Below are 113,868 nucleotides of genomic sequence, written 5' to 3' on the forward strand. Positions count from 1 at the left end.
ACCATCCCGGGCGACTTCAACCGCGTCAGCGTGGCCGAGGTCGAGAAACTGGCCGGCGGCGACGCCTCCGGACGCGTCCAGCGCTAGGCCCCGGCACGAGACCATCATCGCGGGGGCGTCCGGCCAGACCGAGCGCCCCCTTCGCCTTCGGGAGGAGGTTTCGCATGTACGTCCGCTGCGCCCATTTCGTGGGGACCGTCGCCCCCGAGAACCGCGCCCGCTTCGATTCCTTCATCGATGCCGAGTGCGCACCGATCATCGCCACTTTCCCCAACCTGCGGTCGTTTCGCATCCTGCGCGGCCGCTGGTACGAGGAAGGCGCCCCCGACATCTACATGACCATCGAGCTGACCTTCGATGCCCCCGCCGACATCGATGCCATGCTGGCGTCCGGGGCGCGGGCGAATAATGTCGCGAAGATGAAGGAGATCATGCCGCTGTTCGAGGGCCGGGTCTTCCACATCAACCTCGAAGTCGGGCCCCGCGGCTGAACCAATTTCGGTGAATTTCGGTGACAGTGCACTTAATTCGCGGCAACGGCGGCGTCCACTTGGAATGGAAGACGTTGTCGAATTAAGTGCACTGTCACCGAAATTATTAGTCGTCGGCACCGTAAAGGGCGGTGCCGTCGACGCCGAGCCGGGGCGGCAGGCCGAAGTCCGGCTCCTCGTCGCGGGCGAATTCCGACCAGCGCTCGAAGACGTCCTCGGTCGAGCCCCGTAACGGCCCGCGGTTCTCGATGTTGAGGCTGGCGGCGACGGCGGCGAAATTGGCGCATTCGGCCAGGCGCTCGCCGCGCAGCCGGCGGCTCATGAAAGCCGCCAGATAGGTATCGCCGCAGCCGGTGGCGTCCAGCCGGCGGCGCGGCGGCACCGCCGGAATTTCCAGCATGCCCTCGGGGCCGAACACCAGGGAACCCCGGCTGGCCTTGGTGACGATGACGGTGCCGGCGCCATCGGTCCGCACCCGCTCCGCCGCCTCGGTCACCGAGGCGAGGCCGGTGAAGGTGACGATTTCCTCGTCGTCGGCCTGGAAGACGTCGACGTGGCGCAGGAAGGCGCCCAGCCCCGGGCTGTGGCTGGCCACCACCTCGCCGCCCGCGATGTCGCGGGTCAGCCCCTGGACGTCCAGCGCCACCGTCGCCCCCAGCTTGGCGTAGTGGCGGATGATGGTGGGGTCGACGTCCTCCTTGGTCAGCGGGCCGACATGGACGAGCCGGGCGCGCAAGGGCGGCAAATCCTCGAGGAAGATACCGCCGGCCCGGGCGTCGACGTGCTGCATGCGGATGTCGGAATTGTCCGCCGCGTAGTAGTTGCGAAAGACGGTGGTGCGCTCGGTGGCCATGTTGAAGACCTCGACGCCGGCCCGGCGCAGGGGGCCCAACAGCGCCCCCTCGTCCTGGCGCGCCACCTTGGTGACGACGGCGGTGCGAAGCCCCAGGCTGGCATAGACGATGGCCGAGTAATAGGCGGTGCCACCCGGCGAAGGCTCGTATTCGCTGCCGCCGATGGTGTTGACGTCGCGCACCACATGGCCGATCACACTGACGTCGAACATGAAACTCCATCCCCGTCGCAATGGATCTGTTGAATAGGAGCCGGACTTCGCCCTGTCAAGCGGCCGGCCACCCGCCGGTTTGACTGAAAATGTAATAAAATTAACATTTCCTCTGATTTCTGCTATGCTTTACAAAAAAAGAACACAGGGAAGCCGCATCAGGAGGCAACGGTGCGTGGGAATCAGGGGAGCAAAATAAGCGCCCGCCAGCAGGCCATCGTCCAGCTGGTGCGGCAGCGCGGATTCGCCACCATCGAAGCGATGGCCGAGGACTTCGGCGTATCGGCCCAGACCATCCGGCGCGACATCATCGAGTTGAGCCAGAGGAACCTGCTGGAGCGCTATCACGGTGGCGCCGGACTGCCCACCGGGCGCGACCGTCTGGCCTATTCCAGCCGGCGGGTCCGCAACGCCGCCGAAAAGAGCCGCATCGCCGCCATGGTGGCGGCCGAGATTCCCAACGGCGCCTCGCTGTTCCTCGACATCGGCACCACCACCGAGGCGGTGGCCGAGGCGCTGGTCGGCCACCGCGAGCTGCGCGTCATCACCAACCACATCGGCGTCGTCACGCTGTTCTGCGAACGCACGGATTTCGAGGTCATGCTGCCGGGCGGCATGGTGCGCAACCGCGATCGGGCCATCACGGGCGAGGCAACGTCGGAGTTCCTGCGCCGGTTCCGGGTCGAATTCGGCATTTTCGGCGTCGGCGCCATCGATCGCGACGGCCACCTGCTCGATTACGACTACCGCGACGTCCAGGTGTCGCGCACGGCCATGGAAGTGGCGCGCAAGCGGTTCGTCGTCATCGACAGCAGCAAGTTCTTCGGCGACGCCATGATGCACCTGGCGCACGTCGCCGAGATCGACGCCCTGTTCACCGACGCGCCGCCGCCCGAGGCGATCGCCGAGCAGTTGGCGCGGCACAACGTCAGCCTGTTCACCGCCCCGCCGGAACCGGCGAAGGCCGGCGAAAGCCCTTAAGCAATGTAAGGAATTTCACAAATCTGTAAATTTTCTTACACCGAAACGCCTTTTTGCCGTGACAGAACACGGCCTATAGCCTGAAGGAATGTAAACGCCCATGTCGGCGATCGAACTGCAACATGTAACCAAGTCCTGGGGGAACACCGTCGCGGTGCGCGACGTGTCCTTTCTTGTCGAGGAGGGGACCTTCGTGGTGCTGCTCGGCCCCTCGGGCTGCGGGAAGTCGACCTCGCTGCGCATGGTTGCCGGCCTCGAAGACACCGCGCAGGGTCGAATTCTCATCGGCGGCGAGGACATGACCCACGTGGCGCCCGCCCAGCGGCACGTCTCCATGGTTTTCCAGTCCTACGCGCTGTTTCCGCACCTCGACGTCCGCCAGAACATCCTGTTCGGCCTCAACGTGCGCAAGGTGGCGACGGCCGAGAAGGAGGCGCGTCTGAAGCGCGTCGCCGAACTGGTTGGGCTTTCCACCCTGCTCGATCGCAAGCCGGCGCAGCTTTCCGGCGGCCAGCGCCAGCGGGTCGCCCTGGCCCGCGCCATCGTCGCCGAGAACCCCATCTGCCTGATGGACGAGCCGCTGTCCAACCTCGACGCCAAGCTGCGCCACGAGATGCGGGTCGAGATCCGGGCCCTGCAGCAGCGCTTAGGGATGACCGTCGTCTACGTCACGCACGACCAGGCCGAGGCCATGAGCATGGCCGACCGCATCGTCCTCATGCGCGACGGCGAGATCGAGCAGGAGGGCACGCCCGACGATCTCTACAGCGCCCCGGCCACGCTGTTCGCGGCCGGCTTCATCGGCACGCCGCCGATGAACCTGCTGACGCTGGCCGACGGCCCCATCGGTGCCGTCATCGCCGGCGGCGACGGCCCGGCCGTGCTGGAGGGCGGCGGGGCCGGCCTTACGCTCGGCATCCGGCCCGAACATGTCGTCGTCGCCGCCGACGGCGGCGGCATTCCGGCCCGCCTGATCGCCTCGGACTACCTGGGCGCCGATACCGTGGTGACGGCCCGCGTCGGCGGCCAGACCATCAACGCCCGGGTTCCCGGGCACTATGCCGTCTCGCCCGACCAGGAGGTCCGCCTGCGCTGGGCGGCCGAGGCCCTGCACGTCTTCGACACCCAGACCGGCCGCCGCGTGGCCGGCCACCGGCCGCGGCAGAATGCAGACTGAAACGACGAGGAGCGAGGCACCGCAAGGGCGGTGCCGGTTAACCCGATGAGGAGGCAATCATCATGATGAAGAGAGCGAAGACATTGCTGGCCGGGGTCGGCCTCGCCGCCGCCCTCGGCGCCGGCGCCGCGACGCCGGCATCCGCCGTCGATCTGACCATGTACTATCCCATCGCCGTCGGTGGGCCGCTGACCGGCGTCGTCGACGGCATGGTCGCCGATTTTATGAAGGCGAACCCCGATGTCAAGGTGAAGGCCATCTACGCCGGCAACTACGACGACGCCCGCGTCAAGGCCCTGGCGGCGCTGAAAAGCGGCCAGCCGGCCCAGACGTCGGTGCTGTTCTCGATCGACATTTACGAACTGATCGAGCAGGACGCCATCGTCGCCTTCGACGACATCGTCTCGACGGCCGAGGAAAAGGCCTGGCTCAACAGCTTCTATCCGGGGCTGATGGAAAACGGCAAAACCAAGGGCAAGACCTGGGGCATTCCGTTCCAGCGTTCGACCATCGTCATGTACTACAACAAGGACGCCTTCAAGGAAGCCGGCCTCGATCCCGCCAAGCCGCCGGCAAACTGGGACGAGATGGCGGCAATGGGCAAGAAGCTGGTCAAGAAGAGCGGCGGCCAGGTTGAACGCTGGGGCGTCATGGTGCCCTCCACCGGCTATCCCTACTGGATGTTCCAGGCCTTCGCCATGCAGAACGGCGAAGTGCTGATGAACAGCGAGGGCAACCAGACGTACTTCGACAAGCCCGCCGTCGTCGAAGCCCTGACCTATTGGCAGAAGCTGGGCAAGGACGGCACCATGCCGGCCGGCGCCATCGAGTGGGGAACGCTGCGCCAGAACTTCGTCGAGGGCAAGACCGCCATGATGTGGCACACCACCGGCAACCTTTCGGCGGTCAAGAAGGAAGCCAAGTTCGACTTCGGGGTCGCCATGCTGCCGGCCAAGAAGCGCCTGGGCAGCCCGACCGGCGGCGGCAACTTCTACATCTTCAAGCAGACGACGCCCGAGGAACGCAAGGCGGCCATGCGCCTGATCAAGTTCATGACCGCCCCCGAAATGGCGGCCAAGTGGAGCATTGCGACGGGCTACATGGGCGTAAGCCCCGCCTCCTACGAAACCGACGTCTTGAAGAAGTATGCCGCCGACTTCCCGCCGGCCGCGGTGGCCCGCGACCAGCTGAAGTACGGCACGGCCGAGCTGTCGACCTATCAGACCGGCCGTGTGCGCAAGGCCCTGAATGACGCCATCCAGGCCGTGCTCACCGGCGCCAAGGAGCCGGCGGCGGCGCTGAAGGAGGCGCAAGGCCAGGCCGACCGCCTGCTCAAGCCCTACCGCTAAAGGAAAGGCGGTTGATGACGGAGTCACCCCCACCCCGGCCCTCCCCCATCCAGGGGGAGGGTGCCGGCCTGGAGACCTCTTCTTCCTTCCCTCCCCCCTCGCGGGGGAGGGGTAGGGAGGGGGGGACGGCGGCCGTCGGCGATTTCGCGGAGTAGACCACCCCATGCGACTGCCGCAATCGACCCTCAACACCATCCACGGCTGGCTGCTGCTGACGCCGGCCGCCGTCCTGCTCGTCGCCTTCACCCACTACCCGACCGTCGCCACCCTGATCCAGAGCGTCTTTTCCTCCGGCACGGCGCTGCGTCCATCGGTCTTCGTCGGGCTCGACAACTACCAGATGATGCTGGACGACCCGGTGTTCTGGAAGGTGGTCGGCAACAACCTGACCTACGCCTCCTTCACCATTCCGTTCAGCATCGCCATCGCGCTTTTGATGGCCCTGTGGGTCAACGGCAAGCTGCCGCTGCGCGGCGTCGTGCGCATGGCCTATTTCACGCCGACCATCCTGCCGATGATCGCGGTCGCCAATATCTGGCTGTTCTTCTATTCCCCCGACATCGGCCTCTTGGACCAGATCACCCGCACCTTCGGCTTCGCCTCCACCAACTGGCTGGGCGACGCCGACACCGTGCTCGGGTGCATCATCGTGCTGGCCATTTGGAAGGACGCCGGTTTCTTCATGATCTTCTACCTGGCCGCCCTGCAGGCGCTGCCGCCCGATCTCGAGGAGGCGGCCAAGCTGGAAGGCGCCGGGCGCTGGTACTTCTTCCGCAAGGTGACCTTCCCCCTGCTGATGCCGACCACCCTCTTCGTGATGATCAATGCCGTCATCAATTCCTTCAAGCTGATCGACCAGCTGTTCATCCTGACCAAGGGCGGGCCCGACAATGCCAGTTCGCTTCTGCTCTACTACATCTACGAGGTGGCCTTCAGCTTCTTCGACGAGGCCTACGCGGCGACCTTGACCGTGGTCCTGTTGGCGGTACTCGCCATCATCGCCATCGGCCAGTTCGTCATCCTCGACAAAAGGATCCACTACCGATGATCGCCGGAACCCGACATCGCCTGGGCGACCGCCTTGAAACCGGGGCAGCCTGGCTGCTGGCCTTCCTGTGGCTGCTGCCGCTCATCTATGCGTTCTGGAGCGCCTTCCACCCGTCCGAGTACGCCACCCGCTTCTCGCTGTTTGCCCCCGTGACGCTGGATAACTTCCGCATCGCCTGGTCGTACGCACCGTTCGCCCGCTATTTCTTCAACACCTTCGTGCTGGTCAGTTCCATCCTGGCCGCCCAGTTCTTCCTCTGCACGCTGGCCGCCTTTGCCTTCGCCCGCTTCGAGTTCAGGGGCCGCGACGTCGCCTTCGCGCTGGTCCTCGTGCAGTTGATGATCATGCCCGAGGTGCTGATCGTCGAGAACTACCGCACCATGAGCCACCTCGGCCTGGTCGACACCATCCTCGGCATCGGGCTGCCCTATATGGCCAGCGCCTTCGGCATCTTCCTGTTGCGCCAGACCTTCAAGACCATCCCCAAGGAACTGGAGGAGGCGGCCCGCGTCGAGGGCTGCTCGACGCTCCAGGTGCTGTGGAAGGTTTACGTGCCGCTGGCCAAGCCCACCTACGTCGCCTACGGCCTGGTCTCGGTCAGCTACCACTGGAACAACTTCCTGTGGCCGCTGGTCATCACCAACTCGGTCACCACCCGGCCGCTGACCGTCGGACTGGCTATTTTCGGAGCGCCCGAATCCGGGGTAAACTGGTCGATCATCACCGCCGGCACCTTGCTGGCGGTGGCGCCGTTGCTGGTCGCCTTCCTTCTCTTCCAGCGGCAGTTCGTCCAGTCCTTCATGCACGCGGGCATCAAATGACCCAGATCCTCACCTGGAACATTCAATGGGGCCTCGGCACGGACGGGCGCCTCGACCTGGGGCGCATCGCCGCGACGATCGCCGCCATGGGCGAACCCGACGTGCTGTGCCTGCAGGAGATCGGCCGCCACATGCCCGGCGCCGGCGGCGAGGCCATCGACCAGGCCCGCGAACTGGCCGCCCTCTTCCCCGACATGGAGTGGGTGTTCGGCGCCGCCGTGGAACGGTCCGGCGGCCGGGGACAGCCGCGCCAGCGCTTCGGCAACATGATTCTCACGCGCCTGCCGGTGCTCCAGGCCTTCCGCCATCCGTTGCCGCAGCCGCCCGACGCCGCCGTCAAGCACATGCCGCGCCAGGCCACCGAGGCCGTGCTGAAGGCGCCCTTCGGCCCGCTTCGCGTGGTCACCACCCACCTCGAATACCACTCGGAAACCCAACGTCTGGCCCAGGTGGAAAGGCTGCGCGCGCTGCATGCCGAGATCGCCGCCAACGTGCGCGCGCCCGGCGTCCAGCCCCCCGACGGCCCCTACGCGGCGCCGCCGCGCCCGGTGGCCTCGGTGGTGTGCGGCGACTTCAACATGGTGCCCGACGACGCCGTTTACGGGGCGACGAGCGCGCCCTTCGCCGACGGCACGCCGCCCCTGATCGACGCCTGGCGCCACGCCCATGGTGACCGCCCGCACGCCGCCACCTGCGGCATCTTCGACAAGGAGCAATGGCCGCAGGGCCCGCATTGCCGCGACTTCCTGTTCGTCACCCCCGGCATCGCGGCGCGCATCACGGCCATCGACGTCGACCAGAAGACGAACGCCTCCGACCACCAGCCGGTGCTGTTGAGGCTGGCCGACTGAACGGGCCGACGGCGGCTCCAACCGCCGTCAAGAAAGCTTCCCCGCGACGACGCTTGATTGTCACGATTCCGGTCCAATGTCTCCGTTGTGTGCTTTGTCGCTCGAAGGGAGAAAAGCCATGGCCCGCGCCGGATTTATCGCCGTGCTGGTCCTTCTCGGTGCGTGGACGATCCAGGCCGCGCACGCCGATGTCGTGGAACTCGGCCCCCGGCCCTATTTCCTGATCGACCAGATGAAGGACGGCCCGCTCAAGTCCAAGCTGCTTGCCTGCGCCGACAATTCCTTCGAACGGAAGCAATTCTCGATCGGCCATCGCGGCGCCGCGTTGATGTTCCCCGAGCATACGGCCGAATCCTATCGGGCGGCGGCGCGCATGGGGGCCGGCATCATCGAATGCGACGTCACCTTCACCAAGGACAAGGAACTGGTGTGCCGGCACGCCCAGAACGACCTGCACACCACCACCAACATCCTGAAGACGCCGCTGGCCGCCAAATGCACCAGGCCCTTCTCGCCGGCCGGCGGCGCGCCGGCCTCGGCCGAGTGCCGGACCAGCGACGTCACCCTGGCCGAGTTCAGGACGCTTGCCGGCAAGATGGACGCCGAGAACAAGAAGGCCGGGAACGTGGACGAGTACATGGACGGCACGGCGGACTGGCGGACCGACCTCTATGCCGCCAGCGCCGGCACGCTGATGACCCATGCCGAGTCGATCAAGCTGTTGCGCTCGCTGGGCGCCAAGTTCACGCCCGAGCTGAAATCCCCCTCCGTTTCCATGCCTTACGACGGCCTTACCCAGGAAGCCTACGCCCAGAAGATGATCGACGAGTACAAGGCGGCGGGCGTGCCCCCCGAAGACGTGTGGCCGCAGTCCTTCAACCTGGCCGACGTCCTTTACTGGATCAGGAACGAACCCGCGTTCGGCAAGCAGGCCGTCTATCTCGACGAACGCGACAGCGAAGCCGGGTTGAATCCGATGAACCCCGCCACCTTCAAGCCGACCATGGCCGAACTCAAGGCCATGGGCGTGAACTACATCGGCCCCCCCTTGTGGATGCTGGTGACCGTGGAAGGGGGCCGCATCGTGCCGTCGGCCTATGCCAAGGAAGCGCGTGCGGCCGGCCTCAAGGTCATCGCCTGGAGCCTGGAGCGCTCCGGGCCGCTCAAGACCGGCGGCGGCTGGTATTACCAGTCGATCAAGGCGGCGACCAAATCGGACGGCGTCACGTACGAGCTGCTCGACGTGCTGGCGACGGAGGTCGGCATCGTCGGCATCTTCTCGGACTGGCCGGCCACCGTCACCTATTACGCCAACTGCATGGGCCTGGACTGATCCCGGCGGCGGCCGGATTCCGGTCCTCCTTGAACCCGCCGGCCGCGTTCCCACATTTCTTGTGCGGTTATCGTGAAGCCGCACCAACAGGAGAACTCGGCATGGGAAAGAACGTGGGAACGGTGGATCGCATCCTGCGCCTGGTTGTGGGGGCCGTCCTGATCGCGCTCGTCTTCGTCGGGCCGATGACGCCGTGGGGGTGGATCGGTATCGTTCCCATCCTGACCGCGCTGATCGGCTGGTGCCCGGCCTATACGCTGTTGGGCATCCGCACCTGCCCGATGGAAAAGAAAGTATAAGCGGGACGGCAGCGCCGCCTGCTTCTGTCGTCATGCCCGGACTCGTTCCGACGAGATGCACACATCTCGGACACCTTGCTTATCTCCCTCTCCGCCCCCAGGGGGTGGAGAGGGTCGGTCCAGCGGAGCCGGATCAAGGGAGGTGAGGTGGGGATTTCGGGCATTCCCCCCGCGAACACGACGGCGGCACCTCCACCTCACCCTCCCCATCGCTGGCGCGATGGGTCCCCTCCCTCTCCCCCGCCGTGCGGCGGAGAGGGCGAATTTATGCGGCTTTCGCTACCAGCCGAGATGTGTGAATCCGGTAGGACTCGTTCCGGGCATCCACGTCTGTTTTGAAGTCGTGGACCTGCCTTCGCCGAAGCGAAGCTGCTTCGGCTTCGCGCAGGCAGGTGGCCGTGACAAGCACGGCCATGACGACAAAGCGAAAAGGCTGTCGGGTTTCCGGCTACCGGGCGCGAAGGCCGGGGAATAAACCGGGCGGCCGGGTGTTGATGGGATAGGCGAAGGGGCTTGGGACCCTTCCGGGATATTCGGGGAACGGGCGGGCGTGGACAGGCGGCAGGCCATCGTCGAGCAGATTCCGCACTTGCGGCGCTATGCCCGCGCGCTGGGGCGCGACCCGGGGGCGGCCGACGACTTGGTGCAGGATTGCCTGGAGCGGGCGCTGTCGCGCTTCCACCTGTTTCGCGCCGGCACCAACCTGCGCGGCTGGCTGTTCACTATCCTGCACAACCTGCACGTCAACCAGGCGCGCCGGGCCGTCCGCCGGCCGGACGACGTGGCGCTCCCCGATGGCGGCGGCGAAATGGCGGGGCCGGCCAGCCACGGCCCCGACCGCGGCCTGCCGGTACGCGACCTTGGCCGCGCGCTCGACGGTTTGCCCGCCGACCAGAGGGAAGTGGTGCTGCTGATCGGACTGGAGGAAATGAGCTACAAGCAAGCGGCCGATGTCCTGGGGGTGCCGTTGGGCACCGTGATGTCGCGCCTGGCGCGCGGCCGCGAACGGTTGCGCCAGCTGATGGACAACGGCGACGCGCCCGTCCTGAGGAGGGTGAAATGACCGCGCCCCGCCCGATCGACGAGAACACGCTCAACGCCTATGTCGACGGGCAGATCGACGAGGCCGCCCGCCAGGAGGTCGAGGCGTGGCTGGCCACCCATCCCGACGAGGCGGCGCGTGTCCAGGCCTACCGGGCGCAGAACGCCGGCCTGCATGCTCTCTATGACGGCGTCCTGGGCGAGCCGCTGTCACCCGCTCTGGCCGCGCTTGCCGCCGGCACGCCCAAGGCGCGGCCGGCCCAAGGCTGGCGGCGCCTCGCCGCGGCGCTGCTGCTTTTCGCGCTGGGCGGCGGCGCCGGCTGGGGCCTGCACGGCCTGGGCGAGGGCGCCGGTCCGCTGGCCGAGCCGGGCTTCGTGCGCCGCGCCGTCGGCGCCCACATCGTCTACGCCTCCGAGGTCCGCCATCCGGTCGAGGTGGCGGCCGACCAGGAAGCGCATCTGGTCGGCTGGCTGTCGAAGCGGCTGGGCAGCCCGCTCAAGGCGCCCAAGTTGGCTTCCCTCGGTTTCTCGCTGGTCGGCGGCCGGCTGCTGCCCGACGAGGGAACGGCGGCCGCCCAGTTCATGTACGAGGACGCCTCGGGCCGGCGCCTGACGTGCTACGTGCGCGCCGCCAGCGAGCGAGAGGACACGGCTTTCCGCTTCGTCTCCGAGCGCGGGGTTTCTGCTTTCTACTGGGTGGAGGCGCCCCTGGCCTATGCGCTGATCGCCGAGATGCCGAAAGACGAGCTGCTGCCCATCGCCCACGCCGTCTACGCCGAGTGGGAGCGCTGACGGCGCTTGGCTGGAAGCCGTTTACTCAGCGCAGCGCCCGCCCCAGCGGCGCCATCATGGCCAGCAGCGCCACGCAGACGCCGGTCAACACCGCCAGCGGAATGGTGAAGCCGCCGGCGACATCGGCGATCAGGCCGACCGATACCGGCCCCAGCACGCCGCCCACCTCGGCCGCCGAGAAGAACAGGCCGCCGGCCATCCCGGCGCGGCGCGGCCCGACGTCCGGGATCTCGATCAGGATCAGCATGGCGACCGCCATCATGGCGCCACGGGCCACCCCCTGCAGGATGAGGCCGCCGGCCAGCATCATCCCCTCGGCCCCGTGCAGCAGCAGCGTGGCGCCGGCCGCCGCCAAGTACAGCGCGCCCAAGATGGGCAGGCGGCGGGACGGCGTCGCCAGCCGGGGCAGGATCAGCGCCGCGCTGACCCCGATGGCGGTGGGAACCGTCGACCAGAAACCCGCCCGCGCGGCATCCATGCCGCGGCTGACCAGGATCTCGGGCAGCCAATTGTCGAGCCCGTGGTTGAAGAAGAAGATGCCGATGCTCATCAGCAGCACCCAGCGCACCGCCGGCACCCTGAGCAGGCGGACGAACGCCTGGACCTGCGATTCGCCGGTGCCGCCGGCCGGCCTCGCCTCGACGGCGCGATAGACCGGATGGGCGGTGATCGCCAGCCACACCAGGCCGGTCGCCAGCACCAGGCCGCCATCCGCCCACAGGACGGCCCGCCAGTCGCCGCCCAGGGCCGGCATCAAAAGGCTGTTGGTCAGCGAAAAGGCCGCCATGTTGCCGAAAGCCAGCCCGGTGATGTAGACGCCCATGGCGAAGCCGCGCTCGCGGCCCTCGAACCACAGGCTGGTCAGCTTGGGGGCGCCGATCGACACCAGGGGGCCGCCCAGGCCGAACACGGCCACCGCCAGGAACAGGCTGAGGTGGCCGGTCGCGACGCCGCGCAAAAGGTTGGAGCCGGCAATCGCGACCAGCGCCATGAACAGGGCCCAGCGCGGCCCGGCGCGATCCAGCAGCATGCCGCACGGCAGCGCCGAGGCGATGTAGACCAACTGCCAGGCACCCAGCACGGTACCCATGCGGGCGTGGCCGAGCCCGAGGTCGGCGCCGACGACGCCGACCAGCGGCGCCAGGGTGACGGTGGTCAGGCCGAAGCTGAAATAGGCCAGCCAGACGCCGGCCAGCACGACCCAGCGGTAAGGATGGGAGGCGGCGGAAAAGCCCGCGCCGGAGGCAGCGTCGGGAGCGGAATCGGAAGCGGCGCTCATGGATGGGTCCGTGGGTTGTGGCGGGGCGAGACTAGCCCATCGGCCGGCCGGAGCAATACGGAATGTTATCGGCGCCGCCAGCCGTTGCCGTGCCGGGGCGCCCGCCCTACAATCGGCCCATGCGCATCCTGGTGATCGAGGACGACGAGGCGGCGGCGGGATACCTGGCCAAGGGGCTGGGCGAAAGCGGCTATGTGGTCGACCGCGCCGCCACCGGGCCGGACGGCCTGGCCATGGCCGTCACCGAAAGCTACGACCTGATCATCGCCGACCGCATGCTGCCCGGCATCGACGGCCTGCTGGTGGTCGAGGCCCTGCGCAAGAAGGGCGACGATACGCCGGTGCTTTTCCTGAGCGCGCTGGGCCAGGTCGACGAGCGGGTGCGCGGTCTCAAGGCCGGCGGTGACGATTATCTCGTCAAGCCTTACGCCTTCGCCGAACTGCTGGCCCGCGTCGAAGTGCTGATCCGCCGCAAGAGCGGCCGCGCCGAGGAAACCGTGCTCAAGGTGGCCGACCTCGAGATGGACCTGCTGGCCCGCCGGGTGACGCGGGCGGGCACCGAAATCCCGCTGCAGCCCCGCGAGTTTCGCCTGCTCGAATACCTGATGCGCCACGCCGGCCAGGTGGTGACCCGCACCATGCTGCTGGAGCACGTGTGGGATTACCACTTCGACCCGCAGACCAACGTCATCGACGTCCACGTCAGCCGGCTGCGCCAGAAGATCGACAAAACCTTCACCTCCCCGCTGCTGCATACCGTGCGTGGGGCCGGATACAGCCTCCGTGCGCCCGAATAGGCTGCTCGCCAGCTCGACCTTCCGCTACGCGCTGGTCTACGTGGCGATGTTCGGGGTGTCGGTGGTCGGCATTCTGGCCTTTGTCTATTGGGAGGCGGTGGGGGTGGTCAGCGGCCAGACCGACGAGACCATCCGCAACGAGATCGCCTCGCTGGCCGAGCACTACCAGGAGCGCGGGCTGGGCCAGCTCATCTCGGTGATCGCCGAGCGCAGCGGCAATCGTTTCGGCCAGCGCGGCATCTATCTGCTGGCCGACCCCGAGTACCGGCCGCTCGCCGGCAACATCGACGCCTGGCCGACGGTGGCCAGGGGCGAGCCCGGCTGGGTCGACTTCCTGATCGGCACCGAGGCCGGTCCCCGCCCGACCCGCCAGTTGGCCCGCGCCCATACCTTCGTGCTGCCCGGCGGCTTTCGCATGCTGGTCGGGCGCGACACCACCGAGCGCACGGAACTGCGCAGCCTGATCACCGAGGCGCTGCTGGGGGCGCTGGCGCTCACCACCTTCCTCGCCATCGCCGGCGGCGTGGTGATGAGCCGCAATCTGCTGCGCCGCATCGACACCATCAACCGCGGCAGCCAGGCTATCCTCGCCGGCGACTTCCGGCGGCGCATGCCGCTCAAGGGCAACGACGACGAATTCGATCAGCTGGCCGCCAACCTCAATCGCATGCTGGAGCGCATCGAGCAACTGATGGCCGGCATGCACAACGTCGCCAACGACATCGCCCACGACCTGCGCAGTCCGATCTCGCGGCTGCGCAGCCGGCTGGAGGTGACGCTGCTGTCGCCCCAGGATGCCGCGACCTATCGGACGGCCCTGGAAGAGACCATCCGCGAAACCGAGGACATTCTGGCCACCTTCAACGCCATCCTCGACATCGCGCTGGCCGAATCGGGGGCGCTGCGAAACGAGTTCGACGACTTCGACCTGGCGGCACTGATCGCCGACGTCGCCGAGTTCTACGCGCCGGTCGCCGAGGAGAAGGGCTCGACGGTGACGGTGGACGCGCCGACCCCGCTGGCCATCCGCGGCAACCGCCACCTGCTGTCGCAGGCGCTGGCCAACCTCATCGACAACGCCGTCAAGTACGGCGGCGGCCGGGGCCCCATCGAACTGACCCTGCGCCGCGAGGGAACCGCCGCCGTCGTCGCCGTCGGTGATCGCGGCCCGGGTATCCCCGAGGATCTGCGCGACAAGGCCTTGAGGCGCTTCGTCCGGCTGGAAGCCAGCCGCCACACCCCGGGCAGCGGCCTCGGTCTCGCCCTGGTGGCGGCGGTGGCGCAACTGCACGACGCCGAGCTTCGGCTGGAGGACAACGAACCGGGCCTCAGGGTGGTGCTGCGCCTGCCGGTGACCTCGGCCGCTCCCGTCCGCAAGACCAAGGTCGTCCGCCCCCCGGTCGTCAAGAAGACCGGCTGACCGGTCCCCCAGGCCCGAGTGCTGTCAGCCGGCGCGGACGCTGGCGAGGAACTTGTCGACCTCGGCGCGCAGCGTCTCCGCCTGGCGGGACAGATCGGCCGCCGTCGACTGGATCTGCGTGGCCGCGGCACCGGTTTCATTGGCCGCTTGGCTGACCCCTGCGATGTTCGAAGAGACCTCCTGGGTGCCGGCCGCCGCCTGCTCGACGTTGCGGGCGATCTCCTGGGTGGCGGCGCCCTGCTCCTCGACCGCCGAGGCGACCCCGGCGTTGACCTCGTTGATCCTGGAGATGGTGCGGGTGATCGATTCGATGGCCGAGACCGCCTCCTGGGTCGCCGACTGGATGCCGGCGATCTGGGCGCCGATTTCGTCGGTCGCCTTGGCCGTCTGGTTGGCCAGGTTCTTGACCTCGGAAGCGACCACGGCGAAGCCCTTGCCGGCGTCGCCCGCCCGCGCCGCCTCGATGGTGGCGTTGAGCGCCAGCAGGTTGGTCTGCTCGGCGATGTCGGTGATCAAAGCCACCACTTCCCCGATCTTGTTGGCGGCCTGGGCCAGGCCCTGGACCTTGACGTTGGTCTGCTCGGCCTCGCTCACCGCGGCCGAGGCGATTTGGGAGGCCTGCGTCACCTGGCGGCTGATCTCGGAAATCGAGGACGACAGCTCTTCGGCGGCGGAAGCCACCGTCTCGACGTTGGCCGAGGCCTGTTCCGAGGCCGCCGCCACGGCGGAGGCTTGTCTCGTCGCCTCTTCGGCCGTTGCGCTCATCGCCTCGGAAGAGGACTGCATCTCGGTCGCCGCCGAGGACACCCGCCCGACCACTTCGCCGACCGAGGTCTCGAACTGGTCGGCCATGCGCACCATCGCCGCGCGCTTTTCCGCCTCGGCCCGACGGTCCTTCTCTTTCTGCTCGGCCTCAAGCCTGGCCTTCTCGATGGCGTTGTCCTTGAACACCTGCACCGACGCCGCCATGCGACCGATCTCGTCGGCCCGCCCCAGGCCGGGAACCGCAATTCCGGTATCGCCCCTTTGCAGGCGGCCCATCGCCTCGGTCATCAAGCCGAGCGGCCTGAATTGCCGGCGAACGAAAACCAGCGCCAGCACGGCCACCACGCCGCCCAGCACGACCGCCGCCAGGAAAATACTGTTGCGGACCTCCGAGACGACATCGAGGAATTCGCTCTGCCGCAAGCCGACGTAAAGGATTCCGATCACGTCGCCGGTTGCCGATGTTATGGGGTCGTAGGCGGTGAAATACTTCTCGCCCAGGATGTCGGCTTCGCCGCGAAACGCCTTTTTCGCCTGAAACAGGGTGTCGTGGATGGGTCCCTGGGCCAGCTTGGTGCCGACCGCGCGCTTGCCGTCGGCCTGCACGACATTGGTGGAAACCCGGGTGTCGCCCATGAAAATGGTGGCGGTCCCGCCCACCAGGTCCTTCACCCGGTCGACCACCTCGAAGTTCCCGTTGATCTCATGGGAATCGGCATACAATTTGCCGTTCTCCACCCGGAAGGTCGATCCCTTGTGGCGCAACAGTTCCCACGCCACGCGCATGTTGGCGTCCTGGCGGAACTGCGCCTGCTGCCGCATTTGCGATTCGAGGATGTAGGTGGCGACCTGAACGACCGCCACGGTGACCAGGACAATGCCGGCCACCGTCAGAAGTGTCATCTTTTGCGCCAACGACAGGCGCCGCAGGACCTTGAACATGGCGATCTCCCAACGTTGATTTGTCGTCGGACACGCACAAGTTCAAGTTTACCAGCCTGCGTCACGCGGAGATGAACAAAAAGAACAAATTTGTTTCGATTTGTGAATGCATTGTTACAATTAAGGTTTTCTGCAATTGAAGGGCAGGCCGCGACACGAATCCCCGTCACAGACGGCTTGCCCCAGCTTACCGTCACCCGCTTCAGCGATGGGCACGGCTTCGCTATAAGATGTAGAGGCCGGTGGCGATGACGATGGCGACAGCCCCACAGCGCGAGGTCGAACTGCACCGCCCAGCCGATCTGGGTGTATTCGAAGGGGCTGACCACCGGGGCCCGGAGCCAGCTTCAGCGCATAGGTCATGGCGATCTGGGCCAGCCCGCCGACGACGCAGCCCCCCAGGGAGTAGATCGCACGGACTGGCGCAACCCGATTGCTGAGGCGCTGCTGGGCGCGTTGGCGCTCACCACCTTCCTCGCCATCGCCAGGGGCGTAGCGATAAGCCGCAACCACCCCGGGCCGCGGCCTTGGCCTCGCGCCTGCGTCAGGCGGCGCGCACGTTGGCCAGGAACTTGTCGACTTCGGCGCGAAGCGTCTCGGATTGTTGGGACAATCCGGCCGCCGCCGACTGAATCTGGGTGGCCGCCGCCCCGGTATCGTTCGCGGCCTGACTGACGCCGCCGATGTTGGAGGAGACCTCGTGGGTGCCCGCCGCCGCCTGCTCGACGTTCCTGGCGATCTCCTGCGTCGCGGCGCCCTGCTCCTCGACCGCCGAGGCGACGCCCGAGTTGACCTCGTTGATCTTGGAGATCGTCCTGGAGATCGATTCGATGGCCGCCACGGCGTCCTGGGTCGCCGATTGGATGCCCGATATCTGGGCCCCGATCTCGTCTGTCGCTTTGGCCGTCTGGTTGGCGAGATTCTTTACTTCCGAGGCGACCACCGCGAAGCCCTTGCCGGCATCCCCGGCCCTGGCCGCCTCGATGGTGGCGTTCAAGGCCAGCAGATTGGTCTGCTCGGCGATGTCGGTGATCAGCGCCACCACTTCCCCGATCTTGTTGGCGGCCTGGGCCAGCCCCTGGACCTTGACGTTGGTGGCTTCCGCCTCCTTGACCGCCGCCGAAGCGATTTCGGAAGCCTTGGAGACCTGCCGGCTGATTTCGGCGATCGAACTCGACAGTTCCTCGGCCGCCGAAGCGACGGTCTGCACGTTGGCCGAGGCCTGTTCGGAGGCCGCCGCCACGGCGGAGGCCTGACGGGTCGTTTCCTCGGCCGTCGCGCTCATCGCCTCGGAGGACGATTGCATCTGGGTCGCCGCCGCCGACACCTGATTGACCACCTGTCCGACCGAGGCCTCGAAGTCGGAGGCCAGCTTCAGCACGGCCTGGCGCTTTTCCTCCTCGGCCTTGCGTTCGGCTTCCACCTGCGCCTCGCGCATGCGGTCCATCTCGAGGGTCTTTTCCAGGAACACGTCCATGGTCCGCGACAAATCGCCGATCTCGTTCTTCTGGTCGGTGAACTTGACCTCGATCGACTTGTCGCCTTCGGCCAGGCGATGCATGTTGGTGGCGATGTAGGAAAGCGGCCGGGTGATGCCTCGGCTGATGACGATCGAAGCACCGGTCACGAGAATGAGGATGACCAGGGCGACGCCACCGACGACCATGAGCAGGTCCATGAAGATGGCTTCGACATCGTCGACATAGATGCCCGACGCCACGAACCAGTTCCAGTCGGCAAAGGGCTTGACGTAGGTGATCTTGGGCGACGCCTTCTGTTCGCCGGGCTTCGGATAGGAATACGCGACGAAGCCGCCGCCCCTCCTGGCGACGGAGATCATCTCGACATTGTACGCCTTGCCGTCGGCGTCGACATCGCCTCTCCCATCGTGGCCCACCAGCTTCGCATTGATCGGGTGCATCGCTATGGTGCCGTCGAAGGAGCTGATCCAGAAATACTCGTTGTCGCCATAGCGCATGGCGGCGATCACCTTCTTCGCCATCTCCTGGGCGTCGGCGCGGCCCATGCGGCCGGCCTTTTCTTCCCCGGCGTAATATTCAAGGGCGCCGAAGGCGGTTTCCACCACATGCGCGGTCTTGATCTGGCGATCCTCGAACAGGTTGGCGTGGATGGCGGAAAGGGAATACCCCCCGACGCCGGCGATGCCGGCGATCGCCCCGGCGACAATCAGCATCAATCGGGAATTGATTTTAAAACGATCAAGAAGCATCCACGTTTCCCTTTGAGATTTTCAGCGATTCGCGTGCCTATAGACTGATCAAATTTCGTCCGGCAATTTGAGGTGGTGACGATGCTTAAGTAAAATGAGAAATAGTTATTGGGGTTATTCCTAAACGGAATTGGCACTGGGGGGTGCAAACGTCGCGGTCATGGACGGGAGGGGGCTTCGCTATTTTGTCGAGGTGGTGCGTCAGGGCGGCTTCACGCGTGCCGCCAGGGTGCTGAACGTCACTCAGCCAACCATCAGCAAGATGATCCGACAACTGGAAGAGAACTTGGCCGCCTCCCTGCTGGTTCGCAGCCCCCGGGGCATCCAACTGACAGATGCCGGGCGGATCGTCTATGAACGGGCGACGCAGATTCTTCGGGACATGAACGAGATGAAAGCCGAAGTGGACGCCCTCAAGGGAATGGTCCGGGGCTCCTTGCGACTGGGATTGCCCCCGACAGCGGGAGCGTCCTTTTTTCCGGGCGTGCTGGCCGAGTTCCGGCGGCGCTTTCCCGACGTCCGCCTTAGCGTGTTTGAACACGGCTGCAAACAGGTCACGGAATTGATCCTTGCCGGCGATCTCGATGTCGGCATCACCTTGATGCCCTTCGACGACAGGCAATTCGACGGCCTGCCCTTCGCCGAGGACACGCTGGTTCTGGTCGCGCCACGCACCGGCAAATGGTCTCGGCACGACGCCGTGGGTCTCGCCGAATTGGCCACCGAGCCGTTCGTGATGCTGACGGAGGAGTTCCTGACGGCGGTCCTTGTCCGCGAGGCGTGCCGCGCCGCCGGCTTCACGCCGACGGAGGCCGCCCACAGCGGGCAGTGGGATTTCCTGGTCACCATGGTGGAGGCCGGCCTGGGCGTCACCCTGCTGCCGGCCTCCATGTGCCAGGCGCTCAAACCCCACGGGGTCGCGATGGTGCCGCTCAAACCCGAGATCCGCTATCAAGTCGCCCTGGTCTGGCCCCGCGCCGGCTACCCGTCGTTCGCCGCCCGCGCCTGGGTCCGGTTGACGCGCGACATCCTGGGCCCGCCGCAACCGCCCGTCGTCCCCTGAACACCCGTCAGCGGCGGGGCGCGGCTTCGCTATGGAAGATGTAGAGGCCGGTGGCGATGACGATGGCGGCGCCGATCAGCGTGGCCGTCGACGGCGACACCCCCCACAACGCGAGGTCGAACAGCACCGCCCAGCCGATCTGGGTGTATTCGAAGGGGCTGACCACCGAAGCCGGGGCCAGCTTCAGCGCATAGGTCATGGCGATCTGGGCCAAGCCGCCGACGAGGCCGGCCCCCAGGTAGTAAAGCAGCACCCGCGGCGTCGGCGTTACCCACACCCAGGGCATGACGGCCGCCGCGATCGCCGCCCCGGTCAGCATGTAATAAAAGACGATGGTGTAGGGCGTTTCCGTGCTGCTGAGCTTCTTGACGAACAGGATGGTCAGCGCCCAGGCCAGCGTGCCGGCCAGGGCGAACAGGCTGCCGGTCTGGATGCCGCCGCCCGGCTTGAGCGCGACCAGCACGCCGATGAAGCCGACCAGGATCGCCGCCCATCGCCGCCAGCCTACCTTTTCGCCCAGCAGCGGGATGGCCAGCAGGGTGGCGAAGATGGGCACCGCCATCGACACCACCATGCCGTCGGCCAGCGCGATGCGCTGATAGGCGGCGAAAAAGCAGACATTGCTGGTGATCCCGGCAAGCGCGCGCAGCAGGTGGCCGAACGGCCGCTTGGTCTTCAAGGTCCCGAGCCCGCCCGAGGCCAGCACGAAGGGAATCACCAGGAAGACGGCGACGACGTTGCGGAAGAACACCGCCTCGAACGGGTGGTATCCGGGGCCGATCAGCTTGACGAAGGTGTTCATCACGGTGAACAGGCCGACCGCCAGGATCATCAAGAGGATGCCGGCGGCGACGGCGCGGCCGCCCGCGGTGGCCGGGGCGGAATTGGCGAAGGGGCGAGGGCTAGGCATGCCCGAAGCCGGGAATGCGCAGGCGATCCTCCAACTTGCGCAAAAGGAAGGTGGCCACCGTCACGATGACCAGATAGTAGGCGCCGACGACCAGGAAGACCTCGGAGAAGCGGAAGGTCTGGGTGGCGATCATCTTGCCCTGCCCGGTCAATTCCATGCAGGTGACGATGTAGGCCAGCGAGGAATACTTGATGAGGTAGATGATCTCGTTGCCGCAGCCGGGCAGCGCCCGGCGCACAGCCTGCGGCACGATGATGGAGAGCATCGACTGCCAGGTCGAGAAGCCCAGGGCCTGCGCCGCCAGAAGCTGGCCGCGCCGCGTCGCCAGCAGGCCGCCGCGGATGTATTCGGAATGGTAGGCGGCGCTACACAGCGCGAAGCCGATGACGGCGGCGCCATAGGGTTCCAGATAGATGCCGACGTTGGGCAGGCCGTAGTAAAGGAACAGGAGCTGGCAGACCAGCGGCGTGCCGCGGAAGACGGCGGCATAGGCGTTGGCGGCGACGTCGAGCCCGTAGGTTCCGTAAACCCTGAGCGTGCCGATGACGACGCCGAAGACGATCCCGAGGGCAGCGGCCGGCACGATCAGCTGGATGCTGACCGCCACGCCCTCGTTCAGCGCCGGCACCACCCGCCCGAACAGGAAGTCGAAAATCTCCATGGTTCAGTCCCCGCCCATCTCGGCCAGGCGGCGGCAGAAGTCGGCGGTGCGGGTGGCGGCGCCGGGGGCCAGCAGTTCGGCCGGAGCACCCCGCTCGATGATCTCGCCGCCTTGCATGAACAGGATCTCGTCGGCCAGCGCGCGGGCGAATTCCATCTGGTGGGTGGCCATCGCCATGGTCATGCCCGAACGGGCCAGCGCACGGATCACGGAGACCACCTCGCCGGTCAGTTCGGGGTCGAGCGCCGAGGTCGGCTCGTCCAGCAGCATCACCTTGGGGTCCATGGCCAGCGCGCGGGCAATGGAGACCCGCTGCTTCTGGCCGCCCGACAGCTCGGCCGGATAGTGCTGCGCGCGGTCGGCCAGACCCACGCGCTCCAGTTCGGCCATCGCCCGGCCCTCGGCCTCCCGGCGCGACTGGCCCTTCACCTTGCGCAGCGCGATGGCGACGTTGTCCAGCGCCGTCAGGTGGTCGAACAGGTTGAACTCCTGGAAGATCATGCCGACCTGCTGGCGGAAGGCGTAGAGCTCCTTGCGCGACTTCGCGTTGACCTCGCGGCCGTCGAGTTCGATGCGCCCCGAATCGGGGGTCACCAGATAGTTCATGCAGTGCAGCAGCGTGCTCTTGCCGCCGCCCGAGGGGCCGATCAGCACCTTGTGCTGGCCGGCGTTGAGCTCGAGCGACACCGATTTCAGTACCGCCTTGCCGTTGTAGGCCTTCGACACGTTCTCGACGCGAAGGATCGGGGTGTTTTGCATGGTCGTCCCTAGGTCCTTCCGTAACCGCGGATGGCCACCCGGCGTTCGAAGGCGCGCAAGCTCCGCACCCCCGCCCAGGTGAGCAGGAAGTAGAGCAGCGCGGCGGTGATGTAGAGGGGCATGTGCTGGTATTCGCGCGAGGCGACGAAATGGGTGCGGGCCATGATCTCGGTGGCCCCCAGCACGAAGACCAGCGCCGAGTCCTTGAGCATGATCGAATATTCGTTGGACCAGCCGGGCAGCGACAGGCGCAGCGCCTGCGGCAGGATGATGGTGGCGATGGCCTGGGCGTTCGACATGCCGAGCGCGCTGGCGGCGCGGAACTGGCCCTGGGAAAGCGACAGGATGGCGCCGCGAAAGATCTGCGACTGATAGGCCGCGCTGGTCATGCCGAGCACCAGGATGGCCGCCGCCACGGCGCCGAGGTTGAGCCCGATCAGGTGAAAGAGGCCGTAGTAGAAGAGAAACAGCAGCACCAGGATGGGCACGCCGCGGAAGAACCACACATAAAGGCCGGCCGCCCGGCGCGCGATGGCGTTGCCGTAGACCTGGCCGACCGCCAGCGGCACGCCGAGGACGAGCCCCAGCAGCATGCCGCCGATGACGATGACGAGCGTCGTCCCCACCCCGCCCACCAGGAAGGGCACCGCCTCGATCAGGACATCCAGGGTGTGCTGCATAGCGGCTTCTTAACCCAGCGGCCGGCCAAAGGAAAGGCGCGGGAGGTAATCCCGCGCCTTTTCCGGGCCGCCCGGACGGAACCGGGACTTACGGCTTGTGCTTGGCGATCAGGTCTTTCCACTGCTTGTCGGCCATCAGGGCCTTGTAGCCGTCGTTCAGCTTTTTCAGGAGCGCGGTATCTTCCTTGCGCACGGCGCAGCCGAAGGTGTCGACCTCGCCGAAGATGCCGGCGACCTTGACCGGCTTCTTCGAGGTGGCGTCCTTGGCCGGGGCGTCGTTCATGCCGGCGGCGTCGATGCGGCCGTTCAGCACGTCCTCGACCGCCATCGGCGAGGAATCGTAATAGCGCAGCGTGAAGTTCCAGCCGTTCTTTTCCTTGTTGTCCTTCAGCCAGTCGCCCTCGGGCGTGCCTTGCTGGACGCCGATCTTCTTGTCGCCCTTGAGCAGTTGGTCGACGGTGACGGCGGAATCCTTCTTGGTGACGAAGACGTTCTTCACTTCCCAGTAGGGGTTGGTGAAGCTGACCTGCTTGGCCCGTTCCGGCGTGATCGACATGCCCGAGCAGATGAGGTCGATCTTCTTGGCCAGCAGGCTGGGGATGATGCCGTCCCAGTCGACCGGCTGGTGGCTGACTTCGAAGCCCATCTTCTTGGCGATCCAGTCGACCGAATCGACGTCGAAGCCGCCCGGCTTGCCCGACTTATCGACGTAGGCGAAAGGCGGGAAGTTGGCGTCGATGCCGTTGACCACTTTCTGGGCCGCCGCGGGGCCGGCCATCAGGCCGCACGCCGCAACGACGGCCGCCACGACAGAGATTTTTTTGAACACGGTGCCGTTCTCCTCTCGAATGGATGTTCTTGATTCACGCGGACGAGCGTTTTTTGATTACCCTGGATGCCGACCTTATGTCCGACGGGGCGCGAAATCAAACGTTCCCGACGCCGCCAGGAGTTCTTCGCATGCCCCTTTCCGTCTATCGCCGTCCGTTCCGCCTGCTGCCCAACCGGGTGTGGCGCACCTACCAGGGCGGCGCCTTCCTCGACCGTATCGAGGGCAAGCCCGAGCCCCGGGACGGCAACCAGCCGGAGGACTGGATCGGCTCGGCGGTGGCGGCCTTGAACCCGGCCCGTCCCGGCCCGGCAATCCCCGGCGAGGGCCTGTCGATCGCCGAAGCCTGCGATGGGTGCCGCCTGCCGATGACGGCGGTGCTGGCCGACGATCCCGAGGCGGCGCTGGGGGCGGCCCACGTGGCGGCCTTCGGGGTCAGGCCGCAACTGCTGGTCAAGTTCATCGATTCGGCGGTGCGCCTTTCCATCCAGGCCCATCCCAGCGTGGCCTGGGCCAAGGCCAACCTCGGCGCCGCCAGCGGCAAGACGGAAGCCTGGTGGATTCTGGAGACCCGCCGGCCCGACGCCTGGGTGCTGGCCGGCTTCCAGCGGCCGCCGGGACGCGACGCCTGGCGGCGCATGATCGCCGAGCAGGATTCGGACGCCATGATGGCCTGCTTCGATCCCGTCCGGGTGGCCCCCGGCAACATCCTTCTGATCGAGGGCGGGCTGCCGCACGCCATCGGCCCCGGCCTGACCCTCCTCGAGATCCAGGAGCCGACCGACTTCGTGGTGCAGTGCGAATACGCCGACAAGACGCTGAAGGTGTCCGAATCCGCCCGCACCCTGGGCCTGGGCGCCGAGAAGGTGGTCGACATGTTCGACTTCACCGCCTACACGCCCGCCGAAGTCAAAACCCGCTTCGGCGCCCACCCAGCCCCGATCGCCGAAACCGAGGGCGGCCGCGAGCAAGCCCTGCTGGCGGCGCCCCGCACCCGGCTGCTGGAGGTGCGCCGCCTTTCCGTCACCGGCGCCTTCGCGCCCGCTTTCGACGGCCGCTATTCGATCCTCGTCGTGCTCGACGGCGAAGGCACGATCACCGTCGAGGGCGAGGCCATACCTCTCAAGCCCTGGACCCGCCTGTTCCTGCCCGCCGCCATCGAGGAAGCCCTTCTTACCGGCCGCATGACCCTGGCCCGCTGCCTGCCGCCCAAGCCGCCCGGCGCCTGACGCAGGGAACGCCGTCATTGCCCAAAACCGCAATGGACGGTATATGCGGGCGTCTTCCGTCGGATGAGAGGGGTTTCCCCGGTCATGTCGCGCCTGTTCGCCCTTCCCGCCCTGGGCCTCGCCCTCGGCGTCAGCTTCGCGTTGTGGGGGTGGTTGGGCCGCCCGGTGACGGTGCCCGACGTGCCGGGCGGGCGGCTGCAATGCGTGTCCTACACGCCCTGGCAGGGCCGCGAGACGCCGCTCAAGCACGAGTACAAGGTGGACGAACGGATCCTTCGCGACTCGCTGGCCGCGCTGAAACCCTTCACCAACTGCATCCGCCTCTACTCGACCCTCGGCCCCTATCCCGAAGTGGTGCGGATCGCCGACGAGCTGGGCATCGAGGTCATGCTCGGCATGTGGATCAGCAAGAAGGAGGCGTTGAACCAGCGCGAGATCGCCTCCGCGCTCGAACTGGCGGCGGCTTATCCCAAGGCGGTGCGCCTGCTGATCGTCGGCAACGAGGTCCTGCTGCGCCGCGAAATGTCGGGCAACCGCCTGGCCGGCATCATCCGCTCGGTGAGGGAGCGCACGACCCTGCCCATCGCCTATGCCGACATCCCCCATTTCTGGCTGCGCAACCGGATGGTGGCCGACGCGGTCGACATCGTCGGCATCCACCTCCTGCCCTACTGGGACGATCCGACGCCGACCACCATCGACAAGGTGCAGGAGCACCTGCGCAACCTCACCGCCAAGGTGCGCGTCGAGTTCCCCGGCAAGCCCCTGCTGATGGCCGAGGTCGGCTGGCCGAGCGCCGGGCGCACGCGCGGCGGCGCCGTGCCCTCGGTGGTCAACGAAGCGCGCTTCATGCGCGAGTTCACCGTATGGGCGACGGAACAGAAGCTCGACTACAACCTGATCGAGGGCTGGGACCAGCCGTGGAAGAAGGGGCCCGAAGGCACCGTGGGCGGCTTCTGGGGCATTCTCGATCGCGACCTCGAGCCCAAGTTCCCGCTGACCGGGCCGGTTTCCGAATGGCCGGCCTGGCGGGGCGCCGCGCTGTTCGCCGCCGCCCTTTCCGGCCTTCTGCTGCTGGCCCCCCTGGCCGGCGGGCGCCGCCCGACGGCGGTGGGCTGGCTCGGCCTCGGCCTGCTCGGCCCGGCATTGGGCGCGACCCTGGTCGGCCTCGGCCGCATGATGGAAACGGTGCCCTACACCCCCTTCGGCACGGTGGGCGTCGCCGGCCTCATGGCGGTGACCGTGTTCGGGGCCGGCCTCATCGCCCTGCACCTGGTGAACGATCCGGCGGTGGCGGGACTTCGTCCCGCGCCTTTCGACGCCGTCGTCGGCTGGCTTAAGCGGCCGTGGCGGCGGCCCGACGGCGACCTCGTGCTCGGCACCTTCTGGTGGGCGACCATGGGCGGCGCCGCCCTGATGGCGCTGGCCATCGCCTTCGACGGCCGGCACCGCGACTTCCCGACCCTCGGGATGTGGATTCCCGGGCTGGCGCTGCTGTGGCACACCCTGCGCACGCGGCCCGTCATCCGGCCCGGCGAGCGCCGCGAGGAAGCCTGGACGACCGCCGCCGTGGGAATCGCCGGCCTGTTCGGCAACGATTGGTGGGGCAACGTCGAAGGCTGGATGTGGATCGCCGTCTGCCTGCTGCTGGCGGCGCCGGGGCTTGGCGCGAGCTGGGCCGAGGCCCTACGGCTGGGGCGGCGCCTTTTCCAGCCGGACCAGGCGCAGGCCGGCCACGCAAAAAGCGACCACGGCCGCGCCGGTGTTGTAGAAAATCAGGCCCATCCCGGCCAGGAATAGGATGGCAAAGCCGAAGTTGCGGGCCGCCGTTTCGTTCCGCACCAGCCACAGCAGGAAGGCCAGCCCGACGACGACGGCACGGCCGGGCAGCGATTGCGCCGAGACGACGAGCGCGGTGCGCGGCCCGCACCACAGCGGCGCCTTGGCCGATTCGTCGCACAGAATGCCGATGGCAACCGGTTCGATCCACTCGTAGCGCAGCACCAGACCGACGGCGAAGCCGATCGCGGCCAGCACCAGGGCGCCCAGGATCGGCGCCTCGACGAACAGAACCCGCATCACCCGAACCATCGATCGAACCTTTCCGCCCCGTCCCGCAAGCCGTCGAATGGGGGCGGCCGATCTTAGAGCATTATCCGTTCGCCGAATCAATTCCGATGGCGCTGCGGCGCTCGCCGCCGGCAGCGGGCAACCCGGCCAGCAGCGCGCGGACGTGGCGGATCTCGTCGTCGTTCACGGTGTGGCCCATGCCGGGGTAGATGCGCTCGGCGACCTCGGCCCCCAGGCCTTCGAGAACGCCGGTCGATTCCTGGACGCGCCAAAGGGGAATGTGGCCGTCGCGATCGCCGCAGCCGATGAAGAGGGGCGTGCCGGCCAACGAGCCGGCATAGTCGCGGGCCGTTCCCTTCGGCCCGATCAGGCCGCCGCTCAAGGCCGCCACGCCGCCATAGCGCCGGGCGTGGCGGGCGGCGTATTCGAGCGCCAGGCAGGCGCCCTGGGAAAAGCCGGCGAGGACGATGCGCTCGGGGGAAAAGCCGGCCCGCCCCAGGTCCGCCACCGTGGCGTCGACACGGGCCAGCGCCTGGGTCAGTGCCGGCTCGTTGTCGGCGAGCGGAGCCAGGAAGGAATAGGGATACCAGGTGCGCCCGGGCGCCTGGGGGGCCAGGAAGGCCAGATCCGGCCGCCCCAGGGCTTCCGCCAGCCCCAGCATGTCCTCAGGCCCGGCGCCGCGCCCATGCAGCAGGACGACGGCGCCGGCGGCGCTTGCCAGCGGCGAGCCGGCCGTGAGGACATCGGCCGTCATGCCGCGCCCTCCAGGGCCGGCAGCACCGCTTCGAGTTCCGCCCGGTGCGCCTCCAGGAACGGCGGCAGCTTGAGCGCGCCACCCAGCGAGGCCAGCGGCTCGTCAATGGCGAAGCCCGGCTGGTCGGTGGCGATTTCGAACAGCGCGCCGCCCGGCTCGCGGAAATAGACCGAGCGGAAATACTGCCGGTCCTTCTGCTCGGTCACCGCCAGGCGATGATTTTCCGACAGCTTCTTCGCCATCGCCGCCTGGGCGGCGTCGTCGACGGCGCGGAAGGCGACGTGATGGACCGAGCCCCGCCCCATGCCACCGCGAAGGAACCCCTTGGCCTCGCGGATATCGACGAGGCCGCCGGCCCCGGCGTCGGCCCGATAGCGGATCCGCGGACCGTCGCGCCCGCTTTCGGCGAAGCCCAGCACGTCGGTCAGGATGGCGCCGGTGGGCGCCGCTTCCTCCAGCATCAGGGTGACGCCGTGAAAGCCGCGGATGGCGTGCTCGGCGGGGATGCCGTTCGCGCTCCAGGCTGGCTCGGCCTCGGCGCCGGCAACGCCGACCAGGGCCAGGCGCAAACCGTCGGGATCGGCGAATTCGAGCACCGGCTCGCCGAAGCGCCGGACCGGCGCGTCAACCGCCACGCCCTTCTCGATCAGCCGTTGCGTCCAATAGCCGATGGCCGCCGCCGGCACCCGGAAGCCGGTTTCCTGCGTCAGCCCGACGCCGGCGCGCCCGGCGCCCGCATGCTCCCACGGAAAAAAGGTGAGGATGGTGCCGGGCGAGCCCGCCTCGTCGCCATAATAGAAATGATAGGTGCCGGGATCGTCGAAGTTGACCGTCTTCTTGACGAAGCGCAGGCCCAGGGTGCGGGTGTAGAAATCGAGGTTGCGCGCCGCATTGCCGGCGATCGCCGTCACATGATGGATGCCTGACATGATCTGATCCTTTCATCCCGTCCGGTGGCGGGATCCCGTTGTCGCAACCTTATATCGCGCTGCCGGAATCAGGAAACAATCGGCGCAAAAATCACAAGACTGTCGCCAAAATATGGACAATCTTCGGCCGGCGACGCTTAGGCCCCGGGCAGCGGGATGAACTCGCTTTCCCCCGGCACCGGCCGGAAGCGCCCGCTCTTCCAATCCTCCTTGGCCTCCTCGATGCGCTCGCGGCGCGAGGAGACGAAGTTCCACCAGATGTGGCGCGGACCTTCCAGCGCGGCGCCGCCCAGCAGCATCAGGCGGGCGGCGCGGGTGGCCCGCACGGCGATGCGGTCGCCCGGCCGGAAGACCAGCAATCGCGGCCCCTCGAAGCGATCGCCGGCCACCTCGACCTCGCCCTCCACCACATAGACGGCCCGTTCCTCGTGGTCGGCATCCAGGGGCACGCTGGCGCCGGCATCGAGCATCACCTCGACGTAGAACCACTCGGACAGCCGCCCCACCGGCGAAGTGACGCCGAAGGCCGACCCGGCGATCACGCGTGCCCACGCCCCGCCGTCTTCGACGACCGGCAGGACGGCGGCGTCGAAGTGCTGAAAGCCGGGATCCGTTTCCTCGTGCGCGGCGGGCAGCGCGATCCAGCTTTGGATGCCGAACATCCCCTCGCCCGTCTGGCGGGCGGCGCCGGGCGTGCGCTCGGAATGGGCGATGCCGCGCCCGGCCGTCATCAGGTTCATCTCGCCGGGACGGATCTCCAGCGCGTTGCCCTCGCTGTCCCTGTGCATGATGCGGCCGTCGAAAAGATAGGTGACCGTGGCCAGCCCGATGTGTGGATGCGGCCGGACGTCCATGCCCTGGCCGCCGAGGAACTGCACCGGCCCCATCTGGTCGAAGAAGATGAAGGGCCCGACCATCTGCTTCTGCCCATGCGGCAGGGCGCGGCGCACGGCAAAGCCGCCAATGTCGCGGGCGCGGGGCACGACGACGAGATCGAGCGCGTCGCACGAGCGCTTGTCGCCCAGCACGGGGTCCTGACCGGGCATCCAGCTCATGGCGATCCTCCCTGGAAGATGTGCTTTCCACATGTGCGCCCGAAAGGCGCCCGTTCAAGACCCCGCAAGGCCGCGACGGCGACGTTGGTTTTACGGCTGCGGCCGGCCGATGCGGGCGATGGCGGCCTTGACGCGGGCCAGGGCGGCGGGGGCGACGGAAAGAGAGCGCAGACCGAGGTCGAACAGGCGATCGAGGTAGCGGGGATCGCCGCCCATGTCGCCGCACAGGCCGACCTCGCACCCGGTCTTGAGGCCATGCGCGACGACCCGCTCGATCAGGCCCAACACGGCCGGGTGGTCGGGCCGGGCCAGCGCCTCGAGGTCGCGGGCGCCGCGCGAAACCGCCAGGGTGTACTGGATCAGGTCGTTGCTGCCGATGCTGTAGAAGTCGGCGTCGAAGTCCTCGATGGCGAGCGCCGCGGCCGGCACCTCCACCATGATGCCCAGCGCCACCTTGCCGAAGCCGATGCGATGGGTCTTGAGATCGCGGCGCACCTTGTCGAGAAGGTCGCGCACCGCCGCCACTTCGTCGGGAGACGTGACCATCGGCAGCATGACGCGTACCGGCCCGAGGGCGGCGGCGCGCAACAGCGCGCGCAACTGCACACGAAAGACGGCGGGATGGCGCAGCGACAGGCGCACGCCGCGCCAGCCCAGGAAGGGGTCGGGCTCGTTCTCGGGCGACAGGCCGGCGATCGGCTTGTCGCCCCCGCCGTCCAGCGTGCGGAAGGTGACCGGCCGGCCGGCCGCCCATTGGATGATGCGTTCGTAGGCCTCGAACTGCCGCCGCTCGTTGGGCGGACGGCCGGCACCCTGGAACAGAAACTCGGTGCGCACCAAGCCGACGCCGTCGCAGTGGGAAGGCTCCAGGCCGTCGAGATCGGTCGGCCCGGCCACGTTGATCCCGACCCACACCCGCTCGCCCTCCGCCGTCACCGCCGGCCCCGGCAAGTAGAGTGCGACCTGGCCGGTCCGCTCGGAGAAGGCGATGGCCCGCCGCTCGAAGGCGGCCCTCTCGGCGGCCGGGGCATCGAGCACCAATTCGCCCCGCTCGGCATCCAGCAGGGCAGGCGCCCCGTCGACGAGGCCGGCGCCGCCGGCGAGCCCGACCAGCATCGGCACACCCTTGGCGCGGGCCAGCATGGCGACATGGCTGGAGCGGCTGCCGCCAGTCAGCGCGAGACCGCCGCCGTGGCTCCAGTCGATTTCGAGAAAGCGGGTGGGGCCGATATCCTCGGCGACAAGGATGGCGCCCAGGGGAGGCACCGCCGGCCGCCGGCCCAGCAGCAGGCGCGCCACCCGGTCGCGGACATCCCGCGTATCCGAATCGCGGGCCGTCAGGTAGGGAGCGTCCGCCGGCGCATCCACGGCATCGTCGACGGCGACCGTCGCGTTCCAGGCCTGCGCCGCCGAAGCGCCGGCGGCGATGGCGGCGTGAACGGGACCGATGAGGGTCTTGTCCTCCAGGATGCGGAGCTGGATGTCGAGGATATGGGCCGATTCGGGTTCGGGAGTTTTCGCAATCAGCCGGGCGATGTCGCGGCGGGCCGCCTCCATCGCCCGTTTCAGGCGGCGGCGTTCCTTGTGCGGCGTGGTGGCGGCAACATCGGCCGTCCGCTCCTGGGGCGTCAGGAGAAAGACCGTTCCCGCCGCCAGGCCTTCCGAGGCGACCACTCCCCGCCAGTGGCGCTCCGCCGCCCTGGCCGCCCTGCCCCCGATCTTCGGCACCCCCAAGACTCCATCCGCACCTGGGCACGAACGCCCGTCTCGGGCCAAGGGTAGGGGGGAAACGAAGACAAGAAAAGGGATCTCGCGCCGGCACACGCCCCCGCAGGCCGTCACCGCCTGGCGATGATCCAGATGGCGTGCACGATGCCCGGGATATAGCCCAGCAGCGTCAACAGGATGTTCAGCCAGAAGTGCAGGCCCAGCCCGACCTGGAGGAAGACGCCGAGCGGCGGCAGCAGAATCGCGAAGATGACACGGATGATGTCCAAGGCAGGGGCCTCCCGAAGGTGACGGCCCGCCGGAACGGACCTGCCAATGGAAACCGTGGAACGGATGGGAAGGTTCCGCTGCGGTTTTCCCGCGTCGGCAACCCTTTTTTGCGGGAACAATATGCGGCTCGTGCGGTTCGCCTCGTGGAGAATGTGCGGTTCCGCCGCGACGCGAACCCTGCCGCCCCGCCAATCAACACCATCGCGCCCATTCGCAGACAGGAGGTGTAGGTTTGACGCAATCGGATGCGACGAAGCAGATCTTCAGACAAATCGTGCCCCCCCGATATCGCGGAGCCATCCGCAGCTATGCCGCCCGGGCGGCCCACTTCGGCACCCGGCGGTTCTGTCCGTGCTGCAACAGCCACGTCCGGCAGTTCGGCCCCTATGGCGAGCAGCCGCGCTCGGACGCCATGTGCCCGGTCTGCGGGGCGCTGGAGCGTCACCGGCTGTCCGCGATGTTTCTGAACCGGCGCCAAGAACTGCTGGCCGGCTTAAAGCGCGTCCTGCACGTCGCCCCGGAACCGCCGGTCGAGCGGGTGTTGCGTAGATGGACGCAGGAATCCTACATCTCCTTCGACCTGTCCGAAGACAACGTCCTGGTACAGGGCGACCTCACCGGCATGCCGTTTCGCTCGCAGTCCTTCGATGCGATCTATTGCAGCCACGTGCTGGAGCACGTGCCGGACGACCTGAAGGCGATGAACGAGCTGCGCCGGGTCTTGCGGCCGGGCGGCTGGGCGATCATTCAGGTGCCGATCACCCGCCAGGCCACCTTCGAGGATACGTCGATCACGGACCCCGAGCGCCGCCGGCAACTGTTCGGCCAGCGCGATCACGTGCGGGTCTACGGCTACGACTTTCCCGACCGTCTGGCGCGGGCCCGTTTTTCGGTCAGCATCGAACGGCCGCAAACGGGCCTCGGGCGCAAAACGATGACCCGCTGCGGGCTCAACACCAAGGAAAACATCTTTTTCTGCACGAAGGCGCACTGACGGCCGGGCCTCCCGGCCTGGCGAACCCGCAAAAAAAACCGGGCCAACAAGTTGGCCCGGCGAGTTTTACAGGGAGGCTTCACGTCTGGGAGACGCTGGACCCGGCGTCCTAGGACCCGGGCCCAAAATTCGGGCATCGCGCCCGAACAGGTGAAAAATTAGTCGCATCCCGGCGAAAGGTCCAATGCCCGCTCGGCAGGGCAGCCATGCGGTTTCGGAAGGGCCCACGGCGAGCAGGACGCGCCTTGCCCTTTCTCCTCAGGCCGAAGCGTTGCGGGCCTTGGCCGGTCTGCCCCGCCATGCCTGGATGACATGCCACAAGACGGACACGATCGCCAGAACCAGGAAGACGCCGGAAATCGGGTTGGTCAGAAAGCCCAGAAAATCGCCGTCGGAAAGCATCAGCCCGCGGCGCAGGTTCGTCTCCGCCATCGGCCCCAGAATGAAGCCGAGGATGAACGGCGCGGCCGGGACCTTGAGTTTCACGAATCCATAGCCGATCAGGCCGAACAACAGGATCGTCCAGACGTCGAACACCCGACTACTCAGGCCGAAGGCCCCGACGACGCAAAGCACCAGGATGATCGGCAGCAGGATATGCTTGGGCACGGCAAGCAGCCTGATGAAGATGCGCAGGCCATAGAACTCCAGAACCAGCATCATCACCGTCGCCACCACCAGCGCGGCGAAGATCGTATAGACGAGCGGACCCTGGGTAACGAACAGCATCGGCCCCGGCTGGATGCCGTGGACCAGGAAGCCGCCCAGCATGATCGCCGTCACCCCGTCGCCCGGGATGCCCAGCGTCAGCAGCGGGATCATGGCGCCGCCGATGCCGGCGTTGTTGGCAGCTTCGGAGGCCACCAGGCCGTCGATGATACCGGTGCCGAATTTTTCAGGGTGGCGCGAGCGCTTCTTGGCGACGACGTAGGAGATCAGGTTCGAGGTGGCGGCGCCAATGCCGGGCAGGATGCCGATGCCGATACCGATCACCGAGGAGCGCATCGCGTTGGGCATCTGGCCGAAAAACTCCCGCAGCGAAAAGCCGAACCCCTTGATTGCTCTCAGGTTCACCGAGCCGGTGACGATGTCCCCCTCGTGCCTGACCTTTTCGGCGACGCCGATGATTTCCGAAATGGCGAAGACGCCGACCAGCACGGTAAGGATCTCGAAGCCGTTGTTGAGGTCCGTCTGGCCGAAGGTGAAGCGGCGGATGGCGTCGACCGGGGCGATGCCGACGGTGGCGAAGACGAAGCCGGCGACACCCGAGAACAGGCCCTTGATCATCGATCCGCTCGACAGCGTGGCGATCAGCGTGAGCGAGAAGATGGCGATCGAAAAATACTCGTGCGGGCCGAAACTCAGGGCGGCCTTGGCCAACGACGGGGCGATGAAGATCAGGGCGGCGATGCTGACGATGGTGCCGAGAAACGAGAACACGATGCCCACGCCCAGCGCCTTGGCGCCCTCGCCCTTTTCCATCATCGGGCCGCCGTCGAAGGTGGTGGCGATCGAGGCCGGCGTGCCGGGAATCTTGAGCAGGATCGCCGAAATCAAGCCGCCCGAGGTAGCGCCGATATAGAGCGCCACCAGCAGCGAGATGCCGGCGGCCGCGCTCATGCCATAGGTCAGGGGCAGGCACAGCGCGACCGCCATCACGGCGGTCAGGCCGGGCACGGCTCCGAAGATGATGCCAACCGCGACGCCCACTGTGACGAAGCCGATGATCTGCAATGTGAAGACGGCTGCGAAACCTTGCTGAAGCAAGTCCAACATCGATCGTCCCCCGTTAGCCCAGTAGTCCGGCCGGGAGCAGCAGGTCGAAGCCGAACCGGAAAGTGACATAGATCAGCGCCGCAGCAACGACGGCGATGCCCCCATAGGTGACATGGTTGACCTTGCGCCCCGTCGGGCTGAGCACCAGGAACTGAGCGTACAGGTAAAGGGCGGTCATGATGGGAAAGCCGACGTAGCCGAGCAGGGCGACATAGGCGACGATCAGTCCGACCGTCCTCAAGACGGTCGTATAGTCGACCCGCTCCGCTTCCACGTCGTTCGTGGCACTGCCGGCACCGGAGGCCACAGCCATCCGCCTGGCCGCGGCCAGTTGCATTGCCCCCAGCGTGACCATGAAAAAGCCGAGCACATAGGGCACGAAAGAAGCGTCTATGCCCCCCTTGCGTGGCAAGTCGAAGGTCAGGAAGAGATAGGCGAGGCCGGCGCACAGCATGACGAGACCGAGCGCGAATTCCCTTTTCTTGGTGTCATTCATGATCGATCCTCGACGGTCCGTGGCGGACATCGGTGCACCGCTGGTCCGGCCTCGATAGGTACGCTCAGGGTTTCTGGCGCAGCAGATCCTTATACTGCATGAAGTCGGTGCGAACCGCCTGGAGATGGGCGAGTGCCTCCTTCGTGCCATAGTAAGTCACCGGCTGCTTGAAGCCCTGCTCCAGATCCTTCGCATAGGCCGGCTGCTCGGTGATCTGCTTCATGACGCTCGCCATCTTCTCGACGATCGCCGCATCGGTGCCCTTCGGGAAGGCGACGATGTAGGGCTTTTCCATGACGAAGTTGACGCCGTTTTCCTTGAAGGTCGGGATGTTGCCCAGCAGCGGGTTACGCTCGCCGTTGAACTGCGCGAGAACCGCCATATCGCCCGTGGTGCCGTAATCTTTCACCGCGCCGAAGGTGATGGCGCCCAAGTCGATGCGGCCGCCCAGAAGCGAGGTGATCTTCTCGGAAGCCGAGCCGGTATCGACGATCTTGAGCTTCACCCCCGCGAGGTTTTGGAAAATAAGGCCTTGCAGGTGAGAGTAGCCGCCAAGTTCGGTGCCATAGATGACGGTGCCGGGCTGCGCCTTGGCCTTGGCGACCAGGTCGCCGACGGTCTTCAGGCCGGATTTCTTGCCGGCGACGAACACCGTGCCCTTGTCGACGCCGGCGATGCAGGAAATCGCAAAGGCGTCGATGCCATAATCGGCAAGGCCGGCGACCTCGTTGACGATCAACTGGCCGGTGTGGCCGAACAGCATCGTACTGCCGTCGGGCGCCGCGTTCTTCACCTGGGACGTCGCGATGGTGCCGCCGCCGCCACCCATGTTGGTGATGACCATGGACTTGCCGGTAATCTTCTCGAAGTATTTGGCCATGGTACGCGCGTTGAAATCGGTATCGCCGCCGGCGCCGGCCGGTACGATGACCTGGACCGTCTTGGCGGGCCAGGCCGTCGCATCCGCCGACATGGCGGAAGCGGCAGCCACCGACAGGACTGAAGCAAGCAGGCTGACACTCAGGGACTTTTTCATGATCCACCTCCTCTTATGATTCCAGATCGCGTGACCGATCAGAACCGAATTTGGATATTGATATTTTGAAATATCAGAATATCATTGTAAAGGTGATTCTTCATGGAGCCGCTTTATCAAGCCATGGACTGCCAAGTGGACAGCTACGTCGACTGCTCGACGTTCACCAAGATCAACCTGCGCCTGCCCATGGTGGCGCAGGTGTACGCGGCCATGCGCTCGCATATCATCGAACTGGCCTGGCGGCCGGGCCAGTTCATCGCCAAGGCCGATATCGCCGAAGCCCTCGGCGTCAGCCAATCGCCCGTTCGCGAGGCGCTGCTCAAGCTGGAGGCGGATGGCCTGGTCGAGATCGTGCCGCGGTCACGGACGGTCGTCACGTTCATCGACACCCGCCATGCGGTGGAAGCCCAGTTCCTGCGGGTCTGCATCGAGGTCGAGGTCGTGCGCACGATCGCCAACGGCAAGATCTTCGGGGCCGCGGCGACAGACTTCGAAAGCATCCTGAAGCACCAGGAGTTCTGCGCTTCGCAAGGGGACCTGGCAGGATTCTCCGCCTGCGACAACGAATTCCATGCCCGCCTCTGCCGGCTGGCCGGAGTCGAGGGCCTGTGGTCGGTGGTCATGGCGAGGCGCTCTCACATCGACAGGCTCCGCAGCCTCGATCTTCCCTCGCAGGGCAAGGTCGAGGCGGTTTTGCGCGATCACCAAGCCATCCTGGCGGCGCTTCGCGAAGGCAACGCCGAAAAGGCCGAGGCGGCGGTCCGCGCCCATCTGGCCGGCACCCTGGGGCGGGTGGAACGCCTGAAGGCGCGCCATCCGGAGTGCTTCGGCCCGAACGAAGAAATTCGGCAAACGTCATGACGGATTATCCGATCCGCAAACTGGCGCTCGATTTCGCCGTGGCAAGCATCCGTGAACGCTTCCTCAAGCTGACGACCGGGCAGGTTTACGACGTGCTGGCCGAACTCGGCCACCCCGGACGGGCGATGGAGCCCGGCATCTATCCGCTGGTCCCATCCATGAAGGTAGCCGGCCCCGCCTTCACCGTGCACGCAACCACCACACCCAGCATGGCCGCCGTCGACACCCGTCTGGCCATGGTGCAAAGCATGACCGAGGGATGCATCCAGATCCGCAATTCGGGCGGCAACTTCGACGTTGGCCATTTCGGCGAGATCAATGCCACCGCGGCCTTTGCCGCCGGCTGCCAGGGCGCCGTGCTGGACGGCTCGACGCGCGATTCGAACTGGCTGATCGAGATGGGCTTTCCGACCTTCTGCCGGTACCGCAGCCCAGCGCAAAGTTTCGGGCGCTACATGGTGACCGACTACCAGGTCCCGATCTTCGTGCGCGGCATGGACGGCCACCTCCTGGTCGAACCCGGCGACTTCGTGGTCGGCGACAACGACGGCGTCGTCATCGTGCCCAGGGCGCTGACCCTCGAAACCCTGGAGAGAGCCGAGAAAAAAGCGGCCAGCGAGACGTTGAGCCGGGCCGAAGTGGCGGCCGGCAAAAGCCCGCTCGACGTCCAGGAAAAATACGGCAAGTTCTGAAGCCGGCGGCCCACCGCGCCGCCTGGAGGATACGTCATGAAAATCGAAAAGATCACCGTCACGCCGATCGCCATTCAGGACCCGCCGTTGCTCAACGTGCTGGGCATCCACCAGCCCTACGCGCTGCGTTCGGTGATCGAGGTGACGGCCGACAACGGCCTGGTCGGGTTGGCCGAGACCTATGGCGACAGCAACACCCTGAACGGCCTCAATCGCGTCAAGGACCTGTTGCCCGGGCTCGACCCGTTCCGCCTCAACGAACTGCAAGCCCTGGTCGAACGCGGGCTGGCCGGCATGGCGGTCAAGGACGGCAGCATCCTGGCCCCCGGCACCATCCCCGAGCGGGCCAAGGCCATCGCGTTTGCCGCCTTCGAAACCGCCTGTCTCGACCTCCAGGGCAAGCTCCTGGGGCTGCCGGTGGCCGAGGTGCTGGGCGGACGGGTCCGCGACGCGGTGCCGTTCAGCGCCTATCTGTTCTACAAGAAGGGCCGCCATCTCGGCGCCGCCCACGACGATCCCTACGGCGCCGCCGAGACGCCGGAAGCCGTGGTCCGCCAGGCCAAGGCGTTCGTCGTCGAATACGGCTTCAAGTCGCTCAAGCTCAAGGGCGGGGTCTACGAACCGGCGGTCGAGATCGAGACCATGCGCCAGCTGCGTCGCGCCTTCCCGGACCATCCGCTGCGTCTCGACCCCAACGGCGGCTGGACGGTGAAGACCGCCATCGCGGCGGCGCGCGAGCTTTCGGGCACGCTGGAATACCTGGAAGACCCTGTGCTCGGCTTCGCCGAAAGCGCCGAGGTGGCCCGCGCCATCTCGATGCCGATCGCCACCAACATGGTGGTGGTCAGCTTCAAGGATCTGGCCGAATCCATCCGCCATGGCTCCGTCCAGGTGGTCCTCTCCGACCACCACTACTGGGGCGGCATGCGTGCCACCCAGAGCCTGGCCCAGATCTGCTCGATCTGGGGGCTGGGGCTGTCCATGCACTCCAATTCCCACCTTGGCATCAGCCTTGCCGCCATGGTCCACGTCGCCGCCGCCTGCACCAACCTGACCTACGCCTGCGACACCCATTACCCATGGCAGCAGGACGAGGTGGTAACGGGCGGCAAGCTCAAGTTCGTCGACGGCGCCCTGCCGGTGCCCACCCGTCCTGGTCTCGGCGTCGAGATCGACCACGACGCGCTCGACCGCCTCCATCGCCGGTATCTGGCCTGCGCGGACCTCGACCGCGACGACGTCAAGGAAATGCGCAAGTACGTCCCCGACTGGAAGGGCACGCTGCCCCGGTTCTGAGGGCTTAAAAGCGCGCCGAAGCCGTTTGGCGGCCGAAATCGCATCGACGCGCGGTGCGGTCATGCTGTTATATGCTTAGGGAAATGAAACCGGGATCGCGGGGACGCGGATCCCGGCCAGTTCACCGTCTTTCCAGGAGTCGACAATGGGATCACTGACGGATAAGCGGGCTTTCGTCACCGGCGCCGAACAGGGCATCGGCAAGGCCGTGGCCGAAAGCCTGCTCAAGGCCGGCTGCGACATCGCCATCCATTACTACATGGGCGAGGACGGGCCGAAGGAAATCATGGCCCTCGCCGCCTCTCTCGGCCGCCGGGCTTCCGCCTTCCAGGCCGATTTGACGGACGAAAAGGCGGCCGTCGAAGTGGTGGCGAAAGCGGCGGCGTTCCTGGGCGGCCTCGACGTACTGGTCAACAACGTCGGCGGGCTGGTCGAGCGCCGGTTGTTGGGCAACGTCGACGTGGCCTTCTGGCGCACCGTCATCGACATCAACATGACAACCATGATGCTGGTAACGCGCGAGGCGGTACCGCACCTCGCCAAGGCCAACGGCGCCTCCATCGTCAACCTGTCGTCGCTGGCCGGCCGCAAGGGCGGCCACCCCGGATCGCTGGTCTATTCGATGACCAAGGGCGCGGTCCTGACCTTCACCCGGGCGCTCGCCAACGAGCTGGGGCCCCAGGGCATCCGCGTCAACGCGGTGGCGCCGGGGCTCATTCTCGGCACCCGCTTCCACAACACCCATACGACGAAGGCGTCCGCCGACGAGACCATCCGGGGCATCCCCCTGGGCCGGGCCGGCGATGTTTATGACATCGCCCGGCCGATCGTCTTTCTGGCGTCGGAATACGATGGGTTCATCACCGGCGAAACCCTCGACATCAACGGCGGAGTATACTGCGCCTAGCCATCCCCCCACCCTTTCGAGAAAGAGGCGTCGCATGCTCAAGACCCGGCTTCTTCATCCCGAAATCCTTAAGGTGCTCGGCACCTCCGGCCATTTCTCGCAAGTCCTGATCGCCGATGGCAACTATCCGTTCGCGTCGCGCTCGGGGCCCAACGCCACCGTGGTCTACCTCAACCTGACGCCGGGGATTCCCAAAACCACCGAGGTGCTCGACGTGCTGCTCGACGTCATTCCCCTGCAGGGCGCCGCGGTCATGAAGATCCCGACCGGCGAGGTGGCGCCCATCCAGGACGAGTACCTCAGGATGCTGCCCGCGGGCATCGAGCTGAAGCGCCTGGATCGGTACGACTTTTACGACACCGTCTGTTCGCCGCTCACCACGCTCGTCGTCGCCACCGGCGAAAAGCGGCGATTCGCCAACCTGCTGCTCACCATCGGCGTGGTGAAGCTGGAGCAAAGCGAGACGTACTAGCCAATAGAAGGAGGGACCATGGCGCCCGAGTCTCCCTATTCCATCAACTACGACGTCGCCTACGGCTTTCTCAAGCTGATCGATATCGACAAGATCCGCTCCGGGGTGACGGACGAATGGTTCAACCAGACCCTTTGCGAGGTGAACGACAGCGTCATCCGCCTCGGCGTGGTCCGCGGCGAATTCCATTGGCACAAGCACGACAACGAAGACGAGTTCTTCTATGTCGTCGATGGGACTCTTTTCATCGACCTTGAGGACCAGATCGTCGAGTTGAAGCCGCGTCAGGGATTCACCGTACCGAAAGGCGTGCTGCATCGCACCCGCGCGCCGGAACGCACGGCCATCCTGATGGTCGAACCGAAGACGGTGGTCGCCACCGGCGACTGAACGGCACCGCGCTGTTTTTGGAACGTCCGCTCACGCGGCGTCGGGGGAATCGGCCTTGTCTCGTCGAAGCAATCCCAGACCGACGATAAGCGCCGGCACGGCGGCGATCAGGTACCCCGCGCCGTAGCTGCCTGAAACGGCCAGGATGGCGGCGAAGACCAGCGGATAGAGTGTCGAACTGCCCATGATGAAGACGATGACGCCGCCGGTGGTGGCGCCGACCCGGCCGGCCGGCGCCAGACGCGCCACCTCGGCCAGAAGGACGCCGTGCCAACTGAAGGCGGTGGCGGTGTAGACGACGGCCACCGCCGTCACCGCCGGGACCGGCCAGCCGGGCGCCACCAGCCCCATCGCCACCGAACCGGCGGCCATCACCAGACCGAGCCCGGCCAGAACCACGCGGGGCGAAGCGACGGAGCCGGCGATGGCGCCCCACAGCATGCGGGTGACGACGGCGACCCCCTGGGCCACCGAGAACACGGTGCCGGCGGTGGTCAGCGAGTGGCCGAGGCCGTTCACCAGATAGGTGACGAAGAAGGAATCGAACAGGGCCTGCAGGCCGACGAAGGTGAACGCCGCCGCCACCAGGTGGCGCAGGCGGGGATCGGCGGTCGCCGCCTTCAGCGCCGTCCGCGCATCGGCCAGGAACGAGCGATGGCCGGCGTGGCGGTCGTCGTCGAACTGGGCCCGGAACGGCTGCAAGGCTAGGGCAAGCGCCATATACAAAATTCCGGTCGCCAGGAAGGCGCCCCGCCACCCGAACTGAAGGGCGAGAAACGGCACCAGCACGCCGGCCAGCAGGCCGCCGGCGGGAACGCCGGTCTGTTTGATCGAGAAGAACAACGGCGCCCGCTTGGGCGGGCAGTGACGGGCCAGCACGTGGGAGCTGGCCGGCGTCGAGATGCCGGGGCCGGGGCTGACCAGAATGGCCGAAACGGCGAACAGGACCAGGATCCCGGGAGCGGCCATGAACATGGCGGCGCCCGTCGCCAGCAGGGCGAACTGGCACATCCGCCAGCCCCCGAAACGCTCGATGAAGCCGCCCGAGCCCATGGCCAGGACCATGGCCACCGACGACAGGATGCCGGAATAGGCGCCGACCAGCGCCGGGTTGGTCCCCAGCTCCTCGGAAATGACCGGCGCCAGGACCGGCAGCACCAGCCGGCTCATCGAAACGAAGGTCTGCTGCACGAAAAGGGCGGAAACGGCGATGAGGAGAAGCCGCGTCGGCCTCGGGGATTCGCCCCCGCTTGGAACCATTGGATCGACCGTTGGGCTGAAACAGAATGACGGGTCCGAAGGGACCGCTTCCCATAGCAGGATCGGGCATCCGACACAATCGTCCGATGCCCGATCCGCCGGCCCGCCACACGGCGGGCCGCCCCCCAAGTCAGTGGTATCGCTGGCGCCGCAGGCGACGGCCGCCGGTTTGGGCGGCCGCCGCGGATCGGCGTTGCCGGTCAGGCCAGCAGGACGTCGAAGTGGACCAGCGCGGTGTCGGTGCTGCCGTCGGCATCTTGGGCCACGTACTGAACGGTGTCATGGCCGGTGAAGCCCGCCTTGGCCTTGTAGATGGCGGTGCCGGTATTGGCGTCCCATGTCACCGTGCCGCCCTTGGCGGTGGTCGCGGCAATGCCCTTCACCGCCAGACCGCCGTCGGGGGCCTTGTCGTTGCCCAGCAGGTAGCGGGTATTGAAGTAGAGCGCCTTGCCGGCCTGGGTCGTCCAGAGATCGTCGACGGCGTTCACCGGATTGCCGCTGCCGCCCGAGGACGGCGGAGGCGTCGTGGAACCGCCGTCCGTCGGCGACATGACGGGGCCACCCTTGCCGACCTGCACATGGAAGGTGCCGGTGTCGGTGCAACCGTCGTTGTCGGTCACCGTGTACTGCACGCAGTCCTTGCCCTGCCAGCCGGCCACCGGCTTGTAGTTGATGCTGCCGTCGGAAGCGAAGGTGACGGTGCCGCCGGCAGCGCTCTTGCTGGCCACCGCCGTCACCTTGAGGCTGCTGTCGTGACCCTTGTCGTTGGTCAGGAGATAGCGGGCGTTCTGCCACATGACCTGGCCGACGTCGATCTTCCATATATCGTCGTCGACGGCGGTGACCGGGCCGCTGCCGTCAGAGGATGGGGGCGGCGTCGTGGACCCGCCGTCGGACGGCGGCGGCACCGTGGTCCCGCCCTTGCCGACCTGCACGTGGAATGTGCCGGTGTCGGAACTGCCGTCCTTGTCGGAAACGGTGTATTGGACCGAGTCCTTGCCCTGCCAGCCGGCGAGCGGCCTATACGAGATGGTGCCGTCGCTGTCGAAGGTGACGGAGGCGCCGGCGGCGCTCTTGGCCGCCACCGCGGTCACCTTGAGCCCGCCGTCGAGACCCTTGTCGTTGGCCAGGAGATAGCGGGCGTTCTGCCACATGGTCTGGCCGACGTCGATCTTCCACAGGTCGTCGTCAACAGCGATCACCGGGTTGCCGGTGCCGCCGGAAGACGGAGGCGGCGTCGTGTCGCCGCCACCCGACGGGGGCGGCGTGGAGCCGTTGGGATTGGCCGCCTTGGCATGGTCCAGGCGGGTGACGAAATCCTTGTAGAAGGCGGCCTGATACTGCTGCACCGTGGCCGCGCCCTCGTATGCGCCGAGCTTGAGCGACGGATCGGTCTTGTCGGTCCAGTAGTTAGGGCCGTGGCCGGTCTGGGCGAAGGAGCCGCCCCAACTCGCGGCCGTCGGGTTGTTGTCGTCGGCGTTATCCAGGAGATAGAGCAGCGACGGCGTGTCGCCCGCCTTCAGGGCCCAGCCCATTTCCTTGATGAAGAAATCGCCCAGCGCCCCGTGGCCCCTGACGTCGTCCATCTTCCAACTGTTCACGGCGTTGCCGGACGTATCCACATACATGCCCCGCGCCGTCGAGTCGTCCTCGATCCACCACAGGTTCTTGAAGTTGTTGTAGACGTAATCGCGCGCTGCCGGGTCCTGCTGGGTGTTCCAGGAACCGATGCTGTAGAGCTTGATCTTGCCGGCGATCGACGGGTCGTCGTGCAGCGCCTGGGCAACGTCGGTCATGGCCCCCCAGGTCAGCACCCACAGCGGTTCGCTGGAGGCGTGCGCGGCCTTGATGATCGCCTGGGAACCTGCGGTCGGGCTCGACCAGCCCTGCGAGGGGGCCACCGGGATGCTGCCCTGGGTGACGATCGACTTCAGGTAATCGGGCGTCGGATAATCCGAAGACCAGGTCTTGAGCTTCGAATAGTCCTGGGTATAGGCGTCGATGACCTTGTGGATGTCGGACGCCCGTCCGCCGTACTTGGTCGGACTCGACACCAGGCCGACCAGGTCGACCTTGTCGGCATAGAGAAAGGCATGGACCATGGATTGGTAGTCGTCCTGGTCCGCGCCGCCGATATCGGTGGAGATGAGCACGCGGGGTTTAGCCATTGCGTTAGACCTTCCTTCCCGAGATTATTTGGTTATTGCAGGAAAACGAAAACAGGCTTCCTTAAGGGGTAGCCACCGGCTCCGAAGGCGACGGCCGCCGGTTTGGGCGGCCGTCGCGGATCGGCGTTGCCGGTCAGGCCAGCAGGACGTCGAAGTGGACCAGCGCGGTGTCGGTGCTGCCGTCGGCGTCTTGGGCCACGTACTGAACGGTGTCATGGCCGGTGAAGCCCGCCTTGGCCTTGTAGATGGCGGTACCGGTATTGGCGTCCCATGTCACCGTGCCGCCCTTGGCGGTGGTCGCGGCAATGCCCTTCACCGCCAGGCCGCCATCGGGGGCCTTGTCGTTGCCCAGCAGGTAGCGGGTATTGAAGTAGAGCGCCTTGCCGGCCTGGGTCGTCCAGAGATCGTCGACGGCGTTCACCGGATTGCCGCTGCCGCCGGAAGACGAGGGTGGCGGCGTAGTCCCGCCCTCGGACGACGGCATGACGACGCCGCCCTTGCCGACCTGGACGTAGTAGACCCCGGTGTCGGAACTGCCGTCCTTGTCGGTCACCGTGTAGGCGACGTTGTCCTTGCCCTGCCAGTTGGCCACCGGCCGGTAGGTCATGGTGCCGTCGGAGGCGAATGACACCGAGGCGCCGGCGGCGCTCTTGCTGGCCACCGCGGTCACCTTGAGCCCGCCGTCGAGCCCCTGGTCGTTGATCAGCAGGTAGCGGGCGTTCTGCCACATCGTCTGACCGACGTTGGTCGACCAGCCGGCGTCGTCGACCGCGACGACCGGGTTGCCGCTGCCGTCGGAAGACGGGGGCGGCGTCGTGGACCCGCCGTCGGACGGCGGCGGCACCGTGGTCCCGCCCTTGCCGACCTGCACGTGGAATGTGCCGGTGTCGGAACTGCCGTCCTTGTCGGAAACGGTGTATTGGACCGAGTCCTTGCCCTGCCAGCCGGCGAGCGGCCTATACGAGATGGTGCCGTCGCTGTCGAAGGTGACGGTGGCGCCGGCGGCGCTCTTGGCCGCCACCGCGGTCACCTTGAGCCCGCCGTCGAGACCCTTGTCGTTGGCGGTTAGGTAACGGGCGTTCTGCCACATGGTCTGGCCGGCGCCGACCGTCCAGCCCGTGTCGTCAACAGCGATCACCGGGTTGCCGGTGCCGCCGGAAGACGGAGGCGGCGGCGTGCTGCCACCACCGGAAGGAGGCGGCGTCGTGTCGCCGCCACCCGACGGGGGCGGCGTGGAACCGTTGGGATTGGCCGCCTTGGCGTGGTCCAGGCGGGTGACGAAATCCTTGTAGAAGGCGGCCTGGTAATCCTGCACCGTGTCGGCACCCTCGTACGAGCCGCACTTGTCCGCCGCCGAGGTCTTGTCGGTCCAATAGTTGGGGCCGTGGCCGGTCTGGGCGAAGGAACCGCCCCAGCTCGCGGCACCGGGGTTGTTGTTGTCGGCGCCGTCAAGCAAGTACAGGAGCGACGGCGTGTCGCCCATCTTCAGGCCCCAGGGCATCGCCTTGTAGAAGGTTTCGCCCAGCGCCCCGTGGCCCTGCGCGTCACCCATCTTCCAGGTGTTGGTGGCGCTCCCGGAGTCGTTCACGTACATGCCGCGGAACGTCGAATCGTTCTCGATCCACCACAGGTTCTTGAAGTTGTTGTAGACGTAATCGCGCGCTGCCGGGTCCTGCTGGGTGTTCCAGGCGCCGATGGAATAGACCTTGATCTTGCTCTGGATCGACGGGTCGTCGTGCAGCGCCTGGGCAACGTCGGTCATGGCCCCCCAGGTCAGCACCCACAGCGGTTCGCTGGAGGCGTGCGCGGCCTTGATGATCGCCTTCGAGCCCGCGGTCGCGCTCGACCAGCCCTGGGACGGGGCCACCGGGATGCTGCCCTGGGTGACGATCGACTTCAGGTAGTCCGGCGTCGGATGGTCCGAGGACCAGGTCTTGAGCTTCGAATAGTCCTGGGCGTAGGCGTCGATGACCTTGTGGATGTCGGACGCGCGTCCGCCGTGCTTGGTCGGGCTCGACACCAGGCCGACCAGGTTGACCTTGTCGGAATAGAGAAGAGCATGGACCATGGACTGGATGTCGTCGGGGTCCGAGCCGCCGATGTCGGTGGAGATGAGAACGCGGGGTTTAGCCATTGCGTCAGGCCTTCCTTCCAGAGGTTGTTTGGTCATTGCGGGGGGGGGGTGAAATCAGCTTTCCGTGAGACTGCGCCGGAGCGAATCCAGGAACGGCCGGGAGAGATATTCGAAGGCGGTGCGTTGGCCGGTCATCACCATCACCTCGGCCGGCATGCCGGGGGAAAGCTCGATGCCGGGCACGATGGCGGCGAGGCTGGCGCGGTCGACCTCGACACGAACCTTGAAGTAGGTGGCCTGCGTCTGCGGATCGACGATGCGGTCGGCCGACACGTCGCGGACCCGGCCCTCGATGCGCGGCAGGGTGCGCTGCGCGAATGCCGAGAGCACGACCTGCACCACCTGGCCCTTGCGCACCACGTCAATGTCCGTGGGGGCGATGCGGGCGTCGATCACCAGGTCCTCGTCGCTGGGCACGATGTCGAGAATAGGGTCGCCCGATCCGATGACTCCGCCGACGGTATGCAGGCGCATCTGGACCACGGTGCCGGGGACCGGCGCCTTGACCACCAGCCGCCGCAGCACGTCGCTGGCGGCCAGCAGGCGTTCCTTGGTCTCGGTCAGCTTGCCGACGACCTCGTTGAGCCGGGTACTGACGTCTTCCTGCCATTCGACGTCGAGCTGCACGATCCGCTGCGTGGACTCGCCGATCGACTGGTGCGAGCGGGCGATGGCGGCGCGCGTGGTGGCCTGCTGACCCAGCAGCTCGGCTTGTTCGCGCTGCAGCGCCAGAAGGCGCGGCTTGGGTGTCAGCCCCTTGCCGACGAGGTAGGCAACCGTCGCGATCTCTTCCTCGATGATGGAAAGCTGTCGGTCGCGGCTGACGGCCTGGGCGCGCAGACCGGCGATTTCCTCCTCGATCTCGGCGATGCGCTGGCGGAGCAGGTCCTGGCGGCCGAGCAGCGAGGCGCGGCGGTCAACCATCAGCTTGCGCTGGGCCTCCAGCAGGGCGATGACCTCGGGCTCGGCGGCATGGTCGGCCAGTTCGGGCGGCAGGCGCAGGGCGCCCTCGCCGTCGCGCTCGGCCACCAGGCGGGCCTCCATCGCCAGGTACTGGCGGTGCTGGGTCACCGTCAGGTCGTAGGTCGCGCGGGCGGCCTTGTCCGCGAGCACGACCAGCGGGTCGCCCGCGGCCACCCGGCTGCCGTCGGCCACGAGAAGGCGCTCGACGATCCCGCCCTCCAGGTGCTGCACGGTTCGCCGGCTGCCGTCCGGACTGACGATTCCCGGGCCGATGGCAGCGCTGGCCAGCGGCACCAGGGCCGACCAGGCGCTGAGGCCGCCGAAGAAGGCGAGGCAGACGGCGGTACCGCCGAGGACCGGCCCCAGCAGCGTGTGGCGCAGGGCGGGGGCAGCGAGGGCGAGGGTGGATTTCATCGCTATTTCCTTCAGTGGGTTGACGCGGCGCGGGCCAGGGCGGATACCGCCTGGGGCGGTTGTCCGGTCAGCATCGGCCAGATGTCCCCGGCCGGCCCGAAGGCCTCGACGGCACCGTCGCGGAGGTAGACCAGCAGGTCGGCACTTCCCAGGAGAGCCGGGCGGTGGCTCACCATCACGATCGTGCAGCCCCGCTGCTTGGCGGCCGCCAGGGCGGCGACCAACGCCGCCTCACCCTCGCCATCCAGATGGGCGTTCGGCTCGTCGAGGATCAAAAGCTTGGGATCGCCATAGAGCGCACGCGCCAGGCCGATGCGCTGACGCTGGCCGCCCGACAACCGGAGACTGACGTCGTCGACACGGGTTTCGTAGCCCTGGGGCAGGCGAAGGATCATTTCGTGGATCTGGGCCAGCTTGGCCGCCGCGACGATGAGCTTCGGGTCCCCTTCGGCCATGCGGGCGATGTTCTCGCCGACGGTCCCGGCGAAGAGCGCGACCTCCTGAGGGAGATAGCCAAGATGGGGGCCAACCTCGGCGTGGCTCCAGTCGGCCAGGTCGGCGTGGTCGAGACGGACGTGTCCGGCGCTCGGGCGCAGGGCCCCGACCAGCAGGCGACACAGCGTGCTCTTACCGGCCCCCGATGGACCGACGATCCCGACCGACGCCCCCGCCGGAACCGAGAAGGATATGTTGCACAGGAGCGGCCGTTCCATGCCGGGCAGCGCATACGCCATTTCCTCGACGGAGAGTTCGCCGGCCGGCTCGGGCAGCGGCATCTGCATCGGCGTCGCGGGATAACGTGCCAGCAGGGCCTTCACCCGGCGCCACGAGCCGCGTACCGAAACGAACTGCTTCCACGAGCCCAAGAGTTGATCCACCGGAGCAAGGGCGCGGCCGAGCAGGATGGATGCGGCGATCATGCCGCCGGCGGTCAACTCGCCGCGAACAACCAGCCACGCGCCCAGGCCGAGGATGGCGGTCTGCATGAACATCCGCGCCGCCTTTGAGAAGCCCTGAAGCCGGAGTGCGCGGTCGGATGCGGTCTGCTGGGCAGTCAGGGCGGCATCCTGGGCGCCCCTCCAGCGCTCCAGCAGCGCCGGCAGGAGACCCATGGCCTGAACCGTCTCGCCGTTGCGAAGCACGCCCTCCGCCAGCCCGTGGGCGTGGGACTGATGGGCGTCGCCCTGGCGCGTCGGATGCCTGGTGAGCAGTTCGCCGACCACCATCACCCCGAACAGAAGGATGGCCATCGCGATGGCGAATTGGCCGAGCCAGGGGTGCATGAACCAGAGCACAGCCAAGAACACCGGCGTCCACGGCGCATCGAGCAGCGGCGGCATCGCCGGGCCGGCGAGGAAGCCCCGGACCTGGCCGAGATCGCGGAGCGGCTGGGAGCCGGTAGGCTCGCCGGCCAACCCGGCGCTGAGGCCGGAGCGGATAAGGAGGGGGGCCAGCGTCCGGTCGAGCCAGGTGGCGGCCCGGGAAAGGATGTGGCCGCGGACCGCTTCAAGCGCCCCGAAGGTCATGTAGGCGGTGGCGGCAATGACGGTCAGCCACACCAGGGTGTCCAGGTGACCGGTGCCCAACACGCGGTCGAAGACCTGGAACATATAGATCGGCGAGGTCAGCACCAGCATGTTGATCGCCAGGCTGAAGAGGCCCGCCAGCAGGCAAGTCCAGGCAAGGGGGGCCGTCGCGACCGCGAGAATCGCGGTCGGGCGCGTCGAAATCTTCATGGACGCCGTTCCTCTATGACAGGCGACAGACGAACGTTGCTGCCGCTTTTTTTCATTAGTCGCGAAGCCCTTATGGAGTACTCACCATAGGCTAGAAATTTCGGATATCCATTAGACCCCTAGGGATACCACGTAGGCGAAAGTGATACTGCGGCGCGACATAAGGGAAGCGATCATGGATAACGGCTTATGAAACCTGAAGTTTTGCTACTCCATGGAGTAATCCCATGACACCATGACGTTGCTGTGTCATTTCTGTGATGTGCGCTGTGTCATTTCTGTGACGTCTGCCAAAGGCGCTTTTCTGTTCTTGGGAGATAGATGCGAATGGCCGTTTCCCGCCGTGGAAGGTCGGGATTTCCACCATTTCCGGGGGCATGCCGTATCCAGCGCGCCTTCGTCCATGACGCGCCGACGGAACCGAAGGGTCCTCGGTCAATCCTGCTTTCAAAAGGAAAAGGAAGCGCGGATCGTCGCCGGCGGTCGGCGTGGCCGATGCGTCCGCAGCCGGCCTTTATGGCCGCGAGAACGACGGCGGTTTGTCCCAGCCGGGCGGCGGCGGATCGGCCGCGACGGCGATGTCCACCAGGCAATTGACGCTGGGGCCCTGCCCCAGGCTTGAGGTCCCGACATCGGCGGTCAGCACGTTTGGGTTGCCGTGGCGGTCGATCGGCATCGGCGCGTCGGGATCGTCGGGGTCATACCAGGCGCCGGTGGCCATGACGACGACTCCGGGCCTGACGGCGGCGGTAAGCCGCGCCCCGGCCAGACAGGCGCCGCGGTCGTTGAAGACGCGCACCACCTGCCCCTCGGCGATGCCGCGCGCCGCGGCGTCCCTGGGATTGATCAACACCGGCTCGCGCCCGGCCACCTTGCCCGCCGCCCCCACCGAGGTCTGGTCGAGTTGGGAATGCAGCCGGTTTTCGGGCTGCGGCGACAGCAGGTGAAGGGGATGGCGCGCGGTCGCCGGGCTGCCCAGCCATTCGGCGGGCGCGAACCAGCCGGCATGCCCCCCGCAGTCGGCGTAACCGAAAGAGGCGATGGTCCGGCTGAACAGTTCGATTTTCCCCGACGGCGTGCCGAGCGGCGCCCCCTCGGGATCGGCGACAAAGGTCCCCATCGGCACCACCGGCCCGGGATCGTCGACCAGGTCGGCCAGGTCGACGGCGCTCATTTCCCGGAACCGCTCGAACGGCGGAAGCTCCGGGTGGTTGCGCACGAAGCCCTCGTAAATCCAGCGCAGCCAGTCGTCGGCCGAACGCCCCTCGGTGAAGGCGTCCTCGAAACCCAGGCGAGCCGCCATCAGGCGGAACACCTCGTGGTCGGTCCTGGCCTCGCCGCGTGGCGGCAGGATCTGATGGCTGTAAAAGATTTCACTGCCGCGCCGGGCGACGCAGACGTCGCCGCGTTCCAGCCCGACGCAGACGGGAAACACGATGTCGGCGTGCCGGGCGATGGGATTCCAGTGGGTCTCGTTGACGATGACGGTTTCCGGCCGCTTCCAGGCCTGCCGCAGGCGGTTGAGGTCCTGGTGGTGGTGGAAGGGGTTGCCGCCGGCCCAGTAGACCAGCCGGATATGGGGAAAGGTGAGGCGCTGCCCGTCATAGTCGATGGTGGCGCCGGGATTGAGCAGCAGGTCGGCGATGCGGGCCACCGGAATGAACGTCTTGACCGGATTGTCGCCCTGCGGCAGGGCCGGCCCCCGCAGGCGCACGCCGTGCCGGCCGACGGCGTTCATGCTGCCCAGGCCGAAGGCCAGGCCGCAGCCTGGCTGGCCGATCTGGCCGACCAGGGCGGCCAGGGTGATCGCCATCCAGAAGGCCTGCTCGCCGAATTCGGCGCGCTGCAGCGACCATGCGCAGGCGACCAGCGACGGGCCGACGACCAGCCGCCCGGCGACCTCGCGAATCCGCTCGGCCGGGCAGTCGCAGATCGCCGCCGCCCACTCGGGCGTCTTGGCGACGCCGTCTTCGCGCCCGATCACGTAGGCGGCGACCTGCTCGTAGCCGACCGTACAGCGCGCCAGGAATGCCTCGTCGGCCCGCTTGGCCTCGATCAGCGCGTGGGCGACGCCCAGCATGAAGGCGGTGTCGGTTCCCGGCCGGATGGACAGGCACTCGACCCCGGGGAAGTCGGGCGCGTCGTCGGCCGTCGGCGACACCACGACCAGACGGCATCCGCTCTCGGCGCAGCGCCGCAAGCCGCCGGGAACATGATGACGCACGAAGCCCCCACCCTCCACTTGGGTGTTGCGCGGCGTGATTCCGCCGAAGGCCAGGATGAAGGCGCCGGCCGCCGCCACCGAGGCCCAATCCGGCGTGCAGGAGGCCGGGTCGCTGAAGTCCCCGCCCAGAATGCGGCTCAGCAGCACCGAGCCGGCGGCATGGCTGTAGGTGTTCTTGGCGAAGGTAAAGCCGCCGGCCAGGGTCATGAACCGCTTCAACTGGCTTTGCGGGTGGTGGAAGCGCCCGGCGCTGCCCCAGCCATAGGAGCCGGCGAAGATCGATTCGTTGCCGAAGCTCCGGCCAACCCGTTCGATCTCGTCGGCGGCCAGGGCAATCGCCTGGTCCCACGGGACGGGAATGAACGGCTCGGCCCCGCGCCGCCGCTCGTCGGGCCGGCCGCCCCGGCGTGCCGTCAGCCACCCCTCGCGCACGGCGGGACAGCCGATGCGCAGGGGATGGTCGGCCAGTTCGGCATACCCCCGCATAAGCGGCGACGGCGACGGATCCTCGGCCAGCGGGTCCAGGCGCAGCCCGCCGTCGGCGGCGAATGACGCCCTCGCCGCGCCCCAGTGGGTGCCGATGGAAAGACCGTGTGCCGTCTTCTTGGAGCCGCCGCCCGCCTTGCCGTCGAATGCCGCCATCTTTCCGCCGGGTTGCCGATCAGTGAGGGGATGGCGACAGCAGATCGCCGTTCGCCGCGAACTCCATGTCGATCGGATCGGACACTACGTCAAGGGCCGGATGCCTGGCGACCTCGTCGAGGAGCGCCTGGGAGACGAACATCCGGTCCAGGGTCGCGGTGTTGCGAATCCAGCACAGGCGCACGTCGTCGGGCGTCACCGGGCCGGCCGAAGCGAAGGCGTAGTCGACGGCCATCCGGTCGGTCTTGCCGATGATCGGCAGGCGCCCCTTTTCGGGTGTCACCGCGGTGACGCAGTTGACGTCGGTGTAGCCGCGGTCGAGCTTGTCGGCGAACCGCTGGGTGACGAAGTCGGCCAGGCCGACGCCCAGACCGTTGCCGTGCGACTTCTCGGTCAAGTCGCGCAGCACGATGCGGGTGATGTGCGGATGGTCGAGCGGCGGCTCGTAGATGTTCATGACGCGGCCGATCACCTTGGTGTCCATGCCGGTGCCGCTGATTTCCTTGCCGCTCTCGTCGACGATCAGGATGTCGAGGCGGTCGAACGGCAGGTGCGGGCAGTTGTGCTTGGCCCGCTCGAGCAGCCTGACCTCCTCCTCGATGAAGTTCTCGGGCGTCACCGCCTCGATGACGGCGGCCTGGTTGAAGCCGTTCTCGACGATGCCGATGCCCAGGGTGATCGGCGCGCGGGCCAGGATGTGCTGCCCCGAGGCGATCAGGGTGCGCTCGTAGCCGAAGCGCACCGCCCAGCTGTGGGCGTTGATCGCGCCCTGATGCTTGCCCAGGCCGATCACCATCATCTTGGTCAGGCCGCTCTCGATGCGGCCGTTGAACTCGGTATGCGGCTTGATGCGGTTGACGACGATGATGGCGTCGCATTCCATGGCGTCGCGGCTGAAGGCGACGGGAATGCCCTCGGCGGTGGTGCCGAGGTCGACCACGTCCATCGACGAGACGATGGGCGCGCCGAGGCTTTGCTCGGTCACCCCCAGCCCCTCGAGCATGCCGGTCTGCCCCTCGGCGGTGGCGCCGCCGTGGCTGCCCATGGAGGGCACGACGATCGGCGTGGCGCCGACCTTCTTGACCTCGTTCACCGTCGCCCGCAGCACGGCGATCATGTCGGTGATGCCGCGGCTGCCGGCGGTGACCGCCACCCGCGAGCCCGGCTTGATGCGGCCGGCCAGGCCGACCCGCTTCATCTCCGCCGCGATGGTGGCGTCGATATCGGCGATGCGGGTGTCGTTCAGGCGTTGCGTAATTTGCGTCAACTTCGGATAGGTCATCGCGATCGTTCCTAGATCACCGGACCGGTGACGTAGATGTCCATGGCCCGGGTGTAGCCGGTGATCTCGGCGCGCGTGCGGGCGCCCGAGGCGACGTCGAGGACGGTCTTGAGGATGCGCGCTCCCGCTTCCGGCAGGCTCTCCGTTCCCTCGATCACGCCGGCCACCGACAGGTCCATGTGATCGCGCATCTTTTCCCAGGTCAGCGCGTTGCCGGTCAGCTTGACCACCGGCACGAAGGGAAAGCCCTGCGGCGCCCCCCGTCCCGTCGCAAACGCGATGACGTTGCAGCCCGCCGCCGCCAGGCCGGTCAGGATTTCCGGTTCGCGGCCGGGGGAGTCCATCACCACCAGTCCCTTGACGGTCGGCCGCACCCCGTATTCGTAAACCGCCTGGATCGGCGCCGTGCCGGCCTTGGCGATGGCCCCCAGCGACTTCTCCTCGATGGTGGTCAGTCCGCCCTTGATGTTGCCGCCGGTCGGCTGGCCGCCCCGCATGTCGCAGCCAACCGCCTTGGCGCGGTTTTCCATGCGCTGGACCAGGGCGATGATCTGGTCGCCGATCTCCTTGGTGGCGGCGTGCCGCGCCACGATGTGCTCGGCGCCGATGAATTCCGTGACCTCGCCCAGGATCGACGTGCCGCCGGCCGCCACGATCAGATCCGAGGCGACGCCGATGGCCGGCGTCGCCGACAGGCCCTGCGTGGTGTCCGAACTGCCGCACTTCATGCCGAGCACGATGTCGGCCAGGCCGCACGTCACGGTCTTCTGCAGGGACGCCTCGGCGACCATGTTCTGGACGATCAGCGTGCCCTCGGCCCGCGTCCGCGCGGCGCCGCCGGTCTCCTGCAAGCCGATCACCTCGACCCGCTTGCCGCTCTTGCGAATACCCGCCGCCACTTCCTCGATCGCCGTGCTCTCGCAGCCCAGGCTGACCAGCAGAACCGCCGCCAGGTTCGGGTTGCTGCCCAAACCGATCAGCACCTCGTTGACCCGCTTGATGTCGAGCGGCGTCTGGCAGCACCCCTGGTGATGGGTGAAGCTCACCGCGCCGTCGACCTGGCGGGCGATGTCCTCGGCCACCTCGTTGGCGCACACCACCGTCGACAGCACCCCCACGTAATTGCGCGTTCCCACTTGGCCGTCCGGCCGGCGATATCCCTGGAATTCCATCAACCTCGTCCTTTCCTCAGCTTCCGTCCGCCCGTGGCTCACGCCAGATCGCCGCGGCCGCGCAGGCTTTCGATGTTCTGAACGTGCGCGTGCGCGCCCTGCGGGATCGCCACCGTCGCCCGCCCGATCACCTCGCCGTATTTCAGGATGTCCTCGCCGTGGGCGATGTCCCTCAGCGCGAACTTGTGGCCGAAGGTGATGGCATCAAGCAGGGTGACGGAAACCGTCCCGTCGCCGATCCCGACCGCCGCAACTTCGCCCTTGCCGAGGTCGCGCAGCGCCGTCGCCACGTTGTCCTCTCGCTTAATCGCTATCGCATCTCGCTTCATCGATCGATCCCTCTCAAAGTCGGGCGGATCATTCCTCCGCCAACAGGTACCGCCTCATCCACCGGTTGACCGTCGGGCTTTCGGGCAAGGTCGGCATGCCGTCGTCCACCCTGCGGGCGCGTTCCTCGCCCCAGGCCAGCGCGGCCAGAGCCCGGAATTTTGCCCGCATTTCATCGCTGCTCATCGGCTGCTCGGGATCGCCGCGCCGGGTTTCCGACACCGCTTCCACGGTCCGGCCGTCACCGAGCAAGGCTTCGATGCGGGCCGGACGGATGGTTCTGGCGATCTTATCGTATTCCGGATCGGCGACGAGTTCCACGCGGCGCATCAGATCGCGCACGCCCCGGTTCTCCAGCACGGCCGGTTCGAACTCGGCCTGGGTAACGCGCCCCTTGAGCAGGGCGACGGCCACGCAATAGGGAATGGAGAACTTGGCGGCATAGCCGTCCTGCGGATCGGGATCGCCGGCGACGCGGATCGAGATGGCGTTGGAATGCACCAGCACCTTGCGTACCTCCGCCGTCCCCAGCCCCTCGCGGATCTGCAGGGCGGCCTCGACCGGCGTCATGGAATGGCCGCAGATGGGGTAGGCCTTGAAGGTGATCTCGCGAATCCGCCAGCGCGCACCCAGACCGTCGGTGCACGCCCCGGCGTCCGCCCCCTCCGGCGCCATGGCGGCGAACACGCCGCGGCTTCCCTCGAGAATCGAGGTCGGTCCCTCGACCCCCTCGCGGGCCAGCAGCGCGGCCAGCAAGCCGGACTGGGCGGCCCTGCCGGGATGCAGGTTCTTGGCGGCCGGGGCATCGGGCAGAACCTCCCACAAGCCGGCCGCCTGGGTGCCGGCCAAGCCGAAGGCGGCGGCGGTCTGCGCCGCCGTCAGGTCCAGCACCCGCGCCGCCGCCGCCGCCGCCGCGAAACAGCCGGCCGTTCCCGTGGTATGCCAGAAGCGATAGTGCCCGGGTCCCAGCGCGCAGGCGACGCGGATTCCCACCTCGTAGCCGGCGACCATCCCGGTAAGCAGGGCGGCGCCGCCGGCATCGGCCAGTTGCGCCGCGGCCAGGGCCGAGGCGATGGCCGGCACGCCGGGATGATAAAGGGTCTGTTTGTGGGAGTCGTCGAACTCCAGCGCGTGGGCGGAGCCGCCATTGACCAGCGCGGCGGTCAACGGATCGGCCCCTTCCCGCGAACCGATCAGCAGGGCGTTCCCCGTCGAGCCGATCGCCTTGGCGACGGCATGGACGGACCGGCCGAACGGCGTCGCCGCCCCGGCCGCGGCATTGCCCAGCCAGTCGCGGAAGGCGTCGAGGGCCGTCGCGCGGACGGCATCGGGCAATGCCTCCCACCGGAGCGCCGTCACGAAGTCGGCGATCCGGTGGGCCAGGCGGGTCTGGTCGAGGCGCCCGCTCATGCCAGGATGGCGTCGATCTCGGCGCCGATGCGATCGGCAACCTCGCCGGAAAGGCCAAGGTAGCGGCGGGGGTCCAGGGCCTCGGCAATCTTCTGGCGGTCGCAGACGCCGGCGACGGCGCCTTCGGCCATCAGTTCGTCGAGCAGCGGCGTATCGTTGTCGTAGGCCCGCACCGACGCCTGGTAGACGGCCTCGTGCGCCTCGGGCAGCGGCAGTTTTTCGGCCACCACGAACATGGCGCGCTCGGAGAGCAGGAGCCCTTTCAGCATGTCGGCGTTGCGGGCCATGCGCTCGGCGTTGACCCTGAGACCGCCCAAGGTCCCGGCCACATGGTTGAGCGAGCCCGACAGCATGACGAAGGTTTCCGGCACCACCACCCATTCGGCCTTCCAATGGGAGGCGTCGCGTTCGTTCTCGACGCCCATCGCCTCCAGGGCGACGCCGGCATTGGCCCGGATGATACGGTCCAGCACGATCGCCCATTCGGTCCGCACCGGATTGCGCTTGTGCGGCATGGTGCTGCTGCCGACCTTGCCGAGCGTGAACGGTTCTTCCAGTTCGCGCACCTCGGTCTTCGACAGGTTGTAGATTTCCTTGGCGACGCGCGATGCGGTGCCGGCGGTCAGCGCACACAGGGTCATCGCCTCGGCCGTACGGTCGCGCGAGGCGGCCCACGGCGACAGCGGAGTTCCCAGGCCGAGGATGTCGGCGGCCCGCTTCTGCAGATCGAAGCCCGACCGTCCCCACGAGGCGAAGCTGCCGACGGCGCCGATGATGTTGACCACCAGGATGCGCTCGCGCGCGCCCTGCCAGCGCTGCAGCTGACGGACCAGTTCGTCGAGCCAGATGGCCGCCTTGAGGCCGAAGGTGATGGGCAGGGCATGGCCGCCGTGGGTGCGCCCGACCATCATGGTGTCGCGATGCTTGGCCAGGAGCGGGCGGCCGTTGCGCAGGACCTCGCGCAACTGGTCCTCGATGATGTCGACGCCGTCGCGGATCATCAGCATCATGCCGGTGTCGATGATGTCCTGGGTGGTCGCCCCCCAATGGACGTAGCGCGCGTCCTCGTGGTTGATGGCGCGGCGGAATTCCTTGAGCAGGCCCATCAGGCTGTGCGTCGTCACCTTGCCGTGCGCCTTCACCGTTTCGAGGTCGATCTTCTCGACATGGGCGCAGTCGGCGATGCGGGCCGCGGCCGCTTTCGGGATCATCCCGAGGTCGCCGGCGGCCAAGGCGATGGCCCGCTCGACATCGAGCCAGCGCTGGAACATCGCGCTTTCGTCGAAGACTTTGCGCATCCGTTCGGTGCCGACAGAATCTTGAAATACCACGCTATCGATGAAATGCACGACCATGATGATTCCTCTCCTTTTTGGTCCTTTTTGGTCGCCGTTCTTCTGGGGTTCAGTCGTCCTCGGGGATCAGGCCGCGTCCGGCGGAACGACCGGCACCACGACATGCGCCCGCCGGGTCCGCCGCCTTTCGAGATAGTACGGCAGCACCAGGGACAGGATCGAAACCACCAGCAGGAAGGCTGAAATGGGTCGGGTCACAAACGGCAGGAAGCTGCCACTGCCCATGCTGATCGCGAGCCCGAACTGTGTTTCCGCCATATCGCCCAGCATGAGACCGAGGATGAGCGGCAGCACCGGGAACCTGAACTGCTTCAGCAGATAGCCGAAGGCGCCAAAGGCAACGAAGCAGTAGACGTCGAAGATGCGGTTGTTGAGCGCGTAGCAGCCGATGGCGCACAGGACCACCAGGACCGGAATCAGGAACTGCGCGGGCACCAGCAGAGCCCTGATGATGTAGCGGATGAACAGATGGTAGAACAGCAGCATGAACCCGAAGGAAATGAAAAAGGCGATGAAGATCGCATAGACGAGATCGCCGCTGTCGCGGAACAGCAGCGGTCCCGGCTGGATGTTGTGCAGCATGAAAGTGCCCAGCATCATCATCGTCGAGGCGTCGCCGGGAATCCCCAGCGTCAGGAGCGGAATCAAGGCGCCGCCCATTGAGGCGTTGTTGGAACTTTCCGGGGCGATGATGGCCTCGGCAAGGACGCCCTGGCCGAATTTCTCCGGGGTGCGGGAGGAGGCTTTCTCCTGGGCGTAGGCGACGACGTTCGACAACCCCGGGCCGACCCCCGGCAAGATGCCGATGATGACGCCGATCACCGTCGAACGTAACAGGGAAACCTTGTGCTTCAGCACTTCCAGTCCAGCGTCGACGAACGCCTTCAGACGGAATTCGACGTCAAGAAGATGGGCCTCTTTGCCGACATCGTCGGTATCCTGGAGAAGTTGGGGCAGCGCGAACACGCCGATCAATGCCGGCATCACGTCGAACCCGGACTCGAAGTCGTCGACGCCAAACGTGAAGCGCACGATCCCGTCCACAGGGTCCGTCCCCACCAGCGCCAACGCGAGGCCGAGCCCCGCCGAGACGAACGCCTTCAGGGTCGATCCGCTGGACAGTGACGAGACGCAGCTGAAGGTGAAGATGACCAGCGCGAAGTATTCCCACGGCCCGAACCGGAGGGCGAAACGCGCCAGCAGCGGCGCGATGACGATCAGGCATAAACCGCTGAGTATGCCCCCCGCGAACGAAGAGTAGACCGCCAGACCCAGGGCCCTTGGCGCCTGTCCGCGGCGAGCCATCGGGAAACCGTCGAGACAGGTGGCCGCCGACGACGGCGTGCCCGGAATGTTGAGCAGGCACGAGGCGACCAAGCCGCCCGAGATGCCGCCGCAATAGACGCCCATCAGCATGGCGAGACCGTGGACCGGCTCCATGGCGAACGTCAGTGGCACGAGGAGCGCGATCGCCATCGTGCTGGTCAATCCCGGGATCGCTCCGATGAAAAGGCCGCCAAGGACTCCCCCCGCCATGGAAAGAATAATCTCGGGAGTCATGAGCATCTGAAAGGAAACGAGGTATTGGTGGAGCATTGCTGCCTCCCGTCGGATCAGGGCAGGAAAACTTGAAGCCAGTACACGAAGACCAGCCAGATGAGACCGACGACACCGGCGGCCACACCAAGGGCGATCGGCATGTCGCGCCGCAGGTTGGGGCTGATCGCGCCCGTCATGATGACAACGAAGCCGGCGCTGGCCGGAAGAAAACCGACCACCGGCATGACGAGAACGTAGAGGCAGATCAGGCCGAGGGTGATGACCCTCCGTCCGCCTACCACCCGCCGCCAGTAGCCTGCCGGCAGGACGGTCGCAGCCTTGGGCAGGAAGGTCGAGGCGAGAAGCAGCAGGCTCAGCGCAACCAACAGACCGAAGATGATGTTGGGAAAGAGCTTGTTGCTGAGGAGTTGGAAGGCCGTCGCTCTGATATGCTCGGTTTCAAAGAGCATGAAGACGGATCCCACAAAAAGAAGGATCGCACTGATCCGGTCGGCGGTTCGCATGGATGCTCTCCGTCAGAGGGAGCCCCGGCAGGGAACCCGGGCGAGGGCGAATTCAAAAAGGTGCGGGCGGCGCCTGCTCCGGCGCCCGGATTCGGCGCCGCCCGCGACCAGGGGAGGGAAGAAACGGGGAGGTCTATTTCGCCTCTTCCTCGACCAAGTGATATTTCTTGGCCAGATCCACGAAAAGCTTGAGCTGCTTTTTCAAGTATTCGTCGAACTTCGGCCCCGCGATGTCGGTCGGGATCATCCAACCTTTCAGCAGTTCCGTCCGGCACTCCGGATCGGCAATGGCCTTGAGCCACGCCTCCCGCAGGATCTTGACGCGCTCGGGCGGGGTTCCCTTGGGCACGAAGCTCATATAGTCGAAATAGAAGGGGGCGTTGATGCCCTGTTCGCGCAACGTCGGCAGGTTGGGATAGGCCTCGGAGCGCTCGTCCGCCATCACCCCCAGCATGACGATGTCGCCCGAGTCCAGGAAGGGCCGGGCGGCGCTGAGGGCGATGATCGCGACGTCGAGATTGCCCTGCAGCATGGCGATGACGCGGTCCTGGTCGCCCGACATGCCGATGGTGTGGAAGTGCTTCTCGTCGAGCCCGACCGCCTCAAGGTACGCCAAGTAAGCGAAGTGGCTGAAGCCGTTGATTGCCGCGCCCCACCGGATGGTGCCCGGCTTGGCCTTGGCCACCGCATTCAGGTCGGCCACGGTCTTGAGGGGGCTGTTCTTGGCGACGACGAGGGCCGTATCGGTACGGACCGTGCTGGCGACCGGATCGAATGCCGTGTAGTCGTACTTCGATCGCCCGGTCGCTACCGACATGTGAATATTCTGGTGCTGCCACAGGACCATGTAGCCATCCGGCCGCGCCCGCTTCACTTCCAGTTCCGCGGTACGCCCGCGAGCGCCGTCGATGTTGGTCACGATGACTTTTTGCGGCAGGTACTTGGACGCGTACTTGGCAAAGATGCGCGCCGAAATGTCGCTGCCGCCGCCGGGTTTGAAGGGAACCACAAGCTGGACCGGCTTGGACGGAAACTCTTCCGCCAGAAGCCCCGACATTGGCACGCTCACCGCCGCGGCAATCGCACCGATGAAGGCTATCGTCCTCCCGATATGCATCGAAATGTCTCCTCTTTGTCGTTGTCCCAAAACGCGACCCCTCGGCATTTTTGGCAAATCGGGCTTGCGGTTCGGGTAACGCCAGCGTCCCGCCAACGGCAGGATCAACGCCACCCCAACGAAGCCGCCCTTGTTTTGCAGTAGGGGCAAAATTTAACTTCCAATTGTTTAATGCTTATGAAATTATTTATTTACTGTCAACGCCTAAATATTTGTAGGAAAATGATTTCGTCTTGTAGGATTTTTCCTACAACTTGAATTTTGTATATAACTATTAATAACGGTTTGTGCTTTTCTCCGATGGCTTTCGTAAGCCTGGGTGGATCCGGGCATTGAGGCCGTCTCCGCCCCGGGTGTAAGAGGGGAGACGGCGTCGGATCGGGTGACGCGGGAACGAGGACGTTCGGAATGGGGTTCGCACCGCCGTTGCGCATCAGCGGCCGCCAAGGGTCGAACGGCGGCGGCGGCTACCGCCGGCGATGGTCCTTTCTTGCGGCGGCGGGCGTCCTCGCGACGGCGCTGGCCTTCGCAACGGCGCCGGCGCTGGCGGCCAAGAAACGGGTCCTGGTGATCAATTCCTACAATGTCGGCAACGCCCAGACCGACAACATCATCGGCGGCATCCGCTCGGTATTCGCCAGCGAAATGCCGGGAACGGAACTTTTCTTCGAACAGCTCGACTCGCTCCGCCATCCCGCCACGACCGTCTACCCCCATATGGAAGCGCTGGTCCGCTCGAAATACGCCGGCACCGGCATCGACGTGATCGTCGTCGCCAACGACGCGGCGCTGGATTTCCTGCTGACGCGCCGCTCGCGGCTGTTCCCGAACGTGCCCATCGTTTTTTGCGGGGTCCATTTTCGCAATGCCCGCATCGCCGGCGAGAGCAACATTACGGGCGTCGCCGAGGATGTGGACATGCGCCGGACCATCGAACTGGCCCTGAAGCTGCATTCCCACACCGAGCTGGTCATGGCGATCAGCGATTTTTCGATGGTCGGCCGCTACGACTTCGAACGGTTCTGGCAGATCTTTCCCGACTTCGAGGACGTCGTCAGTTTCGACGAACTGATCGGCCCGTCGGAATCCGAGCTGATCGGAGCGTTGAAACGCATGCCGAGCAAAACCGTCATCCTCGACATCGCCTTCCTCAAGGACCGCCGGGGCAAGTTTTTCACGCCGACCGAGGCGATGGCCCTCTACGCCAAGCACAGTCCGTTTCCGGTCTACACGCTGTGGGACTACTACGTGGGGGCCGGAACGGTCGGCGGCATCGTGGTCAGCGGCCGCCACCAGGGCGAGACAGCGGCGAGCATGGCCGTACGCATCCTCAAGGGCGAGCCCGCCTCCACCATCCCGGTCCTGCGCGACAGCCCCAACGTCCCGATGTTCGACTTCCTTCAGCTCCAGCGCTTCCGGATACCCGTGTCGGCGCTGCCGGAGGGCAGCATCGTCATCAACCGGCCGGAAAACTTCTACTGGAAGTACAAGTATGCGATCTGGGCGGTCGCCGGCTTCACCGCCAGCCTGATGGTCCTGGTGGTCCTGCTGTCGGCCAACATCCTGCAGCGCCGCAAGGCGGTGCACGCGCTGACCGACAGCGAATCGCGCTACCGCGCCATCGTCGAGGACCAGACCGAGTTCGTCGTCCGCTTCACGCCGGACTTCCGGCTGTCCTTCGCCAACCACGCCTTCCTCAATTTCGTCAGGATCAACGGGTTCGTCAGGCTCGACGAAGCCGAGTTGGTCGGCTCGAACCTGCGGCAACTGGTCCCGGAACGGCGCATGGCCGAGATCGAGGCCCACCTGGGAGCGCTGACGCCGGACCAGCCCATTTTCGAGGACGAACAGGCCATCCGCCTGAATCATCGCGAAACGCGGTGGATCAAATGGACCGTGCGGGCCATCTACAACGCCCACGACACGCTGACCGAATTCCAGGTCGTGGGCGCCGACATCACCGACCAGAAGGAAACCCAGAACGCGCTCAGCGTTTCGCGCGAGCAGTTCCGCCGTCTGGCGATGCTCCAGCAGGAGGCGCTCGAGGATGACCGGGCCCGCATTTCCCGGGAAATCCACGACGAACTCGGCCAGAACCTGACCGCCCTCAAGATGGGCCTTTCCATGCTGAGGCGGGTCATCCCGAGTATCGGTCGCGCCGCGGCTGACCGGCTGTCGGCCCTCAACCGCATGATCGAGGAAACCATCCGATCGGTGCAGCGCATCTCGCAGGAACTGCGTCCCACCCAACTCGACGATTTCGGCCTGATCGCCGCCATGGAATGGCACGCCAGCGAGTTCCTGGCCGGTTCCGGCCTCCGTGTCGACTTCGAACACGGCCCCGGCGACCAGGACGGTCTCGACCGCGAGCAGGCCACCGCCGTCTACCGCATCTATCAGGAAGCGCTGACCAACGTCGTTCGGCATGCGCGCGCCTCGGCTATTCATATCCGTCTTGAGCGGGAGCGGAACCGGTTCGTCATGGAGATCGAGGACGACGGAATCGGCATCCCCCAGCAGGCGGTGGATTGTCCGTCGTCCTTCGGGCTGATCGGCATGCGCGAACGGGCCCGGTCGCTGGGCGGAACGATGACCCTATCGAGAGCCCCGCATCGGGGCACCCGGATCTGCGTCGAGATTCCCTTCCGGGAGGCCGAAGTGAAGGCCACGGGCAAGGAGGCAACCGCGTGAGAATTCTGCTGGTCGACGACCATGCCGTCGTGCGCAAGGGGATCAAGGAAATCGCCTCGATCTCGGTGGGAACCGCCGACTTCGACGAGGCGGAAACCGGCTGCGACGCCATGAGGATGATCGGCGGCACCGACTACGACCTGGTCATCCTCGACATTTCGCTGCCGGACCGGAGCGGGCTCGAGGTCCTGCGCCTCATCCGCAAGGACCGGGCCGACCTTCCCGTCCTCATCCTCAGCATGCATCCGGAAAACGGCTATGCGGCACGCGCCTTCGAGGCCGGAGCCAACGGCTACCTGACCAAAGGTTCGGTTCCCGAGGAGCTTCAGGACGCCATCGAAAAGGTTCTCAAGGGCGGCCGCTACACGAGCCCGACCCTGGTCGACAGCCTGGTCCGCCAACTCCTCGATCCGGTTCGTCCCGCCAAACCCCATGACGTCCTGTCCGAACGCGAATACGAAGTGCTGCGCCGCCTCGCCCGTGGCGAGCGCCTGACCGCCATCGCCAACCAGATGGATCTCAGCACCAAGACGGTGGCGACCTACCGCAGCCGCGCCATGAAGAAGCTCAACCTGGAAAATGCCGCCCAGCTTTTCCGTTATGCCATGAACGCCGGCATGCTGGAGGACGACACCGGCCCCGGCTGACGGCCGCGTTCCGCCCTCCGGGATCATGAGACGGCGCGGCTTGCCGCCGCCCTGGCCGCCCAGCGCTTGCGCGCCCACGTGCGGATGAAGCCGAATACCGGCCCCAGCATGAAGAAGGTGGCGCCGGCGATGAGAAGCAGACTGATCGGATGATTGACGGGGTCGATGAAGATCGACCAGTTGCCCTTTGACACAATCAGGGAATTCGCGAAGTTGTCCTCGATCTGCCGGCCGAGCACCAGGGCCAGGATGATGGGCGCATGCGGGATCGACAGCTTACGTAAGGCATACCCCACAAGGCCGGCGATCAGCGCCACCCAGATGCTGAAGATGGCGTTCTCGTCGGAATAGGCGCCGCTCAGGCACAAAAGCGCAATCGTCGGGATGAGCAGTTCCTTGGACAGACGGTAGACCATGCCGGTCAGCGTCTTGACCAGACCGAAGGCGATCGGCCCCATCACCAGGTTGCCGGCGACGAAGGCCAGGATGATCATCCAGGCAATGTCGGCATGCTCGATGAACAGCAGCGGCCCCGGCATCATGCCGTGGATCATGAGGGCGGCGATGAACAGGGCGGAAACCGAATTGCCGGGAATCCCCAGCGACAGCAGCGGCACCATGGAGCTGGCGACGACCGCGTTGTTGGCCGCTTCCGGTGCGGCAATCCCCTCGGGTGCCCCTTCCCCCCACTTGGCTTCGCCCGGACGCCCCTCGTACTTTCGCTTATAGACGCGCGAGGTTCGCTCGTAGCCCAGGAAGATGGCCATCAGCATTCCGGCTCCCGGGATCACGCCGATGACGTTGCCGATGATCGAGCAGCGGACCCAGGTCGGGATCAGGCGCCTGACCAAAGCGGAAGGAAGAATGAGGCGATCGGAAATACGGGGCAGCGCCTCGGGCTTGCGCCCTGCCCGTCGCTCCCGCACCAGTTCCTCGGTCAGTTCGAACACGGCGGTGATGCCGAACAGGCCGACCAGCAGCGGCAGGAACGGCACGCCCTCGTACAGGTTGGCGATCCCGAAGGTAAAGCGCGGAAAGCCGGTTTCCTGACTGAGGCCGACGGTGGCGACCAGCAGGCCGAGGGCGGCGGAGATCAGCCCCTTGAAGACGTTGCCTCCCAGCAGGCCGACGACGCTGGCCAGCCCCAGGACGCCAAGGGCGAAGTTCTCGACATAGCCGAAGCGCAGGGCGAACTTGGCCAGCGGCGGCGCCAGGAAGACAAGGACTATGGCGCTGGAAAGACCCCCGACGACGGAAGAGGTGATGGCGATGCCGATGGCCTTGCCGGGCGCTCCCTGCCGGGCCATGGCGTTGCCGTCGATGGTGGTGATGATGGCGGACGCCGTTCCCGGCACCTTCACCATGATGGCCGGGATGGAGCCACCGACGGCCGTCGAGCAGTAGAGACCGACCATCAGGGCAAGGGCGAAGGTCGGCGGCATGGAGAAGGAAAACGGGATGAAAATGGCAAACGCGATGTTGTCGTTCAATCCGGGGATGGCCCCGACGGTCAGGCCGGCGACGACCCCGATAAAAAGAAACGCCAAGACTTCGGGGCGCATCAGCGTTTCAAAACCCAGCAATACGGCGTCCATTATAATTTTCGTCCTTCAAATTCGCGCGTTGTCCGGCATCATTTCTATCGAATGAGTTCCTCTATGACGTCCAGTACCGGCAACGGAATATCGAAGATGATGTAGAACATGAAGAACACGACTGCGACGATGGTCGCCGATTGCCCGAGGCTTTTGCCGTGGTGGCCGCCGCGCAACAGCATGGCGCTGGCGGCGACGATCAGAACGCTGGGCCCCAGATAGCCGGCGCCGACGGCCAGCAGCACGATCCAGACCACCCACAGCAGCGCCTGCAGGGCGGGGCCGGCGAGCAGGATGTTCACCTCCTCGCGGTCGACGGTCTTGGCCGAACGCGACAGCGACGCCTGGACAAACAGGCCGACGGCCAGTACGCAGAGCGCGCCGCCCAGGAAGAGGGGATAGGATCGCGACCGTGCGTCGAACCCCGAGGCGTATCCGATCACCACGGCGCCGATCAGGAAAAACGTCGCGGCCGTCCAAAAATCGAGCTTCCGAAAAATCGCCATGGCCCCTCTTCCCCGATCGCCGGGCCGGGGGGACCGGCAGCCACGAAGCCGCCGGTCCCCCCGTTCGTCCCTATTGCTGCTTCAGGTTATGCTTCTTGATCACCTTGCCCGCCAGGGCGGCGTAATCGTCGACGACTTCGGTGTAGCCGGCGGCATCGCGGTAGGAGACCGGATAGCCGTATTCGGTCATGCGGGCGATGTAACTCTTGTCCTCGTTGACCTTGCGGAGCAGGTCGGCAAGGAAGGTCACGGCCTCCTTCGGCGTTCCCTTGGGAACCCCCCAGCCGCGGAAGGTCGTCCAGCGCACGATGTTGAGGCCAGCCTCCTTCCAGGTGGGCACGTCGGGAAAGGCGGCAAGCCGCTTGTCGGAGGCGACGGCCAGCAGGCGCACCGATCCGGCGTCCACATGCTTCTTGCCCTCGCCGAACGACCACAGGGCCGTCTCGACATGGTTGCCCATGACCGCCTGCAACTGGGCGCCGAAACCCTTGGTCGGCAGGTAGTCGAACTTGATCCCCGCCGATTCCTCCAGCGCCAGGCCGGCAAGATGGTGCGAGGTGGCGATGCCGGCGATGGTCACGCTGACCGGCCGCTTCTTGGCCTCGGCGATGAAGTCGGCCGCCGTCTTGAAGGGCGAGTCGATGGGCACGATCAGGACTTCCGGGTCGTCCGTGTACAGGGCGACCGCCGCGAAGTCCTCGGCCTTGTACTGGGTCTCCTTGAGGACCGGATTGGTGACGACGGAACTGGTCATGGCCAACACGGTGTAGCCATCGGCCTTCGCCTTGGCGGCGAAGGTCTGGCCCACCACGCCGTCACCGCCGGCGCGGTTCTCGACCACCACCTTGACCTTGTCGAGGAACTTGTTGGCGTACTCGGCGATGATCCGCGAGGTGACGTCCACCGCGCCGCCCGGCGCGAAGGGAACGATGATCTTGATGTCCTTCGACGGAAAATCCGCCGCCATCGCCGCCGACGCGCACAAGGCGGAACCAACGATCGCGGATGTAAGAACCTTTACGAACTTCCTGGTCTGCATGACATTCGCCTCCCTTTTATCATGGTCCTGTAAAAGACGGCGCCCCCGACGCCGGGAGTCAACCCGCCCCCTTCAAACTGTCGCCTCCCAGGGCGACGACTTCCCTCACCAGCGGCCCGGGAACCGGAATCCCCGTCCGCCGCCGCTCCTCGGCGATCTTCCATTCCCGTTCGCCGGGATACATGACCTGCTCTATCCCTTCGGCCGGCGGCAGGGCCTTGAGCCGGGCGATCTCCTCGTCCATGCGGGCCCGGAAGTCCGCTTCGGCCATGAAGGCCGAGACCTTGAACGCCATGAGGAAATGACCGTTGCCCGATTCCCGTTCCTGGTTGGTCATGACGCTGAGCACCCGGCCGCCGAACTCGGCGCCGGTCAGCACCCCCGACAGGATGTCCATGAGCAGCGTCAGGCCCGACCCCTTCACGCCTCCGAACGGTAGCATGACGCCATCCAGCGCCGCCTGCGGGTCGGTGGTCGGGCGGCCGTCGGGACCGAGGGCCCAGCCGGCCGGAATGGCTTTCCCCTCGGCCAGGGCCTTGCGCACCTTCTTGCGCGATCCTTCGCTGGTCGCCATGTCGAGGACGAAGGCCGGATGCCGGCCGGCCGGCACGGAAACGGCCAGCGGATTGGTGCCCAGCATCGGGGCGGCGGCGCCGAACGGCGCGCAGACCGAAGACGCGTTGGCCGTCACGATGCCGACGCAGCCCCGCTCGGCCACCATCGCCGCGTAGACCCCGGCGGCCCCGAAATGGTTGCTGCGGCGCACCGCGACGGCGCCGATCCCGACCCGTCCGACCGCCTCCAGGGCCAGATCCACCGCCCGCATCGCGGCGACCGGCCCCAGGCCATTATCGGCGTCGAGGGTGGCAGCCCATGGCAGGCGCCGATCGACCGTCATCGCGGGCACCGCTTTCAGACGTTTTTCATCCAGCGCCTTGGCGTAGTCGGGCAGGCAGGCGAGGCCATGGGTGTCGACGCCGCGCAGATTGGCGCCGACCAGCCCGCGCGCCGCGGCATCGGCGTCGGCAGCGGGAACGTCGCGCCGGACCAGCACCTCCGCGATGGCCCTCTCGACCGTTTCGGCAGTCACTCGGACCATTTCCGACATTCCGGCGTCCCTCACTTCAACCGGGCGCAGGCCGCGGCGATGCGGCGGCACGCCTCGTCCAACAACTCGGTCTTGGCGGCGAACGAAATGCGGATGAAGGGCGACAGGCCGAACGACGCCCCGTTGATGACCGCCACCTCGGCCTCGTGGAGCAGGAAATCGACGACGTCGCCCTCCCCTTCGAGGACCTTGCCGTCCGGCGTGCGCCGGCCGAGCAGGCCCTCGCACGCGATGAAGACATAGAAGGCGCCCTGGGGGGTCACGCAGGATAGCCCGTCGATGGCATTGATCCGCTCGACCACCCGGTCGCGCCGCTGCTGGAAGACGGCCCGGTTGCGGACGGCGAACCCGTGATCGCCGTCGAGCGCCGCCACCCCCGCCCATTGCGAGATGGAGCAGGCGCCGCTGGTCGACTGGGATTGCAGCTTGACCATGTTCTTGATGAGGGTGATGGGACCGGCGCCGTAGCCGAGACGCCAGCCCGTCATGCAGTAGGTCTTGGAGAAGCCGTTCACCACCAGGGTCCGCTCGCCGAGGTCGGGAGCGAATTCGAGAATGGAGTGGAAAGCCGCGCCCTCGTAAATCAGGTGTTCGTAGATGTCGTCCGACAGGAGCCATACCTGCGGATGGCGGCGCAGCACCTCGGCCAGGGCCTCGAGGTCGGCGGGATCGTAGACGGTCCCCGACGGATTGCCCGGGTTGTTGAGGATGAGCCACTTGCTGCGCGGCGTGAGGGCGGCCTCCAGCCGCTCCGGCGTCAGCTTGAAGCGTTCGGCCGGGCGGCTTTCGATGACCACCGGCACGCCGCGGTTGAGCAGCGTCTGATCGACGTAGCAGCCGAAATAGGGCGCCGGGATGACGACCTCGTCGCCGGGATTGAGGGTGACGCCCAGGGCATTGTAGATGACCTGCTTGCAGCCGGCGCCGGCAATGACCTGCTCGGGGGCGTAGGTCAGGCCGTTATCCTTCTTCAGCTTCCTGCAGATGGCCTCGCGCAACGGCAGGATGCCGGGGATCGGCGGATACTTGGTCTTGCCCTCGATGATGGCGCGGATGCCAGCCAGCTGGACGTGTTCCGGGGTTTCGAAATCGGGCTCGCCGGCGGTCAGCCGGATGATGTCGCGCCCCTGGCGGATCAGCTCCGCCGCGCGGGCCGACGCCGTCGATGCCGCGGATTGTTTGATGGCACCCAGGTGCTCGGCAATCACGTTCATGGTCTTCCTCCCGGCGCAGGGATCGGCCGGCCGCCGCCCCGTGCGATTAGACTTTGGCACTCCCGCATGGTACCGCGCAGGTCTCCCGGATTTCAGGTTAGCGTGGGCCATATAATTAAGGATTGCGATTTTATTTAATAATTTTCATAACATACTCTAATAATACGAGTCGGCAGACGCATCCCCGGACGGACGGCACGACCCATGGACATCCGCAAGATGGAAAGCCTCGTCGCCATCGCCGACCACGGCTCGTTCACGAAGGCGGCCAAGGCGGTGAACCTGACCCAATCGGCCGTCAGCCAGCAAGTTCACGAGCTGGAAAACCTGCTCGGCGTTCCGCTGTTCAGCCGCGACAGCCGGCCGCCGAAATTGACGCGCCACGGGCAGGCCTATGTGGAGACGGCCCGAGCCATGCTGGCGCTGCATCGCACGTTCCTGGAAACCCATTGCCGCAGCGAGGTCAAGGGAACCCTGGTGGTCGGCACCGTGCGCAGCGCCCTGACCGGCGTTCTGCCGAGGGCGCTGCGCACCTTGAAGCAAAGCTTCCCAAATCTATCCCTGCGCCTGATCAACAGCGGACGCCTGTCCAACGACCTGACCCAGGACGTCCGGAACGGCCAATTGGACGCCGCCCTGATCGTCGGCCCGCCCGCGGCGGACGACGAACTTGTCTGGCGCGCCTACGCCATGGAACGGTTCTTCGTGATCGCGCCGGCCGACGCCCCCGGCACCACCGACGCCGACCTGCTGTCGGCCGGCCCCTACCTGCGCTTCATTCCCAACCTGCCGATCGAGCGGCGCATCGACCGCGAGATCGAGAAGCGCAACCTCGCCATCGTGCCGGAGATGGAGCTCGATACCTTCGAGAGCATCCTGCTGATGGTGTCGGCCGGCCTCGGCACCGGCGTCGTCCCCGAGCTTTACATCCGCGAAGCCGCCCGCGACCGCATCCGCGCCGTCCCCTTCGGCGACGCCTCCTTCTACCGCGAACTCGGCGTCGTCACCCTGCGCCGCGGCAAGAAGATGGCCCTGGTCGAGGCCCTGCTTTCCGCCCTCGTCCAGCCGGCCGCACGATAACCCGGTCCGGCGGTCCGGCCTTGGACGAGGGCGGCTTGGCACAGTCCGTTTGGCAAACGCCGCATCAAGGCCGGTGGGTGCCGTTTCGCCGGCTGGAGATCAGCCTCAGCCACGGCGCCGAATGGAAGGCACTCATCAGCACGTACATCGGGACCATTCCGGTCAGCGGTGACGCATGGTGTGCGGCCGAGCAGAGCATATCCGGCGGGCCGCCATCGAGAACACCCGTCAGCAGCGCCATGATTCCGAAGGTCGGCGCGGCCGCGAGGGACAGCCAGCCGGCCGCGCCGAGGGCGGCTACGTTGCTGTTTTCAGAGCGGATCGCGCCGCAGGCGCTTCCGCCGGTATCGGCGTCGCTCATGTTTTCTCTCCTACAACGATGCGTTCCCCGGCCGGTGCGAGACGCGGCAACAGCCGCTCAGCCCTTGTCGTATTCGTCGTGGCGTCGCAGCCAGTAGCCCGTCTCGTTGCGCCCCTTGGGCGCGCGGTCGAGCCACGGGTACATGCCCCAGATGGCGTCCACACCGCGGGAGTAGGCGGAATAGGTGTGGTAGACGATGCCGTCCTCGAGCGCGAACGCGCTCACGCCCGGCCTCTCTCTCGCGTAGGTGGGCACGTCGGTGCCGGCCATGGTGGCGCCCTTGGCAGCCCCGTCGGATGTCTTGCGCGAGGCTATCCCGGGCGGCAACGCCGGCTCGCGCTGGTAGTTGTACTCGATGCCCTGGCGCTGTTGCTCCTCGCTGAACCCCACGCTGAAATCGAAGTTGAAGTCGCTGCCGAAGGACGACGCCCAGGGGAACGTCCATCCCATCCGCCGCTTGTATTCGTTGAGCTTGGCCAGCGGCGCCCGGGACACCGACGTGAACGCGACGTCGTGGGCCTCCAGGTGGACGACGATGCCGTTGAAGCCGTCGGCGATCGCCGAGCAGGACGGGCATCCCGACTTGTAGTCGGGCCCGAACATGAAGTGATAGACAAGCAGCTGCGAGCGCCCCCGGAAGAGGTCGGCCAGCGAGGCGCTCCCCCCGTCGGTTTCGAAGCTGTACTCCTTGTCGATCTTGACCCACGGCAGTTCCTGGCGCCGCCGCGCCAGTTCGTCGCCCAACCGCGTCAGCTCCTTCTCCGCCTCGAGCAGATCGAGCCGCGCCGCCAGCCATTCCTTGCGTGTTCCGGTCTTGTGCTTCGTCATCCCGTTTCTCCTTGCGTGTTGGGTTAATCGTCGTGAGATTGATTATCGGTAGCGAATTCGAACGGTGGGGAGTGACAAGTGTGTCGGGATTCCGATGGACCCGCTGATCGGGGCGGCGGCCCGCGCGCTCGCCGCGGGTGATGCGCTGGGCGCACTGAACCGGGTTGCGTTGCGCGACGACGCGCCCGCGCTGGCGCTGCGCGGCATCGCCATGGCGCAGTTGGGCGATCTCGAGCGGGCAAGGGCCCTCGTGCGGCGCGCGGCCCGCGCCTTCGGTTCGAAAGACGCCGTGGCCCGGGCGCGGTGCGTCGTCGCCGAGGCCGAGATCGCGCTGGTTTCGCGCGACCTGGGCTGGCCCGCCAAGGCGCTCGATGCCGCTCGCGCGACGCTTGAAGGGGCGGGCGATCGGCTGAACGCCGCGCATGCGCGTTATCTCGAGGCCCGGCGTCTGCTGCTGATCGGGCGTCTCGACGAGGCCGAGCGGACATTGGCCGGGCTCGACCCCGCGCCCTTCCCGCCGGCCTTGCGGGCCGCCCACGAACTGGTCGTCGCCGGGATCGCCATGCGGCGCCTGCGCACGAAGCCGGCGCGCGCCGCCCTCGCCCGGGCCGGGCGCGCCGCCGGGCACGCCGGCAACCCCGGGCTGGCGGCGGAGATCGACAGCGCGTCCCTCGTGCTCGATACGCCCGCGGCGCGCCTGCTTGCCGGGGGCAAGGAGCGCCCGCTGCGGCTCGAGGAGGTCGAGGCGTTGCTGGCCGGCAACACGCTCGTCGTCGACGCCTGCCGTCATGTGGTGCGGGACACCCGCATGGCGGTATCGCTGGTCCGGCGCCCGGTGCTGTTCGCGCTCGCCCGCGCGCTGGGCGAGGCGTGGCCCGGAGATGTGCCGAGGGCCACGCTCCTCGCCCGCGCCTTCCGGGCCAAGACCGCCGATGAATCGCATCGCCAACGGCTGCGGGTCGAGATGGGGCGGCTTCGCGCGGCGCTGCGTCCCCTGGCCGGCGTCAGCGCGACGAAGCGGGGGTTTGCGCTCTCGCCGCGCCACGCCCCCGAGATCGTCGTGCTGGCGCGGCCCATCGAAGAGAAACATGCGGCGGTGCTGGCCTTCCTCGCCGACGGCGAGTCATGGTCGAGCTCGGCCCTGGCGCTGGCGCTGGGGGCCAGTCCGCGTACCGTGCAGCGGGCGCTGGACTCGCTGGCCGTCGCCGGCAAGGCACAATCGTATGGCCGCGGGCGGGCCCGTCGCTGGGTGACCCCGCCGGTGCCGGGATTCACGACGACCTTGTTACTCCCCGCCCCGTTACCAAGTGACTAGGATGAGAACTCGGGACGGGAGAAAAAGATGGAACTCGTGACCCATAAGAAATTGAAAAGCGGCCGGTTAATGCCGTGGGGAAAAGGCACGGTCGTTAGCGGAGCAAAGGGATTTGTCTTCCTTTGCGGAAACACGGCGACCGCTGACGATTATGATGCAACCGACAAAAAGGGAGGCTTCGTTGGCGATGCCGCCGCACAGTGGCACGCAATTCTCGCCAACATCAAATCGGATTTGGAGGAACTCGGCAGCTCGCTCGAATATCTCATCAGGCTGACCATCTTTGTTAAGGGGCCCTTTCCCAATGGCGGCGTTCTGAGCTCTCCCCATTATCGCCTGGACGTGATGGACGAGTTCTTTGCTGAGCATTGTCCGAAGCATTGCAGCAATAACAACCCGCCGCCCTCGGAGGTGATCGGAGTTGCAGCGCTTGCACAACCCGACATCGTTGTTGAAATTGTTGCCGTCGCGGCGCTGCCGGACTGAGCAGGGCCTCGGTGCCCCAGGATAGACGCATGAAACGATCAGCAGCCGAAATCCTTCGCGAGTATGGGCCCTTTCCGGGTGTCGAGACCGTGCATGGCGTCACCTACGACGGCCGGCATGTCTGGTTTGCATCCGGAGACAGGCTGAACGCCCTCGACCCGGCAAGCGGGAAGACGGTGCGCGAAATCGATGCCACCGCGCTTGCCGGGTCGGCCTTCGACGGCAAGCACCTGTTTCAGCTGGCCGAGGACCGCATCCAGACGATCGATCCGAAGACCGGCCGCGTGCTCGCCACCATCCCGGCGCCCGAGGGCGACGGCAACTCGGGCCTCGCCTGGGCCGAAGGGATGTTGTGGGTGGCGCAGTACCGGGACCGCAAGATCCACCAGGTCGATCCCCAAACAGGGGCGATTCTGCGCACCATCGAGACCACCCGCTTCGTCACCGGGGTCACCTGGATCGACGGCGAGCTCTGGCACGGCACCTGGGAAGCCGACGAGAGCGATCTCAGGCGAATCGATCCGCGAACGGGAGAGGTCCTCGAAAGGATCGAGATGCCGCCCGGCGTGGCCGTGTCGGGGCTCGAGTCCGATGGCGGCGAGCAGTTCTTCTGCGGAGGCGGAAGCGGCGGGAAGGTGAGAGCCGTCCGCCGGCCCCGGCGAGCCTCCATCTCGACCGGATGAGGGAAGAACATCGGCGGGTCGTCGAGGCGGTGACCGCGCAGGATGACACCGCGGCGCGGCAAGCCATCCGCGATCACCAACCTGCACGCCGGCGCGCAGAGAAAAGCGAAGGTCGATATCCTCGCGTACATCATCACCCTCCGCCCGGATATCCGATAACGGCCTCTTTCCGGCGGTCTATTCTTAGTAAGCCTCTTGGCAAGCCGCCTCTGCCGCGCCCGCCCACAAAACCGGCGGACGCACCGGTGCGCCGCTTGTATCCATATCGCCGGCCGATCATCTCGTCGCACCCTGGTGCAAAGATCGTCGCGTTAAATCACCCTTCCTTAAGGAGTGCGTAGGCCGCCCGACACAACCGTCAGGCTGCCCCAACAGAGCCCTTGCCGGCCACCGGCAAGGATCCCTCCACGTCCGTGAAGCTCTCCCCGGCAGCGGCGCCACACACCAGACGGGTAGGGATCAAAAAAGCAGCATAATCCATGTTTTCGACGAAATGGTGACTTTCAATCTTTAGGAGAAGACATCAAAATGCAAAAATATCTTCAATAATAAAAATAGAATAAAGGCTTCTCGTTCCAATAAATGTCAGGAACGGTAGCGTTTTGGTGTGTGGACGCTAACTTCAAATTGGTATCATTACTTGTGAGCGCCCCAATACTTGGGCCTCCCACAGGAACCTGGAAACACAAATCCGAGTGCCGCCATGTTGCTCGATAAGCTGCGCGGGGCCGTGTGCGAGGCCAACCTGGAACTGAACCGCCGGGGCATCGTGCTCTACACATGGGGCAACGTCAGCGGCATCGATCGCGGGCGCGGCCTGGTGGTCATCAAGCCGTCGGGGATTCCCTACGAGGAGATGCGGCCGGAACACATGGTTGTGGTCGATCTCGACAACCGCGTCGTCGAGGGGGATTTGCGGCCGTCGTCGGACACCCGCACGCATACCGTTCTTTATCGCGCCTTTCCGCAGATCGGCGGCATCGCCCACACCCATTCCGTCCACGCCGTGGCTTGGGCCCAAGCCAGGCGGCCCGTGCCGTGCCTCGGCACGACGCACGCCGATCACTGCGCCGGCCCGATTCCCTGCACCGCCGCGCTGACGCCCGAGGAAGTCGGCAGGGACTACGAGGCGGAAACCGGGGACGCCATCGTGCGGCGCTTCGCTGACGATCGGTTGGATCCGATGGCCGTACCGATGGTCCTGGTGGCCGGGCACGGGCCGTTTGCCTGGGGCCCTTCGCCGGACGAGGCGGTGCGCAACGCCGTCATCCTCGAGGAAACCGCCCGCATGGCCACCCTGACCACCGTGGTGGCGGGAAGTCCGCAGCCATTGGAGGATTACATCCTCTCCTACCACTACGAGCGCAAGCACGGGAAAGACGCCTGGTATGGCCAGCCGGAGACGCCGTCGGGCTCCTCGCGAAAGCGGCCACCACGGAATCGGGGCAACGTTTGAACTTGGGGAGAACGCGATGATGACGTCACAAAAACCGGTCATCGGGCTGCTGGGTATCATGCAGGAGCTCTATGACGACATGCTCCCCGGCATCACCCAGCGCCAGGAGGACTATGCCCGTCAGGTGGCCAAGCGCCTTGCCGATCAGGTTGACGTCCGTTTCCCCGGCGCCGCCCGCAATCGCGACGACATCGAGCGCATCATGCGCGGCTTCGAGGCCGACGACTGCGAGGGAATCATGGTCGTCAATCTGACCTATGGCCCGGCCCTGCGCATCGTCAACGCGTTCCGCGACGTCCGGCTGCCGGTCATGCTGGCCAACATCCAGCCCGAACAGGCGGTGACCGCCGGCTGGGACATGTCGAACCTCACCTACAACCAGGGCGTCCACGGCGCCCAGGACACCGCCAATTCGCTGATGCGCTTGGGCGTGCGCTTCAAGGTGATCACCGACGACTGGCGGGCCGACAGTTTCGCCAAGTCCGTCGGCGACTTCGCCTGCGCTGCCCGGGCGGTCAAGCGCATGCGCAAGGCGCGCGTCGCCATCATCGGCCAGATGCCCGGCATGGGCGACATCCTGACCGACCCCCACGCCTTCATGCGCAGGCTGGGGCCGCAGGTCGATCACGTGAACATCGGCCTCATCGCCCAGGCGATGGAGGGCGTCAAGGGCGCCGAGATCGACGCCGTGATCGCCGCCAACCGCAAGAATTTCGAGATCGACGAGGCCATCACCGAGGAAAGCCACCGCTACGCGGCCCGCCTTCAGGTGGCGATCAAGACGGTCGTCGATGCCGGCGGTTACGACGCCTGGAGCCTGTACTTCGACCAGATCGGCCTCGATGGGCGTTTCCGCCAGACCCACATGATGGCCGCCTCCAACCTGATGGCCGAGGGATACGGCTATTCGGCGGAGGGGGATTCGTCCTGCGCCAGCCTGATGGTCGCCGGCTATGGCCTGGCCCCCGATCCGCACTTCACCGAAATGTACGCCATGGACTTCCCGCTCGACGCCGTGCTGCAAAGCCACATGGGCGAGGGCAACTGGAAGGTCGCCCGCAAGGACAGGAAACCCCGTCTCATCGACCGCCCGCTCGGCATCGGCGGGCTCGACAACCCGCCGACCGTGCTGTTCCAGGCCCAGCCCGGCCCGGCCACACTGGTCTCGCTGGTTCCGGTGGTGGGCGAGCACTACCGGCTGGTGGTCACCCAGGGCACCATCCTCGAAACCGACGAGCTTCCCAACGTCGAGATGCCCTATTTCATGATGCGCCCGCAGAACGGCGTCCGCGAATGCCTCAACGGCTGGCTGCGCAACGGCGGCACCCACCACCAGGTGCTGCACCTGGGCGACACGCGGCCGCGCTGGCAGAGCTTCTGCGAGCTGCTGGGGATCGAGTACGCCGAGGTGTAGGTCGTCGCCTCATTAACGCGTCATTCCGGACACGACTTTCCTCCAAATCTTTGATTTGGCTAGGAAAGTCTGTGATCCGGAATCCAGGGGCGAGTGATGGAGCGCTTGCCCTGGATTCCGGATCGCAAGGCTCGCCACCCGGTGCAGGATTTGACGCTTACGCGTCAACTCTGTGCACCGGGCTCGCCTAACGTCCGGAATGACGGCGTAAATCTTTATAGGTACACGTCTTCCTGTCCTACCTCTCCACCCCCAACCGAATGACGTTCCACGAGGCTGGGGCCAGGGTCGCCGTCAGGTTCTGACCCTTGAGGGTAACGCGCTCCAACGGCCTCGGCCGGATGCGCTCGGGTTCCTTCCTGGTGTTCGCCGCCTTGAGGTCGCCGTCGTGCATCTCCAGGCCCTCGGTGAGCGAAAGCGCGCTGAAGTCCTTGGCCGTCACCTTCAGCGTCATTTCGGAATCGAGGCTGCGGTTGAGCGCAAAGAGGGTCAGGGATGCCGCCTCGGGATCATGAACCGCCGCGACCTTGAGATAGGGCACCGCCGGCATCGGGAAGGTGAGATCCTCGGCGCCGCGCGGGTCGTAGTAGGTGGCCGCGTAGGTCGGGGAATCGATCTTGGCCTTCAGCACGTGGCCGCGGCCGAAATTGCTGAAGTGAGCGAACGGATAAAAGATGGTCTGGCGCCAAGCCGGGCCACCGGTTTCGGTCATGATCGGGGCGATGGCATTGACCAGCTGGGCCAGACAGGCCGCCTTCACCCGGTCGGCGTGATTGAGCAGCGACAGGCAGGCGCCGCCGAAGGTCAGCGCATCCTCCATGGAATAGACCTCTTCGAGGATCTCCGGTGCTACCGGCCAGTTTTCCTTGACCCGATCGGCACGGCTGCGTCGCGTCCGATACCAGACGTTCCACTCGTCGAAGCTGAGCATGATGCGCTTCGAAGACCGGCGCCGTGCCGACACGGCGTCGGCAATGGCGACGACCTCGTCGATGAAGGCGTCCATGAGGTCGGGGCTGGCCAGGAAGGCCGCGGTATCGCCGGCCCAATTGTTGAGGTAGGTGTGCAGCGAGATGTACTCGACGTGATCGAAGCAGTGGTCGAGCACCGTTTGCTCCCAGGCGCCGAAGGTCGGCATGGTGCGCCCCGAGGACCCGCAGGCCGCCAGCTCGATCGAGGGGTCGATCCACTTCATCATCTTGGCGGCCTCGACGGCCTTGCGGGCGTACTCGGTGGCGGTCTTGGCCTCCATCTGCCAGGGGCCGTCCATTTCGTTGCCCAGGCACCAGAACTTCACCGCGTGGGGCTTCGCCCAGCCGTGCGCCTGGCGCAGGTCCGATAGGGCGGTGCCGCCCGGATGGTTGCAGTATTCGACCAGGTTGCGGGCGGCATCGGCGTCCCGCGTGCCGAGGTTGACGGCCAGCATCGGCTCGATGCCGGCCAGCCGGCACCAGTCGATGAACTCGTTGGTGCCGAACGCGTTGGTTTCCGTCGACATCCACGCCAGGTCGAGACGCCGCGGCCGATCCCCGACGGGGCCGACGCCGTCCTCCCAGTTATAGCCCGACACGAAGTTGCCGCCGGGATAGCGCAGGATGGTCGGCGCCAGTTCGCGCACCAGATCCAGCACGTCCCGGCGAAATCCCTTGGCATCGGCCTTCGGGTGCCCGGGCTCGAACATGCCACCGTAGACGCAACGGCCGAGGTGTTCGGCAAAGGCGCCGAACAGGCGGGGGTCGGTTTGTCCGATCGTGAAGTCGGGGTGAAGAACGACGTTGGCGGTCAGCATTCCGGAATCTCCATTATTCATCGTCGCGGCCGCCATCAGCGGCTGGCCGCCGTGTCCCTTTCGGTGGATGAGAACTGCGGCGCCAGGAGTTCGTCCCGGCGGGCAGGATCGGGCGACAGCACCGAGTTCTTGAGCAGGATCGAATAGGGATGGGTGGGATGGGCCAGCACCTCGCGGGCGTTGCCACTTTCGACCACCTCGCCTTTCTTCATGATGATGATGCGGTCGCTGATGTAATAGGCGGTCGCCAGATCGTGGGTGATGTAGATGATCGACACCTTGAGGGTGTCGCGCAGCGCCTTGAACAGGTTGACGATCGACATCCGGATCGAGGCGTCGACCATCGACACCGGCTCGTCGGCGATGATCAGCGCCGGGCTGGAGATCAGCGAGCGTGCCACCGCCACCCGCTGCAACTGGCCACCCGACAGTTCGTGCGGGAAGCGGCCCTTCACTTCGGCCAGCGACAGGCCGACCTGGCGCAGCGCGCGGTCGGTCTTGGCGCGGACTTCGTCCGCCGTGCGCGCATCGGTGAAGTGCAGCGCCGTCATGTACAGATAGCGGTCGACGCGCTTCAACGGGTTGAAGGCCTCGAACGGGTTCTGGAAGATCGGCTGCACTTGGCGCATGAAGGCCAGCCGGTCCTTCCGCTTGCGGATGGTCGCTAGGTCGACGCCGCGAAAGCGGATGGTCCCTTCGGAAGCCGGCACGATGTTGAGGATCATGCGGGCCAGCGTCGTCTTGCCACTGCCCGATTCCCCGATGATGGTGAAGATCTCGTGGCGGTCCTCTTCGAGCGTGAAGCTGACGTCCGATACCGCCGCGAAGCGGCGCCGCGACAGCAGGCCACCCATCGCATAGATCTTGCTGGCGTGGCCGACCTCGAGCAGGGGCGGGCTCATACGGCGATTCCCTTCTCGGCGGCGAAGCAGGCCACCCGCCGGCCCGGCCCCGCCCACTCCATGACCGGGGTCTCGCGCGAACAGATGCCCATCGCCAGCGGGCAGCGCGGATGGAAACGACATCCGGGCGGTGGATCGGCGAGATTGGGCGGCACCCCTTCCAGCCCCTTCTTGGGCGCCGCGTCGCCGACCTTGGGCAGGCTGCCGATCAGATGCGCGGTGTAGGGATGCCTGGGGCTGGCGAAGAGCTCGGCGGTCGGCCCTTCCTCGACGATGTGGCCGGCGTACATGATGCCCAGGCGGTCGGCCAGATTGGCATGGACGGAAAGGTCGTGGGTGACGAACAGCAGCGAGGAACCGATTTCCCGTTGGATCGAACGGATCATCGCCAGCACGCCCTTCTGCACGACCACGTCGAGCGCGGTGGTCGGCTCGTCGGCGATGATGAACTCGGGACGGCAGACGGTGGCCAGCGCGATGGTCACCCGCTGACGCATGCCGCCCGACAGCTCGTGCGGATAGGCGTCGAGCACGTCGGGCTGCAGGTGCAGGCGCTCGAGATGGCCGACCACGGTGTTTGCGAAGTCCGGCATCGGCTTGCCGATATGGCGGAAGGCGAAGTCGACGAACGAGTGGCGGATGCGGCGCACCGGATTGAGCACGCTCATGGAGCCCTGCATGATGTAGGACAGGTGCCGCCAGCGCATGGCGTTGCGCTCTTCCGGCGTGCTCTCGTAGACGTCGATGTTCTGGCCCCTGAAATTGAACTTCACGCTGCCGCCGACCACGTTGAGCGGCGGCTGGATGGCCCCGGCGATGGTCTTGATCAGGCTCGTCTTGCCGCAGCTCGATTCCCCGGCCAGGCCGTAGATCTCGTTGGGGAGCACGTGGAGCGAGATGTCGTCCACCGCCCGCACCTCGCGGACGATCCCGAAGTAATGCGTCTGGTAGTAGGCGCGAAGGTCGGAAACCAGCAGCACCGGCTGCGGCTGCGGCGCCCCCGGGGCGCCCTGGCCGGCCGCGCCGATTACGGTGGCGCCGGCGGCCGTCATTGCTTGGCGCTCCTCATGCGGCTGAGCCGGCTGCGCGGATCGATGTACTCGTTCATCGAGACGGCCAGCAGGAACAGGCCGATGAACACCATGATGACCAGGGCCACCGGAAAGAACACCCACCACCAGACGCCCGCCGTCATCGCCGTGTGCTGGTTGGCCCAGTAGATCATGACCCCGATGGTCGGCGTGTTGATGTTGGTGAAGCCCAGCACGGAAAGCGTCACCTCCAGCCCGATCGACCAGTTGACGTTGTTCATGGTGGTCGAGAACACGATCGGCATGACGTAGGGCAGGTGCTCCTGCGCCACGATCTGGCGCGTGCTCATGCCGGAATAGACGCTGTGCTCGGTGAACTGGCGGGTACGCAGGCTCATGGCGATGGAGCGGATCAGGCGGGCGTCGTAGGCCCATCCCAGGCCGGCCATCACCAGGGCCAGCGCCGCCCACGACATGCGGTCGCGCATCACGAAATAGAACATCACCAGGATGGGAAACAGCGGCATGACGATGAAGGTGTCGTTGATCGACATCAGCACGCGATCGACGAAGCCGCCGAGGTAGCCCGACAGCAGCCCGATGACCAAGGACAGGATGCGGCTGAGGACAGCCACGATGAAGCCGAACAGCAGCGTGTTGCGGATGGCGAAGCTCAATTGCCAGAAGACATCCTGGCCGCGCGACGTGGTGCCCATCAGATAGGTCCACGACGGCGGCAGATCGGGCGGCACCACGTAGACGTCCTCGGGAGGCATCGGCGCAAACGCCGACATCGCCGACATCGCGACGACGATCCCCAGCAGCACGGTACCAGCGGCGAACTCGCGATTGTAACGGAGCAGGTCTTTGAGGATGCTCAGCATGGCTCAGCCGATCTTCACGCGGGGATCGAGAAGCGGATAGAGAAGGTCGATCACCAGGACGGCGCCGGCGACGCCGATGATCGAGATGGTCGTGATGCCGAGTACCAGGCTGTAGTCGCCGGCGTGGACGGCGGCCACCAGCAGGGTGCCGACGCCGGGATAGCCGAACACCTGTTCGGTGATGATGGCGCCGTTGAAGATGGCGCCCAGCGACATGCCGAGGCCGGTGATCTGCGGCACCAGCGCGTTACGCATGACGTAGGAACCGAGGATGCGGTTGCGATCGACGCCGGCCAGTTCGGCATAGACGACGTAGTCCTCGGTGACGATGTTGGAAACCAGCGCCCGCATCCCCATGAACCACGAACCCAGTCCCACCAGGATCAGGGACAGGGCGGGCAGGAAACCGTGCGTGATCACGCTGCCGATGAACGCAAGGTTCCATCCGGGGGTCATGTTCCTCTGGTAACCGCCACCCAGCGGCAGCACCGGCCACAGGTAGCCGAAGACGATGAGCAGCACGAAGGCGACGATGTAATAGGGGATCGGGTGCAGCCCCATGGCCACCACGCCGGCCGCCTTGAGCAGGCGGTTCTCGCGGTAGTAGCCGGCGAGCCCGCCCAGGATGTTGCCCGCCACCCACGAAATGACGATCGCCGTGAGCAGCAGGCCGACGGTCCACGGGATCGCCCGGCTGATAAGGGCCGAGACCGGTGTCGGGAAGGCCGAGACCGACGGCCCGAAATCCGCCACCGCGATCCGTTTCCAGAACGTCCAGTACTGGTCCCACAGGCTTCCCTTGAGGCCGTACAGGTCGGCCAGCGCCTCGCGCAGCATGTTGATGGCTTCCGGACTGGTGCTGCCGAAGGAGGCTGCGGCCATGATCGAATGCTCGACCGGGTCGATGGGGGTCGCGTGGGTGACGAAGAAGACGATGTTGATGCCGATGAAGACCACCAGGAAAAACTGGCCCAGCCGCTTCGCTATGTAGACATGGATCGACTGCATCGGGTGGCCCGTCACTCCATTCGGAAAAAGGGGAGGCGGCTTTTCCGGGTTGCCGCCTCCGCCGCGGGACCGATTACTTCTGGCGAGGCTTCAGCTTCACCATCATGTACTTGGTGTTGGCCCAGTTGGGGACGGGATCGGTATACGGAGCATCTTCCGCGTTGGGGTAGCCGGTCCAGTAGGTCTCGTCCATGACCGTGAACACGTTGTAGGCCATCAGCGGAATGACCGGCATCTCGCGGACGGTGAGCTTGATGTACTCCTTGCCGATCTCGACGCCCTTCGGATCGTCGAACCCGATGCCCCGGATCTGTTCGATCAGCTTGTCGAGCTCGGGGTTGCTCCAGCGCTGCCAGTTGCGCGGCGGCTGCGGGTTGCCGGGCTTGGCCACGAACTGGGAGTGCCAGCTGTCGAGGAAGAAGGACAGGTCCGGATGGCCGCCCCAGGTTTCGACGCTCCAGGACATGATGGCTTCGTAGTCGCCGGCGGCACGGACGAAGATCAGGTTGCCGCCTTCCGCCACCACGATCTTGGCGTCGATGCCGAACTGGCGCCACTGCTGGGCGATCATCGAACCGGCCCGCGTCATCACCGGGCGGGTTTCCCCCTCGGTGGTGATGCGGATGGTGAACCGCTGTCCCTTGGGCGTGTACCAGGCGTCGCCCCGCTTGGTGAAGCCGGCCCGCTCCAGCAGCTCGGCGGCGACCTGCGGATTGGGTTTCCACCAACCCCGCCCGAACGCCTTGGATATCAGCTTGGGATCGGAAGGGATCTGGTCTCCCATCGACGGGCGCAGCATGTCGGCGATCTGCTTGCCGGCGGTGGGATCGTAGGGCTTGTACTTGGACTTGCCGGTGTCGATCTCGAAGTCCTTCAGCCAGGCCTCCATCGGCTCGTGATAGAAGTCGGGCTGGGTGCCGGTCGGCGGAATGGCGATCGCCGAGATGGTCGCAGCACCCCGGTAGGACGCCATCGACACCGCCTTGATGTCGATCAGCAGGGCCAAGGCCCAGCGGACATCCTTGTTCTGGAACAGCTCGTTCTGGTGGTTGAGAATGACCGAGGGCAGCGTCGGGTCGGGATGGGCGTAGGGGAAGCCCTTGAACCAGCCGCGCGAGGTCTTCGACTGCTTGGCCAGCGTGAACATGCCTTCCGGGGCGACGTCATGGATGATGTCGAGTTCGTGGTTCATCTGGGCGATGACGCGCTTGTCGGGCGGGCCGGGATCCATATAGGTGACGTATTTCGGTCCGGGCTCGCCGAAGCGGGCCACCGTTGTCCGCTTCCAGTCCTCGCGCTTCTGCCAGGTGAACCACTTGCCGTTGGCATCGAAGCTGTGCAGCGTGTAGGGCCCGATGCCCACCGGCGGGTTGAAGGCGAACTTCAGCGGGTCGCCCGCCTTCTCGAACACGTGCTTGGGCATCATCCACATGCCGTTCCAGCGCACCGTAAACAGGGCGTGGAATCGCGAATTCGGTTTCTTCAGCTTGAAGACGACGGTGTTCTTGTCGGGCGCCTCGACCGAAGCGACGTTGATCTGGATCGGCGCGCTCCAGAACAGGCCGTTCGTCTTTAAGTGCGTGTTGATGGTATAGAGCACGTCATCGGCCGAGAACTCGACGCCGTCACTCCAATGAATGCCGGAACGCAGCTTCACCGTCATCTCGGTGAAGTCGGCGTTGTAGATGGGCTTTTCGGAAGCCAGCGAGTTGTCCCAGACGCCGTCGATGCCGTAGTTCGGATCGATGTACCAGAAGGTGTCCATGGCCAGCTGCTGGAGCCCCGTGGACCGACCGCCGGCATTGACGGCCCAATAGTTGAACCATCCCGGATTCTTGATGGTTCCCTCCGGATTCTCGACGATCAGGGTTTCGTGGCGCGGAAGATTGGATGTTCCCTGGGCGTAGGCCGAAAAAGCGAACGCGCAGACGCTTGCCGTAACGGCAAGGCTTCGCAAAACAGACACTAGCACCTCCTCTTTCCAGTCCCCAAGCAGGCTACCGAAGAAGGGTTTGGAGTGCCCGATGAGCGGGTCGCGGGAAACGAACCCGAAGCCCGACCGATTCTCGCAACCGGACTACGTCAGCTCTGTTGCGTTTGCGACTCTGTAGGATTGGTGCACACGGTTTCCCTTCCTGTGAAGCCAGCGGAATTTGCGTTGCCGTCAAATTCCCGCCCGATTTACGGGCATTCGCGCCTTTCCGGTACGGTTGTCTTCAACCTACCGGTCGGCAATCTTTGTTTTTTAGGTGGGTCGTCCTGCCCGCCACGGTAGACAGCATTCGGTCATAAACATGGACGAAACCGCTTTTCCCGTCGAAAAGGAAAATCCCGCCCAGGCCGCCGGTGCTCGCAGGCGCCAACCGCCCAGTGCCAACAAAGCCTTTCCCGCGCATGGACGATGATGTTTGGCCGGCCGCCAGGGAGGCAGGCCCGGGCCGCAGTCAGCCGCCGGCCGACGACAAGGCTTCGGCCGGTTCATCGCCGAGTTCCATGCTGCGGGCCCGAAAGGCGCGCGGGCTCATGCCGACCTGCCGGCGGAACACCCGCGAGAAATACAGCGGGTCGTCATAGCCGACCATTTGCGAAAGCGACTTGATGGGGACGCTGGTGACGCGCAAAAGCTGCATAGCGTATTGGATGCGCTGGCTGTCCCGCCACTGGACGATCCCCATGCCGACGTGCTTGTGAAACAGGTGCGACAGGCGTGACGGCGACAGGCAGACTTCGGCGGCGATCTCCTTGACGCCCATCGGCTGCTGGAGGTTCGTGGAAATCAGCGTGCAGGCCGACAGCACCCGTTCATCGATCGGGACGTTCTTCATCTGCGCGGCGCGGTCGACGCGGGCGCAGGAGAGCAGAATGTGCTCCAGGCAATTGAAGGCCAGATCACCCGACAGGCTGTCGGTCAGCATGGACAGCTTCTCGACCTCGACGAAAAGGCGGAACATCTCGCGGAAGAACGCTCCGTCCTTGCGTCGCAGGACATGAACCTTTTCGACCTGCTTTTCCCATTGCAGCCAGTTGCGCCAATAGGCCCGCGGCTGGAAATAGACCCAACGGTGCCACCATTTCTCGGCGGACGGATCGCGGCCGTAATAGTGGGCGGCCTGCGGCGGGAAAAGCAGAAGATCACCCTGCTCGACGACGAAGGACTCCGGCCCGTCGAAGACCCGGCCCGCCCCCTCGGCCGTGAGATTGATGATCCATCCGCGCATGCCGTTCGGACGATCGATGAAGAAATCCAGCGGGCCATTCCTTTCGATCGGCGTGATCCCGGCAACCAGCCGGACATCGAAAGGAAAACCCGGAAACAGCGGGGCGACGTCGAGATCGGTGCCCGGCCCCTCCCCCGCCCGCGTCAGCTTGCGGAAGATGCGCTGGACCTGGGGGTCCTGCGACGGGTCGAACGCGCCCTGATCATCCATGTCTTCAGCGGAATGCTGCATTCCGTTCTCCGCCTTCCGGCCTATTGTACACTTGGGGATCGCCTGAAAAAAGGGAAGGACCCCACAGGGAGCAAAAAGGCGGATCATCCATGAGAGCCGCGCGTGGCCGCGGCCCGCGCGATGGGAGCTTTGCCGCGATGACGTCTGGGGCTGACCGTTTCGTCATAGGACTGGATTTCGGCACCGACAGCGTACGCGCCGTCGTCGTGCGGGTGGCGGACGGCAAGGAAATCGCCGATGCCGCCGCTTCCTACCCGCGATGGGCGAAAGGGCGGTATTGCGACCCGACACGCCAGATGTTTCGCCATCACCCGGCCGACTATCTCGAGGCCATGACCGAGGTGGTCGGCAAAGCGCTCGCTGGGCGTCGCGCCATTGCCGATGCGGTCGTTGGGCTGGGTGTCGATACCACCGGCTCCTCGCCGCTGCCGGTTTCGTCCGACGCCAGGGCACTGGCGCTCTACGACGAATTTGCCGAAGATCCCGATGCGATGTGCATCCTGTGGAAGGACCACACCGCCGTCGCCGAAGCCGAGGATATCAACGCGCTCAGCCGGACCGGACGGTTCCCCGACTACACCCGCTATGTCGGGGGCATCTATTCGTCGGAATGGTACTGGGCGAAAATCCTTCACATCGGGCGCCACAATCCCAGGATCTTCCAGGCCGCCGCCAGTTGGGTCGAATTGTGCGACTGGATTCCGGCCGTCCTGACCGGGGTCAAGGATGCCGCGGCGGTGGTCCGCAGCCGTTGCGCCGCCGGGCACAAGGCCTTGTGGCATCCAAGCTTCGGCGGCCTGCCGTCGCGCGATTGGCTGGTGGCGCTCGACCCCTGCCTAGGCAACCTGCCGACGCCGATGTTTACGGAAACCCGCACCAGCGACCAGGCCGCCGGCCTGCTGACCGCCGAATGGGCGGCGGCCTTCGGACTGCCGGCCGGCATCCCGGTTGCGGTCGGCGCCTTCGACTGCCACATCGGGGCGGTCGGGGCCGGCATCGAGCCCTACTCGCTGGTCCGGGTGATGGGAACCTCCACCTGCGACATCCTGGTGGCCCCGCCCGAGGAGGTCGGCGACACCGTGGTTCGCGGCATCTGCGGCCAAGTCCCCGACAGTGTGCTGCCGGGGTATGTGGGCTTCGAGGCGGGGCAATCGTCGTTCGGCGACGTCTTCGCGTGGTTCGACCGGCTTTTGCGCTGGGGACGCGAGGAAACGGTCACGCCGGGAGGCCTCCTGCCAAGGCTGGAGGAGGAAGCGCGGGCGTTGCCGCCGGGCGCTTTTGGGGAGCGGGCGCTCGATTGGCTCAATGGCCGGCGCACGCCCGATGCCGACCAGACCGTGCGGGCGATGGTCGCCGGCCTTCATCTCGGGTCTTCTGCCGCGTCGATCTATCGCACGCTCGTCGAGGCCACCGCGTTCGGCTCACGGGCCATCGTCGAGCGATTCGAGAGCGAGGGGATTGCGGTCAAACACGTCGTGGCGATCGGCGGCATCGCCCGGAAGTCGCCGTTCATCACCCAGGTTTGCGCCGACGTCATGAATCGCGAGATCGGGGTTGCCGAATCCGACCAGTGCTGCGCCCGCGGCGCCGCCATCTTTGCGGCGGCGGCGGCCGGCCGGTATCCCGACGTCCATCAGGCCAAGGCGGCGATGCTGAGCCCGATCGAGAAGGTCTTCAAACCCGATCCGCGCGCCCACGAGGCCTATGGCGCGATCTACACCGACTACCTGGCCATCGGAGCGTTCGCCCAACAGATGGCCGGACGCTGACGGCCGAGATTGACGGCGTCACCCGCCGGCCGCGACGAACGCTTGCGACATGATTGTTCCGGTTCGCTTCGACATGGGCTTCTCCCACGTCCTTGATCGCCAAATGGAAACATCATCGTCCATGCGGCGGAGTTTCTTCCCGCGTCACCCAAACATCGAACCGGGTACCCCCGCAAAGATGTCGGAAATGGACGTCTATCTTCTGACAACATCATGGTTTTCTGGAATATTTCTTTCTTCTAATGTCCGGCCTATGCCTTTCGAAGAGGGCGCTGCCGGCGGCAATGAATTTGAAATCGAGCATCTGGCGCGGGCGTTCGGCCTTTCCAAAAAAAGCTGAATGATCCATGTTTATGACCAAATGCTGTCTTCTATGGAATGCCGTACCCCTCTACAATCGTCGCAATCAAAAAACCAAAATTGCTGAACTGCGGGTTGAAATACCATCAAACCCACGTGGGCGTCTTTGTGCCCGAGCCATCGGGCCGGAAATCGACAGTATCCGGGCACCGTGACACCAAGAATGCTAACAAGGGAGAGTTTCATGAACAAATTGAAGTGGGCAGGCGCATCTGTTGCCGGCGCAGTGATGATGTTCGCCGGGACGGCGGCATTCGCCGTAACAATCGGTTTTTCCCAGGTTGGCGACGAGGGCGATTGGCGTCCGGCCTTTTCGAAGGACATGCAGGAAGAGGCCAAGAAGATGGGCATCGACCTCAAGTTCGCCGATGCGCAGGGCAAGCAGGAAGAGCAGCTCAAGGCTGTTCGCGCCTTCATCGCCCAGCGGGTCGACGCCATCATCGTCGCCCCGGTGGTGGTGACCGGCTGGGATCAGGTGCTCAAGGAGGCCCAGAGGGCGAAGATTCCGGTGTTCCTTGCCGACCGTGACGTCGACGTGACCGACAAGTCGCTGTTCGTCGCCCGCATTTCGGCCGACTTCAATCTGGAAGGCAAGCTGGCGGGCGCTTGGCTGGCGGCGGCGAGCAAGGGCACGTGCGACATCGTCGAGATGCAAGGCACCGTCGGCTCGGCCCCGGCGATCGAGCGCAAGAAGGGCTTCGAGGCCGTCATCTCCCAATTCCCGAACATGAAGATCGTCCGCTCGCAGTCCGGCGAATTCACGACGGAAGGCGGCAAGAAGGTGATGGAGGCTTTCATCAAGGCCACCAACAACCTCAAGGGCATTTGCGCGGCCTTCGCGCATAACGACAACATGCAGCTGGGCGCCATCCAGGCCATGAAGGAAGCCGGCCTGAAGCCCGGTCAGGACGTGCTGATGGTGTCGGTCGACTACGTCCCGGCCATGAAAAAGGCCCTCGCGGCCGGCGAGGCCAATGCCTCCGTCGAGCTGCGCTCGGCCATCGGCAAGTACATCTACCCGGTGGTGACCGACTATCTGAAGAGCCCGAAAGAACTGCCGAAGTGGATCGTGATTCCGTCCGATCTGCACACGGCGAAGGGCATGTAGGGAGCACCTCTCGCGCCTCCTGAAGGCAACTCAAAGAGCGGCGCCTTGCCGATGCGATTGGCGGGCGCCGCTTCCCGCCCGCCCAGGATACCGGGTAGAATACGCGAACCTTGCTGCGCCACAGCGACAGGGAGAAACCGGCGTGACGGACTCTTCGGCCCTGCGGATCGAGATGCGTGGTGTCTCGAAGACATTTCCCGGCGTTCGCGCGCTCGAGAATGTCGATTTGCAGCTGAAGGCCGGCGAGGTGCACGCCCTGTTGGGCGAGAACGGCGCCGGCAAGTCGACCCTGATCAAGATCATGACCGGCGCGTTGACCCGCGACGAGGGCGAAATCCGCCTCGACGGACGCCCCGTGGAGATCAACACCACCGCCGACGCCCAGGCGCTCGGCATCAGCACCGTCTATCAGGAAGTCAATCTGGTCCCGACGCTGACGGTCACCAAGAACCTGACGCTGGAACGCCAGCCGCGCCGCTTCGGGCTGATCTCCTGGGGCCGGGCACGGGCCCTGGCGCACCAGCGGCTCAAGCGTCTCAACCTCGAGATCGACACCGAACGGCCGCTCGGCTCCTACTCGGTGGCGATCCAGCAGTTGGTCGCCATCGCCCGCGCGCTCGAGGATGACACGCGGGTCCTGGTGCTGGACGAGCCGACCGCCAGTCTGGATGCGGCCGAGACGGAGCTGCTGTTCAAGATCATGCGCGACCTCAAGTCGCTGGGCATCGCCATCGTCTTCATCACCCACTTCATCGATCAGGTCTACCAGATCGCAGACCGCATTTCCGTGCTGCGCAACGGCCACATGGTCGGCACGGCGTCGGCCGCCGACCTGCCGCGCCTCGAACTGATCTCGATGATGATCGGCCGCGAGCTGGCGGCGGTCACGGCCCGCCTGGCCACCCACACCTCGAAGGCGAGCGGCGAGCCGGTCCTGGCGGCCGAAGGGCTGGGGCGCCGGCGCACGATGGAGCCGTTCGACATCGCGCTTCGGGCCGGCGAGGTGGTCGGCCTGGCCGGCCTTCTTGGATCGGGACGCACGGAAACCGCCAAGCTGCTGTTCGGGGCGATCCGCCCCGATTCCGGCCAGGTGAAGATCGACGGCAAGGCTGTCGCCCGCTTTTCGACGGGCCATTCCCTGCGCTCCGGAATCACCTTCTGTCCGGAGGATCGGAAGGCCGAGGGGCTGGTCGGCGAGCTTTCCGTGCGCGAGAACATCATGCTGGGCCTGCAGGCCAAGCGCGGCTGGCTGAAACGCGTCTGGAAGGACGAGCAGAAGCGGCTCACCCAGGAGATGATCGAGGCCCTGGCCATCGCCACGCCGGACGCGGAAAAGCCGGTCGGGCAGCTGTCGGGCGGCAACCAGCAAAAGGTGGTGCTGGCGCGCTCCCTGGTGGCGCGACCCAAGGTCCTTCTGCTCGACGAACCGACGCGCGGCATCGACGTCGGTGCCCATGCCGAGGTGGTGGCGCTGATCCGCCGCCTGTGCGCCGACGGTCTGGCCTTGCTGGTGGCCTCCTCCGAGCTCGACGAACTGGTTGCCGTCAGCGATCGGGTCGCCGTATTGCGGGATCGGCACAAGGTTGGGGAGATGTCGGGGGCCGACATCACCCGCGAAAACATCATTCAGACGATTGCCGGCGGATGAACATTGAACAACCCCATGCCCTCGATCGCAGGCCGATGAGCGCGGAGCCCTCCTCCAAGACGACGGCGCCGTCACCGGACTTGGGCACCCGGCTGCGCGCGCTGACCGCGCACAGGGCGACCTGGCCGCTGCTGGCCCTCGTGATCATCCTGATCGTCGACGGCATCATCGCGCCCGGCTTCTTCACCATCCGCATCGTCGGCGGCCGGCTGTTCGGCTCCCCCATCGATATCCTCTATCGCGCCATGCCGACCGCGCTGATCGCACTGGGCATGGCGGTGGTGATCGGCAGCAAGGGGATCGACCTGTCGGTCGGTTCCATCGTCGCCGTGGTCGGCGCCACCATCGCCTGGCGCATCCACGCCGGCGACCCCCACTTCGTCATCCTCCTGACGGCGCTGGCCGTGGGTCTTCTGTGCGGCATGTGGAACGGCTTCCTGGTCGCCGTGCTCAACATCCAGCCGATCATCGCCACCCTGATCCTGATGGTGTCGGGCCGCGGTATCGGGCTGATGATCAACCTCATCTACGGCGGCACCGATCCCAGCTTCCAGAGCCCGCTGCTGCAGGGCCTGAGCGTCGGCAGCATCGGCCTGATCCCCACCCGCCTCATCCTTTTCGCCGGACTGTTCGCCGTGTTGTGGTTCGTGATCCGCCGCACCGCGCTTGGCCTCTTCATCGAATCGGTCGGCGCCAATGCCGCCGCGGCCAACCTGGCCGGCATCAACGCGCGCCTCGTCACCTTTTCCGTCTACCTGATTTCCGGGCTGTGCACGGCCTGGGCCGGCATCATCCTGACCGCCGACGTCCACACCTCGGACCCGGTCAGCGTCGCGCTGTTCAGCGAACTCGACGCCATCCTGGCGGTGGTGATCGGCGGCGGTTCGCTGGCGGGCGGGCGCATCTATCTGGGCATGACGCTGCTGGGCGCGCTGGTCATCCAGACGCTGGCCACCTCGATCCTGATGAGCGGCCTGCCGCCCGAATACAACCTTTTGGTCAAGGCCGTGGTCGTGCTGTTCGTGCTGCTGTTGCAGTCGAACAACGCGCGCGACGCCGTGTTCACGATTTTCAGGCGGAGGAAGGGATGAAAGAGCGCTATCTGCCCTTGATGGCGACCATCGCCGTGTTCCTGGCGCTGTTCGTGACCGGCGGCATCTTCTACAAGCACTTCTTCTCGACCCTGGTGCTGGGCCACATCCTGGCCGACAACGCCTTCATCATCATCGCCGCCATCGGCACCACCTTCGTAATCCTTTCCGGCGGCATCGATCTTTCCATCGGCTCGATGATCGGCTTCGTCGGCGTCACCATGGCCTTTCTCGACACCCAGGGTTGGCATCCGCTGGCCTCGGCCGCGGTGCTACTGGCTTTCGGCCTGCTGTTCGGGGCCTGCCAGGGATTCATCATCGACTTCTGCGGCATCCAGGCGTTCATCGTGACGCTGGCCGGCCTGTTCATGCTGCGCGGCGCCTGCTTCATGGTCAGCCTGGATTCCGTGCCGATCCGCCATCCGTTCGTCGGCGTGTTCGCCGACGCCAGCATTCCGCTGCCGGATGGCGGTTTCCTGGCCAGTTCCGCCATCGTCATGCTGGTAGTTCTGGCGGTCGCCATCGTCATCGCCCATTTCACGCGCTTTGGCACCAACGTCTATGCCATCGGCGGCGACCGCACCTCGGCGATTCTCATGGGGGTGCCGATTCGGCGCACGACCGTGATGATTTACGCGCTGGGAGGCTTTTACAGCGCCCTGGGCGGCGTGATCTACGCGCTCTACACCTCATCGGGCTACCCCCTGGCGGGAACCGGTAACGAACTCAACGCCATCGCGGCGGTGGTGCTGGGCGGCACACTCTTGACCGGCGGCGTCGGCATGGTCGCCGGCACGCTTTTCGGCGGCATGATTCTCGGCCTCATCGCCACGCTGATCATCTTCAACGGCTCGCTGAACGGCGCCTGGATCATGATCAGCAGCGGTGTCCTATTGTTCCTCTTCATCGTGATGCAGCGCTCGCTCGTCGGTTCCTTCAACTTGCGTCGAACGGCCTGACGGCGGACGCAGGCGCCATGCCGCAGCCGCAAGGCGGCGTCTGAGACTATCGTCGCGTCCCGCCATGCTTCGTACTCGACCACCGTCATCATCCCGGTCGCCATGTGGTAGAGGTGGTGGCAATGGAACGGCCAGCGGCCGGGGTTGTCGGCGTCAAACGCGAGGGTCACCTCGCGCATCGGCGGTACCCAGACGGTGTCGCGCACCGCGCCTTGCAAGGACCGCCCGTCGATCGCCACCACCTGGAAATGGTGGCCGTGAAGGTGCATGGGGTGGCCCATCATGCTCATGTTGCGGATCGTCACTTCGGCCCGTTCGCCCTTGCCTCCACAAAGGTCCGAATCGCTTCAAAACCAGACTTATCCCAACTTCGCGAGTTCCACGCGGCGGACACGCCCGAACGTTCTTCCGCTTTTAGTCGCATGTGCCTTTCATCAGCACTGTTCATGGTTTCCGAACCCTCGATGTTTGGCTATCATCGAGGCGAAATCGGGAATGTGGAAAAAAACCCGCGCGAATAATAATCGTGAGCGTTGGTGGGGATGTATCGGATGGCAATGGCAGGCAAACATCCCGCCCGACGGGGATGGCGGGCCCGGTGTCCCTGGGTGTTCCCCTCGGCAGTTCTGGCCGCAGCCATCCTGGCCGCCGGCAGCGCTGCGGCCCAATCCCAACAGCCGCAAGCCGAGCCCAGCTTGGCCACTTCGCAGGACTGCACCAAGATCACCGTCGAGTATGCCGACGATCCGACGCTGACGGATGCCGAGAAGATCGCCCGCATGGACCAAGCCCTGTTCCGCTCGCTGAGCCGCTACGAGGCCTGCCGCAACGCCGCGACCGCCCAGGGCGGCGGTGGGGGCGGAGGAGGCGGGGGTGGCGGCGGTAACGGCGGAGGCGGAGGCGGTTCCGCCGGCGCGGCCGCCGGGGCGGCCGGCGAGACTGGCGCGTCGGGCGGCGGCGCCGGCAATTCGGTGGCTTCCTCGGACATGGCGGGCACGGAAAAGCCGGCGGCGAGCGCCAGCGGCGCCTCGGCCCAGGCCAAGCCGAGCGAGACCGCCGCCCTTCCCGGCGACGGCAAGACCGTGGGGGCGGGCGGCCAAAGTCCGATCGGCAGCGGCAAGGCGCCGGAGGACATTCCGCCGGCCGACAACGACACCGTCTTGGAAAAGCAGATCCGCGAAGCCGCGATGCGCGAGACCGACCCGGCGGTGAAGGAAAAGCTGTGGAACGAATACCGGCGCTATAAAGGCATCAAGCAGAAGCAATAACATCCGACCCATATGCAGGGCGGAGGGAAGAAGACGATGCGAACCTTGAAGACGATAACGGCCTATCTGGTTTCCGCGTGTCTCGCGCTGTCGGGATGCGTCACCCCCTCGGGTTCCGGCTCGGGGTCCTCCGCCGGCGTCGGCCCCCAGCTGTCCTCCTTGTTCGGAAAGCAGGACCGCAGCGCCGAGCCCAACCGCCCGAAGCTCGATGTCGTCATCCCGGTATTCGACCCCGGCCTGCCCGAGGACGAGACGAAGTACGACGAGGAAGGGGTGTGGCCGGAGTTGCGCCGCGCCGAGGCCAACCGCTTCGCCGTCAAGATGAAGGAAGCCCTGGAGGCGACGGGCGCCTTCGGCGCGGTCCGCGTGACGCCGGACAAGACGGCGACCGGCGACCTTTACGTGATCGGCCGCATCGCCAAGTCGAACGGCGAGGAGATCGAGATCGACATCGAGGTCTTCGACATCTCGGGCAAAAAATGGATGGGCGAGTCCTTCGACCACGAGGTCGCCCCCGAATTCCACAAGAACATCCGCAACAAGGGCAAGGACCCCTACGACCCGGTGTTCGCCGAGGCGGCCAAGGACATCGTCGAAGAGCTCAACGACCACGACGCCGCCGAATTGGGGACCATCCGGCAACTGGCCGACCTTCGCTTCGGGGCCAGCTTCTCGGACCAGGCCTTCACCAGGCACATGAAAATGGACGGCAGCCAGGTCAAGCTGGTCAGCATGCCGGCCGACGACGACCCGATGCTGCGCCGCACCCGGGCCATCCGGGTCAGAGACCAGCTTTTCGTCGACGGCCTGCAGGCCCAGTACCAGTCGTTCAGCCAGGGCATGAACGACAGCTACGCCATGTGGCAGGAGCAGAGCCTGACCGAGGTCATCGCCGCGCGGGAAGCCAGCCAGAAATCGGCCGGCCAGGCCTTCGTGGGCGCGCTCCTGATCGGCGCCGCGGTGCTGTCCGCGGTGGCCGGGGCGCGTTCGAATTCATCCTCCGGAAGCACGGCCGGCCTGGCCGGCGCCACCGTCGCCGGCATCGGCGGCGCGATGATGCTGAGCAAGAGCTTCCAGACCAGCGACGAGGCCAAGGTTCACCGCGACGCCCTGAACGAGCTTGGCCAGTCGGTCGACATGGAACTGGCCCCGCAGGTCGTCAAGTTCGAGGAAAAGACGGTGAAGCTGACCGGCGACGCCAAGGAACAGTTCGGCCAATGGCGGGAATTCCTGAAGCAGGTGTACGCGGTCGAGCGCACCCCCGAGACCGTGCTGTAGGACGAGTTCCGCTCCATGCTTGACGAAAAGTTGAGGGACGCGAGCCGCAAAGCCTCGCACGACCGACTCCGCCTTTCCCTTGGCATCACCGCCGTCATCGCCGGCATGCTGGCGATCCTCGCCGCCGCCACCTTTCTGTGGGAGCGCGCCGACCGGCCGCCCGAGGTGGCTTCGGCGCCGGGCCCGGCCCTTCCCGCCCCCATCCAGGCGGCCAACCCGGCGACGGCCGCCGTCGCCCAGCCGGCCGCCGACCCCGGCGCCGCGGACCGCGAGTTGTTCAAGCAGGAACTGGCCGCCTTCGAGGCCGATCTTGAGCCGCGGGTGGCCGGGCAGCCCTTCCTCAACTGGAACGCCGAGGCCCGGCAGAACATCCTCGCCGCCAAGGAAAAGGCCATCTCGGCGATGGCGATGAGCGAGTACGCCAAGGCGCGCCACGAGCTGGCGCAGGGCGTCGGCCTGGCGCGGACCGAACTCAAGGCCATGGAAACCGCCTTCCAGACGGCGCTCGCCAACGCCAGGACCCACCACGCCCAGGATGCCTACGACCCGGCCAGCGCCGAAATTGCCAAGGCGCTCCAGATCAATCCCCAGGACGACGTCGCGCTGGCGCTGAAGGCCGACATCGATGCCCTGCCCCAGGTGCTGAAGCTGGTCAGGCAGGCCGAGGTCGCCCGCCTGGCCAACGACCCGGAGGCCGAGGCCGCGCATCTGCGCGCCCTGCTGGCAGCGGCGCCGGAGCGCACGGCCGACAAGGAAAGGCTCGGCCGGCTCGAAGGGCAGATCAGGGAAAGGCAGTTCGGCGCCGCCATCCGGCGGGGCATGGAAGCCGTCGAGAAGCGCGATCTCAAGGCGGCCAGGAACGGGCTGGCCACGGCCACCCGGCTTTCCCCCGGCCGCCAGGAGGTCACCCTGCTGGGCGGCCAGGTTAAGAAGCTGGCGGACGCGGTCAGGATGGACGATCTGTTGGGCCGCGCCAGGCTTGCCGCCGGCCGCGACGACTGGGTCGGCGCGCTGGCCGCCTATTCGGAGGCCGTGAAGCTCGACGCCGGCAACCGCGCCGCCATCGAGGGCGCCCAGGCCGCCCAGGCCATCGTCGACCTGACGGCGAAAATCGAGGCCCATCTCCAGAACGCCCACCGGCTGGGCTCGCCGGCCGCGGCGGCCGATGCCCGCGCCGTTCTCGCACTGGGAACCGCCTACGCCGGACAAAGCCCCCAGGTGGCCAACGGCATGGCCCGCCTCACGTCCCAGCTCGACGCCTACGGCAAGAAGGTGGCGCTGCGGGTCCGCTCGGACAGCCAAACGGACATCGTCGTGCGCGGCGTCGGCAAGATCGGCCGTACCACCGAGAAGACGATCGAGCTGAAGCCGGGGGCCTACACGTTCGAAGGCGTGCGGCCGGGCTACAAGGCGCGCCTCGTCGAGGTCTCCATCGCGCCCGGCCAGACGGGCATCGTCGTGGAGGTCGTGTGCGATGAACGACTATAACGCCCGCCTCGAACAGGCGCAGGCCCGCCAGCGGCGGCTTCATCTTTCCATTGCCGCCGGCTTGGCGGCGATTGCCGTCACCGTGCTGTGCATCGTCGTCTTCACCAACGGCACTTCGGTCAGGATCCTTCCCGAGGAGGCCGCCGCCAGCGGCCGGATCGAGGTCGTCCAGGGCTTCGGGGCGGCGGTTGGCACCGTCGTCTACACCATCGGCGGCGCCCCGGTGGTGCGGGCGTCGGCCGCCGGCTACCAGCCGTCCGACCGCCAGATCGCGCCCGGGGAGAAGGGGCGCACCGTCGACATCACCCTGCGCCCGCTACCGGGCCGGCTGATCGCCGCCACCGCGCCGCAGGACGCCCGCACCCGCTGGTCGATCAACGGCCAGCTGGCGTCGGTTTCCGCGGCGCTCGACCGCCCGCTCGAGGCCGGCGACTACGCGCTTTCCATCGACAACCCCTATTTTCGCGTCGAGACCCGGACGGTGACGGTCAAGCGGGGCGAGGAGGTCCGCCTCGAGGTGCCGTTCGAAAGCGTGGTCGGGCGGCTTCGCATCGAGGCCCTGCCGAAGGATGCCGCCGTCAGCATCGACGACGCGCCGGCCGGCGCCTCGCCCATCGAGCTTGAGAAGAAGGGCGGCGCCTATCGCATCGCCGTCGCCCATCCCGACTACGTCACCGTCAACGAGGTCGTCGAGATCACCTGGGCCGAGCCCGAGGTGGCGCGCGCCTATAAGCTCCAGCGCAAGCCGGCGACGCTGAGCTTCAGCGCCACGCCGCCGGGCGGCAGCCTGCTGGTCGACGGCACCCGGGCCGATCCGGCCGCCCCGCTGGCGGTGGAATCCAACGTCGAGCACAAGGTCAGCTATCTCAAGCCCGGCTACTTTTCCGAGACCCGGTCGATCACCTTGCGGCCGGCCGAAAGCCGCCAGGTGGCTTTCGCGCTCAAGGCCGAAACCGGCAAGGTCGAGGTGCAGGCCCAGCCGGCCGCCACGGTCTTCGTCAACGGCCAGGAGATGGGCCCGACGCCGATGACGCTGGAGCTGCCGGCCGTGCCGCACGACATCTCGGTGCGCAAGCCGGGCTATCGCTCGGTCGAGCGCACGGTGACGGCGGACAGCAAGAAGCCGATCCTGGTGCGCGTCACGCTGGAAACCGAGCTGGCCGCCCGCCTCGGCGCCGCACCCCCGCAGTACACCAACGCGGCCGGCATCGCCTTGAAGCTGTTCAAGCCCACCAGTTTCGTTTCGGGCGGCACCCGCGCCGAGCCGGGCCAGCGGGCCAACGAGTTCGTCAAAAACATCCGGCTGGAAAAGCCCTTCTACGCCGGCCTGCACGAGATTACCCGCGATCAGTACGCCAAGTTCAAGGGCGGCGCGGCAGCGGGCGGGACCGGCAACACGCCCGTTACCGCCATTGGCTGGGAGGACGCGGCGCTTTTCTGCAATTGGCTGAGCGCCAGAGAAAAGCTCGAACCGGTCTACGTCATGCGAGACGGCAGGCTGGCCTCGGTCAATGCCGCGGCCGACGGCTACCGGCTGCTCAGTGAAGCCGAGTGGGAGTGGCTGGCCCGCCGGGCCGGCCGCGACAAGCAGACGATCTTTCCGTGGGGCAACGAGGCCGTGGTGCCGCCGATGGCCGGCAACATCGCCGACGAGGGGGCTCAGGGCAAGGTTCAGGTGTTCGTGCCGGGCTACAACGACGGACAGGCGGGGGTGGCCGCGGTCGGCAGCTTCAAGGCGGAGCCCTCGGGGCTCTACGACCTGACCGGCAACGTCAGTGAATGGGTGCACGACTTCTATTCGCTGGAACCGCCGGTGGGCAACGCCGTCGAGCGCGACCCGCTGGGTCCTTCCTTCGGCGACAGCCATGTTGTCAAAGGCTCGAATTGGCGCTCTGCTACGCGCAGCGAGCTTCGCGCCGCCTATCGCGACGGCCTGATGGCGGGCCGCGACGACGTCGGATTTCGGATCGGGAGATATGTGTATGGAGGTCCTGGCGATGCCAAGGCTCAGTAGGAAGGTGAAGCGCTGGATCGTGATCGTGGCGGCGGTGATCGCCTGTGGGGGCATGATCAATTTCGCCATCGCCCAGTCCGGCATCAGCCTCGATTCGCCGGTCTCGTTCCCGGTGGACATCTGACATGCGCCAGATGCTCCCCAGCCTGGCGGCGCTCGTGCTGTCCACCGTTCTCGTCCACCTCGCCTACATCGGCTACATCCGCCCCGAGGCCGCGCTGGCCATCGAGATCGCCCAGCAGGCCGGGCAGTCGGCGCCGCGCGACATCTTCGTCATCCTCAAGGACTGGGAGCAGGAGATCTGCATCGTCCTGATGTTCTGGGGGTCGTTCCTGATTCTCAGCAAGTCCTTCGCCATCATGAAGCACCGCTACCTGTTCACGGTGGACCTGCTGGACGGCGCCACCCGCCAGCAGGAGGACCTGAAGTCGGTCCTGGATTCCTTGGGCAACCTGCCCGCCAACATCCGGGAAACGCCGCTGGTCCGCACCCTGATGGCGAGCCTCCGGCGCTTTCTGATCACCGGCGACGTCCAGAACACCTCGGAGGCCATCGAATCCAGCATCGAGGCCCTGGCCGTCAAGCAGGAGGCGGAAAATTCGATGATCCGCTACCTGATCTGGGCGATCCCCTCGATCGGCTTCATCGGCACGGTGCGCGGCATCGGCGAGGCGCTGTCGCTGGCCGACCAGGCGCTGGCCGGCGACATCACGGGCATGACCAACAGCCTGGGGATCGCCTTCAACTCGACCCTGGTGGCGCTGCTGATCAGCATCCTGCTGATGTTCTTCCTGCACCAGCTGCAGCGCCTGCAGGACGGGCTGGTCGTCGACACCCAGGCCTATTGCGAAAGCTTTCTTCTCAACCGGATCAGCGAAGTAGGTCACATCTGAAACCCAGGCGCACGATCGAAGGGCTGAACCTGTCGTTCCTCGACATCATGGCGTGTGGGTTGGGGGCGATCATCCTCGTCTTCATGCTGGTCAAGCACAACGCCGCCGACAGCGTGCCCGAGACCGAGCTTCTGGCGGCCGACATCGCCCGCCTCGAAGCCGAAGAGCAGCAGATCCGCGGCCGCATCGAGGCAGTGAAGGCCGAGACCGAGCAGGCCGAGAAGGGGATCAAGGCGGCATCCGGCCAGATCGCCAGCCTGGAATCCTCGGTCGAGGCCAGCCGGCAGACCGCCGCCCAGAGCCAGAGCAAGATCGCCCAACTCAAGGAAACCATCGAGAAGACCGAGATCGCCGAGACGTCCGACGTCGTCGAATCCCCGAAGGCGGGCGAGGAAACCTACCTGATGGGGCTCAAGGTCGAGGGGCGGCGGATCGCCATCTTGGTCGACTCCAGCGCCTCGATGACCGACGAGACCCTGATCGAGATCATCCGCCGCAAGAGCAGCCCCGACGCGGTGAAGCGCCAGGGCCCGAAGTGGAAGCGGACCAAGGAAGTGGTCAAGTGGCTGCTGGCCCGGGTGCCCGACATCTCGGAAGTCGCCGTCATGGCCTTCAACGAGAAGGCCATCCCACTGGGCGGCGGCGCTTGGCTCAAGGGTTCCGACGGCGGGGCGATCGCCCGCGTGCTCAGCGAGCTCGATGGCCTGGTGCCGGCCGGCGCCACCAACCTGCAGGCCGGGCTCAACGGCTTGGCGCCGCTGCGGGCGAGCAACCTCTACGTCGTCACCGACGGACTGCCGACGGCGGGGGAGTCCAACTACCGCAGCCTCAATCCGTTTTCCGCCTGCGCGGCGCTGTGGGGAAGCGCCAGCACCATCTCGGGCGAATGCCGCTCCCGGCTGTTCCTCCAGACCCTGACCGAGAGCGGCGCCAAGGGCGGCGGCGTCGTCAATGTCATCCTGCTGCCGATCGAGGGCGACCCGGAAGCGACGCCCGCGTTCTGGGCGTGGACGGCGGCGACCGGCGGGCTTCTCATCAGCCCCGTGGGTAACTGGCCATGAAGCGGCGAAGCCGGGCGCTCGAGATTTTCAGCCTGTCGTTCCTCGACATCATCTCGTGCGGGTTCGGCGCCGTCGTGCTTTTGGTGCTGATTTCCGACAACGCCGAGCTTGCGGCCTCGGCCGACCAAGCCGGCACGGCGGCCATGCTGGGCGAGGTGCTGGAGGGCGAGAAGACCATCGACAGCCTGAGCGCGGAACTGGACCGCCAGTCGGAGGCCCTGCAGGGCCGCCAGACCCTGCAGGCCAGCTTCGAGCGCCGCGCCGCCCTGCTGCGTCAGTCGTTGAGCAACGCCACCCGCCAAGCCCAGGAGCTGGCCGCCCAGAAGGAGGGCCTGGAAATGGTCCAGACCTCGCTCAAGAAGGCGGCCATCACGCCGGCCACGGCCGAGAAGCGCGACGAGGAAGTCGGCGGCATCCCGGTCGACAGCGACTACGTGATCTTCATCGTCGACACCTCGGGCAGCATGCAGAACATCTGGTCGCGCGTGACCAGCGAGATGAAAAGCGTGCTGGCCATTCACCCCAAGGTGAAGGGCTTCCAGATCATGAACGACATGGGCACGCACCTGATCTCGGGATACCGGGGACAATGGATCCCCGACACTCCCGGCCGGCGGGACAGCGCGTTCAAGCTGTTCACGGGCTGGACCTCGGCCTCCAACAGCAGCCCGGTCGAGGGCCTCGAGGCGGCGCTGCGCCAGTACGCCAAGCCCGGCGTCTCGCTTTCCATCTACGTCTTCGGGGATGACTACACCGGCGCGTCCTACGAACCGGTGCTGGACATGATCGCCCGCCTGAACGCCAACCGCGCGAGCGGCGACCAACTGGCCAAGATCCACGGCGTCGGCTTCATGTCGCCGGGCACCACCAACCGCTTCGGCATCCTGATGCGCGAAGTGGCGCGGCGCAACGGCGGCACTTTCCTCGCCCTTAAGCGGTGACCGTTCGAGTTTTGGCGCCGCGGACATATAGTCAGGCAAGGTTAGCGTGGAAGTTTCTCCGGGACCGGCCGACTACGCAATGATCGACGGGTTTCACTGAGTACGGGCCCTAAAGCCGCACCCACGCGCCATCCTGGGCGGTCGAGCGCAGGCAGGCGTCGATAAAGGCAAGGCCGGCCAACCCGTCCTCGGCGGTCGGATAAAGCACCTCCGCATCGGGTTCTCCACGGGTCCGTGCCGTCCTAATCGCTCGCGCCGCCTCGGCATACAGATTGGCGAACGCCTCGAGGTAGCCTTCGGGATGGCCGGACGGAATGCGGCTCACGCGGGCGGCCGGCGCCGTCGCGCCGGCTCCGGCCCGGGTGAGCAAACGGCTCGGCTGTCCGAACGGGGTGAACCGCATGGTGTTGGGCTCTTCCTGAGCCCATTCGAGCCCGCCCTTGGAGCCGTAGACGCGCAAGCGCAGGCCGTTCTCGTTGCCCGGCGCCACCTGACTGGCCCACAACATGCCCTTGGCGCCGCCGGCGAAGCGCAGCAGCACGTGGACGTTGTCGTCGAGGCGCCGGCCGACGACGAAGGTGGTCAGATCGGCGCACACGGACTCCAACCGGAGTCCGGTGACGAAACAAGCCAGGTTGTAAGCGTGGGTGCCGATGTCGCCGATGCAGCCGCCCGGTCCCGAGCGGCCGGGATCGGTCCGCCATCCGGCCTGCTTCTGGCCGGTGTCCTCGAGCTTCTCGGTCAGCCAGTCCTGGGCGTACTCGGCCTGCACGACCCGGATCTCGCCGAGTTCGCCGGCCTCGACCATGGCGCGCGCCTGGCGGATCAGCGGATAGCCCGTGTAGTTGTGGGTCAGCACGAACAGCCTGCCGCTGCCGGCGGCGAGACGCGCAAGCTCCTTCGCCTCCTCCAGCGTCGCCGTCATCGGCTTGTCGCAGATCACGTGGATTCCACGGGCCAGAAACTCGCGGGCGATCGGCAAGTGCATGTGGTTCGGCGTGACGATGGATACCGCCTCGATGCCGTCTTTACGCCGCGATTCGGCCTCGGCCATCGCCGCAAAGGTGGTGTAGATGCGATCCGGTGCCAGCCCCAGTTCGCGACCCGAAGCCTCGGCCTTCTCCGGCGTGCTGGACAGGGCACCGGCCACCAGTTCGAATTCGTCGTCAAGCCGGGCCGCGATGCGGTGAACGGCGCCGATGAACGCCCCCTGCCCGCCGCCGACCATGCCCAGGCGGATACGCAGCGAGCGCACCATGCCATGTCCTTCAATCGCCATGACTGAACTCCTCCTTACGACAAGCCGAGCCGCCGCCGGTTGGCCGCCTCATCGGCGCCACCGCCGGCAAAGTCGTCGAACGCCTTTTCGGTGACGCGGATGATATGGTCCTTGACGAACGCCGCACCCTCGACGGCGCCATCCTCGGGATGCTTCAGGCAGCACTCCCATTCCACCACCGCCCAGCCCTCGAAATCGTTGGCCGCGAACTTGGAAAAGATGGCGCCGAAGTCGATGTGGCCGTCGCCCAGCGAGCGAAACCGGCCGGCGCGGTCGACCCACGGCTGGTAGCCGGAATAAACCCCCTGGCGGCCGGTCGGGTTGAATTCCGCGTCCTTGACGTGGAACATCTTGATGCGGTCCTTGTAGATGTCGATGTTCTCCAGATAGTCGAGGGCCTGGAGCACGTAGTGCGACGGGTCGTAGAGCATGTTGCAGCGGGGATGGCCGCCCACCCGCTCCAGGAACATCTCGAAGGTGATGCCGTCGTGCAGGTCCTCGCCGGGATGGATCTCGTAGCAGACGTCGATGCCGCACCTGTCGGCGGCATCGAGGATGGGCCGCCAACGGCGCGCCAGTTCTCCGAACGCGGTATCGATCAGCCCGGCCGGACGCTGCGGCCACGGATAGAGGAATGGCCAGGCAAAGCCGCCGGAAAAAGTGGCGAGAGCGACCGTTCCCAGGTTCTGTGACGCCCGCAGCGCCTTCGTCATCTGGTCGACCGCCCACTCGCGCCGCGCCTCGGGTTTGCCCCGCACCTCGGGCGCGGCGAACGCATCGAACGCCTCGTCATAGGCGGGATGGACGGCCACCAACTGTCCCTGCAAGTGGGTTGCCAGCTCGGTGACCTGAATGCCGTTGGCCGCCGCCACGCCCTTGATCTCGTCGCAATAGGTCTTGGACTCGGCGGCCTTCGCCAGGTCGAAGAGCCGCCCGTCCCAGGCCGGGATCTGGACCCCGACATAGCCGCACTCGGCGGCCCATTTCGTGATGCCGTCCCACGAGTTGAACGGCGCCGCGTCGCCGGCGAACTGCGCCAGGAAAAGCGCCGGTCCCTTGATCGTTTTCATCTCGCACTCCCGTTCATGTGAACCTTGCTTGTCGGTGGGAAACCGGAAAGCGGACCGGCACGCGGCCCGCCTTCCAGGCCTGCTCAGAAGGGGGAGTCGGGATAGTAGAACTGCTTGGCGTTCTCCGGCGTGATGAGGACGGAGTCGATGATGTATTCCTTCTTCGTCTCCTTGCCGCCGGCCATCTTTCCCGCGGTGATCTCCATGGCATCGGCGATCATGGTCGGCGGATAGGTGACGTCGACCGGAATCAGCTTGTCGCCGTCCATCACCCGCTTGACGATGTCCTTCATGCCGGCGCCACCGACAACAAAGAGTTTGTCCTGGCGGCCGGCCTGGCGGATCGCCTCCATGGCGCCGAGCGAGATGTCGTCGTCCTGCGCCCACACGGCGTCGATCTCGGGGAAACGCGCCAGGAAATCCTGCATCACCTTGAAGCCGTCGTCGCGGTTCCAGTTGGCGTACTGCGAGGCCAACACCTCGATGTCGCTGCCCTTGATCGCCTTCATGAAGGCATCGAAGCGCTGGTTGTCGATCACCGTCGGGATGCCCCGGAGAACGACGATCTTGGCGGATTTGCCTTCAAGGCGCTTGCGCATGTACTCGCCGGATATCCGGCCCATCTGCGGGTTGTTGCCGGCCACGTAGATGTCCTGGATCGACGGGTCCCCGAGGCCGCGGTCGACGACGGTGACGAAGACGCCAGACTGTTTGACCTGGCGCACCGGATCGGTCAGCGGGTCGGATTCGAACGGTAGGATGACCAGCGTCTTGATCTGGTGGATGGAGACGAGATCCTCGAGGTCGTTCGCCTGGCGGGCGGCATCGGGCGCCGAAACCAGCACGATCTTGAGGTTCGGGTATTGCTTCTCGAGACGTTCTTTCGCCTGCTGGGCGTGGAAATTGATGCCTCCCGTCCACCCATGCGTGGCCGCGGGAATCGAGACTCCCATCTTGATCTCCTCGGCCGCGTGGGTCGCCGTGACGGCGGCGAGGCCGAGCGCGATGGCTGCGAGCGATGATTTGAACCACATGGCTTTTCTCCCCGTACTGTGATGCGGCCGGCCGGTGGCAATTCAGCCGGTTCCGCGCGTGCCGTTCCCTCGCTGGAGGAGCACGGCGATGATGATGATGGCGCCCTGGATGGCGCCGTTGAGGTAGACGCTGATGGCGCCGGTAAGGTTGAGGATGTTGCCGATCAGGGTCAGCGTGACGGTGCCGACGACGGTCCCCCAGATGCGCCCGTAGCCGCCCTTGAGCCGGGTGCCGCCGATGATCACGGCGGCGATCGCCTCGAGTTCCCACAAGAGGCCGGTGGTGGCCGAGGCCGAGCCCAGGCGCGGCACGTAGATGGCCACGGCCAGCGCGACGCAAAGCCCCTGGATGACGAAGGCCATCGTCTTCACTGCGTTGACGCTGACTGCCGAATAGCGCGCCACCTGTTCGTTGGAGCCGATCGCCGAGCAGTAGCGGCCGAAGCGGGTGCGATAGAGAATCACCGCCCCGGCGGCCGCCACCAGCGCAAACAGGATGATCGGATAGGAAATCCCGAAGATGCCGCCGTAATAGAGCGGCCGGTAGACCGTGCGCACCGCAGGGTCCAGCGACAGTGTGCCGCCGTTGGCCAGGTAGGTGACCAGGGAGCGGAAGATGCCCATGGTGCCGAGGGTGACGATGAAAGCCTCGATGCGGCCCTTGGTCACCAGCACGCCGTTGACGCCGCCGGCGACGATGCCCAGGCCGACGGAAACGGCGATGCCGGCAGCGACGATGAGAGCGCCTGCCCCCGCCCCGCCGACCAGGGCGTTCATCGCGATGATGGCGACGCCGGCGATGAAGGCAGCCATGGATCCGACCGAAAGGTCGATCGCCCCGGCCGCGATGACGAAGGTCGCACCGATGGCGATGATGCCGATGAAGGCCGACCGCGTCAGGACGTTGACGATATTGCTGGGATTGAGGAAGGCCGGATTGACGAGTGTCGCCAGCACGATCAGCGCGGCGAGCGCCAGGAACGGCCCCCAGACCTTCAGGTCGACCCTAATGGCGGGTCGTCGCGAGGCCGGTGGCATGGCGGACGATCTCGTTCTCATTGATGTCGTTCCCGGCAAGGACGCCCGTGATGGTTCCGCCGTGCATGACGACGGCGCGATGGCAAAGCCCGATGATTTCCGGAAGGTCCGAAGAGATGACGATGACCGACCCGCCACGGCGGGCGAAGTCGTGCAGGAACAGATAGATCTGCTGCTTGGTGCCGATGTCGATGCCGCGCGTCGGCTCGTCGACGATCAGGATCTCCGGTTCCACCTGCATGGTCTTGGCGAGCAGCAGTTTCTGCTGATTGCCGCCACTGAGCGCCGATACCGTCGCCTCGAGGCTGGCGGCCCGGATGTCGAAGTCCTTGGCCGCGCGCTGGAGCGCCGCCCGCTCGCGGCGGTCGTCCAGGAAGACGGTGCCGTAGCGCCTCAGGGCCAGCAGGGTGAGATTGGGTCGGAGACGCATGTCGACCAGCAGGCCCTTGCCCTTGCGGTCCTCGGTCAGATAGGCGATTCCGGCTGCCGCGGCATCATCGAGCGAATGGACCGAAAGCGGCCGGCCATCCCGTTCGATGCGGCCGCCCGTCCGATGGCGCAATCCCAGCGTCCCCTCGATCAACTCCGTCCGTCCGGCCCCGACCAGGCCCGCGAAGCCCAGGATCTCGCCGCGTCTGAGGTCGAAGGAGGCGTCGGCCACCCAACCCGGAACCGTGAGGCCGGTGACGCTGAACACGATGGCGGCATCGTCGGCCGGTGGTTGCGTGGGCAAAAACATGTCGGAGATCGACCGGCCGACCATCAGGCGGGCGATATCGTCATGGCTCAGTTCGGCGGTCGGCCGGGTGTCGATGCGCCTTCCGTCCCGCAGGACGGTCACCCGATCCGATATCGCCTTCACCTCGTTGAGTTTGTGCGAGATGTAGACGATGCCGACGCCCTGCTGCTTGAGACGGCGGATCAGACGGAACAGGATCTCGGTCTCGGCGCCGGTCAGTACCGCCGTGGGCTCGTCCATGATGAGCACGCGCACATCCCGGGATACCGCCTTGGCGATCTCGACCATCTGCTTTTCCGAGACCGCAAGGTCGAGGACGCGCCTCATCGGATCGACGTCGCAATTGAGGTCGGCCAGCGCCCGGCGCGACCTGTCGCGCATGGCAGCACAGTCGAGGAAGGGTCCGCGACGGAGTTCACGCCCGAGAAAGATGTTCTCCTCGACCGTCAGATGTTCGGCCAGACTGAATTCCTGGTGGATCAGGATGATGCCCCGCGCCTCGGCCCCGCCGCTGTCTGCCAAGGCAACGGGCTGGCCATCAAGGAGAACCTGCCCGACGCTGGGCCGGTGATAGCCGGAAAGCGCCTTCATCAACGTCGACTTGCCGGCGCCGTTCTCGCCGACCAGCGCATGGACCTCGCCCGCCAGCACGTCGAAATCCACCCCCTCCAGGACCTGCACCGTCCCGAAGCTCTTGGCGATGTTCCGGCCCGCGAGGATCGGGTTTGCCATGGCTCCTCTGCTCAGGTGTCGGCCGCTGACCAGTTCAATCCGCGGCGCAGGATTGTCCGCATCTCGGGCACCTCGAACTCGGCCGCCACGTGCCCCAGCGACGTGTAGAACACCCGGCCCTTGCCGTGCCTGCGCTTCCACACCACCGGCATCACCACGCCGTCGATCCACCACGCGTGATCACCTTTGAATGTGGTGGTGGCCAGGACCTCGTTCGAGGGGTCGACGTGCATGTAGTACTGCTCCGAGCGATAGGGGAATCGCTCGATGCCCGCCATGATGGGATCATCCGGCCTGGTGACGTCGACCCAATAGTCGATGATCTTGCCGGGATGGGCGACCCATTGGCCGCCGCACATGAACTGGTAGTCGACGGCCTCGCGAAAGGCATCGCACATGCCGCCGTGGAAGCCGGCCAGACCGACGCCGCCTTCCACTGCACGCGTCAGATTGGCGACCTCCGCCTTCTCGATCTTCGCCATGGTATAGATCGGAACAACGAGGCTGAGGTCCTTGATGGCGGGGTCGGCGAAGGCTGCGGTGGTGGTTTCGACGCGGACATCGAAACCGTCCTCCTTGAGGATGTCGGCCACGATGGCGGCGCAGCGGTCTGGCTCGTGTCCATTCCAGCCGCCCCACACGATCAAGGCTTTTCGCATGATCTCAACCTCCTGTTTTGCTTGCCGGCGCCGGCGCGGGGCCCAGCCGTCCGTCGATCAGATCGTCGCTCAGGGGCGCCGGCCTGGTGGCCGAGCTTTCGATGGCGATCCGCCGCCCCGCCGCCGCCGATTTTTCAAAGGCCTCGATGACTTCGAGGACATGCAGGGCAAGCTCGCCGCTGGCCCGATGGGGTCGGCCGTCCCGCAGGGCGTGCGCCATGTCGGCGAGCCCGATGCCGCGATGGTTGGCGTCCGCGTAGGGCATGTCGGTGGCCACGTCGGCCCACTCGCCGCCCTTGGGCAGGATCTGGACTTGGCCGCCGAAACGGTTGGGGTCGGGGACGATCAACGTGGCATCGGTGCCGTAGATCTCGAGCGGCAGATGCTTGTGCCCGGCAACGTCGAAACTGGTGGCGATCTGGACGACGGCGCCGCAGGCGAATTCCATGATACCGGCGACGTGGGTCGCCACCTCGACCTCGACGAACTGCCCGCGTAACGGTTCGCTGAGGATCGGCCGGCGCTCCCGCGCCTTGGTGGCGGAACCGAGGACCGACTTGACCGGCCCCAGCAGGTTGACCAGGTCGGTGATGTAATAGGGTCCCATATCCAGCATCGGCCCGCCGCCTGGCTGATAATAGAAGGCTGGATTTGGATGCCAGCGTTCGTGGCCCGGGCACATGAAGAAGGCGGTGCCGCCGACGATGGTGCCCAACGTCCCCTCGTCGACGATGTGCCGGCAGCGCTGATGGGCACCGCCGAAGAAGGTGTCGGGGGCGCAGCCGACCCGCAGGCCCTTCTGCCGCGCCCGCGCCAACACCGTGCGGCCCTCGTCGCAGCGGATGCCGAGCGGCTTTTCCGAATAGACGTGCTTGCCGGCCTCCAGCGCCATCAGGCCCACCTCGACGTGGGCCTTGGGGATCGTGAGGTTGAGGATGATCTCGATCTCGGGATCGTCGAGCAGAGCCTCGATTGCCACCGCCCGCAGTCCGAACTCGGCGGCCTTGGTCTCGGCCACCGCGGGAACGGCGTCGGCCAGCCCCTTGATGTCGAGAACGGGAAATGTCCTGGCGCCGTTCAGATAGGCGCCCGAGATGTTGCCGCAACCGATGACGCCGATCCCGACCCTCCTCATCGACGGTGCCGCACCCTCTCGCCTGGTCGTGTGTCCTGGCCGCGTCGCCTGCGGCGGCGCCGAATCCATCCGGTCGTCCATCATTCCCCCGCAGAGCTCACATGCGGGGTGGCGGTCCTGCCTGCCGCTTTCACAGGCGTCTTTCCCATCAAGGCTTCCACCTCGGCGATGGAGAGGCTGGCAGGGCGGATGCATGACGTCCCGATGGAGACCGCCCGCGATTCCCGGGCGGACAGCAGAATGCCTTCCAGGACATCGAGCACGTGAAGGCCCAACTTTCCATCGCACCGGTGCGGCCGACCCTCGGCAATCGCCGCCGCCATATCCGCCAACCCGATGGCGCGATAGTCGGCGACCATACCCCGCCGGGTCTGGCGGTTGTGTCTCGCCAAGGGATGGCCGTCGTCCGGCACGGCCACGAGCGGGCCATCCCTTTCGGTCAGCTTCACCTCGCCGCCGAAGAAGTTGGGGTCGGGCACCACCATCGATCCGGCCTCGCCATAGATCTCGATGTTGTTGTGCCCATGGTGCCAGACGTCCCAGCTGGCGCTGAAGGAGACCAGCGCACCGGATGTGAATTCCAGGATGCAATGGATCGACGTCGGCGTTTCGACGGCGATCTTCTCGCCCTGCCGTGGCCCGCTGCCGATCGTGCGGGTCGCAAAGGGTGTCGCCGCCATGGCGCTGACCTTCCTGACCGGGCCCATCAGATTGACCAGCATGGTGACGTAGTACGGGCCGAGGTCGAGCACCGGCCCCCCGCCCTCCCGGTAAAGGAAGTCGGGATTGGGGTGCCAGCTCTCGGCTCCCCGCGACATTACGTAGCAGGCTCCCCCGACGATCCCGCCGATCTTCCCCGCATCGACAAGGGAACGGGCCGTCTGTCCCGCCGCGCCGAGGAAGGTGTCGGGGGCCGACCCCAGTCGCAACCCAATGCGTTCCGCGACTTCAACCAACTTCCGGCCCAGCGGGGCCGTCGCCGCCAGCGGCTTTTCGGTATAGACGTGCTTGCCGGCCTCGAGCGCCGCCAGCGAGATCTCGTAATGAGCCGCCGGAATTGTCAGGTTGATGACGAGCTCGATGTCGTCGGCCTCAAGCAGGTCGACAACCGGGCTGTACCGCACGCCGTACCGATCGGCGCATCGTTTCGATGCCGCGTCGAATAGATCGGCGCAGGCGCGAATCTCGACGCCCGGGAATAGGGCCGCGTTGTCGAAGTATCGACTCGAGATGTTTCCGCAGCCGACGATGCCAATGCCGAGCGCCATCTCAATGGCCCCCCGTCATGCGCAGGAACGCCTCGGCCGAACGCCGGGCGAACCGCCGGTAGTCCGAAGGCTTGTCGTGCTCGACGGTGAAGACGGCCGGGTGCAGCCTCTCGATCGCCGGCCACAGGGCCTGCCAGTCAATGACGCCATGGCCGAGATCGGCCCAGCCGTCTTCATCCAGGCACGCGCCGGCCGGCGCGATATCCTTCAGGTGGATTGAAAAGACCCGATCGCCGAACTTGGAGAACCAGACGGCGGGGTCCTGCTTGGCGCGATAGAGCCAGCCGATGTCCACCTGCCAGAGCACCGATGGGGCCCCGCCCAGGAGATGATCGAGCGGCATCGAACCGTCTTCGAGCCGGGCAAACTCGAAGGCATGGTTGTGCCAAGCGAGCCGCAGGCCGGCGCCCTCGAACATTTCGGCGCAGCCCTTGAGCTCCCTGGCGGTCGCCCGCCAGCCCGCCAGATCCTTTTCGCGCTCCGGCACCGGCAGGGCCGACACCACGGCGACGTCCATTCCCAGGACCTTGGCGATATCGATCGTCCGCGCCGGGTCATCGCGGATTTCGCCGAATCCGAAATGGCCGGTCGCCGCCCGCAGGCCATAGCGCTTCAATCCTTGGCGAAGGCCGTCGACGTCCTCGTACAGCCCCCGGTAAGGCTCGGCCTGCCCGTATCCGACATCGGCCAGGACCTTCAGCTTGGCGTCGAGCGACGGCTCGGCGCGCGCACTGTAAAGTTGGAACGACAGATTGGCCGCGTTGGTCATGGAATTTCCTCCGAAAGGCTCGCCGGCACGACGCGTCATAGACGCAGGCCGTTTTCGACATCGAAAAGGGAAACGCGGGCGGGATCGAACGAGACAGCCAGCTTCTCGCCTTCGGCGACCGGTCGGCCCGAATCCACTCTCACCGAAACCGAATGCTGGCCACACTGGCACCACAGGACGGTGTCGGCGCCCATCGGCTCGACCAGATCGACGGAAGCCTCGGCGATGAACGTTCCGGGCTCCCTCGCATCGACCGTGATGTTCTCGGGGCGCACGCCCATCAGGACACGATGCCGGTCCTGCAGAATCCGGTGGAAGGGATAGGCCGCCAAAGGAACGTCGAACGCCCCGTTCTTGAATCGTGGCGCGCCGTCCGCCACAGCGATCTCGCCTTCCACGAAATTCATGGCGGGCGAGCCAATGAACGAGGCGACAAACAGGTTGGCGGGGGCGTCGTAGATGTCGCGGGGCGTGCCCAACTGCTGGATGATGCCGTTCTTCATGACGGCGATGCGGTCGGCCAGGGTCAGCGCCTCGATCTGGTCGTGGGTGACATAGATCATGGTGCTGCCGAGGTTGCGGTGCAGCCGCTTGATCTCGACCCGCAATTCGTTGCGCAGCTTGGCGTCCAGGTTGGACAACGGCTCGTCGAACAGGAAAACCCCGGCATGGCGTACCAAGGCGCGCCCGATCGCCACGCGCTGACGCTGGCCCCCGGAAAGCTGCGCCGGGCGCCGATCGAGCAGCTCGCTGATCTGCAGGAAGTCGGCCGCCTCCTGTACCCGGCGCTCGATCTCGCGGCGCGGCAGCCTGGCGACCTTCAGGCCGAACGCCAGGTTCCCCCGTACCGTCATCTTGGGGTAGAGGGCATAGGACTGGAACACCATGGCGATGCCGCGGTCCTTGGGCTCGACGTCGGTGACGTCGCGACCGCCGATCTCGATGGCGCCGGAGGCCGGATCGATCAGTCCGGCAATGGTGTTCAGCAGCGTCGATTTGCCGCAGCCAGACGGCCCGAGGAGGACCAGGAACTCGCCCTGGTTGACGGCCAGATGCAGGTCGCGAAGGACCTGCAGGCTGCCGAACGAGACGCAGAGGTTGTTGATCGTGATGGCGGACATGGCTCTATCCCTTCACCGCGCCCGCCGCGATGCCGCGGACGAACCACTTGCCGGAAATGAAGTAGATGGCGAGAGGCACGAAAGCCGTGAGGATGGTCGCGGCCATTTCGATGTTGTATTCGCGCTCGCCGAACTGGCTGTTGACGATGTTGTTCAGCTGCACCGTCATCGGCAGGTTCTCACGCCCGGCGAAGACCAGGCCGAGGAGGAAGTCGTTCCAGATGCCGGTGACCTGCCAGATGATGGCGACGATGAGGATCGGCGTCGACATCGGCAGCATGATCATCAGGAAGATCCGCCAGAAGCCGGCGCCGTCGACGCGCGCCGCCTTGAACAGTTCCTCGGGAATCCCGGAATAGTAGTTGCGGAAGATGAGCGTCATGGCCGGCAGGCCGAAGATGACGTGAACCAGGATGATCCCCGGAAGCGTCCCGTAAATGCCGATCGTCGCGAACATCTGCACCAGCGGGAAAAGGTAGATCTGGTAGGGAATGAACATGCCGGTCATCAGCACGGCGAACACCAGGTTCGCATAGCGGAAACGCCAGAACGTCAGGGCGTAGCCGTTGATGGCGCCGACCATTACCGAGATCGCCACGCCCGGAACCACGATCCGCACCGAGTTCCAGAACCCGACTCTGATTCCATTGCAATTCAGCCCCGTGCAGGCCGACGTCCAGGCCTTGATCCAGGCCTCGAAATTGAGGGCCTGCGGCAACGTGATGAGCGTGCCGTTGCGGATCTCCTCGATGGTCTTGAACGAGGTGATCAGCATGATGAAGAGCGGCAGCGCGAAGAACAGCGCCGAGGAGACGAGAAACGCGTAGAGCCCGATCCGCGCGGGGGTGATG

102 protein-coding genes and 1 pseudogene (1 of these 103 only partly in view) are annotated in these 113,868 nt (G+C 66.2%); 45 read left to right on the plus strand and 58 right to left on the minus strand.

Annotated elements, in window-relative coordinates:
• Window positions 1-164 precede the first annotated feature (164 nt).
• Window positions 165-491 (plus strand): EthD domain-containing protein, encoded by a 327-nt coding sequence (locus tag ODR01_RS00005; RefSeq protein WP_316975535.1) that lies wholly within the window; start codon window positions 165-167, stop codon window positions 489-491.
• Between the two features lie 106 nt (window positions 492-597).
• Here the strand turns inward: ODR01_RS00005 and ODR01_RS00010 are convergent, their stop codons facing one another.
• A complete protein-coding gene (locus tag ODR01_RS00010) occupies window positions 598-1,557 on the minus strand; it encodes a PfkB family carbohydrate kinase (RefSeq protein ID WP_316975536.1) in 960 nt (319 codons plus the stop codon).
• A gap of 171 nt (window positions 1,558-1,728) precedes the next feature.
• On the opposite strand from ODR01_RS00010, the gene ODR01_RS00015 reads away from it, so the two are divergent.
• The 10 genes from ODR01_RS00015 (at window position 1,729) to ODR01_RS00060 (ending at window position 11,249) form a co-directional block, all read left to right on the plus strand.
• Window positions 1,729-2,538, plus strand: coding sequence for a DeoR/GlpR family DNA-binding transcription regulator (locus ODR01_RS00015; protein ID WP_316975537.1), 810 nt, complete (start codon window positions 1,729-1,731; stop codon window positions 2,536-2,538).
• 100 nt (window positions 2,539-2,638) lie between these two features.
• Window positions 2,639-3,715, plus strand: a complete 1,077-nt coding sequence (locus ODR01_RS00020; protein ID WP_316975538.1) for an ABC transporter ATP-binding protein — start codon at window positions 2,639-2,641, stop codon at window positions 3,713-3,715.
• 62 nt (window positions 3,716-3,777) lie between these two features.
• Window positions 3,778-5,064, plus strand: a complete 1,287-nt coding sequence (locus tag ODR01_RS00025; RefSeq protein ID WP_316975539.1) for an ABC transporter substrate-binding protein — start codon at window positions 3,778-3,780, stop codon at window positions 5,062-5,064.
• Window positions 5,065-5,227: 163 nt separating this feature from the next.
• Window positions 5,228-6,112 (plus strand): carbohydrate ABC transporter permease, encoded by an 885-nt coding sequence (locus tag ODR01_RS00030; RefSeq protein WP_316975540.1) that lies wholly within the window; start codon window positions 5,228-5,230, stop codon window positions 6,110-6,112.
• The gene (locus ODR01_RS00035; RefSeq protein WP_316975541.1) at window positions 6,109-6,933 is read left to right on the plus strand and encodes a carbohydrate ABC transporter permease; all 825 of its coding nucleotides are present in this window, start codon (window positions 6,109-6,111) and stop codon (window positions 6,931-6,933) included. Before ODR01_RS00030 ends, ODR01_RS00035 begins: the two co-directional genes overlap by 4 nt.
• The gene (locus ODR01_RS00040) at window positions 6,930-7,784 is read left to right on the plus strand and encodes an endonuclease/exonuclease/phosphatase family protein (protein WP_316975542.1); all 855 of its coding nucleotides are present in this window, start codon (window positions 6,930-6,932) and stop codon (window positions 7,782-7,784) included. Before ODR01_RS00035 ends, ODR01_RS00040 begins: the two co-directional genes overlap by 4 nt.
• Before the next feature lie 118 nt (window positions 7,785-7,902).
• Window positions 7,903-9,117: a glycerophosphodiester phosphodiesterase family protein gene (locus ODR01_RS00045; protein WP_316975543.1), complete on the plus strand. Its 1,215-nt coding sequence runs from the start codon at window positions 7,903-7,905 to the stop codon at window positions 9,115-9,117.
• Window positions 9,118-9,218: 101 nt separating this feature from the next.
• Entirely contained in the window at window positions 9,219-9,416 is a 198-nt protein-coding gene (locus tag ODR01_RS00050; protein ID WP_316975544.1) for a YgaP family membrane protein, read from the plus strand.
• 550 nt (window positions 9,417-9,966) lie between these two features.
• Window positions 9,967-10,479 (plus strand): sigma-70 family RNA polymerase sigma factor, encoded by a 513-nt coding sequence (locus tag ODR01_RS00055; RefSeq protein WP_316975545.1) that lies wholly within the window; start codon window positions 9,967-9,969, stop codon window positions 10,477-10,479.
• Window positions 10,476-11,249: an anti-sigma factor family protein gene (locus ODR01_RS00060; RefSeq protein WP_316975546.1), complete on the plus strand. Its 774-nt coding sequence runs from the start codon at window positions 10,476-10,478 to the stop codon at window positions 11,247-11,249. Before ODR01_RS00055 ends, ODR01_RS00060 begins: the two co-directional genes overlap by 4 nt.
• Window positions 11,250-11,274: 25 nt before the next feature.
• Here ODR01_RS00060 and ODR01_RS00065 read toward each other — a convergent pair whose 3' ends face one another.
• Entirely contained in the window at window positions 11,275-12,528 is a 1,254-nt protein-coding gene (locus tag ODR01_RS00065; RefSeq protein ID WP_316975547.1) for an MFS transporter, read from the minus strand.
• A 119-nt stretch (window positions 12,529-12,647) separates the two neighbouring features.
• Between ODR01_RS00065 and ODR01_RS00070 the strand changes: the two genes are divergently transcribed.
• Both ODR01_RS00070 and ODR01_RS00075 read left to right on the plus strand, forming a co-directional pair.
• Window positions 12,648-13,325, plus strand: a complete 678-nt coding sequence (locus ODR01_RS00070) for a response regulator transcription factor (protein WP_316976192.1) — start codon at window positions 12,648-12,650, stop codon at window positions 13,323-13,325.
• Window positions 13,312-14,745 (plus strand): sensor histidine kinase, encoded by a 1,434-nt coding sequence (locus ODR01_RS00075; protein ID WP_316975548.1) that lies wholly within the window; start codon window positions 13,312-13,314, stop codon window positions 14,743-14,745. The genes ODR01_RS00070 and ODR01_RS00075 overlap by 14 nt, the downstream gene beginning before the upstream one ends.
• A 24-nt stretch (window positions 14,746-14,769) precedes the next feature.
• Here the strand turns inward: ODR01_RS00075 and ODR01_RS00080 are convergent, their stop codons facing one another.
• Together ODR01_RS00080 and ODR01_RS00085 are read right to left on the minus strand one after the other, a co-directional pair.
• A complete protein-coding gene (locus tag ODR01_RS00080; protein ID WP_316975549.1) occupies window positions 14,770-16,452 on the minus strand; it encodes a methyl-accepting chemotaxis protein in 1,683 nt (560 codons plus the stop codon).
• A 544-nt stretch (window positions 16,453-16,996) separates the two neighbouring features.
• Window positions 16,997-18,682 carry a methyl-accepting chemotaxis protein gene (locus ODR01_RS00085; RefSeq protein WP_316975550.1) on the minus strand — a complete coding sequence of 562 codons (1,686 nt, stop codon included), beginning with the start codon at window positions 18,680-18,682 and terminating at the stop codon, window positions 16,997-16,999.
• Window positions 18,683-18,842: 160 nt separating this feature from the next.
• On the opposite strand from ODR01_RS00085, the gene ODR01_RS00090 reads away from it, so the two are divergent.
• Complete coding sequence (locus tag ODR01_RS00090; RefSeq protein WP_316975551.1) at window positions 18,843-19,745, plus strand: LysR family transcriptional regulator; 903 nt, start codon at window positions 18,843-18,845, stop codon at window positions 19,743-19,745.
• 7 nt (window positions 19,746-19,752) lie between these two features.
• Here the strand turns inward: ODR01_RS00090 and ODR01_RS00095 are convergent, their stop codons facing one another.
• The 5 genes from ODR01_RS00095 to ODR01_RS00115 form a co-directional block, all read right to left on the minus strand.
• The gene (locus ODR01_RS00095) at window positions 19,753-20,655 is read right to left on the minus strand and encodes a DMT family transporter (protein ID WP_316975552.1); all 903 of its coding nucleotides are present in this window, start codon (window positions 20,653-20,655) and stop codon (window positions 19,753-19,755) included.
• Complete coding sequence (locus ODR01_RS00100) at window positions 20,648-21,316, minus strand: amino acid ABC transporter permease (protein WP_316975553.1); 669 nt, start codon at window positions 21,314-21,316, stop codon at window positions 20,648-20,650. The genes ODR01_RS00095 and ODR01_RS00100 overlap by 8 nt, the downstream gene beginning before the upstream one ends.
• A 3-nt stretch (window positions 21,317-21,319) precedes the next feature.
• Entirely contained in the window at window positions 21,320-22,075 is a 756-nt protein-coding gene (locus ODR01_RS00105) for an amino acid ABC transporter ATP-binding protein (protein WP_316975554.1), read from the minus strand.
• Between the two features lie 8 nt (window positions 22,076-22,083).
• Window positions 22,084-22,755 (minus strand): amino acid ABC transporter permease, encoded by a 672-nt coding sequence (locus tag ODR01_RS00110; protein ID WP_316975555.1) that lies wholly within the window; start codon window positions 22,753-22,755, stop codon window positions 22,084-22,086.
• 88 nt (window positions 22,756-22,843) lie between these two features.
• Entirely contained in the window at window positions 22,844-23,584 is a 741-nt protein-coding gene (locus ODR01_RS00115; RefSeq protein WP_316975556.1) for an ABC transporter substrate-binding protein, read from the minus strand.
• A gap of 131 nt (window positions 23,585-23,715) precedes the next feature.
• On the opposite strand from ODR01_RS00115, the gene ODR01_RS00120 reads away from it, so the two are divergent.
• On the plus strand, window positions 23,716-24,813 hold the full coding sequence (locus tag ODR01_RS00120) for a class I mannose-6-phosphate isomerase (protein WP_316975557.1): 1,098 nt from the start codon (window positions 23,716-23,718) through the stop codon (window positions 24,811-24,813).
• Between the two features lie 84 nt (window positions 24,814-24,897).
• Complete coding sequence (locus tag ODR01_RS00125; RefSeq protein ID WP_316975558.1) at window positions 24,898-26,613, plus strand: glycoside hydrolase family 17 protein; 1,716 nt, start codon at window positions 24,898-24,900, stop codon at window positions 26,611-26,613.
• On the opposite strand, the gene ODR01_RS00130 is transcribed toward ODR01_RS00125, so the two are convergent.
• From ODR01_RS00130 to ODR01_RS00155, 6 genes are all read right to left on the minus strand, one after another.
• The gene (locus tag ODR01_RS00130; RefSeq protein ID WP_316975559.1) at window positions 26,500-26,904 is read right to left on the minus strand and encodes a hypothetical protein; all 405 of its coding nucleotides are present in this window, start codon (window positions 26,902-26,904) and stop codon (window positions 26,500-26,502) included. The two genes, ODR01_RS00125 and ODR01_RS00130, sit on opposite strands and share 114 nt — an antisense overlap.
• A gap of 61 nt (window positions 26,905-26,965) precedes the next feature.
• A complete protein-coding gene (locus tag ODR01_RS00135; RefSeq protein WP_316975560.1) occupies window positions 26,966-27,637 on the minus strand; it encodes an alpha/beta hydrolase in 672 nt (223 codons plus the stop codon).
• The gene (locus tag ODR01_RS00140; protein WP_316975561.1) at window positions 27,634-28,566 is read right to left on the minus strand and encodes a ring-cleaving dioxygenase; all 933 of its coding nucleotides are present in this window, start codon (window positions 28,564-28,566) and stop codon (window positions 27,634-27,636) included. Before ODR01_RS00140 ends, ODR01_RS00135 begins: the two co-directional genes overlap by 4 nt.
• A gap of 137 nt (window positions 28,567-28,703) precedes the next feature.
• The gene (locus ODR01_RS00145; RefSeq protein ID WP_316975562.1) at window positions 28,704-29,621 is read right to left on the minus strand and encodes a pirin family protein; all 918 of its coding nucleotides are present in this window, start codon (window positions 29,619-29,621) and stop codon (window positions 28,704-28,706) included.
• Window positions 29,622-29,711: 90 nt separating this feature from the next.
• A complete protein-coding gene (ptsP, locus tag ODR01_RS00150) occupies window positions 29,712-31,349 on the minus strand; it encodes a phosphoenolpyruvate--protein phosphotransferase (RefSeq protein ID WP_316975563.1) in 1,638 nt (545 codons plus the stop codon).
• Between the two features lie 110 nt (window positions 31,350-31,459).
• A complete protein-coding gene (locus tag ODR01_RS00155) occupies window positions 31,460-31,618 on the minus strand; it encodes a YqaE/Pmp3 family membrane protein (protein ID WP_316975564.1) in 159 nt (52 codons plus the stop codon).
• Window positions 31,619-31,851: 233 nt separating this feature from the next.
• On the opposite strand from ODR01_RS00155, the gene ODR01_RS00160 reads away from it, so the two are divergent.
• Window positions 31,852-32,613, plus strand: coding sequence for a class I SAM-dependent methyltransferase (locus ODR01_RS00160; protein WP_316975565.1), 762 nt, complete (start codon window positions 31,852-31,854; stop codon window positions 32,611-32,613).
• Between the two features lie 258 nt (window positions 32,614-32,871).
• On the opposite strand, the gene ODR01_RS00165 is transcribed toward ODR01_RS00160, so the two are convergent.
• The 3 genes from ODR01_RS00165 to ODR01_RS00175 form a co-directional block, all read right to left on the minus strand.
• A complete protein-coding gene (locus tag ODR01_RS00165; protein ID WP_316975566.1) occupies window positions 32,872-34,389 on the minus strand; it encodes a tripartite tricarboxylate transporter permease in 1,518 nt (505 codons plus the stop codon).
• A gap of 13 nt (window positions 34,390-34,402) precedes the next feature.
• Window positions 34,403-34,885, minus strand: coding sequence for a tripartite tricarboxylate transporter TctB family protein (locus tag ODR01_RS00170; protein ID WP_316975567.1), 483 nt, complete (start codon window positions 34,883-34,885; stop codon window positions 34,403-34,405).
• Window positions 34,886-34,949: 64 nt separating this feature from the next.
• On the minus strand, window positions 34,950-35,921 hold the full coding sequence (locus ODR01_RS00175; RefSeq protein WP_316975568.1) for a tripartite tricarboxylate transporter substrate binding protein: 972 nt from the start codon (window positions 35,919-35,921) through the stop codon (window positions 34,950-34,952).
• A gap of 102 nt (window positions 35,922-36,023) precedes the next feature.
• Here ODR01_RS00175 and ODR01_RS00180 point away from each other — a divergent pair, with 102 nt between their 5' ends.
• From ODR01_RS00180 to ODR01_RS00205, 6 genes are all read left to right on the plus strand, one after another.
• Entirely contained in the window at window positions 36,024-36,785 is a 762-nt protein-coding gene (locus ODR01_RS00180; protein ID WP_316975569.1) for a GntR family transcriptional regulator, read from the plus strand.
• Window positions 36,782-37,477, plus strand: coding sequence for an RraA family protein (locus ODR01_RS00185; protein WP_316975570.1), 696 nt, complete (start codon window positions 36,782-36,784; stop codon window positions 37,475-37,477). The genes ODR01_RS00180 and ODR01_RS00185 overlap by 4 nt, the downstream gene beginning before the upstream one ends.
• A 36-nt stretch (window positions 37,478-37,513) precedes the next feature.
• A complete protein-coding gene (locus ODR01_RS00190) occupies window positions 37,514-38,773 on the plus strand; it encodes a glucarate dehydratase family protein (protein WP_316975571.1) in 1,260 nt (419 codons plus the stop codon).
• Window positions 38,774-38,918: 145 nt separating this feature from the next.
• On the plus strand, window positions 38,919-39,680 hold the full coding sequence (locus tag ODR01_RS00195) for an SDR family NAD(P)-dependent oxidoreductase (RefSeq protein WP_316975572.1): 762 nt from the start codon (window positions 38,919-38,921) through the stop codon (window positions 39,678-39,680).
• A 34-nt stretch (window positions 39,681-39,714) separates the two neighbouring features.
• Window positions 39,715-40,152: an RbsD/FucU family protein gene (locus ODR01_RS00200; RefSeq protein WP_316975573.1), complete on the plus strand. Its 438-nt coding sequence runs from the start codon at window positions 39,715-39,717 to the stop codon at window positions 40,150-40,152.
• An 18-nt stretch (window positions 40,153-40,170) separates the two neighbouring features.
• The gene (locus ODR01_RS00205; protein ID WP_316975574.1) at window positions 40,171-40,542 is read left to right on the plus strand and encodes a cupin domain-containing protein; all 372 of its coding nucleotides are present in this window, start codon (window positions 40,171-40,173) and stop codon (window positions 40,540-40,542) included.
• A gap of 30 nt (window positions 40,543-40,572) precedes the next feature.
• Here ODR01_RS00205 and ODR01_RS00210 read toward each other — a convergent pair whose 3' ends face one another.
• The 14 genes from ODR01_RS00210 to ODR01_RS00275 all read right to left on the minus strand — a co-directional run bounded on the left by ODR01_RS00210 (window position 40,573) and on the right by ODR01_RS00275 (window position 60,809).
• A complete protein-coding gene (locus ODR01_RS00210; protein ID WP_316975575.1) occupies window positions 40,573-41,802 on the minus strand; it encodes an MFS transporter in 1,230 nt (409 codons plus the stop codon).
• A gap of 200 nt (window positions 41,803-42,002) precedes the next feature.
• Complete coding sequence (locus tag ODR01_RS00215) at window positions 42,003-43,970, minus strand: nucleoside hydrolase-like domain-containing protein (RefSeq protein WP_316975576.1); 1,968 nt, start codon at window positions 43,968-43,970, stop codon at window positions 42,003-42,005.
• A 133-nt stretch (window positions 43,971-44,103) separates the two neighbouring features.
• Window positions 44,104-46,104, minus strand: a complete 2,001-nt coding sequence (locus ODR01_RS00220) for a nucleoside hydrolase-like domain-containing protein (RefSeq protein WP_316975577.1) — start codon at window positions 46,102-46,104, stop codon at window positions 44,104-44,106.
• A gap of 54 nt (window positions 46,105-46,158) precedes the next feature.
• Window positions 46,159-47,481, minus strand: a complete 1,323-nt coding sequence (locus tag ODR01_RS00225; RefSeq protein WP_316975578.1) for an HlyD family type I secretion periplasmic adaptor subunit — start codon at window positions 47,479-47,481, stop codon at window positions 46,159-46,161.
• Between the two features lie 11 nt (window positions 47,482-47,492).
• Complete coding sequence (locus ODR01_RS00230) at window positions 47,493-49,217, minus strand: type I secretion system permease/ATPase (protein ID WP_316975579.1); 1,725 nt, start codon at window positions 49,215-49,217, stop codon at window positions 47,493-47,495.
• A gap of 514 nt (window positions 49,218-49,731) precedes the next feature.
• Window positions 49,732-52,083 (minus strand): molybdopterin-dependent oxidoreductase, encoded by a 2,352-nt coding sequence (locus ODR01_RS00235; protein ID WP_316975580.1) that lies wholly within the window; start codon window positions 52,081-52,083, stop codon window positions 49,732-49,734.
• Between the two features lie 19 nt (window positions 52,084-52,102).
• Window positions 52,103-53,365: a lactate racemase domain-containing protein gene (locus tag ODR01_RS00240; protein ID WP_316975581.1), complete on the minus strand. Its 1,263-nt coding sequence runs from the start codon at window positions 53,363-53,365 to the stop codon at window positions 52,103-52,105.
• Between the two features lie 11 nt (window positions 53,366-53,376).
• Window positions 53,377-54,537 (minus strand): UxaA family hydrolase, encoded by a 1,161-nt coding sequence (locus ODR01_RS00245; RefSeq protein ID WP_316975582.1) that lies wholly within the window; start codon window positions 54,535-54,537, stop codon window positions 53,377-53,379.
• A gap of 38 nt (window positions 54,538-54,575) precedes the next feature.
• Window positions 54,576-54,866, minus strand: coding sequence for a UxaA family hydrolase (locus ODR01_RS00250; RefSeq protein WP_316975583.1), 291 nt, complete (start codon window positions 54,864-54,866; stop codon window positions 54,576-54,578).
• Between the two features lie 28 nt (window positions 54,867-54,894).
• The gene (locus tag ODR01_RS00255; RefSeq protein WP_316975584.1) at window positions 54,895-56,274 is read right to left on the minus strand and encodes an MmgE/PrpD family protein; all 1,380 of its coding nucleotides are present in this window, start codon (window positions 56,272-56,274) and stop codon (window positions 54,895-54,897) included.
• Entirely contained in the window at window positions 56,271-57,629 is a 1,359-nt protein-coding gene (locus ODR01_RS00260) for a class-II fumarase/aspartase family protein (protein WP_316975585.1), read from the minus strand. Before ODR01_RS00260 ends, ODR01_RS00255 begins: the two co-directional genes overlap by 4 nt.
• Before the next feature lie 66 nt (window positions 57,630-57,695).
• Window positions 57,696-59,225, minus strand: coding sequence for a tripartite tricarboxylate transporter permease (locus ODR01_RS00265; protein ID WP_316975586.1), 1,530 nt, complete (start codon window positions 59,223-59,225; stop codon window positions 57,696-57,698).
• Between the two features lie 17 nt (window positions 59,226-59,242).
• A complete protein-coding gene (locus ODR01_RS00270; RefSeq protein ID WP_316975587.1) occupies window positions 59,243-59,692 on the minus strand; it encodes a tripartite tricarboxylate transporter TctB family protein in 450 nt (149 codons plus the stop codon).
• A gap of 133 nt (window positions 59,693-59,825) precedes the next feature.
• Window positions 59,826-60,809 carry a tripartite tricarboxylate transporter substrate binding protein gene (locus ODR01_RS00275; protein ID WP_316975588.1) on the minus strand — a complete coding sequence of 328 codons (984 nt, stop codon included), beginning with the start codon at window positions 60,807-60,809 and terminating at the stop codon, window positions 59,826-59,828.
• A 408-nt stretch (window positions 60,810-61,217) separates the two neighbouring features.
• Here ODR01_RS00275 and ODR01_RS00280 point away from each other — a divergent pair, with 408 nt between their 5' ends.
• Window positions 61,218-63,500 carry a sensor histidine kinase gene (locus ODR01_RS00280; RefSeq protein WP_316975589.1) on the plus strand — a complete coding sequence of 761 codons (2,283 nt, stop codon included), beginning with the start codon at window positions 61,218-61,220 and terminating at the stop codon, window positions 63,498-63,500.
• Window positions 63,497-64,147, plus strand: a complete 651-nt coding sequence (locus ODR01_RS00285; protein WP_316975590.1) for a response regulator transcription factor — start codon at window positions 63,497-63,499, stop codon at window positions 64,145-64,147. Before ODR01_RS00280 ends, ODR01_RS00285 begins: the two co-directional genes overlap by 4 nt.
• Window positions 64,148-64,170: 23 nt before the next feature.
• On the opposite strand, the gene ODR01_RS00290 is transcribed toward ODR01_RS00285, so the two are convergent.
• The 5 genes from ODR01_RS00290 to ODR01_RS00310 form a co-directional block, all read right to left on the minus strand.
• Complete coding sequence (locus tag ODR01_RS00290; RefSeq protein WP_316975591.1) at window positions 64,171-65,742, minus strand: tripartite tricarboxylate transporter permease; 1,572 nt, start codon at window positions 65,740-65,742, stop codon at window positions 64,171-64,173.
• 44 nt (window positions 65,743-65,786) lie between these two features.
• Window positions 65,787-66,248 carry a tripartite tricarboxylate transporter TctB family protein gene (locus ODR01_RS00295; protein WP_316975592.1) on the minus strand — a complete coding sequence of 154 codons (462 nt, stop codon included), beginning with the start codon at window positions 66,246-66,248 and terminating at the stop codon, window positions 65,787-65,789.
• 70 nt (window positions 66,249-66,318) lie between these two features.
• Entirely contained in the window at window positions 66,319-67,287 is a 969-nt protein-coding gene (locus tag ODR01_RS00300) for a tripartite tricarboxylate transporter substrate binding protein (protein WP_316975593.1), read from the minus strand.
• 58 nt (window positions 67,288-67,345) lie between these two features.
• Complete coding sequence (locus ODR01_RS00305; protein WP_316975594.1) at window positions 67,346-68,377, minus strand: Ldh family oxidoreductase; 1,032 nt, start codon at window positions 68,375-68,377, stop codon at window positions 67,346-67,348.
• Between the two features lie 29 nt (window positions 68,378-68,406).
• A complete protein-coding gene (locus ODR01_RS00310; RefSeq protein WP_316975595.1) occupies window positions 68,407-69,609 on the minus strand; it encodes a pyridoxal phosphate-dependent aminotransferase in 1,203 nt (400 codons plus the stop codon).
• A 204-nt stretch (window positions 69,610-69,813) separates the two neighbouring features.
• Between ODR01_RS00310 and ODR01_RS00315 the strand changes: the two genes are divergently transcribed.
• Window positions 69,814-70,689: a LysR family transcriptional regulator gene (locus tag ODR01_RS00315; protein ID WP_316975596.1), complete on the plus strand. Its 876-nt coding sequence runs from the start codon at window positions 69,814-69,816 to the stop codon at window positions 70,687-70,689.
• A gap of 64 nt (window positions 70,690-70,753) precedes the next feature.
• On the opposite strand, the gene ODR01_RS00320 is transcribed toward ODR01_RS00315, so the two are convergent.
• Window positions 70,754-71,050 carry a hypothetical protein gene (locus ODR01_RS00320; RefSeq protein WP_316975597.1) on the minus strand — a complete coding sequence of 99 codons (297 nt, stop codon included), beginning with the start codon at window positions 71,048-71,050 and terminating at the stop codon, window positions 70,754-70,756.
• 57 nt (window positions 71,051-71,107) lie between these two features.
• A complete protein-coding gene (locus ODR01_RS00325; protein ID WP_316975598.1) occupies window positions 71,108-71,878 on the minus strand; it encodes a DUF899 domain-containing protein in 771 nt (256 codons plus the stop codon).
• A 94-nt stretch (window positions 71,879-71,972) separates the two neighbouring features.
• On the opposite strand from ODR01_RS00325, the gene ODR01_RS00330 reads away from it, so the two are divergent.
• The 5 genes from ODR01_RS00330 (at window position 71,973) to ODR01_RS00350 (ending at window position 77,232) form a co-directional block, all read left to right on the plus strand.
• Window positions 71,973-73,193 (plus strand): helix-turn-helix domain-containing protein, encoded by a 1,221-nt coding sequence (locus ODR01_RS00330; protein ID WP_316975599.1) that lies wholly within the window; start codon window positions 71,973-71,975, stop codon window positions 73,191-73,193.
• Window positions 73,194-73,220: 27 nt separating this feature from the next.
• Complete coding sequence (locus ODR01_RS00335; RefSeq protein WP_316975600.1) at window positions 73,221-73,679, plus strand: RidA family protein; 459 nt, start codon at window positions 73,221-73,223, stop codon at window positions 73,677-73,679.
• Between the two features lie 29 nt (window positions 73,680-73,708).
• Window positions 73,709-74,362, plus strand: coding sequence for a Vgb family protein (locus tag ODR01_RS00340; protein ID WP_316975601.1), 654 nt, complete (start codon window positions 73,709-73,711; stop codon window positions 74,360-74,362).
• Between the two features lie 703 nt (window positions 74,363-75,065).
• Window positions 75,066-75,818: an L-ribulose-5-phosphate 4-epimerase gene (locus ODR01_RS00345; RefSeq protein WP_316975602.1), complete on the plus strand. Its 753-nt coding sequence runs from the start codon at window positions 75,066-75,068 to the stop codon at window positions 75,816-75,818.
• A gap of 16 nt (window positions 75,819-75,834) precedes the next feature.
• A complete protein-coding gene (locus ODR01_RS00350; RefSeq protein ID WP_316975603.1) occupies window positions 75,835-77,232 on the plus strand; it encodes an L-fucose/L-arabinose isomerase family protein in 1,398 nt (465 codons plus the stop codon).
• A 238-nt stretch (window positions 77,233-77,470) separates the two neighbouring features.
• Here ODR01_RS00350 and arfA read toward each other — a convergent pair whose 3' ends face one another.
• The 7 genes from arfA to araC all read right to left on the minus strand — a co-directional run bounded on the left by arfA (window position 77,471) and on the right by araC (window position 86,295).
• Window positions 77,471-79,021: an arabinosylfuranosidase ArfA gene (arfA, locus tag ODR01_RS00355; RefSeq protein ID WP_316975604.1), complete on the minus strand. Its 1,551-nt coding sequence runs from the start codon at window positions 79,019-79,021 to the stop codon at window positions 77,471-77,473.
• 35 nt (window positions 79,022-79,056) lie between these two features.
• Entirely contained in the window at window positions 79,057-79,923 is an 867-nt protein-coding gene (locus tag ODR01_RS00360) for an ABC transporter ATP-binding protein (RefSeq protein WP_316975605.1), read from the minus strand.
• Window positions 79,920-80,975 (minus strand): ABC transporter ATP-binding protein, encoded by a 1,056-nt coding sequence (locus tag ODR01_RS00365; RefSeq protein ID WP_316975606.1) that lies wholly within the window; start codon window positions 80,973-80,975, stop codon window positions 79,920-79,922. The genes ODR01_RS00360 and ODR01_RS00365 overlap by 4 nt, the downstream gene beginning before the upstream one ends.
• The gene (locus ODR01_RS00370; protein ID WP_316975607.1) at window positions 80,972-81,838 is read right to left on the minus strand and encodes an ABC transporter permease; all 867 of its coding nucleotides are present in this window, start codon (window positions 81,836-81,838) and stop codon (window positions 80,972-80,974) included. Before ODR01_RS00370 ends, ODR01_RS00365 begins: the two co-directional genes overlap by 4 nt.
• Window positions 81,839-81,841: 3 nt before the next feature.
• Window positions 81,842-82,846 (minus strand): ABC transporter permease, encoded by a 1,005-nt coding sequence (locus ODR01_RS00375; RefSeq protein WP_316975608.1) that lies wholly within the window; start codon window positions 82,844-82,846, stop codon window positions 81,842-81,844.
• Window positions 82,847-82,919: 73 nt separating this feature from the next.
• Complete coding sequence (locus ODR01_RS00380) at window positions 82,920-84,812, minus strand: ABC transporter substrate-binding protein (RefSeq protein WP_316975609.1); 1,893 nt, start codon at window positions 84,810-84,812, stop codon at window positions 82,920-82,922.
• A 478-nt stretch (window positions 84,813-85,290) separates the two neighbouring features.
• Window positions 85,291-86,295: an arabinose operon transcriptional regulator AraC gene (gene araC, locus ODR01_RS00385; protein ID WP_316975610.1), complete on the minus strand. Its 1,005-nt coding sequence runs from the start codon at window positions 86,293-86,295 to the stop codon at window positions 85,291-85,293.
• Between the two features lie 137 nt (window positions 86,296-86,432).
• On the opposite strand from araC, the gene ODR01_RS00390 reads away from it, so the two are divergent.
• The 6 genes from ODR01_RS00390 (at window position 86,433) to yjfF (ending at window position 93,230) form a co-directional block, all read left to right on the plus strand.
• Complete coding sequence (locus ODR01_RS00390) at window positions 86,433-88,064, plus strand: ribulokinase (RefSeq protein ID WP_316975611.1); 1,632 nt, start codon at window positions 86,433-86,435, stop codon at window positions 88,062-88,064.
• Between the two features lie 49 nt (window positions 88,065-88,113).
• Window positions 88,114-88,404, plus strand: a complete 291-nt coding sequence (locus ODR01_RS00395) for a hypothetical protein (RefSeq protein WP_316975612.1) — start codon at window positions 88,114-88,116, stop codon at window positions 88,402-88,404.
• Window positions 88,405-88,608: 204 nt separating this feature from the next.
• The gene (locus tag ODR01_RS00400) at window positions 88,609-89,532 is read left to right on the plus strand and encodes an ABC transporter substrate-binding protein (RefSeq protein WP_316975613.1); all 924 of its coding nucleotides are present in this window, start codon (window positions 88,609-88,611) and stop codon (window positions 89,530-89,532) included.
• Window positions 89,533-89,674: 142 nt separating this feature from the next.
• Entirely contained in the window at window positions 89,675-91,180 is a 1,506-nt protein-coding gene (locus tag ODR01_RS00405; RefSeq protein WP_316975614.1) for a sugar ABC transporter ATP-binding protein, read from the plus strand.
• The gene (locus ODR01_RS00410) at window positions 91,177-92,271 is read left to right on the plus strand and encodes an ABC transporter permease (protein ID WP_316975615.1); all 1,095 of its coding nucleotides are present in this window, start codon (window positions 91,177-91,179) and stop codon (window positions 92,269-92,271) included. The genes ODR01_RS00405 and ODR01_RS00410 overlap by 4 nt, the downstream gene beginning before the upstream one ends.
• Window positions 92,268-93,230 (plus strand): galactofuranose ABC transporter, permease protein YjfF, encoded by a 963-nt coding sequence (gene yjfF, locus ODR01_RS00415; protein ID WP_316975616.1) that lies wholly within the window; start codon window positions 92,268-92,270, stop codon window positions 93,228-93,230. The genes ODR01_RS00410 and yjfF overlap by 4 nt, the downstream gene beginning before the upstream one ends.
• Window positions 93,231-93,361: 131 nt before the next feature.
• Here yjfF and ODR01_RS00420 read toward each other — a convergent pair.
• Window positions 93,362-93,520: pseudogene (locus ODR01_RS00420) on the minus strand (multicopper oxidase domain-containing protein); the annotation flags it as partial.
• 318 nt (window positions 93,521-93,838) lie between these two features.
• Here ODR01_RS00420 and ODR01_RS00425 point away from each other — a divergent pair.
• The 8 genes from ODR01_RS00425 to ODR01_RS00460 are packed head-to-tail and all read left to right on the plus strand — an operon-like array spanning window position 93,839 to window position 102,173.
• Window positions 93,839-94,498 carry a hypothetical protein gene (locus ODR01_RS00425; protein WP_316975617.1) on the plus strand — a complete coding sequence of 220 codons (660 nt, stop codon included), beginning with the start codon at window positions 93,839-93,841 and terminating at the stop codon, window positions 94,496-94,498.
• Between the two features lie 36 nt (window positions 94,499-94,534).
• Window positions 94,535-95,776, plus strand: a complete 1,242-nt coding sequence (locus tag ODR01_RS00430; protein ID WP_316975618.1) for a hypothetical protein — start codon at window positions 94,535-94,537, stop codon at window positions 95,774-95,776.
• Between the two features lie 15 nt (window positions 95,777-95,791).
• Window positions 95,792-97,264 carry a hypothetical protein gene (locus tag ODR01_RS00435; protein ID WP_316975619.1) on the plus strand — a complete coding sequence of 491 codons (1,473 nt, stop codon included), beginning with the start codon at window positions 95,792-95,794 and terminating at the stop codon, window positions 97,262-97,264.
• The gene (locus tag ODR01_RS00440) at window positions 97,251-99,278 is read left to right on the plus strand and encodes a PEGA domain-containing protein (protein WP_316975620.1); all 2,028 of its coding nucleotides are present in this window, start codon (window positions 97,251-97,253) and stop codon (window positions 99,276-99,278) included. Before ODR01_RS00435 ends, ODR01_RS00440 begins: the two co-directional genes overlap by 14 nt.
• A complete protein-coding gene (locus ODR01_RS00445) occupies window positions 99,262-99,402 on the plus strand; it encodes a hypothetical protein (RefSeq protein WP_316975621.1) in 141 nt (46 codons plus the stop codon). The genes ODR01_RS00440 and ODR01_RS00445 overlap by 17 nt, the downstream gene beginning before the upstream one ends.
• 1 nt (window position 99,403) lies before the next feature.
• Window positions 99,404-100,171, plus strand: coding sequence for a MotA/TolQ/ExbB proton channel family protein (locus ODR01_RS00450; RefSeq protein ID WP_316975622.1), 768 nt, complete (start codon window positions 99,404-99,406; stop codon window positions 100,169-100,171).
• A gap of 47 nt (window positions 100,172-100,218) precedes the next feature.
• Complete coding sequence (locus tag ODR01_RS00455) at window positions 100,219-101,232, plus strand: hypothetical protein (RefSeq protein ID WP_316975623.1); 1,014 nt, start codon at window positions 100,219-100,221, stop codon at window positions 101,230-101,232.
• Window positions 101,229-102,173, plus strand: coding sequence for a hypothetical protein (locus tag ODR01_RS00460; RefSeq protein ID WP_316975624.1), 945 nt, complete (start codon window positions 101,229-101,231; stop codon window positions 102,171-102,173). Before ODR01_RS00455 ends, ODR01_RS00460 begins: the two co-directional genes overlap by 4 nt.
• A 109-nt stretch (window positions 102,174-102,282) precedes the next feature.
• Here ODR01_RS00460 and ODR01_RS00465 read toward each other — a convergent pair whose 3' ends face one another.
• The 11 genes from ODR01_RS00465 to ODR01_RS00515 form a co-directional block, all read right to left on the minus strand.
• Window positions 102,283-103,452, minus strand: a complete 1,170-nt coding sequence (locus tag ODR01_RS00465; RefSeq protein ID WP_316975625.1) for a Gfo/Idh/MocA family protein — start codon at window positions 103,450-103,452, stop codon at window positions 102,283-102,285.
• 14 nt (window positions 103,453-103,466) lie between these two features.
• The gene (locus ODR01_RS00470) at window positions 103,467-104,522 is read right to left on the minus strand and encodes a sugar phosphate isomerase/epimerase family protein (protein WP_316975626.1); all 1,056 of its coding nucleotides are present in this window, start codon (window positions 104,520-104,522) and stop codon (window positions 103,467-103,469) included.
• Between the two features lie 83 nt (window positions 104,523-104,605).
• Window positions 104,606-105,556, minus strand: a complete 951-nt coding sequence (locus ODR01_RS00475) for an ABC transporter substrate-binding protein (protein ID WP_316975627.1) — start codon at window positions 105,554-105,556, stop codon at window positions 104,606-104,608.
• A 42-nt stretch (window positions 105,557-105,598) separates the two neighbouring features.
• The gene (locus ODR01_RS00480) at window positions 105,599-106,594 is read right to left on the minus strand and encodes an ABC transporter permease (RefSeq protein ID WP_316975628.1); all 996 of its coding nucleotides are present in this window, start codon (window positions 106,592-106,594) and stop codon (window positions 105,599-105,601) included.
• Window positions 106,563-108,065: a sugar ABC transporter ATP-binding protein gene (locus ODR01_RS00485; RefSeq protein WP_316975629.1), complete on the minus strand. Its 1,503-nt coding sequence runs from the start codon at window positions 108,063-108,065 to the stop codon at window positions 106,563-106,565. Before ODR01_RS00485 ends, ODR01_RS00480 begins: the two co-directional genes overlap by 32 nt.
• An 11-nt stretch (window positions 108,066-108,076) precedes the next feature.
• A complete protein-coding gene (locus ODR01_RS00490; RefSeq protein WP_316975630.1) occupies window positions 108,077-108,724 on the minus strand; it encodes a ThuA domain-containing protein in 648 nt (215 codons plus the stop codon).
• Window positions 108,725-108,728: 4 nt separating this feature from the next.
• Window positions 108,729-109,859: a Gfo/Idh/MocA family protein gene (locus tag ODR01_RS00495; RefSeq protein ID WP_316975631.1), complete on the minus strand. Its 1,131-nt coding sequence runs from the start codon at window positions 109,857-109,859 to the stop codon at window positions 108,729-108,731.
• Window positions 109,860-109,939: 80 nt separating this feature from the next.
• Window positions 109,940-111,127 (minus strand): Gfo/Idh/MocA family protein, encoded by a 1,188-nt coding sequence (locus ODR01_RS00500; protein ID WP_316975632.1) that lies wholly within the window; start codon window positions 111,125-111,127, stop codon window positions 109,940-109,942.
• Between the two features lies 1 nt (window position 111,128).
• Window positions 111,129-111,896 carry a sugar phosphate isomerase/epimerase family protein gene (locus ODR01_RS00505; protein WP_316975633.1) on the minus strand — a complete coding sequence of 256 codons (768 nt, stop codon included), beginning with the start codon at window positions 111,894-111,896 and terminating at the stop codon, window positions 111,129-111,131.
• 35 nt (window positions 111,897-111,931) lie between these two features.
• Entirely contained in the window at window positions 111,932-113,017 is a 1,086-nt protein-coding gene (locus ODR01_RS00510) for an ABC transporter ATP-binding protein (protein ID WP_316975634.1), read from the minus strand.
• 4 nt (window positions 113,018-113,021) lie between these two features.
• Window positions 113,022-113,868, minus strand: partial view of a carbohydrate ABC transporter permease gene (locus ODR01_RS00515; RefSeq protein WP_316975635.1) — the 3' portion only. The gene runs 65 nt beyond the window's last position; only the last 847 of its 912 coding nucleotides appear in the window; its start codon lies off the right edge, out of view; it ends in the stop codon at window positions 113,022-113,024.

This window comes from Shumkonia mesophila (assembly GCF_026163695.1).
GTDB lineage: Bacteria > Pseudomonadota > Alphaproteobacteria > Rhodospirillales > Shumkoniaceae > Shumkonia > Shumkonia mesophila.

Coding starts and splice junctions, on each gene's coding strand:
- ODR01_RS00495 (WP_316975631.1), bottom strand. CDS start 109,859: ATGAGGAGGGTCGGGATCGGCGTCATCGGTTGCGGCAACATCTCGGGC.
- ODR01_RS00455 (WP_316975623.1), top strand. CDS start 100,219: ATGGCGTGTGGGTTGGGGGCGATCATCCTCGTCTTCATGCTGGTCAAG.
- ODR01_RS00025 (WP_316975539.1), top strand. CDS start 3,778: ATGATGAAGAGAGCGAAGACATTGCTGGCCGGGGTCGGCCTCGCCGCC.
- ODR01_RS00080 (WP_316975549.1), bottom strand. CDS start 16,452: ATGTTCAAGGTCCTGCGGCGCCTGTCGTTGGCGCAAAAGATGACACTT.
- ODR01_RS00125 (WP_316975558.1), top strand. CDS start 24,898: ATGTCGCGCCTGTTCGCCCTTCCCGCCCTGGGCCTCGCCCTCGGCGTC.
- ODR01_RS00140 (WP_316975561.1), bottom strand. CDS start 28,566: ATGTCAGGCATCCATCATGTGACGGCGATCGCCGGCAATGCGGCGCGC.
- ODR01_RS00020 (WP_316975538.1), top strand. CDS start 2,639: ATGTCGGCGATCGAACTGCAACATGTAACCAAGTCCTGGGGGAACACC.
- ODR01_RS00195 (WP_316975572.1), top strand. CDS start 38,919: ATGGGATCACTGACGGATAAGCGGGCTTTCGTCACCGGCGCCGAACAG.
- ODR01_RS00190 (WP_316975571.1), top strand. CDS start 37,514: ATGAAAATCGAAAAGATCACCGTCACGCCGATCGCCATTCAGGACCCG.
- ODR01_RS00120 (WP_316975557.1), top strand. CDS start 23,716: ATGCCCCTTTCCGTCTATCGCCGTCCGTTCCGCCTGCTGCCCAACCGG.
- ODR01_RS00410 (WP_316975615.1), top strand. CDS start 91,177: ATGAACATTGAACAACCCCATGCCCTCGATCGCAGGCCGATGAGCGCG.
- ODR01_RS00345 (WP_316975602.1), top strand. CDS start 75,066: ATGTTGCTCGATAAGCTGCGCGGGGCCGTGTGCGAGGCCAACCTGGAA.
- ODR01_RS00045 (WP_316975543.1), top strand. CDS start 7,903: ATGGCCCGCGCCGGATTTATCGCCGTGCTGGTCCTTCTCGGTGCGTGG.
- ODR01_RS00390 (WP_316975611.1), top strand. CDS start 86,433: ATGACGTCTGGGGCTGACCGTTTCGTCATAGGACTGGATTTCGGCACC.
- ODR01_RS00350 (WP_316975603.1), top strand. CDS start 75,835: ATGATGACGTCACAAAAACCGGTCATCGGGCTGCTGGGTATCATGCAG.
- ODR01_RS00095 (WP_316975552.1), bottom strand. CDS start 20,655: ATGCCTAGCCCTCGCCCCTTCGCCAATTCCGCCCCGGCCACCGCGGGC.
- ODR01_RS00035 (WP_316975541.1), top strand. CDS start 6,109: ATGATCGCCGGAACCCGACATCGCCTGGGCGACCGCCTTGAAACCGGG.
- ODR01_RS00505 (WP_316975633.1), bottom strand. CDS start 111,896: ATGACCAACGCGGCCAATCTGTCGTTCCAACTTTACAGTGCGCGCGCC.
- ODR01_RS00485 (WP_316975629.1), bottom strand. CDS start 108,065: ATGGCAAACCCGATCCTCGCGGGCCGGAACATCGCCAAGAGCTTCGGG.
- ODR01_RS00490 (WP_316975630.1), bottom strand. CDS start 108,724: ATGCGAAAAGCCTTGATCGTGTGGGGCGGCTGGAATGGACACGAGCCA.
- ODR01_RS00445 (WP_316975621.1), top strand. CDS start 99,262: ATGCCAAGGCTCAGTAGGAAGGTGAAGCGCTGGATCGTGATCGTGGCG.
- ODR01_RS00230 (WP_316975579.1), bottom strand. CDS start 49,217: ATGAAGATTTCGACGCGCCCGACCGCGATTCTCGCGGTCGCGACGGCC.
- ODR01_RS00450 (WP_316975622.1), top strand. CDS start 99,404: ATGCGCCAGATGCTCCCCAGCCTGGCGGCGCTCGTGCTGTCCACCGTT.
- ODR01_RS00105 (WP_316975554.1), bottom strand. CDS start 22,075: ATGCAAAACACCCCGATCCTTCGCGTCGAGAACGTGTCGAAGGCCTAC.
- ODR01_RS00440 (WP_316975620.1), top strand. CDS start 97,251: ATGAACGACTATAACGCCCGCCTCGAACAGGCGCAGGCCCGCCAGCGG.
- ODR01_RS00200 (WP_316975573.1), top strand. CDS start 39,715: ATGCTCAAGACCCGGCTTCTTCATCCCGAAATCCTTAAGGTGCTCGGC.
- ODR01_RS00295 (WP_316975592.1), bottom strand. CDS start 66,248: ATGGCGATTTTTCGGAAGCTCGATTTTTGGACGGCCGCGACGTTTTTC.
- ODR01_RS00310 (WP_316975595.1), bottom strand. CDS start 69,609: ATGAACGTGATTGCCGAGCACCTGGGTGCCATCAAACAATCCGCGGCA.
- ODR01_RS00255 (WP_316975584.1), bottom strand. CDS start 56,274: ATGAGCGGGCGCCTCGACCAGACCCGCCTGGCCCACCGGATCGCCGAC.
- ODR01_RS00070 (WP_316976192.1), top strand. CDS start 12,648: ATGCGCATCCTGGTGATCGAGGACGACGAGGCGGCGGCGGGATACCTG.
- ODR01_RS00400 (WP_316975613.1), top strand. CDS start 88,609: ATGAACAAATTGAAGTGGGCAGGCGCATCTGTTGCCGGCGCAGTGATG.
- ODR01_RS00100 (WP_316975553.1), bottom strand. CDS start 21,316: ATGGAGATTTTCGACTTCCTGTTCGGGCGGGTGGTGCCGGCGCTGAAC.
- ODR01_RS00240 (WP_316975581.1), bottom strand. CDS start 53,365: ATGACCTATCCGAAGTTGACGCAAATTACGCAACGCCTGAACGACACC.
- arfA (WP_316975604.1), bottom strand. CDS start 79,021: ATGCTGACCGCCAACGTCGTTCTTCACCCCGACTTCACGATCGGACAA.
- ODR01_RS00340 (WP_316975601.1), top strand. CDS start 73,709: ATGAAACGATCAGCAGCCGAAATCCTTCGCGAGTATGGGCCCTTTCCG.
- ODR01_RS00465 (WP_316975625.1), bottom strand. CDS start 103,452: ATGGCGATTGAAGGACATGGCATGGTGCGCTCGCTGCGTATCCGCCTG.
- ODR01_RS00360 (WP_316975605.1), bottom strand. CDS start 79,923: ATGAGCCCGCCCCTGCTCGAGGTCGGCCACGCCAGCAAGATCTATGCG.
- ODR01_RS00435 (WP_316975619.1), top strand. CDS start 95,792: ATGCTTGACGAAAAGTTGAGGGACGCGAGCCGCAAAGCCTCGCACGAC.
- ODR01_RS00275 (WP_316975588.1), bottom strand. CDS start 60,809: ATGCATATCGGGAGGACGATAGCCTTCATCGGTGCGATTGCCGCGGCG.
- ODR01_RS00510 (WP_316975634.1), bottom strand. CDS start 113,017: ATGTCCGCCATCACGATCAACAACCTCTGCGTCTCGTTCGGCAGCCTG.
- ODR01_RS00005 (WP_316975535.1), top strand. CDS start 165: ATGTACGTCCGCTGCGCCCATTTCGTGGGGACCGTCGCCCCCGAGAAC.
- ODR01_RS00085 (WP_316975550.1), bottom strand. CDS start 18,682: ATGCTTCTTGATCGTTTTAAAATCAATTCCCGATTGATGCTGATTGTC.
- ODR01_RS00130 (WP_316975559.1), bottom strand. CDS start 26,904: ATGGTTCGGGTGATGCGGGTTCTGTTCGTCGAGGCGCCGATCCTGGGC.
- ODR01_RS00110 (WP_316975555.1), bottom strand. CDS start 22,755: ATGCAGCACACCCTGGATGTCCTGATCGAGGCGGTGCCCTTCCTGGTG.
- ODR01_RS00300 (WP_316975593.1), bottom strand. CDS start 67,287: ATGCAGACCAGGAAGTTCGTAAAGGTTCTTACATCCGCGATCGTTGGT.
- ODR01_RS00215 (WP_316975576.1), bottom strand. CDS start 43,970: ATGGCTAAACCCCGCGTGCTCATCTCCACCGATATCGGCGGCGCGGAC.
- ODR01_RS00280 (WP_316975589.1), top strand. CDS start 61,218: ATGGGGTTCGCACCGCCGTTGCGCATCAGCGGCCGCCAAGGGTCGAAC.
- ODR01_RS00175 (WP_316975568.1), bottom strand. CDS start 35,921: ATGAAAAAGTCCCTGAGTGTCAGCCTGCTTGCTTCAGTCCTGTCGGTG.
- ODR01_RS00325 (WP_316975598.1), bottom strand. CDS start 71,878: ATGACGAAGCACAAGACCGGAACACGCAAGGAATGGCTGGCGGCGCGG.
- ODR01_RS00220 (WP_316975577.1), bottom strand. CDS start 46,104: ATGGCTAAACCCCGCGTTCTCATCTCCACCGACATCGGCGGCTCGGAC.
- ODR01_RS00290 (WP_316975591.1), bottom strand. CDS start 65,742: ATGGACGCCGTATTGCTGGGTTTTGAAACGCTGATGCGCCCCGAAGTC.
- ODR01_RS00050 (WP_316975544.1), top strand. CDS start 9,219: ATGGGAAAGAACGTGGGAACGGTGGATCGCATCCTGCGCCTGGTTGTG.
- ODR01_RS00460 (WP_316975624.1), top strand. CDS start 101,229: ATGAAGCGGCGAAGCCGGGCGCTCGAGATTTTCAGCCTGTCGTTCCTC.
- ODR01_RS00475 (WP_316975627.1), bottom strand. CDS start 105,556: ATGTGGTTCAAATCATCGCTCGCAGCCATCGCGCTCGGCCTCGCCGCC.
- ODR01_RS00320 (WP_316975597.1), bottom strand. CDS start 71,050: ATGAGCGACGCCGATACCGGCGGAAGCGCCTGCGGCGCGATCCGCTCT.
- ODR01_RS00210 (WP_316975575.1), bottom strand. CDS start 41,802: ATGGTTCCAAGCGGGGGCGAATCCCCGAGGCCGACGCGGCTTCTCCTC.
- ODR01_RS00480 (WP_316975628.1), bottom strand. CDS start 106,594: ATGCCACCGGCCTCGCGACGACCCGCCATTAGGGTCGACCTGAAGGTC.
- yjfF (WP_316975616.1), top strand. CDS start 92,268: ATGAAAGAGCGCTATCTGCCCTTGATGGCGACCATCGCCGTGTTCCTG.
- ODR01_RS00225 (WP_316975578.1), bottom strand. CDS start 47,481: ATGAAATCCACCCTCGCCCTCGCTGCCCCCGCCCTGCGCCACACGCTG.
- ODR01_RS00430 (WP_316975618.1), top strand. CDS start 94,535: ATGCGAACCTTGAAGACGATAACGGCCTATCTGGTTTCCGCGTGTCTC.
- ODR01_RS00065 (WP_316975547.1), bottom strand. CDS start 12,528: ATGAGCGCCGCTTCCGATTCCGCTCCCGACGCTGCCTCCGGCGCGGGC.
- ODR01_RS00180 (WP_316975569.1), top strand. CDS start 36,024: ATGGAGCCGCTTTATCAAGCCATGGACTGCCAAGTGGACAGCTACGTC.
- ODR01_RS00270 (WP_316975587.1), bottom strand. CDS start 59,692: ATGCGAACCGCCGACCGGATCAGTGCGATCCTTCTTTTTGTGGGATCC.
- araC (WP_316975610.1), bottom strand. CDS start 86,295: ATGCAGCATTCCGCTGAAGACATGGATGATCAGGGCGCGTTCGACCCG.
- ODR01_RS00090 (WP_316975551.1), top strand. CDS start 18,843: ATGGACGGGAGGGGGCTTCGCTATTTTGTCGAGGTGGTGCGTCAGGGC.
- ODR01_RS00250 (WP_316975583.1), bottom strand. CDS start 54,866: ATGAAGCGAGATGCGATAGCGATTAAGCGAGAGGACAACGTGGCGACG.
- ODR01_RS00205 (WP_316975574.1), top strand. CDS start 40,171: ATGGCGCCCGAGTCTCCCTATTCCATCAACTACGACGTCGCCTACGGC.
- ODR01_RS00040 (WP_316975542.1), top strand. CDS start 6,930: ATGACCCAGATCCTCACCTGGAACATTCAATGGGGCCTCGGCACGGAC.
- ODR01_RS00395 (WP_316975612.1), top strand. CDS start 88,114: ATGATTGTTCCGGTTCGCTTCGACATGGGCTTCTCCCACGTCCTTGAT.
- ODR01_RS00245 (WP_316975582.1), bottom strand. CDS start 54,537: ATGGAATTCCAGGGATATCGCCGGCCGGACGGCCAAGTGGGAACGCGC.
- ODR01_RS00330 (WP_316975599.1), top strand. CDS start 71,973: ATGGACCCGCTGATCGGGGCGGCGGCCCGCGCGCTCGCCGCGGGTGAT.
- ODR01_RS00030 (WP_316975540.1), top strand. CDS start 5,228: ATGCGACTGCCGCAATCGACCCTCAACACCATCCACGGCTGGCTGCTG.
- ODR01_RS00170 (WP_316975567.1), bottom strand. CDS start 34,885: ATGAATGACACCAAGAAAAGGGAATTCGCGCTCGGTCTCGTCATGCTG.
- ODR01_RS00365 (WP_316975606.1), bottom strand. CDS start 80,975: ATGACGGCCGCCGGCGCCACCGTAATCGGCGCGGCCGGCCAGGGCGCC.
- ODR01_RS00165 (WP_316975566.1), bottom strand. CDS start 34,389: ATGTTGGACTTGCTTCAGCAAGGTTTCGCAGCCGTCTTCACATTGCAG.
- ODR01_RS00370 (WP_316975607.1), bottom strand. CDS start 81,838: ATGCTGAGCATCCTCAAAGACCTGCTCCGTTACAATCGCGAGTTCGCC.
- ODR01_RS00010 (WP_316975536.1), bottom strand. CDS start 1,557: ATGTTCGACGTCAGTGTGATCGGCCATGTGGTGCGCGACGTCAACACC.
- ODR01_RS00145 (WP_316975562.1), bottom strand. CDS start 29,621: ATGAGCTGGATGCCCGGTCAGGACCCCGTGCTGGGCGACAAGCGCTCG.
- ODR01_RS00470 (WP_316975626.1), bottom strand. CDS start 104,522: ATGAAAACGATCAAGGGACCGGCGCTTTTCCTGGCGCAGTTCGCCGGC.
- ODR01_RS00060 (WP_316975546.1), top strand. CDS start 10,476: ATGACCGCGCCCCGCCCGATCGACGAGAACACGCTCAACGCCTATGTC.
- ODR01_RS00335 (WP_316975600.1), top strand. CDS start 73,221: ATGGAACTCGTGACCCATAAGAAATTGAAAAGCGGCCGGTTAATGCCG.
- ODR01_RS00185 (WP_316975570.1), top strand. CDS start 36,782: ATGACGGATTATCCGATCCGCAAACTGGCGCTCGATTTCGCCGTGGCA.
- ODR01_RS00260 (WP_316975585.1), bottom strand. CDS start 57,629: ATGGTCGTGCATTTCATCGATAGCGTGGTATTTCAAGATTCTGTCGGC.
- ODR01_RS00135 (WP_316975560.1), bottom strand. CDS start 27,637: ATGACGGCCGATGTCCTCACGGCCGGCTCGCCGCTGGCAAGCGCCGCC.
- ODR01_RS00315 (WP_316975596.1), top strand. CDS start 69,814: ATGGACATCCGCAAGATGGAAAGCCTCGTCGCCATCGCCGACCACGGC.
- ODR01_RS00235 (WP_316975580.1), bottom strand. CDS start 52,083: ATGGCGGCATTCGACGGCAAGGCGGGCGGCGGCTCCAAGAAGACGGCA.
- ODR01_RS00375 (WP_316975608.1), bottom strand. CDS start 82,846: ATGCAGTCGATCCATGTCTACATAGCGAAGCGGCTGGGCCAGTTTTTC.
- ODR01_RS00500 (WP_316975632.1), bottom strand. CDS start 111,127: ATGGCGCTCGGCATTGGCATCGTCGGCTGCGGAAACATCTCGAGTCGA.
- ODR01_RS00265 (WP_316975586.1), bottom strand. CDS start 59,225: ATGCTCCACCAATACCTCGTTTCCTTTCAGATGCTCATGACTCCCGAG.